Annotated in this window: 90 protein-coding genes, 1 tRNA gene and 1 pseudogene; 56 read left to right on the forward strand and 36 right to left on the reverse strand. The window is 60.1% G+C overall.

Annotated features, from left to right (window positions below; genetic code table 11):
- Positions 1-67 precede the first annotated feature (67 nt).
- The 7 genes from HMPREF2845_RS01430 (at position 68) to HMPREF2845_RS01460 (ending at position 8421) form a co-directional block, all read left to right on the forward strand.
- Positions 68-1270 (forward strand): excalibur calcium-binding domain-containing protein, encoded by a 1203-nt coding sequence (locus HMPREF2845_RS01430; protein ID WP_070633703.1) that lies wholly within the window; start codon positions 68-70, stop codon positions 1268-1270.
- Positions 1271-1586: 316 nt separating this feature from the next.
- Entirely contained in the window at positions 1587-2309 is a 723-nt protein-coding gene (locus HMPREF2845_RS01435; RefSeq protein WP_070633704.1) for a DUF4956 domain-containing protein, read from the forward strand.
- 118 nt (positions 2310-2427) lie between these two features.
- Positions 2428-3348, forward strand: a complete 921-nt coding sequence (locus HMPREF2845_RS01440) for a polyphosphate polymerase domain-containing protein (RefSeq protein ID WP_070633705.1) — start codon at positions 2428-2430, stop codon at positions 3346-3348.
- A 227-nt stretch (positions 3349-3575) separates the two neighbouring features.
- Positions 3576-5249 (forward strand): carbohydrate-binding domain-containing protein, encoded by a 1674-nt coding sequence (locus HMPREF2845_RS01445; RefSeq protein ID WP_070633706.1) that lies wholly within the window; start codon positions 3576-3578, stop codon positions 5247-5249.
- 367 nt (positions 5250-5616) lie between these two features.
- Positions 5617-5826: a DUF3073 domain-containing protein gene (locus HMPREF2845_RS01450; protein ID WP_005504588.1), complete on the forward strand. Its 210-nt coding sequence runs from the start codon at positions 5617-5619 to the stop codon at positions 5824-5826.
- 334 nt (positions 5827-6160) lie between these two features.
- Positions 6161-7231, forward strand: a complete 1071-nt coding sequence (locus HMPREF2845_RS01455; protein ID WP_049340949.1) for a phosphodiester glycosidase family protein — start codon at positions 6161-6163, stop codon at positions 7229-7231.
- On the forward strand, positions 7228-8421 hold the full coding sequence (locus tag HMPREF2845_RS01460; RefSeq protein WP_070633707.1) for a bifunctional glycosyltransferase family 2/GtrA family protein: 1194 nt from the start codon (positions 7228-7230) through the stop codon (positions 8419-8421). The genes HMPREF2845_RS01455 and HMPREF2845_RS01460 overlap by 4 nt, the downstream gene beginning before the upstream one ends.
- A 205-nt stretch (positions 8422-8626) precedes the next feature.
- On the opposite strand, the gene HMPREF2845_RS01465 is transcribed toward HMPREF2845_RS01460, so the two are convergent.
- Positions 8627-10345, reverse strand: coding sequence for a S8 family peptidase (locus tag HMPREF2845_RS01465; RefSeq protein ID WP_049345723.1), 1719 nt, complete (start codon positions 10343-10345; stop codon positions 8627-8629).
- Positions 10346-10951: 606 nt separating this feature from the next.
- On the opposite strand from HMPREF2845_RS01465, the gene HMPREF2845_RS01470 reads away from it, so the two are divergent.
- Positions 10952-12898, forward strand: coding sequence for a S8 family peptidase (locus HMPREF2845_RS01470; RefSeq protein WP_070633708.1), 1947 nt, complete (start codon positions 10952-10954; stop codon positions 12896-12898).
- Positions 12899-13002: 104 nt separating this feature from the next.
- Here the strand turns inward: HMPREF2845_RS01470 and HMPREF2845_RS01475 are convergent, their stop codons facing one another.
- From HMPREF2845_RS01475 to HMPREF2845_RS01495, 5 genes are all read right to left on the reverse strand, one after another.
- Positions 13003-14955, reverse strand: coding sequence for a S8 family peptidase (locus HMPREF2845_RS01475; RefSeq protein ID WP_070633709.1), 1953 nt, complete (start codon positions 14953-14955; stop codon positions 13003-13005).
- A 643-nt stretch (positions 14956-15598) separates the two neighbouring features.
- Positions 15599-16744: a phosphoribosylformylglycinamidine cyclo-ligase gene (gene purM / locus HMPREF2845_RS01480; RefSeq protein ID WP_005504604.1), complete on the reverse strand. Its 1146-nt coding sequence runs from the start codon at positions 16742-16744 to the stop codon at positions 15599-15601.
- Positions 16744-18495, reverse strand: a complete 1752-nt coding sequence (gene purF, locus HMPREF2845_RS01485; RefSeq protein ID WP_049347203.1) for an amidophosphoribosyltransferase — start codon at positions 18493-18495, stop codon at positions 16744-16746. Before purF ends, purM begins: the two co-directional genes overlap by 1 nt.
- A gap of 240 nt (positions 18496-18735) precedes the next feature.
- Positions 18736-19188: a sterol carrier family protein gene (locus tag HMPREF2845_RS01490; RefSeq protein WP_053089030.1), complete on the reverse strand. Its 453-nt coding sequence runs from the start codon at positions 19186-19188 to the stop codon at positions 18736-18738.
- A 2-nt stretch (positions 19189-19190) separates the two neighbouring features.
- Positions 19191-20318, reverse strand: coding sequence for an asparaginase (locus tag HMPREF2845_RS01495; protein ID WP_070633710.1), 1128 nt, complete (start codon positions 20316-20318; stop codon positions 19191-19193).
- Positions 20319-20889: 571 nt separating this feature from the next.
- Between HMPREF2845_RS01495 and HMPREF2845_RS09385 the strand changes: the two genes are divergently transcribed.
- From HMPREF2845_RS09385 to HMPREF2845_RS01535, 8 genes are all read left to right on the forward strand, one after another.
- Positions 20890-21231: a hypothetical protein gene (locus HMPREF2845_RS09385; protein ID WP_171840176.1), complete on the forward strand. Its 342-nt coding sequence runs from the start codon at positions 20890-20892 to the stop codon at positions 21229-21231.
- A 151-nt stretch (positions 21232-21382) separates the two neighbouring features.
- Positions 21383-22666 carry a phosphoribosylamine--glycine ligase gene (gene purD, locus HMPREF2845_RS01505; RefSeq protein ID WP_049349823.1) on the forward strand — a complete coding sequence of 428 codons (1284 nt, stop codon included), beginning with the start codon at positions 21383-21385 and terminating at the stop codon, positions 22664-22666.
- A gap of 268 nt (positions 22667-22934) precedes the next feature.
- On the forward strand, positions 22935-23861 hold the full coding sequence (locus tag HMPREF2845_RS01510) for a phosphoribosylaminoimidazolesuccinocarboxamide synthase (RefSeq protein WP_070633711.1): 927 nt from the start codon (positions 22935-22937) through the stop codon (positions 23859-23861).
- A 450-nt stretch (positions 23862-24311) separates the two neighbouring features.
- Positions 24312-24644, forward strand: a complete 333-nt coding sequence (locus tag HMPREF2845_RS01515; protein WP_060824319.1) for a hypothetical protein — start codon at positions 24312-24314, stop codon at positions 24642-24644.
- Positions 24645-24737: 93 nt separating this feature from the next.
- On the forward strand, positions 24738-25640 hold the full coding sequence (locus HMPREF2845_RS01520) for a hypothetical protein (protein WP_005504617.1): 903 nt from the start codon (positions 24738-24740) through the stop codon (positions 25638-25640).
- Positions 25641-25836: 196 nt separating this feature from the next.
- On the forward strand, positions 25837-27051 hold the full coding sequence (locus HMPREF2845_RS01525; protein ID WP_070633712.1) for a peptidoglycan-binding domain-containing protein: 1215 nt from the start codon (positions 25837-25839) through the stop codon (positions 27049-27051).
- A 1-nt stretch (position 27052) separates the two neighbouring features.
- On the forward strand, positions 27053-27829 hold the full coding sequence (locus HMPREF2845_RS01530; RefSeq protein WP_070633713.1) for an ABC transporter ATP-binding protein: 777 nt from the start codon (positions 27053-27055) through the stop codon (positions 27827-27829).
- Complete coding sequence (locus HMPREF2845_RS01535; RefSeq protein ID WP_070633714.1) at positions 27830-28987, forward strand: ABC transporter permease; 1158 nt, start codon at positions 27830-27832, stop codon at positions 28985-28987.
- Between the two features lie 92 nt (positions 28988-29079).
- Here HMPREF2845_RS01535 and HMPREF2845_RS01540 read toward each other — a convergent pair whose 3' ends face one another.
- Together HMPREF2845_RS01540 and HMPREF2845_RS01545 are read right to left on the reverse strand one after the other, a co-directional pair.
- A complete protein-coding gene (locus tag HMPREF2845_RS01540) occupies positions 29080-29943 on the reverse strand; it encodes a FadR/GntR family transcriptional regulator (RefSeq protein ID WP_070633715.1) in 864 nt (287 codons plus the stop codon).
- A gap of 221 nt (positions 29944-30164) precedes the next feature.
- A complete protein-coding gene (locus HMPREF2845_RS01545; protein ID WP_070633716.1) occupies positions 30165-31838 on the reverse strand; it encodes an L-lactate permease in 1674 nt (557 codons plus the stop codon).
- Between the two features lie 843 nt (positions 31839-32681).
- On the opposite strand from HMPREF2845_RS01545, the gene HMPREF2845_RS01550 reads away from it, so the two are divergent.
- Genes HMPREF2845_RS01550 through HMPREF2845_RS01560 form a run of 3 tightly spaced genes read left to right on the forward strand, consistent with a single transcriptional unit; the run spans position 32682 to position 35765 of the window.
- Positions 32682-33476, forward strand: coding sequence for a (Fe-S)-binding protein (locus HMPREF2845_RS01550; RefSeq protein ID WP_070633717.1), 795 nt, complete (start codon positions 32682-32684; stop codon positions 33474-33476).
- Positions 33477-33492: 16 nt separating this feature from the next.
- Positions 33493-35121, forward strand: coding sequence for a lactate utilization protein B (locus HMPREF2845_RS01555; RefSeq protein WP_070593815.1), 1629 nt, complete (start codon positions 33493-33495; stop codon positions 35119-35121).
- On the forward strand, positions 35121-35765 hold the full coding sequence (locus tag HMPREF2845_RS01560; RefSeq protein WP_049351951.1) for a LutC/YkgG family protein: 645 nt from the start codon (positions 35121-35123) through the stop codon (positions 35763-35765). The genes HMPREF2845_RS01555 and HMPREF2845_RS01560 overlap by 1 nt, the downstream gene beginning before the upstream one ends.
- A gap of 216 nt (positions 35766-35981) precedes the next feature.
- Here the strand turns inward: HMPREF2845_RS01560 and HMPREF2845_RS01565 are convergent, their stop codons facing one another.
- Positions 35982-37541 (reverse strand): molybdopterin-dependent oxidoreductase, encoded by a 1560-nt coding sequence (locus HMPREF2845_RS01565; RefSeq protein WP_005504634.1) that lies wholly within the window; start codon positions 37539-37541, stop codon positions 35982-35984.
- A gap of 640 nt (positions 37542-38181) precedes the next feature.
- Positions 38182-39741, reverse strand: coding sequence for a cation:proton antiporter (locus HMPREF2845_RS01570; RefSeq protein ID WP_246824582.1), 1560 nt, complete (start codon positions 39739-39741; stop codon positions 38182-38184).
- Between the two features lie 359 nt (positions 39742-40100).
- Here HMPREF2845_RS01570 and HMPREF2845_RS01575 point away from each other — a divergent pair, with 359 nt between their 5' ends.
- Positions 40101-41234 (forward strand): hypothetical protein, encoded by a 1134-nt coding sequence (locus HMPREF2845_RS01575; RefSeq protein WP_070633718.1) that lies wholly within the window; start codon positions 40101-40103, stop codon positions 41232-41234.
- A gap of 139 nt (positions 41235-41373) precedes the next feature.
- Here HMPREF2845_RS01575 and HMPREF2845_RS01580 read toward each other — a convergent pair.
- From HMPREF2845_RS01580 to HMPREF2845_RS01600, 5 genes are all read right to left on the reverse strand, one after another.
- Positions 41374-41447 (reverse strand) — tRNA-Pro (locus HMPREF2845_RS01580).
- 109 nt (positions 41448-41556) lie between these two features.
- Complete coding sequence (locus HMPREF2845_RS01585; protein WP_070633719.1) at positions 41557-43431, reverse strand: ABC transporter ATP-binding protein; 1875 nt, start codon at positions 43429-43431, stop codon at positions 41557-41559.
- Positions 43431-45470: an ABC transporter ATP-binding protein gene (locus HMPREF2845_RS01590; RefSeq protein ID WP_070633720.1), complete on the reverse strand. Its 2040-nt coding sequence runs from the start codon at positions 45468-45470 to the stop codon at positions 43431-43433. The genes HMPREF2845_RS01585 and HMPREF2845_RS01590 overlap by 1 nt, the downstream gene beginning before the upstream one ends.
- A complete protein-coding gene (locus tag HMPREF2845_RS01595) occupies positions 45470-46483 on the reverse strand; it encodes a metallophosphoesterase (protein ID WP_070633721.1) in 1014 nt (337 codons plus the stop codon). The genes HMPREF2845_RS01590 and HMPREF2845_RS01595 overlap by 1 nt, the downstream gene beginning before the upstream one ends.
- 40 nt (positions 46484-46523) lie before the next feature.
- On the reverse strand, positions 46524-48668 hold the full coding sequence (locus HMPREF2845_RS01600) for a transglycosylase domain-containing protein (RefSeq protein ID WP_049351940.1): 2145 nt from the start codon (positions 48666-48668) through the stop codon (positions 46524-46526).
- Positions 48669-48834: 166 nt separating this feature from the next.
- On the opposite strand from HMPREF2845_RS01600, the gene HMPREF2845_RS01605 reads away from it, so the two are divergent.
- The 3 genes from HMPREF2845_RS01605 to HMPREF2845_RS01615 all read left to right on the forward strand — a co-directional run bounded on the left by HMPREF2845_RS01605 (position 48835) and on the right by HMPREF2845_RS01615 (position 50868).
- Positions 48835-49038, forward strand: a complete 204-nt coding sequence (locus tag HMPREF2845_RS01605; RefSeq protein ID WP_005504647.1) for a DUF4177 domain-containing protein — start codon at positions 48835-48837, stop codon at positions 49036-49038.
- A 185-nt stretch (positions 49039-49223) separates the two neighbouring features.
- Positions 49224-49706, forward strand: a complete 483-nt coding sequence (locus HMPREF2845_RS01610; RefSeq protein ID WP_005508253.1) for a RidA family protein — start codon at positions 49224-49226, stop codon at positions 49704-49706.
- Positions 49699-50868, forward strand: coding sequence for an NUDIX hydrolase (locus tag HMPREF2845_RS01615; RefSeq protein ID WP_070633722.1), 1170 nt, complete (start codon positions 49699-49701; stop codon positions 50866-50868). The genes HMPREF2845_RS01610 and HMPREF2845_RS01615 overlap by 8 nt, the downstream gene beginning before the upstream one ends.
- Positions 50869-51014: 146 nt before the next feature.
- Here the strand turns inward: HMPREF2845_RS01615 and HMPREF2845_RS01620 are convergent, their stop codons facing one another.
- Entirely contained in the window at positions 51015-51692 is a 678-nt protein-coding gene (locus tag HMPREF2845_RS01620) for a Crp/Fnr family transcriptional regulator (protein ID WP_005504653.1), read from the reverse strand.
- A gap of 486 nt (positions 51693-52178) precedes the next feature.
- Between HMPREF2845_RS01620 and HMPREF2845_RS01625 the strand changes: the two genes are divergently transcribed.
- Complete coding sequence (locus HMPREF2845_RS01625) at positions 52179-53357, forward strand: MarP family serine protease (protein ID WP_049351934.1); 1179 nt, start codon at positions 52179-52181, stop codon at positions 53355-53357.
- 138 nt (positions 53358-53495) lie between these two features.
- Here the strand turns inward: HMPREF2845_RS01625 and aroQ are convergent, their stop codons facing one another.
- Positions 53496-53936 carry a type II 3-dehydroquinate dehydratase gene (gene aroQ, locus HMPREF2845_RS01630; RefSeq protein ID WP_005504658.1) on the reverse strand — a complete coding sequence of 147 codons (441 nt, stop codon included), beginning with the start codon at positions 53934-53936 and terminating at the stop codon, positions 53496-53498.
- Between the two features lie 132 nt (positions 53937-54068).
- Here aroQ and nth point away from each other — a divergent pair, with 132 nt between their 5' ends.
- Together nth and HMPREF2845_RS01640 are read left to right on the forward strand one after the other, a co-directional pair.
- On the forward strand, positions 54069-55004 hold the full coding sequence (gene nth, locus HMPREF2845_RS01635) for an endonuclease III (RefSeq protein WP_049351932.1): 936 nt from the start codon (positions 54069-54071) through the stop codon (positions 55002-55004).
- Positions 55005-55054: 50 nt separating this feature from the next.
- Positions 55055-55840 (forward strand): NUDIX hydrolase, encoded by a 786-nt coding sequence (locus HMPREF2845_RS01640; protein WP_049338328.1) that lies wholly within the window; start codon positions 55055-55057, stop codon positions 55838-55840.
- A 138-nt stretch (positions 55841-55978) separates the two neighbouring features.
- Here HMPREF2845_RS01640 and HMPREF2845_RS01645 read toward each other — a convergent pair whose 3' ends face one another.
- Complete coding sequence (locus HMPREF2845_RS01645) at positions 55979-58000, reverse strand: bifunctional 3'-5' exonuclease/DNA polymerase (RefSeq protein ID WP_070633723.1); 2022 nt, start codon at positions 57998-58000, stop codon at positions 55979-55981.
- Between the two features lie 237 nt (positions 58001-58237).
- On the opposite strand from HMPREF2845_RS01645, the gene HMPREF2845_RS01650 reads away from it, so the two are divergent.
- From HMPREF2845_RS01650 to HMPREF2845_RS01670, 5 genes are all read left to right on the forward strand, one after another.
- Positions 58238-59860, forward strand: coding sequence for a TadA family conjugal transfer-associated ATPase (locus tag HMPREF2845_RS01650; protein WP_246824583.1), 1623 nt, complete (start codon positions 58238-58240; stop codon positions 59858-59860).
- 40 nt (positions 59861-59900) lie between these two features.
- On the forward strand, positions 59901-61178 hold the full coding sequence (locus HMPREF2845_RS01655) for a type II secretion system F family protein (protein WP_070633725.1): 1278 nt from the start codon (positions 59901-59903) through the stop codon (positions 61176-61178).
- 142 nt (positions 61179-61320) lie between these two features.
- The gene (locus tag HMPREF2845_RS01660; protein WP_070633726.1) at positions 61321-61962 is read left to right on the forward strand and encodes a DUF4244 domain-containing protein; all 642 of its coding nucleotides are present in this window, start codon (positions 61321-61323) and stop codon (positions 61960-61962) included.
- Between the two features lie 188 nt (positions 61963-62150).
- Complete coding sequence (locus HMPREF2845_RS01665; RefSeq protein WP_239664236.1) at positions 62151-62573, forward strand: TadE family type IV pilus minor pilin; 423 nt, start codon at positions 62151-62153, stop codon at positions 62571-62573.
- Positions 62563-63102 carry an Rv3654c family TadE-like protein gene (locus HMPREF2845_RS01670; RefSeq protein WP_070633727.1) on the forward strand — a complete coding sequence of 180 codons (540 nt, stop codon included), beginning with the start codon at positions 62563-62565 and terminating at the stop codon, positions 63100-63102. Before HMPREF2845_RS01665 ends, HMPREF2845_RS01670 begins: the two co-directional genes overlap by 11 nt.
- A 74-nt stretch (positions 63103-63176) precedes the next feature.
- Here HMPREF2845_RS01670 and HMPREF2845_RS01675 read toward each other — a convergent pair whose 3' ends face one another.
- A complete protein-coding gene (locus HMPREF2845_RS01675) occupies positions 63177-65984 on the reverse strand; it encodes a DEAD/DEAH box helicase (protein WP_070633728.1) in 2808 nt (935 codons plus the stop codon).
- Between the two features lie 211 nt (positions 65985-66195).
- Between HMPREF2845_RS01675 and HMPREF2845_RS01680 the strand changes: the two genes are divergently transcribed.
- The 6 genes and pseudogenes from HMPREF2845_RS01680 to HMPREF2845_RS09490 all read left to right on the forward strand — a co-directional run.
- Positions 66196-67107, forward strand: a complete 912-nt coding sequence (locus HMPREF2845_RS01680; RefSeq protein WP_070633729.1) for an oxygen-dependent tRNA uridine(34) hydroxylase TrhO — start codon at positions 66196-66198, stop codon at positions 67105-67107.
- Positions 67107-67604 (forward strand): GyrI-like domain-containing protein, encoded by a 498-nt coding sequence (locus tag HMPREF2845_RS01685; protein WP_005504695.1) that lies wholly within the window; start codon positions 67107-67109, stop codon positions 67602-67604. Before HMPREF2845_RS01680 ends, HMPREF2845_RS01685 begins: the two co-directional genes overlap by 1 nt.
- A 326-nt stretch (positions 67605-67930) precedes the next feature.
- On the forward strand, positions 67931-69019 hold the full coding sequence (locus HMPREF2845_RS01690) for an LLM class flavin-dependent oxidoreductase (protein WP_005504696.1): 1089 nt from the start codon (positions 67931-67933) through the stop codon (positions 69017-69019).
- Positions 69020-69214: 195 nt separating this feature from the next.
- Entirely contained in the window at positions 69215-69574 is a 360-nt protein-coding gene (locus tag HMPREF2845_RS01695; protein WP_005504697.1) for a Cd(II)/Pb(II)-sensing metalloregulatory transcriptional regulator CmtR, read from the forward strand.
- Positions 69571-70221 carry a cation diffusion facilitator family transporter gene (locus HMPREF2845_RS01700; protein WP_049347144.1) on the forward strand — a complete coding sequence of 217 codons (651 nt, stop codon included), beginning with the start codon at positions 69571-69573 and terminating at the stop codon, positions 70219-70221. The genes HMPREF2845_RS01695 and HMPREF2845_RS01700 overlap by 4 nt, the downstream gene beginning before the upstream one ends.
- A 38-nt stretch (positions 70222-70259) precedes the next feature.
- A pseudogene (locus HMPREF2845_RS09490) lies at positions 70260-70346 on the forward strand (luciferase); the annotation flags it as partial.
- 261 nt (positions 70347-70607) lie between these two features.
- Here the strand turns inward: HMPREF2845_RS09490 and HMPREF2845_RS01710 are convergent.
- Together HMPREF2845_RS01710 and HMPREF2845_RS01715 are read right to left on the reverse strand one after the other, a co-directional pair.
- Positions 70608-71156 (reverse strand): pyrimidine dimer DNA glycosylase/endonuclease V, encoded by a 549-nt coding sequence (locus HMPREF2845_RS01710; protein WP_070633730.1) that lies wholly within the window; start codon positions 71154-71156, stop codon positions 70608-70610.
- A gap of 2 nt (positions 71157-71158) precedes the next feature.
- Positions 71159-72910, reverse strand: coding sequence for a DUF7059 domain-containing protein (locus HMPREF2845_RS01715; RefSeq protein WP_246824584.1), 1752 nt, complete (start codon positions 72908-72910; stop codon positions 71159-71161).
- Positions 72911-73054: 144 nt separating this feature from the next.
- On the opposite strand from HMPREF2845_RS01715, the gene HMPREF2845_RS01720 reads away from it, so the two are divergent.
- From HMPREF2845_RS01720 to HMPREF2845_RS09390, 6 genes are all read left to right on the forward strand, one after another.
- Positions 73055-73513 (forward strand): pyridoxamine 5'-phosphate oxidase family protein, encoded by a 459-nt coding sequence (locus HMPREF2845_RS01720; RefSeq protein WP_044145909.1) that lies wholly within the window; start codon positions 73055-73057, stop codon positions 73511-73513.
- A gap of 341 nt (positions 73514-73854) precedes the next feature.
- Entirely contained in the window at positions 73855-76671 is a 2817-nt protein-coding gene (gene topA / locus HMPREF2845_RS01725; RefSeq protein WP_070633732.1) for a type I DNA topoisomerase, read from the forward strand.
- Between the two features lie 266 nt (positions 76672-76937).
- The gene (locus tag HMPREF2845_RS01730) at positions 76938-77909 is read left to right on the forward strand and encodes a Ppx/GppA family phosphatase (RefSeq protein ID WP_070633733.1); all 972 of its coding nucleotides are present in this window, start codon (positions 76938-76940) and stop codon (positions 77907-77909) included.
- 111 nt (positions 77910-78020) lie between these two features.
- Complete coding sequence (locus HMPREF2845_RS01735) at positions 78021-79622, forward strand: hypothetical protein (protein ID WP_070633734.1); 1602 nt, start codon at positions 78021-78023, stop codon at positions 79620-79622.
- A gap of 153 nt (positions 79623-79775) precedes the next feature.
- Positions 79776-80795 carry a hypothetical protein gene (locus HMPREF2845_RS01740; RefSeq protein WP_070633735.1) on the forward strand — a complete coding sequence of 340 codons (1020 nt, stop codon included), beginning with the start codon at positions 79776-79778 and terminating at the stop codon, positions 80793-80795.
- A 393-nt stretch (positions 80796-81188) separates the two neighbouring features.
- Positions 81189-81737, forward strand: coding sequence for a DUF6609 family protein (locus HMPREF2845_RS09390; protein WP_070633736.1), 549 nt, complete (start codon positions 81189-81191; stop codon positions 81735-81737).
- Between the two features lie 76 nt (positions 81738-81813).
- Here HMPREF2845_RS09390 and HMPREF2845_RS01750 read toward each other — a convergent pair whose 3' ends face one another.
- Positions 81814-83223 carry a chloride channel protein gene (locus tag HMPREF2845_RS01750; RefSeq protein ID WP_070633737.1) on the reverse strand — a complete coding sequence of 470 codons (1410 nt, stop codon included), beginning with the start codon at positions 83221-83223 and terminating at the stop codon, positions 81814-81816.
- A gap of 352 nt (positions 83224-83575) precedes the next feature.
- Between HMPREF2845_RS01750 and proC the strand changes: the two genes are divergently transcribed.
- Positions 83576-84421 (forward strand): pyrroline-5-carboxylate reductase, encoded by an 846-nt coding sequence (proC, locus tag HMPREF2845_RS01755; protein WP_049327496.1) that lies wholly within the window; start codon positions 83576-83578, stop codon positions 84419-84421.
- Between the two features lie 215 nt (positions 84422-84636).
- On the opposite strand, the gene HMPREF2845_RS01760 is transcribed toward proC, so the two are convergent.
- Together HMPREF2845_RS01760 and HMPREF2845_RS01765 are read right to left on the reverse strand one after the other, a co-directional pair.
- Positions 84637-85299, reverse strand: a complete 663-nt coding sequence (locus HMPREF2845_RS01760) for a potassium channel family protein (protein WP_005504725.1) — start codon at positions 85297-85299, stop codon at positions 84637-84639.
- Positions 85292-86917 carry a TrkH family potassium uptake protein gene (locus HMPREF2845_RS01765; RefSeq protein WP_070633738.1) on the reverse strand — a complete coding sequence of 542 codons (1626 nt, stop codon included), beginning with the start codon at positions 86915-86917 and terminating at the stop codon, positions 85292-85294. Before HMPREF2845_RS01765 ends, HMPREF2845_RS01760 begins: the two co-directional genes overlap by 8 nt.
- 410 nt (positions 86918-87327) lie before the next feature.
- Between HMPREF2845_RS01765 and HMPREF2845_RS01770 the strand changes: the two genes are divergently transcribed.
- The 4 genes from HMPREF2845_RS01770 to HMPREF2845_RS01780 all read left to right on the forward strand — a co-directional run bounded on the left by HMPREF2845_RS01770 (position 87328) and on the right by HMPREF2845_RS01780 (position 91912).
- Positions 87328-88512, forward strand: a complete 1185-nt coding sequence (locus tag HMPREF2845_RS01770) for an ArsR/SmtB family transcription factor (protein ID WP_070633739.1) — start codon at positions 87328-87330, stop codon at positions 88510-88512.
- Between the two features lie 93 nt (positions 88513-88605).
- Complete coding sequence (locus tag HMPREF2845_RS01775; protein ID WP_070633740.1) at positions 88606-90702, forward strand: FadR/GntR family transcriptional regulator; 2097 nt, start codon at positions 88606-88608, stop codon at positions 90700-90702.
- A gap of 263 nt (positions 90703-90965) precedes the next feature.
- Positions 90966-91064 (forward strand): 30S ribosomal protein bS22, encoded by a 99-nt coding sequence (locus HMPREF2845_RS09075; RefSeq protein ID WP_005504750.1) that lies wholly within the window; start codon positions 90966-90968, stop codon positions 91062-91064.
- A 158-nt stretch (positions 91065-91222) separates the two neighbouring features.
- Positions 91223-91912 (forward strand): histidine phosphatase family protein, encoded by a 690-nt coding sequence (locus HMPREF2845_RS01780; protein WP_070633741.1) that lies wholly within the window; start codon positions 91223-91225, stop codon positions 91910-91912.
- 125 nt (positions 91913-92037) lie between these two features.
- Here HMPREF2845_RS01780 and HMPREF2845_RS01785 read toward each other — a convergent pair whose 3' ends face one another.
- The 6 genes from HMPREF2845_RS01785 to gluQRS all read right to left on the reverse strand — a co-directional run bounded on the left by HMPREF2845_RS01785 (position 92038) and on the right by gluQRS (position 99196).
- Positions 92038-92481: a PLD nuclease N-terminal domain-containing protein gene (locus HMPREF2845_RS01785; protein WP_070633742.1), complete on the reverse strand. Its 444-nt coding sequence runs from the start codon at positions 92479-92481 to the stop codon at positions 92038-92040.
- A 102-nt stretch (positions 92482-92583) separates the two neighbouring features.
- The gene (locus tag HMPREF2845_RS01790; protein ID WP_049356262.1) at positions 92584-93498 is read right to left on the reverse strand and encodes a 1,4-dihydroxy-2-naphthoate polyprenyltransferase; all 915 of its coding nucleotides are present in this window, start codon (positions 93496-93498) and stop codon (positions 92584-92586) included.
- Positions 93499-93620: 122 nt separating this feature from the next.
- Positions 93621-94991: an AMP-binding protein gene (locus HMPREF2845_RS01795; protein ID WP_070633743.1), complete on the reverse strand. Its 1371-nt coding sequence runs from the start codon at positions 94989-94991 to the stop codon at positions 93621-93623.
- Positions 94992-95179: 188 nt separating this feature from the next.
- On the reverse strand, positions 95180-96133 hold the full coding sequence (locus HMPREF2845_RS01800; RefSeq protein ID WP_070633744.1) for a 1,4-dihydroxy-2-naphthoyl-CoA synthase: 954 nt from the start codon (positions 96131-96133) through the stop codon (positions 95180-95182).
- 186 nt (positions 96134-96319) lie between these two features.
- Complete coding sequence (gene putP, locus HMPREF2845_RS01805) at positions 96320-97807, reverse strand: sodium/proline symporter PutP (RefSeq protein ID WP_070633745.1); 1488 nt, start codon at positions 97805-97807, stop codon at positions 96320-96322.
- A gap of 381 nt (positions 97808-98188) precedes the next feature.
- Positions 98189-99196: a tRNA glutamyl-Q(34) synthetase GluQRS gene (gene gluQRS / locus HMPREF2845_RS01810; RefSeq protein ID WP_070633746.1), complete on the reverse strand. Its 1008-nt coding sequence runs from the start codon at positions 99194-99196 to the stop codon at positions 98189-98191.
- A gap of 308 nt (positions 99197-99504) precedes the next feature.
- On the opposite strand from gluQRS, the gene HMPREF2845_RS01815 reads away from it, so the two are divergent.
- Positions 99505-100413, forward strand: coding sequence for an MBL fold metallo-hydrolase (locus tag HMPREF2845_RS01815; protein ID WP_049356271.1), 909 nt, complete (start codon positions 99505-99507; stop codon positions 100411-100413).
- A 108-nt stretch (positions 100414-100521) separates the two neighbouring features.
- On the opposite strand, the gene HMPREF2845_RS01820 is transcribed toward HMPREF2845_RS01815, so the two are convergent.
- From HMPREF2845_RS01820 to HMPREF2845_RS01830, 3 genes are all read right to left on the reverse strand, one after another.
- Positions 100522-101541, reverse strand: coding sequence for a glycosyltransferase (locus tag HMPREF2845_RS01820; RefSeq protein WP_049341039.1), 1020 nt, complete (start codon positions 101539-101541; stop codon positions 100522-100524).
- Positions 101542-101817: 276 nt separating this feature from the next.
- A complete protein-coding gene (menD, locus tag HMPREF2845_RS01825) occupies positions 101818-103668 on the reverse strand; it encodes a 2-succinyl-5-enolpyruvyl-6-hydroxy-3-cyclohexene-1-carboxylic-acid synthase (protein ID WP_070633747.1) in 1851 nt (616 codons plus the stop codon).
- A gap of 78 nt (positions 103669-103746) precedes the next feature.
- Positions 103747-104790: an o-succinylbenzoate synthase gene (locus HMPREF2845_RS01830; protein WP_070633748.1), complete on the reverse strand. Its 1044-nt coding sequence runs from the start codon at positions 104788-104790 to the stop codon at positions 103747-103749.
- A gap of 293 nt (positions 104791-105083) precedes the next feature.
- Between HMPREF2845_RS01830 and HMPREF2845_RS01835 the strand changes: the two genes are divergently transcribed.
- From HMPREF2845_RS01835 to HMPREF2845_RS01845, 3 genes are all read left to right on the forward strand, one after another.
- Positions 105084-106748 (forward strand): phosphatase PAP2 family protein, encoded by a 1665-nt coding sequence (locus HMPREF2845_RS01835; protein ID WP_070633749.1) that lies wholly within the window; start codon positions 105084-105086, stop codon positions 106746-106748.
- Between the two features lie 167 nt (positions 106749-106915).
- Complete coding sequence (locus tag HMPREF2845_RS01840; protein WP_049341046.1) at positions 106916-107293, forward strand: cupin domain-containing protein; 378 nt, start codon at positions 106916-106918, stop codon at positions 107291-107293.
- Positions 107294-107543: 250 nt separating this feature from the next.
- Positions 107544-108377 carry an oxidoreductase gene (locus HMPREF2845_RS01845; RefSeq protein WP_049327512.1) on the forward strand — a complete coding sequence of 278 codons (834 nt, stop codon included), beginning with the start codon at positions 107544-107546 and terminating at the stop codon, positions 108375-108377.
- A gap of 101 nt (positions 108378-108478) precedes the next feature.
- On the opposite strand, the gene HMPREF2845_RS01850 is transcribed toward HMPREF2845_RS01845, so the two are convergent.
- The 3 genes from HMPREF2845_RS01850 to HMPREF2845_RS01860 all read right to left on the reverse strand — a co-directional run bounded on the left by HMPREF2845_RS01850 (position 108479) and on the right by HMPREF2845_RS01860 (position 111067).
- Positions 108479-109258, reverse strand: coding sequence for an amino acid ABC transporter ATP-binding protein (locus tag HMPREF2845_RS01850; RefSeq protein WP_049349160.1), 780 nt, complete (start codon positions 109256-109258; stop codon positions 108479-108481).
- Between the two features lie 33 nt (positions 109259-109291).
- Entirely contained in the window at positions 109292-110095 is an 804-nt protein-coding gene (locus tag HMPREF2845_RS01855) for an amino acid ABC transporter permease (RefSeq protein WP_005504788.1), read from the reverse strand.
- Positions 110096-110227: 132 nt separating this feature from the next.
- Complete coding sequence (locus HMPREF2845_RS01860; RefSeq protein ID WP_070633750.1) at positions 110228-111067, reverse strand: ABC transporter substrate-binding protein; 840 nt, start codon at positions 111065-111067, stop codon at positions 110228-110230.
- Positions 111068-111322: 255 nt separating this feature from the next.
- Here HMPREF2845_RS01860 and HMPREF2845_RS01865 point away from each other — a divergent pair, with 255 nt between their 5' ends.
- The 4 genes from HMPREF2845_RS01865 to HMPREF2845_RS09080 all read left to right on the forward strand — a co-directional run bounded on the left by HMPREF2845_RS01865 (position 111323) and on the right by HMPREF2845_RS09080 (position 115288).
- The gene (locus HMPREF2845_RS01865) at positions 111323-112054 is read left to right on the forward strand and encodes a demethylmenaquinone methyltransferase (protein WP_005504795.1); all 732 of its coding nucleotides are present in this window, start codon (positions 111323-111325) and stop codon (positions 112052-112054) included.
- A 54-nt stretch (positions 112055-112108) separates the two neighbouring features.
- The gene (locus HMPREF2845_RS01870) at positions 112109-113170 is read left to right on the forward strand and encodes a polyprenyl synthetase family protein (RefSeq protein ID WP_070633751.1); all 1062 of its coding nucleotides are present in this window, start codon (positions 112109-112111) and stop codon (positions 113168-113170) included.
- Positions 113171-113552: 382 nt separating this feature from the next.
- Positions 113553-115136 (forward strand): sodium-dependent transporter, encoded by a 1584-nt coding sequence (locus HMPREF2845_RS01875; RefSeq protein WP_005504797.1) that lies wholly within the window; start codon positions 113553-113555, stop codon positions 115134-115136.
- A gap of 8 nt (positions 115137-115144) precedes the next feature.
- Positions 115145-115288, forward strand: coding sequence for a methionine/alanine import family NSS transporter small subunit (locus tag HMPREF2845_RS09080; protein WP_005504798.1), 144 nt, complete (start codon positions 115145-115147; stop codon positions 115286-115288).
- Positions 115289-115343: the final 55 nt, after the last annotated feature.

The raw sequence follows: 115343 nt of genomic DNA on the forward strand, positions 1-115343 counted from the left end.
GTCAGGTCATGGCAAATTGGCGTCTTGGGAGCCGGTATCCCAAGCTTCGCTCGTTAGAATGGGGGGCATGAACATTCGAAACAACATCGCACGCATCGGTGCCACCGCTCTGATTGGCTGTGGCCTCATTGCTACTTCCGTTCCCGCAACCTTCGCTGTTGAAGGCGCGCCTCAGACTGTCTACACCTACGCAGACTCTGCACAGTTCATTGCCCCCGACACCTGGTATGAGGGTCAGGGCCTGAACATTGGTGGCGAGGGCTTCAAGACCGCTGACGGCACCTCCGGCTCCGTTCTGGCTCTGAAGCTGAACAAGGGCGCCGTTAAGATTAACGGCCAGGACTACCTGGAAATCCACGCTGATAGCGATGGTAACTTCTCCGCCACCATCCCCTGGCAGGAAGAGCTGCACGGCAGCGTTTCCGTTGACATTTACCTGCTGTCCGGCTCCCTGAAGGACGGCGACGTTCCCCGTGGCGGCAAGGCAGCTACCGTGACCATTAAGGTCGCAGAGCAGCCCACCCCCGAGCCCACTCTGGACCCGACTCCGGAACCCACCCAGGATCCGACCCCCGAGCCGTCCAAGGACGCAACTGCTGAGCCGACCACCGAGGCTCCCAAGCCTGCTGACGAGACCTCCGCACCCGCCGTTGAGGAGGCTAAGGAAACCAAGCCCGCTGAGGATCAGAAGCCTGCCGAAGAGCAGAAGTCTGATGAGCAGAAGTCTGAGCAGGGCTCCGACTCCTCCGCAAAGGATGAGAAGACCTACAAGTACCAGAACTGTGCTGACGTGTGGGCAGACCGTGGCGGCCCCATTTACAAGGGTGATCCCGAATTCCGTGAGAAGTTCGACGCTGACGGTGACAATAAGGGCTGTGACGAGGACCCCAACTATGAGAATAAGGCTGACTCTAAGGGCTCTTCTAGCGGATCTGGAAAGTCTCGTTACCCGAACTGCGCTGATGTGTGGGCAGACCGTGGCGGCCCCATCTACAAGGGTGATCCCGACTTCCTGGAGAAGTTCGACGCCGACGGTGACGGTATTGGTTGCGAGTTGCGTCCCGACTACCAGAACTCCGACAGCGTTTCGCTGAGCTCCGGCTCCGGTGACAACCTGGACTCCGGTTCCTCGAACGCATCCTCCAAGAGCTCTTCTTCCCTGGCTAAGACCGGTGCATCCGGTGCGATGACCGCTGCTGGTCTGGGTCTGATTGCTCTGGGTGCTGGTGGCGCGACCATCGTGGCAACCCGCATGCGCAAGAAGGCATAATAACGCCTAGTCGCTAAGCTTTTAGCTACTTTTATGGGCTCCCTCCATATCGGAGGGGGCCCATTTTTTGTGCCTTTTGAGGCTGTGGGGGATGCTCCGTCAAGGACGCGAGAAAAGAGAAAAATTACGATTGAATAGCGCCACGATAAGGGTATTTATTAGAGACATATAACACTTATCTCTAAGTTAAGGGCAACACAGGGTAAACACAGGCTTGCACGGGAATCTAGATACTACAAAGAACGCACAGCCCGAAGCTGATGAACAGACAGCAAAGAGCACCGCGAACATCACGACACGATATCTGGAGCACCCAATGACTATTCTGACCATGGCGATTGCCGATGCCATAGCCATCGCAGCTCTCTGCACCCTCTACATGGTGCGGCACCGCAACCGCGAACTGATGATTTCCTACGCGGTCATCAACGCCGGCATCTTCACCGTCTCGGTGGCGCTGGTATCCGCCGGATCGAACGCATCCGCTATGGGTATGGGCCTCTTCGGTGTCCTGTCGATTATCCGATTGCGATCCACCGCCCTGAGCCAGCGCGAGGTGGGTTACTACTTCGTAGCTCTCTCGGTCGGCATGATCGCAGGTGTGAACATTAGCCCGGCGTACATCGCCTTCGGCCTCATGGCTACCCTGGTCGGCCTCATCGCGATTCTCGACTCGCGCAGCACCCCGGTCTCTACCGATCAGACTCAGACCGTCACCGCCGATCGTGCGATCAGCGATGAGGAAGAGCTCAAGGTATACCTGAGCGCTCGCCTGGGTTACACCGTCATCTCGGCGAAGATCACCGAGCTGGACATGGTGAACAACCTGACCCGCGCCACCGTCACCTACCAGCCCAAGGAAACCACCGAGGGCGGCATCCCTGCGGCAGTGGAGGCGGCTCAGCCTGTAGCCGCTCAGACGGTAGCATCGCAGGCTCCTGCGGCTTACCCGGCAGCACCTCAGGTTCCCACCGCCGAGGCGCACACCACCCTGGACACCCGGATGGTTCCGCTCCAGCGCACCCCGGTAGGCAAGTAAGACCAGCCGGTATAAAAGCCTCCGATTCACTCTAACTGCACAAACATCTCCGATACCCACGACACGCCGCCCCCAGCGCACAGCACGCAGGGACGGCGCCCCAGAAGGACGAAGACCCATGACTAACGCAGCCGCAAACATCATCCCCGCAGAGTGGAAGAGCATCAGCCTCGAAGCCATGAACGAGAAGGCAGCCATGCAGACCCGCGTGGACCGCAAGTACATTGTCGACGCAGAAACGGCCGCCAAGGTACTCTCCACGCTCGGCGCAGATGCCTCCGTCATGGAAATCGATGGCCAGCGCGACTTCGCCTACGACTCGGTCTACTTCGACACCCCGCAGATGCAGAGCTACCACTCGGCAGCCTACAGCCGCGATGACACCTTCAAGATTCGTACCCGTAGCTACCTGGACTCGGAGCTGACCTTCCTGGAGGTCAAGACCGACGGTGAGCAGGATATGACCGTCAAGAAGCGTATCCCGTACACCTTCGAGAACCGCGATACGCTTACCGCGGAAGGTTACGAGTACATCACCGCAGCACTCGGCGATATTCTCGCCGGCCCCGTGCACAAGCTGGAGGCGGTTCTGACCACCGGCTACCGCCGTACCACGGTCTTCCTGCCGCAGAGCGAGAAGAACCCGGTCGCCTCCCGTATGACCGTAGATAACGCCCTGACCTGGACCCCTCTGTCCGAGAACATCCTCATGGCGGGCGTGAACTACCGTAACTTCCACGGCAACCTGGTTGGCACCACCTACGGCCTGCCGAACGCGGTCATCATCGAAACCAAGTCCGGCGTGGAGCCTTCCGTGGCAGATCAGCACCTCTGGGATGCGGGCATCACCCCCGCGAAGATTTCCAAGTTTGCAACCGGTATGGCGGCGTTGAACCCGCAGCTGGCAAGCAACAAGTGGGAAGAAACCCTGAAGAACTGGATGCACCTGGAACCGGTTGAGGGCACCCGCCTGAACGTGGATGACATGACCGAAGAGGACTACCAGAAGCTGCTGACCGAGCGTTTCGCAGCTGCCTAAAACGGCAATCTGGCTAAAACGGCAATCTGGGATGCGCGGGTAGGGTAGTGCACCTACCTTACCCGCACCCCCAGCCCCTCATCTATACCCCCGAACCAAGCACAACATCGGCTTTATTCGCCCCACACAGGCAATAACCGCTCTCACACATATTTACATTTCACATACGTCTTACCCCTGTGGCGCTGGCTCTACGCGAGTGGTCACCCAAACACAAAGGAAAACCCGTGAAAAAGAGCAATATGATTAAGAGCGCAACCTCCATTACCCTCCTGGCAGCCTTGGCGTTGACCGGCTGCTCGGCAACCTCGGCATCGAATGCCAGCGCATCGAGTGCAATCAGTACCTCCGCTTCGAGCACTTCGGGCACCACGTCGAAGGTGGCAGACTCCTTCTCCACCGACGTGAAGAGTGGCGCGAAGCTCGCCGAGGACACCCACTACTCCGCGAAGGATCTGACCTGGGATTCCTCTAGCGAAGTTACTATCGATCTTTCTAACCCGACCGCGACCGACGGTGTGACCGTCAGCGACGGCGTCATCACCATCACCAAGGCGGGTAACTACAAGCTCACCGGCACCTACGAGGGCCAGATCAAGGTTGAGGCAGCCGACAGTGACATGGTCCGCCTGATTCTGAACAACGCGACGATCACCAACTCCACCGGTGCTGCTATCAACGTTGTTGAGGCGGACGAGGTCGTTATCTACACCGCCTCGGGTACCACCAACACCGTCTCTGACGGCTCCTCCTACTCGGATACCGCCAGCTGTAGCCCCGACGCAGCTATCTACTCCAAGAGTGACCTGACCCTGGCGGGCGAAGGTACCCTGAAGGTTGAAGGTAAGTACGAAGAGGGTATCCACACCTCTGACGGCCTGGTCATTGCCTCCGGCACCCTGGAAGTGAACGCGGCAAACACCGGCATCAAGGGTAAGGACTACGTCGATATCTTGGACGGCACCATCACCGTGACCGCCACCAAGGACGGCATCAAGGCAACCAATGACACCGACGGCAACCGCGGCTGGGTACGCCTGAGCGGCGGTACCGTGAACATCTCTGCAGGTGATGACGGCTTCAAGGCCGAGCGCGTGCTGGAGATTTCGGGCGGTACCCTGAACATTACCCAGGCGAACGAGGGTATCGAGGCGCAGTACATCAACATCCTGGACGGCACCGTGAACGTGACCAGCTCCGATGACGGTATCAACGCCTCGTACAGCACCACCAGCACTAGCTCGACCGGTACTGAGTCGGCTTCGACCTCTACCACGCAGACTACCCAGACCGCACAGGGCGGTCAGGCTGGTCAGGCTCCGGCAGGCGGTCAGGCTCCCTCGGGCACTATGGGTCAGCCCCCGGCTGGCGGTGGCGCAGGTGGCGGTATGGGCGGTGGCGGCGGCACCTTCGAGGTCGTCGACGCAACCATCAACATCTCCGGCGGTACGGTCACCGTGAACGCGAACGGCGATGGCATCGACTCCAACGGTACGGCAACCCTCTCCGGTGGCACCGTGATTGTCAACGGCCCCTTCACTGGTGGTAACACCTCCCTGGATACCAATGGCGACCTGCTGCTCAACGGCGCGACCGTGACCGCGGCTAACTCCGGTGACATGTTCGAGGCGCCCTCGACCAACTCCACCAGCGGCTACGTGAAGATCAGCAACGTATCGAACCTGAGTGCCGGCACCACCGTACAGGTGACCGACTCCTCCGGTAACGTGGTGGCGAACTACAAGGTGGCTAACTCCAGCACCACACTGATCCTGGTCTCCAGCTCCAAGATCACCAAGGGCGAGAGCTACACCGTGTACACCACCACCGATAGCGTGGATGCCTCCAGCACCACCCTGGCTTCTAACGCCACCTCGCTGGGCTCCTTCACTGCAAGCTAAGCGGCAGGAGTGCCCCTCAAGCTCCGTGCTGGATGTCATGACCGGCACGGTACCCTCTCCGACCCCGGTCTTGTGAGTGAGCCGGAGGCAGAGACACCCGCCCCGCATCGGATGTAGTGATATATCCGATGCGGGGCTACGTGTTATATAGGGTGTGTGGCGTCTGGGGTAAAAAGCCGCGGGTGCAAAATAAAACGGTTGTTCCGGTGCGAAGAAGTGTCATGATACGCAAAATAGGTGCCGTTGAGCGAGACATTCAGGGCTGAAACAGGGTACTCTATAGTGTAGTAAAGACTGTTGAACGATCCGAGAGCGATGCGCCGCGCGCGCTGTTCGCCTCGGACAGGATGAAAGAGGGGGTCACGCCATGGGGCGCGGCCGTCAGAAGGCTAAAGCAACTAGGCAGGCTCGGGAGATGAAGTACTTCAGCCCCGAGACCGACTACAGCGCACTCGAGCGCGAGCTCAGCAGCGCGAAGAAAACGAAGTCCTCCGATTCGTCCCGCCGTCGCTATGACGACGAGGACGACTACTCGGCATACGCAGAAAAGTACGCGTCCTACGAGGATGAGGCATAAAGAATACGCGGAATGATTCGGTGTATATCGACCGAGCGTATTTCATAGATGATGAACCGGCTTGAGGCCCCGCACGGGGTGCTCAGCCGGTTTTTTCGTGCCCGCAGTTTTTGAGGATGCACTCTCAGGCGTGTGCGCGAGGACAGGTTGCCCGCGGGGGTTCTTGACTATGCGGAACACAAAGCCAATACACATGTTTATACATAGATATGCATAGCGCCATCTGGTAATAAAGCATAGGCAGTAATAAAAAAGTTTGAAATGAATAAGTATACATAGCTTCTGCACAGCTTAGTCATGCCTGGCACAGAGAATAGCCCGGCATTCTAGAGACATGAACAACGAACAGAACATGACTCAGAACATTGACCAGACCACCCAGACCGCGGCTGAACAAGCAACTGCCGCACAAACCGCCGCAGAGCAGAAGCTAGCCAAGAAGAAGCTCACCCGTCGAATCTTCATCGGCGGCGGCCTCGGCGCACTCGCAGTAGTCGGCGGCGGCGCAGGCTGGGCATACAACCGCTACCTGGCAGAGCACACCGAAATCGAAGACACCACCGCCTACGAGGCGGCAGCAGCTCAGGCAAACGCAAGCGCCTCCGGCTCCGCCACCGCAGACCCCACCGAACTGACCGGCGTGAAGGTCAACGGCCAGAGCCTCACCGCTAACGAAGGCTCGATCACCATCACCTCCAACACCACCGGCAGCGGCTCGGATGCGGTCGTCTCCTTCGTAGCAGACATCAAGCTCGACAACGCAACCCTGCTGCGAAGCGCCTTCGCCAACAACAAGTTCGGCCAGAACATCATCGACACCCCCTCGAACATTGCCTCCGAACACAATGGCATCTGGGCGATCAACGGTGACTACTACGGCTTCCGTACCACCGGCATCGTGATCCGAAACGGTGTTGTCTACCGTGACTCCGGCGCTCGCGAGGGGTTGGCTTTCTACCGCGACGGCTCCGTCAAGCTCTACGACGAAACCGCAACCAACGCCCAGACCCTCGTCAACGAGGGGGTGTGGAACACCCTCTCCTTCGGCCCCGCACTGGTCAAGGACTCCGCAATCGTCGACGGCATCGACAGCGTCGAGGTGGACACCAACTTCGGTAACCACTCCATCCAGGGCTACCAGCCGCGAACCGGCGTGGGCGTGCTCGGCACCAACCACCTGGTCTTCATCGTGGTCGACGGCCGCTCCACCAACTACTCGCGTGGCGTGACCATGCCCGAGTTCGCCCAGATGTTCAAGGACCTCGGCTGCGTGAGCGCCTACAACCTGGATGGTGGTGGCTCCTCCGCCATGGTCTTCAACAACAAGCTGGTCAACCGCCCGCAGGGTGGCACCAAGGAACGTGGCACCAGCGACATCCTCTACATTGCAGGGAGCGCATCGTGATTATCCTGATACCCGCCTATAAGCCGGACCAATCACTGGTCCGCCTTGCCCGGGCCCTGCGCGAACAGGACCCGGACGCCGAAATCCTCGTGATTGACGACGGATCCGGCAGCACCTACGCACCCATCTTTACCGAACTGCGCATCGACGGCGTGACCGTGCAGATCCACCCCGCCAACAAAGGCAAGGGTGCGGCACTGCGCACCGGCATCGCCTGGGCGAAAGCAAACCGCCCCGACGAGGTCATCGTCACCGCCGACGCGGATGGCCAGCACCTACCTCGGGACATCTTCCGTGTGGGCGTGCGCACCGAAACCGCCGCGGTGGCAGGGCAGCGGAGCATCATCCTCGGCGTGCGTACCAAGCCCGACCCGAACGCCGGCGAAGAAGGCACCAGGGTGCCGCTGCGCTCCAAAATTGGCAACAGCGCAACCGTAGGCTTCTTCGCCCTGGCGACCGGAGCCCGCGTGGCAGACACCCAGACCGGTCTGCGAGGCTTCACCCCGCAGATCCTGGACTGGCTACTGCAGATTCCCGGCGATAAGTACGAGTACGAGTTCTCCATGCTGCTGCGCGCAACCCGCGCAGACGTGGAACTGGTGCAGGTACCCATCGTGAAGGTCTACGAGCCCGGCAACCCGACCAGCCACTTTAGGCCCCTGCAGGACTCGGCGCTCATTTACGCACCGCTGCTTGCCTTCCTGGCATCGTCTTTCCTGACCGGCTTCCTCGTGGATGCTATCGCCCTCTTCATCCTGGTGGGCTTGGGTGCTCCGCTCCTGGCAGCCGTAGTCGGTGCACGTATCATCTCGGCGCTGACGAACTTCACCGTCAACCGAATGCTCATGCACGACGGAGGCGCACGCCCCTCGGCATCTTCCTCGCTGGTGCGGTACGCCGTGCTGGCGGTGGGTATCCTCGCAGCCAACGCGGCTCTCATGGAAGCCCTAACCGGTCTGGGCGCGTCCCTGCTGGTTGCCAAGATCCTGACCGAGCTGATCCTTATTCCGGTCAGCTTCGCGGTCCAGCGCCGCTGGGTTTTTCTACCCGCCAAGAGTCAGGAAAAGCTGCGAGCGAAGGAAATTGCCACCAACGCACCTTCGGGTCTGCGCGCGGTGAGCTACGAGTCCGCTCGCATGGAGGCAGCCGGTATCCGTACCGGTGTGCGCGCCTCCCAGGTACGCCCCTAGCGGCTAGTTCACTAGGGGCTACCTACAAAACTTCTCCCACCTGTCAGTCGTGAGGGTGGGTGGGAGATGCAAGCTGCAGCACCAAAAGCCGCAGCGTTTCTGTTCACGAAAAGCCCCCGCTGAGAAAACTCAACGGGGGCTTTTTGTATGTGGCATCCTTCAGAAGCCTATTGGCTCACCGGCTTCCGAGCTGGCAACATGCCGATTACTGACCGGGAATCAGGCCGTGAGCAGTAATCAGGAACGGCGGGTTGTGGTTAACAGCCGGGTTAGTCACGTAACCAACACGAGCCGCACGGGTCGGGTGCTTGGGTGCACGCTTCGGCCAGGGCTTTGCCTGCGGGTTCGGGTCCTTCTTGCCCTGCACCATAGCCAGTGCGCTCGCGGCGTTCACAATGCCGGAACCGCAACCGTTCACATCGCAGGTGAGCGGCTTGGAGCTCTGCTTCAGAATCTGCTTTGCACGCTCAGCGTTCAGCGAGGGATCCACGGACTTCATTAGAGCAATCACGCCAGCAACCTGGGGTGCCGCCATGGAGGTGCCGTCGTACTCGGTGTAGCCCGCACCCTTGGAAACGGTGGTGCCCAGGTCCACGGTGGACATGATGCTACTGCCGGGGGCGCTCACATCAACAAGCTTGCCGTAGTTGGAGAAGTCGCTACGCTTACCGTTCTGGTCGGTAGCGCCCACCACGATCGAACCGCCGCAGTTAGCCGGAGCGACCTTGGAAGTGTCCTGACCATCGTTACCAGCAGCGACAACGAGAATCGCGCCGCGCTTGTTCACTTCAGCAATAGCCTTGGAGTAGGTTGCGGGGCAGGTGCCTTCGCCGCCGAGGGAGAGGTTAATGATCTTGGCGGGGTTGGAGTTCGCAGGAACGCCTTCAACGGTGCCGCCGGCTGCCCAAACCATTGCATCCGCAATGTCGGAGTCGTAGCCGCCGCACATGCCCAGGGCACGCACGGGCAGGATCTTGGTGGAGGGTGCCACGCCGACGATACCGCGCTTATTGTTCATAATCGCCGCGATGGAGCCGGCAACGTGGGTGCCGTGCCAGTTCGACTCGCTTGCCTCTGCATCAGCACCGCAGACGCCCGCTTCTTCCCAGTTGCCCTGGTCGGTCGGGTCGGAGTCGCGGCCGTTGCCGTCACGAGCAATGGAGGGCTCGGTGATGAAGTCGTAGCCGGGCAGGACGTTAGCGTCCAGGTCGGGGTGCTTGACGATGCCGGAGTCAATCACAGCAACGGTCACGCCGGCACCCTGGGTGGTCTTCCACGCTTCGGGGGTAGCCAGACCCTTGGTGCCGTGCAGGTTCCACTGCTGCGGGTAGAGGGTGTCGTTCGGCGCCACAACCTGGTTCGACGCCTGGGCAGCCTGGGCTACCTGAGCGACCTTGGAGTTTGCGGCGGTACGGGTGCGTGCGTTGGAGCGGCGCAGCAGGTCGGGCTCAACCGACGCGACGGAGGGGTTAGAGCTCAGCGCCGCCATGTACTTCTCTGCCTGCTCCGCGGTGAGCTTGGAGGAGAGAGTCACCACGGTTGCCTTCTGAGCGGTGGTGCGTACGTAGCTGGTCTTGATTTTGAAGAGGTCATCGACGCTCTTCACCTCGGAGGTGAGGCCCCGGTAGAGGGCGTCGTTCCAGGTGGCGACCTGGGTGCCTGCGGGGCTTGCCCAGTTGATGCCGCCTGCGTTTAGTGCGCTATCGGTGTAGGTGATAACGAAGCGGTTGAAGCCTGCCTTCTGCTGCTCGGAGCTGAGGGAGGAGATGGTGGTGTGGGCTTTGGCGTGTTCGGCGCTGTTGGCCTGTGCGGGTGCCGCGAAGGATGCGGGGGCGCCCAGAGTCGCGACGAGTGTTGCTGCAGTACCCAGGCTCAGTGCGGTGCGTGCGACACCGCGTGCTGAGGGGTGAGTGGTAAAAGACATCGGGGTCCTTTGCGTATGTGAGTGCCGGAAGCGGCATGTGGGTTGGTTATTCACTCACATAAATGCACCTTTGAGAAATTTTTTGCATTCTTTTGCATATTTGCTTGTGAGGAGCGAATAGAAAAAGAAAATGCACATCACTGCATTGATGTGTATTTTTCTCTAAACCCCCGTGCGGGAGTTCATCGGAAGTAGTTTATGTGGTGAGATATCGCTATCCTAGCACCTTTTTCTATGTTTGGCGGGGCTAAAACTCGATAGTGTGGCGTAAATAATGAGATTTTTCTTTCATGTAAATGCAGATAAAGAAATGCCTAGTCGGAATATTCTCGCGACTTAAAGTAGTGATTTAAGTTTTACTCATCTATGCATAAAATGACCTGCATCACAAAGGTTATTTTATTCATAAAGTAACTGAAAAAGGGTGCTAGAGTATCTCACGGTGCGTACCCGTGCACGCACATTGTGGAACCACTTCACAGCACACACAATGCACCAACACCTCACTCTTCCGTATTCACTCGTACCGAGCACACGCCCTCAACGCGAGACGGCAACGCTACGCCGCATCGTGCGCACCCGGTACCACTCACCTCAAGGACGTCCATGCTTCGCATTGCTCGCCCCTCGCAGGCACGCTCCTCACAGCGTTCCCTGCTGAGCTTCGTCACCGCAACCTGCCTGCTCTCGGCAAGCGTGATCCCCGCCGTGGCGGCACCCACCGCGCAGGCTACCCACGCAACCCAGGCTTCTGTGGCGACACAGGCTTCTAACACCACCCAGTCCGCGCCCGTGGCATACAACCGCTTCATCATCACTTACACCGATGAGGCGAAGAACGCCGCCTCCACCGATGCCACCGCAGATCAGATTGACTGGTCCGCGGCCGCCGGCACCCAGCAGGCAACCTGGAACGACGCACTCTACGCGGGTATCACCTCCGAGGTGCAGAGCATTGACGAGCTGCTGAACATTAAGACCAGCTACGTCCGCTCCACCGCGCTGGATGCCAGCGTGGTCACCACCTCCGCAGAGCTCACCCCCGCTCAGGCCCAGCAGTACATGGACGCCCTGAGCGCGAACTCCAAGGTCGCCTCCGTGTCGCCAGATATGCGCCGCTACGCCACCGTGGATAACACCTCGGAGACCGTCAAGATCAACGACCCGAAGATGAACCGAATGTGGTCCCTCACCGGTGAGAAGGGCATCTCCGCCCTGGAGGCGTGGGGCACCACTCGCGGCAAGGGCGTGACCGTGGCGGTGCTGGATTCCGGCATTACCGCCCACCCGGACCTGGACGCTAACGTGCTGCCCGGCTACGACTTTATTGCCGAGTCGGCGTTCTCCAACGACGGTAATGGCCGTGACTCCGACCCGACCGACGCCGGTAACTGGACTGTGGACGACCAGTGCTTCACCGGTTCGAAGGCGACCGCCTCCGACTGGCACGGCACCCACGTGGCGGGCACCATTGCCGCTATTGCGAACAATAACGAGGGCATTGCCGGTGTGGCACCCGAGGCGAAGATCGTGCCCGTGCGCGTTCTGGGCGCCTGCGGTGGCTTCGACTCAGACATCACCGACGGCATTATTTGGGCTGCCGGTGGTAGCGTGCGCGGCGTTCCTGCGAACCACCATCCTGCCCAGGTCATTAACATGTCCATCGGCAGCGAGGGCACCTGCACCACCCCGTACCGCCAGGCGATTGCTCAGGCGAATAAGCGCGGCTCCATCGTGGTCGTCGCAGCGGGTAACAACAACTTTGATGCCTCGAAGTCCAGCCCCGGCAACTGCGAGGACGTCATCAACGTGGGCGCAACCGATAAGAACGGCAAGCGCTCCTACTTCTCCAATTACGGCTCCCGCGTGGACGTGAGCGCGCCCGGTGGCGACCGCCGCTACTGGGGTGGCGGTATTCTCTCCACCCTGAACGCCGGTAAGACCGCTCCCGGTAAGGCTGACTACGCCGAGTACCAGGGCACTTCCATGGCGGCACCGCATGTTGCCGGTATTGTGGCGCTCATGAAGGCGGTCGACCCGAAGCTGACGTACGCTCAGACGAAGAAGGCCCTGCAGTCCACCTCTCAGGGTGTTGAGTGCGACCAGTCCGCGTGCGGTTCCGGCATTGTGAATGCGGCGCGCGCGGTTCAGCAGGTCCGTTCCGACCGCGAGGCTGCGGATGCTGCCGCGGCTGAGGCGGCACGCAAGAAGGCTGAGGAGGAGGCCGCACGTAAGAAGGCGGCTGAAGAGGCGGCACGCAAGAAGGCTGAAGAGGCGGCACGCAAGAAGGCTGAAGAGGACGCTAAGCGTCAGCAGGCCCCCGCACCTAAGGCAACCCCTGCACCGAAGGTGACCCCCGCTCCTAAGACTAGGACCCGCCCGTCCCGCCCGGTGACTCGCCCCTCCTACCCGTCGCGTCCGCGTCACGGCCACACCCCGCGTTACCGCTCCTGGTACGGTGCTTCTGCGAACACCTACCCGAGCAGCGGTTACCCGAGCAGTGCATACCCGAACACTGGCTACCTGGGCTTTGCGACCGGTAACCGCCGCTAGTCAAAACTCGTTTTAGATACGAAAAGCCCCCGATGAGTTCTCTCATCGGGGGCTTTTACTATGCGCTGTCGACTGGGCCTGATGGGGTGTCGGTAGCGGATAGCTTATTGCTCATTGACCTCGCGGGGCTTCTGCGCGGGGTTGGTGACCAGCGGTTCGTCCTGGGTGATGGGCTCGGCGTCACCGTTCAGGTCGTAGACCTGGGCATCTTCGGGGATTTCCATGGCGGGCGCGCCGGGAATTCGGTCGTAGTCGCCGGTGAGGCTCTCGCCGTTGGCTCCTGCCGTGAGAGCTTCTGCTGTCGCCTCGGCTGCCTCGTCGGTGGCGGCCCTGTCTGCAATCTTGGTGTTGGACGCTCCGGCGCTCAGGCCCTTAGAAATAATCTTGCGCGGTCGCAGGTAGGTCACCCTGCCGTTCGCGTCCAGGTTTCCAGCCTTTTTAGCCAGGTTGAAGCTGTTGATAATACCTCGGCTGCAGAAATACTTATCGCACTTGATGCGGTTTCCCCCCGCGAGGGTGAACGCCTCCTCGACCTGCTTAGTGGTCATGGAGGTGCCGTTGACCAGCTGCTGCGCCAGCAGGGCGGAGACGTGCGGTGCCGACATGGAGGTGCCGCTCTCATAGTCGTAGCTGAACTTAGTGTTATCAGGGCGGTCGAGGCTGTTCATGGACAGGGTGAGGATGTCCTCACCCGGTGCCGAGATGTTAACCCTCGTGCCGTAGTTCGAGAATGATGCTCGCGTGCCAGCCTTGGTGGTTGCACCAACCGTGATGACGCCCATGCAGTTGGCGGGCGCGTACTTGGACGCCTCCGTGTTGCCGTTACCTGCCGCGGCGACCACGATTGCGCCCTTGGAGCGTGCAATGTTGATGGCGCGCTGGTACGCGGCGGGGCATTGGGTTACGGTGCCGATGGACATATTGATGATCTTGGCGGGGTAGGCGTTGTCCGGTACTCCGTCAACGTGTCCGCCGGCAGCCCAGATGATGGCGTCGGCAATGTCTGAGGTGCGGCCACCGCATCGGCCCAGTACGCGCACGGGCTGCACGCGGGCGAGGTCGGCAACGCCGACGATGCCCATGCGGTTATTGCCGCGGGCACCGATAATGCCAGCAACGCTGGTGCCGTGCCAGGTGGAGGTGTGGGCGTTCGCCTGGTCCTTGCAGAGGTTGTAGGGTGCGTAGTCGCCTTCATCCCTGGGGTTGGGGTCGCGGCCGTCGCCGTCGCGGGCGCTGAGCGGGTCGCTGACGAAGTCGTAGCCGTTCGCCATGCCGGTAACCAGGTCGGGGTGCGGCACGTAGCCGGTGTCAAGTACGGCGACCTTCACGTTTGCGCCGCGGCGCAGGCGCGCGTTACCGGTGTTCTGAACGCCGGTGGTGGGGTTGGTGAGGTTCCACTGCTTGCTGTACTGCGGGTCGTTGAACTGGAAGGTGATGTCACCCTCTGCGGCGGGGTAGTTGATGTAGTCGGGCTCGACGGAGGCTACATCCGGGTCGGAGGCGACCTTCGCCATGAACTCCTTCGCCTCGTTTTTGTTGAGGGTTTTGGAGGTCTGGATGACGGCGTCATCGGTGGAGGTGTTGTGCAGGAACTTGGTGTCGACGTTCAGTGCTTCGCTGACGACGTCGACGGTGTCCATGATGTCGTCAACGATGCCGCGGACTGCATCCCACTCGCCGTCGCGCAGCATTTTGCGCTGCTTGGCTTCGTTGGTGTAGGTGACGATGAATCGGTCGAAGTTCTGCTGGGGGAGCGTGCCGGGTGCCGCCACGGTGGGGGTGGTGGGGCGTGTTACGCCGTTGCGTGTGAGGGTGAGGGGGCTGACGGGCCCTTCAATCTGGGGCGCTGCCTGAGCTGCTGCCAGGATGGCTTCGTCGCTGGGCCCCTGCGCGAGGACGGCGGGTAGGTCGCCTCCGAAGAGGATGACGCCGGCGGCGAGCAGGCTCAGTGCTGCGCGTGCGGGGCGCTTGCGGCGGCGGTTATCGATGCAGTGGTTATCGATGCGGGGGCGAGGAGGTGTTTCGGTGCGCTGCGCACCGATGTATGGAAGCCTCATCTGGTTCTCCTGATGTAGGTGGTATGCGAACTGTGTGATGTGTACTGGTGTTTCCGTCTGTAGGTGCACGAGGTGCGTATAGGGTTTTTACGGGGCAGCAAAAGGGACCTGTTTTTGGGCGCGCTGAAGTAATGAATGGGGTGAGGGAATAGTGTTTTGTAGACCCTTTTTCGTACCGGAAGAACCCTTTTTGGACGGTGTGCAACGTACATTTCTAAGGTATCACTTCAAGGTGAACTTGAGGGATTTTTGAGGTGCTTTTCACGGGTTAATGTGCAGAAAATCAACCTCTGGAGACTGAATAGTGCCCAATGATTGAGAGTTTATGTAAGTAAAGCTTGAGGGTTGGAATATGCGAGGCAGGATATGCGGTACCTCTTGCTGACAGGGGAGAGGAATAAATGTTTTAACACTGTGGTGCAAGCACTGAAATGCATTAAAAATGCAGTTGATAGCAAAAAATAAAAATAGCCTGAAATGCGCGTGAAAATAAATAAAAAGCTGGCATCAATACACTGGACAGCACGCACCGCCGGTAGACACACACACAGACCGGGGCGGCCACCGCGTCGGTGACCGCCCCGGTCTATAGAATCATCAGCACCAGCAAACTGGCGCTCGCAATCTACTGGAGAAAGCGTCCTTAGGAAGCGTAGGAGCCCAGCAGGCGAACCGCTCCGCCGTCCACGCCCTTAGCTCCCTGAACGTAATCGGGGTTGTTAGCCTCGGGCTCGCCGGCGGCAACAACGTCACCCATAATCCAGGAGGGGATGCCGCGGTCGTTCAGGCGCTTGGTAGCGGCCTCAGCCACGGAGGGATCAACGATAGCAATCATGCCCACGCCCAGGTTCAGGGTGCGCTCCAGATCGGCCAGGGGCACGTTGCCCAGCGAACCGATCAGGGAGAAGATTGCAGGAATCTGCCAGGTGGAGCGGTCCACGCGACCCTCCAGGCCCTGGGGCAGAACGCGAGCCAGGTTGGCAGCCAGGCCGCCGCCGGTCACGTGAGAGAAGCCGCGCACACCGCTACCGGTGGTGCCGTCCTCACCGTTGACGGGGAATGCTGCCGCCAAATCCAGGCAGTCTGCCGCGTACACGCGGGTGGGTTCGAGCAGCTCTTCACCGATGGTGCGGCCCAGCTCGTCCACCTGACGCTCCAGACCCCAACCGGCAACGTTCAGGACCTTGCGGACCAGGGAGTAGCCGTTGGAGTGAATACCGGAGGACGCCATAGCAATCAGTACGTCGCCCTCACGCACGCGCTCGGGGCCGAGCAGCTCATCTGCCTCGACCAGACCGGTTGCTGCGCCCGCGACGTCGTACTCGTCTTCTGCGAGCAGGCCGGGGTGCTCAGCGGTTTCGCCGCCAACCAGGGCGGTACCAGCCTGTGCACATGCGCCAGCGATACCGCGCACAATGTCAGCGATACGTTCGGGAACGACCTTGCCAGTGGCAATGTAGTCGGTCATGAACAGCGGCTTCGCACCGCAGACCACGATGTCGTCCACGACCATGCCGACCAGGTCGTAACCGATGGTGTCGTGAATATCGAGTGCCTGCGCGATAGCGACCTTGGTACCCACACCGTCGGTGGAGGTAGCCAGGTAGGGCTTGCGGTACTTGACGAGCTCGGAGACGTCGTACAGGCCCGCGAAGCCGCCCACGCCACCAACGACGGAGGAGTTGTGGGTCGCCTTGATAGCGCCCTTCATCAGCTCAACGGCGCGATCGCCAGCCTCTACGTCAACACCTGCGCTCGCGTAGGTTACGGTGGTGGTGTTCTCGCTCATTAGGATTCCTTCGGGGTAGCGGTAGCGGAGGAGTTTGCGGGGATGCGGTCCTGCTCGGTGAGCAATGCCTCGAGGTCGGCGTCGGGGCCGGGGTTGCACATGCCCATACCGGCGTCGTCTGCGGCAACCTGTACTGCGGAGGGATCGAACTTCGTTTCGAGAGTTTCGGTGCCTTCGCGGGTCTCAATGGAGACGGCCTCAGCATGCTCAGGCTTGGAGGGGACGGGGCGCTCCACGGTTACCTCAGCTGCCTTGCCGGCGAGGGGTCCGCCCTTGCCCTTCTCCGCGGAGTCGAAGAGGGACTTGCCGCGTCGTTCCTCACTCGGCAACTCAATCGGGTATTTGCCGGTGAAGCATGCGGTGCACATGTTTTCGGCGGGCTGCTCGGTGGCTGCCATCATGCCGTCCTGAGAGATGAAGCCGAGCGAATCGGCACCCAGGGAGGACGCGATTTCGTCCACGGACAGGCCGTTAGCGATCAGCTCCGCGCGGGAAGCGAAGTCAATACCGTAGAAGCAAGGCCACTTCACGGGCGGGGAGGAGATGCGCACGTGCACTTCCTTCGCGCCAGCTTCGCGGAGCATACGCACGAGGGCACGCTGGGTGTTACCGCGAACGATGGAGTCGTCAATGACGACGAGGCGCTTACCTGCAACCACAGACTTGAGCGGGTTCAGCTTGAGTCGAATACCGAGCTGGCGGATAGTCTGCGAGGGCTGAATGAAGGTTCGACCCACGTAGGCGTTCTTGACCAGACCGTTACCGTAGGGAATGCCGGACTCTTCGGCGTAACCAATAGCAGCCGGAACACCGGATTCGGGAGTGGGCATGACCAGGTCAGCTTCAACAGCGTGTTCGCGGGCAAGCTGACGGCCCATCTCTACGCGGGATTCGTAGACGCTACGGCCGGAGATGGTGGTGTCCGGGCGAGCGAGGTAGACGTACTCAAAGACGCAGCCGGCGGGCTTAGCTTCTGCGAAACGCTGGGAACGCAGACCGTTCTCGTCAATGGTGATGAACTCGCCGGGCTCCACTTCACGCACGAAGGACGCGCCGACAATATCAAGTGCCGCGGTTTCGGATGCGACAACCCAGCCACGCTCCAGACGACCGAGCACGAGGGGGCGTACACCCTGCGGGTCGCGTGCAGCGTAGAGGGTGTTCTCGTCCATGAAGGTGAGGCAGAAAGCACCGCGCAGGGTCGGCAACAGGTCGAGTGCTGCTTCTTCGAGGGAATCGAAGTCATGCTCTGCCAGTAGAGCCGTAACGAGTGCGGTGTCGGTGGTGTTACCCTGAGCAAGCTCACCGTGCTTGGGGGGCTTGCCACCGTTCTTTTCGAGAATACGCTCGTAAAGGTCAGCGGAATTGGTGAGGTTACCGTTATGCGCCAGGCAGAGCGTGCCGTGCGGGGTGGTGCCGAGGGTGGGCTGTGCGTTAGCCCAGTGGGATGCGCCGGTGGTGGAGTATCGAGCGTGGCCGATAGCATGGTCGCCGGGCATGGAACTGAGGGTGGCTTCGTCAAAGACCTGGGAGACCAGTCCCATATCTTTGTACACGTGGATGCGTTTGCCGTTACTGGTTGCGATACCTGCTGATTCCTGGCCGCGGTGCTGGAGCGCGTACAGGCCGTAGTAGGTTAGCTTTGCCACGTCCTCGCCGGGAGCCCAGACACCGAAGACGCCGCAGGCGTCCTTGGGGCCGTGGTCAATCGGATCGAGGTCGTGAGTGAGTTTTCCGTCGGGGCGAATCAATTCACTTCTTTTCGACGATGGGACTGCGGATGCGTCTGTGCAAGCGCAAGATTAGGGCGTGTTGCCGCACTCACACCTGCCTGTGTGTGCCGTAGCATACACCAGACCTTTAAAAGTGTACCGGGTTTCGGAGCCGATGCGGTGAAAGATACGCTAAATACCTCAGGATGGACCACTAGAACAGGCACCAAACACGCCAAATCACGAAAACTGCGTGGACCTGTGAGCTCGTAGCGAATTCTAGAAGAGCGGCAACAAACCCGAAAGGTCACTACGCTCACCCGACGCATCCAGCGCACCGGCACTCACCGCCTGCGCCCACGAACAGGCACCCAGAACCAGCGCCGCCCACACGAGTGGACGCGCCTCCACCACGGACGGCGGGGTACCGCGCGTATGGCGAGGACCCGCCACGCACTGGGTCACGCCCAGCGGGGGCACGCGCACCTCCACGCTATTGCCGGGGGCGAGGGTTGCCAGCTCTTCCAGAGTGAAGCGCACGAAGGTCGCACGCACCGAGCGGGGGAACGCGGCAAACGCCTGCTCCGCCTCGGGGCTGTTCAGCAGGTACTCGCCTCGGGCCTGCAAATCTGCAGGCTCGCCGACTGCCGCACACTGCGCCTCAAAGAAGGCACGCACTTCGCGTACCGCCGCCATGCCGTCTGCTTCGCTAGTTTTACGTCGAATCGCCACGACTAGTTCTCTTCCGCGGCGCCGGGAGTCGGGTTCTCGCGGGCGAAAAGCTCCTCATGTACGCGCAGCTCGCCCACCTCAACCGGCTTACCGTCCACGAAGCCGCCGGTCACCGGGTGAACTACCAGCGCGAGTAGGCGCTCGCATTCCTCGGCGCTCAGGTAGCCGCCAGCGGCGAGAGCGCGCAGAGCCACGGCGTACATGGCGCGGTGCGAACCGTCGCTCATCTTCACCACCACGGACGCGCCCGAACGCAGACCAATGCAGAGCACGCCCTCCGCACCGCCCTTGACGATCGCGTCCAGTTCTTCGCTGAGCACGGTGTCGGGGGAGCCGGGCGCTTGAATCAGCTCGGGGTAGTCCACCATGGCGGTCGCGACCGTGGAGGCGCGCGCATCCGCCCCGAGGTTGCGGATTGCCGCACCCAGGGTCGAGTAGGCGCGTGCAGCACCGGCCAGGGAGACGGCGTGCACGGGTGCGCCGCAGCCGTCAACGCCGATTGCGGCTACGGGCTCGCCGGTGAACGCCTCAATTTCTTCGGTGATGACCTGTTGCAGCGGGTGGGAGGGGTCGAGGTAGTTGTGTAGAGTCCAGTTCTGCGATCCCTCTTCGAGGTCGCCGCGCTCAAGCTTGGCGGTGCACGCCCACAGGAATGCGGCGTGCTTGCCGGAGCAGGGGTGCGCCAGGGCAGTAGCGGCAAGGTTCGCCTGAACCATTGCCTGGCGTGCCTGCTTGTCGGAGGGGAGCGTGGGCTTGAGCGCCAGGTTTGCCGGGGTGAGCGGGTTGGTTTCGGTGCTGCCCTGGGTGAGTACGTCCTGCACGGCGCGCATCTGCTCGAAGGTGCCGCGGTGCGAGCCGCAGGCGATGGCGACCTGGGAGCCGCGCAGGGGTGCGCCCGCCTTCATGGATCCGATGGCCTGCAGCGGCTTGGCGGCGGAGCGCAGGTAGAAGGGCTCGTGAATGTCGCCGAGGGCAAGCTGTACTTCGCCGTCGGGGCCCAGCAGGATGAGGCGGCCGCGGTGGCGTGCCTCAATGAAGTTGTTGCGGGTGAGCTGCGCGAGTTCTACGTCGAAGGTGCTGCTGTGGTCGGTGGTGTGAGTGGTTGCCTGTGGGGTGGTGCTGTTGGTCATTCTTCTAGTTTAAACGGGGCGTGCGGCTTGACCCTATTTGTCTCTGGTGGCGCGGAGCTAGGATGGGCTGGCACCGTCGAGGGAGAGCCCTGTGAAGAGATTCACGTTTACTGCGAGTTGAAGCTATGAGTAATTCATTTTTATAATTGAAGTGTGCTCAAGCGCAACGGGTAAGACTAAGGTAAGTGAGCGAGGCGCAGCCCGCACGAACCGAAAAACCCAGCACCGCATAGGACCGACCACGATTGACGCCCGACGAACCATTCTGGCGCCTCGACGTACCGCCTCATGAACATGGCGATGACCAAGGCAGCGGCAGATGAGCAAAACCCCACCCCGTCAATCGATGAGCTATGAGTGTATCCACGGTTCATCATCTCTGACATGCCCCAATATGCAGTCTGAGAACGGGCGTAATGTATCCAGTACGCAATTGATGCAGTCCCGGGGCCTCTATATCTAGGCGAAACTAGTTAGACGTGACCCGGTACGAGTATGCATCGCTTAATGCCCCTTACCCCTCAACTCACTCTTGATTGGTGAGCGGCAAACCATGTAAAGGAGTACATCCATGGCAGAGCAGAACAACACCTCCGCAAACACCTCCGCACAGAACGTCTCCCCCAAGGGTGGCGTGGGCGTGGATTCTGAATTCCACGCAAAGTTCTTCCCCATCCTGGCTCGCGTTGCTTCTGTGACCGCAGTGCTCATGTATGTCTTCTACTTCCCGCAGATTATCGGTAACCTGAACGGTCACAAGGGTGACTGGATCCAGCCGCTGGTCGCTGCGGTGAACTGCACCCTGTGGGTTCTGTACGGTCTGTGGCGCCCCAAGAAGGATGTTCCGATTATCATCGCGAACCTCCCGGGTATTGTCTTCGGTGGTGTGGCTGCCATTACCGCCCTCATCTAGTGCTTTTAGCTTGATTCGGTAGCTTCGGTTACCGCGCTGTGCGGCTCTTCTCTAGCGTGCATTCTTACGAATGTGCCGCTACATGAGAAGAGCCGCATTTTTAGTGAGCCCAGCTCACGTTTTTAGAGTGATACCGGGTACCCTGAATAGCATGAAGGTTTTGGTACTGGGCCCCGGCGGCCGCGAACACGCAATTATTCGAGCGCTTCTGCGCGACCCTGAGGTAACCGAGGTGCACAGCGCCCCCGGCAACGCCGGCATTGCCCAGGATGTTCCCGTCCATGCAATTGATGCGAATGACCCCGCCCAGGCAACCGCCCTGGCACGCGAACTGAACGCCGACCTGGTCGTTATTGGCCCGGAGGCGCCGCTGGTCGCCGGTGTTTCTGACGCACTGCGTGAGGCGGGTTTTGATGTTTTCGGCCCCTCCGCAGCTGCCGCTCAGCTGGAGGGTTCTAAGGCTTTCGCTAAGCAGGTCATGGAAGAGGCTTCCGTGCCGACTGCCCGCGCTTACGTGGCAACGAATGCTGCTGAGGCGCAGGCTGCCCTGGACGAGTTCGGTGCACCCTATGTGGTGAAGGACGACGGCCTGGCAGCAGGTAAGGGCGTTGTGGTGACCGAGGACCGCACCGCAGCACTGGAGCACGCTCAGGCTTGCTTCAACGCTGGCGGTACCGTGGTCATCGAAGAGTTCCTGGACGGCCCCGAGGTGTCCCTCTTCGTCATTTCTGACGGTAAGAACGTTCTGCCGCTGTCCCCGGCTCAGGACTTCAAGCGCATTTTTGACAACGATGAGGGCCCGAATACCGGCGGTATGGGCGCCTACACCCCGCTTCCCTGGCTGCCCGAGGGCTTCGTGCAGGAGGTCGTGGAGAAGGTTGCCCGCCCGACCGTGGCTCGTATGGCTGAGCGCGGCACCCCGTTCGTGGGTGTGCTCTTCTGCGGCCTGGCTGTGACCAGCCGCGGCGTGCGCGTTATCGAGTTCAACGCCCGCTTTGGCGACCCGGAAACCCAGGCGGTTCTGGCGCGTCTGCGCACCCCGCTGGGTCAGCTGCTGCGTGCGGCTGCTCGCGGTGAAATTTCTGAGGGTACCGAGCTGGATTGGGATCCCCGCACCGCAGTTGACGTGGTTATGGCTGCTGAGAACTACCCGGACACTCCCCGCAAGGGTGACGTTATCTCCGGCCTGGATGAGGCGAACGCCCTGGAGGGCGTGCACGTGATTCACGCGGGCACTGTCGCATCCGAGGAGGGTGTGCTGACTGCTGGCGGTCGTGTGCTGGCTGTTGTTGCTCTCGGCGATGACCTGGCTGCCGCCCGTAACGCCGCCTACGAGGGTGTTCGCGCTATCTCCTGGGCTGGCGCGCAGTACCGCACCGATATCGCGCTGAAGGCTGTGGAGAACCGCATCCACATTCCCGCTCCGCGCGGCTAAAACCTAAGGTGACCGGCTTCCCCGCTTGAGGGTGGGGGAGCCGGTCGCTTCTTTGCCACTCGCTTCTTTATTCCTCGCCGCCTCAGCTTTTCCCCGGTTCATTTCCTCGGCTCGGGGTGCTGTCGGCGGCGACCGGGGTAGGTTGGGCTCTCAAGATTGTGCCGTATTGATGCCTGATTGGCACTATCGGGAGCTGTGCCTGTCGCGGTATTGTAATTACACAGACTTTTTGCATCCACATCACACCACCTCATCAGGAGAAATTCTCATGACTTCTCGTTCTAACCCCCTGGAAATCCCGGGCTGGACTCACATTTATTCCGGTAAGGTCCGCGACCTGTATGTTCCGAATGAGGAACGTTTTGACGCTACCGGCTTGACTGTCAATGATGACGCTGAGCTGCGTGCCGGTTCGGTCATGGTTGTTGCCTCGGACCGTATTAGCGCGTTTGACCGTATTCTACCCACCGAGATCCCGGATAAGGGCAAGATTCTGACTCAGATGTCCCTGTGGTGGTTTGAGCAGCTTAAGCAGGTTCCGAACCACGTGTTGTCCACTGACGTTCCGGATGTTGTGGCTGGTCGAGCAATGATTTGCCGCTCCCTGAACATGTTCCCGGTGGAGTGCATTGTGCGCGGTTACCTGACCGGTTCGGGTTTGGCTGTGTACAACGAGACTGGTGAGATTGCTGGCGTGAAGCTGCCTGCGGGTCTGGTGGATGGTTCCCGCCTGGACACCCCGATTTTCACTCCGACCGGTAAGGCTGAGGTGGGTGAGCATGATGAGCTGGTGACCCGTGAGGAGCTGTACGCTGAGGTTGGTCAGCCGGTGGGTGAGCGCCTGGAGGAGCTGAGCCTGAGCCTGTACACCACTGCGGAGAAGATTGCTCGTGAGCAGGGCATTATTCTGGCGGATACCAAGATGGAGTTCGGTACTGATTCGTACCGCGGCGAGATCACCCTGGGTGATGAGGTTCTGACTCCGGATTCTTCGCGTTTCTGGGACGCTCAGCAGTATGAGCCGGGTCGTGCGCAGCCGAGCTTTGATAAGCAGTATGTGCGTGACTGGTTGCGTTCCCCGGAGGCGGGTTGGGACGGTTCGGATAACGTGCCGCACCTGCCTGAGGGGGTTGTGGAGAAGACTCGTGCCCGTTACGTTGAGGCGTATGAGCGTCTGACCGGCACGAAGTTCTAAACCGAATATTCGGGCTCAATAAGTCTTTGATAAAGGGCGGTGCCCCGGAAGGTCATTCTTCCGGGGCACCGCCCTTTAGCTATGTGGGTTTATGCGATTGAGGGGGAAGCCTAGCCGTTGCACTTATCTTCGCTGTGAATGTCTCTGGAAGTCTATAAAACGTCCTGAATCTATTCTTGATACGATACACACAAGTAGATATTTATATGATTTAAATCACTACATAATGATGCAGATTTTCATTGCATCTAAATATAGAGCCTTGCTATGATTCTTCTACCGTCTAACAAGTTGCGTTTTTTATATAAAACGCAATAAATCACATATGTAAGTTGCATGATCCCCTTTATGCGGTGAATCGATGTAAATAGTTATATGTCGACAAGATGGTATATCCACTCATGGGGGTCAGTAATTCAGACTCCTACCTAAGCAATAAGGAGATTCGCTATGTCGCGTTCTACTTTTGTCCGTGCGTTGTCCGCTATCGGCGTTGCCGCCGCCTTGTCGGTTGGGGCAGCTATGCCCGCTGCTCACGCTGATTTTCACGCATACGACCATGTTGGTCTCAAGGGTGAACTGGTTCGTTCTGGTTTCAGCAACTTCATCGATGTCCCCGACAATATGCTTTCGTCAGCAGCCAACTGGACCGGCGGCCATCTCAGGGGTATTAACACTAACTGGTGGGGAAACAATGTTACCTTCCACATTAACCCAGGACAGGTGTTTTACTATGTTGGTGATACCGCCAACGACACTACTGATTATGTAGTTTCCCGGTAACTACGACACTACATCTGTCAGAGGGTAGGAGCCTACTCTTAGGGTTTAGGCTCCTACCTTCCCTGCTCCTTACTGTTGAGAAAGATGAAGTCCATGGCAAAGAAGCCCTTCACACCCCTCGCCCTTATCGGTATTGCCTGTTGCCTGGGCGTATCGAGTTGCTCCACCACCGTTGAAGTTAAGCAAGACATTCGCAATGTCCTGGCAAGCTACGAGAATCCCTCCCCGGACATTAACGTGGCCCTCGTTAACGAAGTCAAAAAGTGCATGAGTGAGAAGTCCTTCACCTACTCCGGTAGCCAGAACATTATTGACGGCAGCTCCGTTCATGAACTTGCGATGAGTGACGCCCACTTCGCCAACGAAGAAGCGGCCACCCAAGGGTACTTATCCACCCGGCAGGGCAACGCTAGCTCCAGCAATGCACCCGCGATGGAAAACCCGGCATATCGGAAAGCATTTCAAGGCGACCCCCAAGCCGCAGACAGCAAAACCGTTACCATCACGATGAGTAACGGTTCCCAGACCGGCATGGCAACAGATTCATGCCTGGGACGTGCGGCAGAGGCTGTCTTTGGCTCAGCAGAAAACTACCTCAAATACATCAACTTCATTAACGAGCTCATCGTGGGTGGATCCAAAAATAACGCAGTAGAAGAAATGGGGAAATACTACCGTAATGACACCACCTACGGTGCATGCATGAAAGAAAGCGGATACACCGATATCCAGCACTTCGGAGATGCTCCCAGCTACGCAGAGAAAACCTGGGGTAAGTATAAGGCAGCCAATGCCGCCGCCAATGCGGAAGAGCAATCCCTAGCTCATGCTGACTACAACTGCCAAAAGTCTACTGGAATCCTGACTAAGGCACAGAATATCTACTACGAAAAGGCTGCGACCTGGCTCAATGAGCATGAGCCGCTCATCCTTGAAGTACGCGATATTGAACGTCAGGCACAGGAGCGTGCCGCAGCTCTAGTCAACGGCAACTAGCCAACGGCAACCAGTAAACGCTGATTCCTCGTTGGACATTTTCTAGCGAAAATTTTCTACCGGTCCTCTGCTCTCAACCGCGTTCACCCGCGGATGAGAGCAGAGGATACACCCCTTTATTCAACCCCCGCCACGTTGTTACCCTCAGCAATTACCCCTAGTCCCGCCCCATATTTCACCGCAGAAAGGTGAACCCATGAACACGCAGCAGAGTTCAGAAAACCCCCGCCGCGCCGCCACGACGGCAACCATACGCGCCTACCTGGTTCCGGTGCTCGTCATTCTGCTCGTCATCACCGGCGGGTTCTCCATCTACGCACTTAATACGGGGCTACGCACCAATGTTGAATCCAATGCGCAGCCGTCCCGCGCCGCGCAACTAACAACCCGAATCAGCACGCAGACTGTTACCCGCACCTATTCGGGAGAAGTCAGCGTGTCACCCGCCCGAAGCTACACCGTAGGAACCCCTCAAGGAGTGGTGACCAGGGACGGCGCCAAGGCGGGTACCCAGCTGAGTAACGGCTCAATTATCACCACTATCAATGAGCGTCCCATCATTGCGTTCAAAGGTAGTATTCCCGCCTACCGCGACCTTGCCGTAGGCGCTCGCGGCGATGATGTTAAACAGCTCCAAGAAGCTCTAGAATCGCTCGGCTACAGTATCTGGGATGAGGAAGGAAACTACGGCGAAGCAACCGCCAACGCTGTCTACCGTTTCTACCTGGACCGTGGCTACTACCCTCCCGGGGATACTGACCGAACCGAAGAAGGACGCTACAGCACCGCACTGCCGCTCTCTGAATACCTCTTCGCTGACGGCAATGAATACACCGTAGACAACAGCTGCGGCACCAAAGGCCAAACCTCAACTCCGGCGCTGTGCACCCTATCCGCGGGTGGGTACCGTCTGGTACTCTCCGCGGACGGTAGCGCTCTCAGCAATGAACTCGCTGAAGGACAGAAAGTCCAGATTCTTACCGATAACGGAAGTCCGCTCGAAGGCACTCTGGGCGCGGCCCTCACACCCGAAGGCTCAACTAACGCTGACGGCGGCGCTAACGCAGGTGCCTCCAACGGTGCGCAGAACAGCGCGCGACCTAACAGCGATACCTCCGCACCGGGAGCTACTGCGCGGAAACGCTACCCCATCACAATCGACTTGCCGGAAAACACGACGGCATCAACACGTTTTCAAGCCACCGTCACTCTCAACCGAGGTGCTGAAAACGCCCTCGCGGTGCTCGAAGCAGCCGTCAAAACCGAAGAAAACGGAACGCACTCCATCACCCTGGATAACGGTCAGAGCGTTCCCGTCACCCTTGGCGTGTGCTCCGCCGGAATCTGCGAGCTCGTCAACCCTGCTGCAGAACTCAAGGCAGGTACCGTCGTGAAGCTGAAGGAGCGCTAAAATGCCTCATCACGAGACAGAACGTGCCCTCCCCACGAGCGCTACCGCCACAAAACCTAATATCGAGTGCCACAATATTGCGCGTTTCTTCCCGCCCTCCACCTGGGCGCTAAAAAACGCGACCCTCAGCATTCATGAAGGCGAATCAGTGGCCATTACCGGCGCCTCCGGAAGCGGAAAATCTACGCTCCTCTCTATCATCGGGCTACTCGATCAGCCCTCCGAAGGTGAGCTGAAAATATTGGGCCAAAACATGGGCACCGCCAGCGACGCCGAGCGAACTGTAGCACGCCGTGAGCACATCGCTTTCGTCTTTCAGGCGTACCACCTTATCGCTCATCTGAACGCCACCGAGAACATTGCCCACACCCTCCGGATGCGCGGCGTACCGGGCCGTCAGGCACATCAGCGTGCGTTGCAGGCACTCGAACAGGTGGGTCTGGGGCACCGTTTGGAGGTTCTTCCACGCAATATGTCCGGTGGTGAACAGCAACGAGTCGCGGTTGCGCGCGCGTTAGCCTGCGCCCCGCGTATCCTACTGTGCGATGAGCCTACAGGAAACCTCGACACTGAAAACTCTCACAAGGTGTTGGATCTGCTCCTCGCCGGCCGTGCGGAGAAGCAAAGCCTGGTCATAATCACCCATGAACCCGATATTGCGGCTCGTTGCGACCGGCAGCTACACATGGTCGATGGGATGCTCGTTAGCCCCGAACTCACTAGTCCCGAAGAGCCTGCCCACCAATCGCTCAAAGAACCCGTTGTCAGGGGAGGATAGATGCTAAGGAATAACCTTCACTACGCTCTCCTTGCAGTTGTTCGCCGTTGGCGCCGCAACCTGCTCACGGTACTGGCGATGCTCGCGGGAACAACCACCATCATCATGCTGGTGGGCGTCAGCGAGTCATCGGCGCTCAATACGAGCTCGCAGCTGGCCAGCTACGATTCCACCCGGCTCGGTGTGCGCCTCCAGCCGCAGACCTGGGATATACCGGAGGATGAACTGCTCTGGCGCGTTAACCAAGTTCCAGAGGTCAAAGCTGCCGGTACAGTCACCATCGATACGCAGACAACGCGTCCACAGGTCAACAGGCCGGGGCAGGAGGGCCAACAGACACCCCTCGCAATCGTTTCAGAAGCAGGTTTGAAAGCACGAGGTGCGCACATTGTCGAAGGGCACTTTTCGGAGCCTGCCCGCGAACGCCCCGGTGAGCCTACCGTCTATCTGGGCGTTGCCCTCGCAAAAGAGCTAGGGGTCAGTACTGAGCCCGGGCGGAACATGATTGAGGTCAACGGAATGCGAGCCTACGTGCTCGGCATTATCCGTGACGGCGGCAAAAACGCTGCTCTCAGTAGCGCTCTTATCCTGCCGACCACCTCCACTTTCTTGCCGCAAGCCCACACCCTGCAACGCGGTATGGACGTTATCGTGAATCCAGGAAGTGCAGATACGGTCGCGGAACAGCTCAAGCAGGTACTCGATCCGCAGCGCGCCCCCGTTGATACAAACATTGAGATTCCGCCTTCACCGGTGACTCTTCGTGCTTCCTTGACGAAGGATAGCCGAGCTCTTACGACCATTATTCTGGTGGTTCTTATCGTCTCGACAAGCTTCGGCATTGTGATGACCATGCAGATTTCGGTCTGGGAACGCCGCAGGGAAATCGGCATTAACCGTGCATTAGGGTTGGGACGGCGAGATGTGGCGGTGAGCTTCCTGGCGGAGGCGGCTCTCCTCGGGGCCCTGGGCGCTCTTGGAGGCTTCATCCTCGGTATTCTCGGTTCCTGGGTTGTGTGCCTTCTCAACGGATGGGCGCTATCTCTGCCGCCCCTTATCCTAGGGATTCCTTTCCTCGGCTTGGGTGTGGGCATCGTGGCGGGTGCATTGCCCGCCTACGCGGCAACGAAGGTTCAGCCGCTTGAGCTGCTACAATAACTGCCCAGCGAATAAGGGCGGTGCCCCGGAAGGTCATTCTTCCGGGGCACCGCCCTTTAGCTATGTGGGTTTATGCGGTTGAGGGGCGAAGCCTAGCCGGCGTGAACGTCTTCATCGTGCACACCTTCGTGGCATAAATCCTCGTGCAGAATATCCCGCGCCGGATGCTGCCGCGCCCGCTCCTCCGCAGCCCGGTCAGACAGCGAATAGAACCACGTAATGTGCTCACACACCCGCTCATAGGCTGCCTGCTCATCGTGAGAGGCAATCGCCTCAATAATGCCGTAATGCTGCTGCTGCAACGTGCGCTTGACCGCTTCCCAATCCTTCAAGAAAGGAACTGCCTCCTGCACATAGCTCATCGTCGCCATGTGCAGAGAGTCAATCACCGTATCAAGCACAATATTGCCGCCGAGCTTCGACAGCTCATAGTGAAAACGCGTATCGCAGAAATGGAAACGCTCATCGCTGATCTGCTCATCCATCTCCGCCAGATGTACGCGCGCCCGCTCCAACGCTGCCGCACGCTCCGGGGTGTCCGGCGCGGCAGCCGCCGCACGCGCCGCAGGGCCCTCCAGTAGCAGACGGGTTGAGACAACGTCCTTCACCGGCAGGCTACGGGTCGCAATGTGCATGCGCAGCGCCCAGCTGAGTGCATCCGACGGCTCCGAAATGATAATCGCGCCCGACTTCGGTCCCGAACCGGTACTGGAACGAATCAGACCCAGTGCGTTCAAAACCCGAAGGCCCTCACGGACCGAGGGACGGGAAATACCGTGCCGTGCCGCCAGCTCACGCTCGGAGGGGAGCTTATCGCCCACACGCAACTCACCCAGGCGCAGGCGCCGCTCAAAGGTCTCCAGAATGATGCTGTAGCTGCGGTCCGCCAGAATCGGCTGGCGCTCAACCACAGGGGGCGCCTCTGCAGGCTGGGTGTCGTCAAAAGAACGAGGCATACTCTCTCCTGATAACGAGGCGGATAACGAAAAGAAGTCTCGACTCAGCATGTTCTCCCAAACTATTGGGGCAACCTATCGAGTCATAAGGGGCATAAAAAGCGGGGCGGCGATACCGGAAAGGTACGCCGCCCCGCTGTGGCCTCCGGTCAAACCGGGGCGAATGTCCTACTGTTCGTGAAGCGGATGCTTCAGGAACTCTCTAAAACCTGAGCTTCAGATTAGGGAATCATGAAGGACAGCACGTTGGTCTGCAGGAAGACCAGGACGCAGACGAACAGGAGCATAGCGAAGGACCAGGGGAGGACAGCCTTGAGGATGTCGGATTCCTTGCCTTCCATGTCCACGGAGGTAGCAGCAATAGCCAGCGACTGCGGGGAGATCATCTTACCGACCACACCACCGGTGGTGTTAGCAGCCAGCATGAGCTCGGGGGTTGCTCCGTGGATACCTGCGTGCTGCAGGTTCTCAGCGGCAGACACCTGCAGCTTGGAGAACAGTGCGTTGGCGCTGGTGTCCGAACCGGTCACAGCGGTACCGATCCAGCCCAGAGCCGGTGCGAGGAACGCGTAGACGGTGCCCAGGCCTGCCAGGAAGGTACCCATGGCAATGGTCTGACCGGAGAAGTTCATGACGTATGCCAGTGCCAGAACCGAAGCAATGGTCAGGATGGACCAACGCATGCGGTAGACAACGGAACCGAACTCGGTGAAGATTGCCGGGAACTTGAAGGCGTAGCGGCCCTTCTCGTTGAAGAAGAAGTAGACGACAGCAACAACCAGACCGGAGATGATCAGCAGGGTGCCGGGGTTGGACATCCACGCGAAGTTGTAGACAGCGTCCTTGACGGGCTTGCCGTCAGCGGTGACGAGGCGGGAGCTCAGAGCCTGGATATCAATCTTGATGACGAAGCTCTTCAGCCATGCCTTCAGGCCAGCGTGCAGGTTAGCAACACCGAAGATTGCAACGACGATGACGTAGGGCAGCAGTGCCATCCAGACGCGAACGGCGGGCAGAGCTTCCTTCTCTTCAGCCTGTGCGGGCAGACCGTAGCGTTCACGAACGCCTGCGACGCCGCGCGGCTTCCAGAACTGCAGGAAGACAACAGCAACACCCATGGAGACGATGCAAGCAACAACGTCGGTCAGGTTGAATGCGGGGGTAGCAGCGGTGACCCACTGTGCAATTGCGAAGGAGACACCGATGACCAGTGCGGGCAGCCATGCGTCCTTCAGACCCTTCATACCGTCAAGGATGACGAGCAGGATGAGCGGAACGAGCATTGCCAGGAACGGAGCCTGGTGACCAACGATGGTTGCGATAACGTGTGCGTCCTTGCCGCCAACGTCAGCTGCGGTGGTAATCGGGACAGCAACTGCGCCGAATGCCACGGGTGCGGTGTTAGCGATCAGAACGGTGACAGCAGCCTTAAGGGGCTTAACGCCCAGGGAGAGAATCATGGTTGCGGTAATTGCAACGGGAGCGCCGAAGCCAGCCAGTGCCTCGAGCAGACCGCCGAAGCAGAATGCGATGAGGATAGCCTGGATGCGCAGGTCGCCGCCGCCGAGGCGGTCGAAGACGCGGCGCAGGTCTTCAAAGCGGCCGGAGAGAACGGTGAGCTGGTAGAACCAGATTGCACCGAGGATAACCCAGCAGATGACCAGGCCGTAGATGCCACCGCGGACGGCGCTCAGACCGGCGAGGTCAGCGGGCATGTGGAAGCCCAGCGCTGCTACGAGGATAGATGCTGCCAGTGCCACGAGTGCGGACCAGTGGGCGCGTGCCTTAACGCCCAGTAGCATCACAAAGAAGGTGAGGAGGGGAATGGTTGCCACGAGCGCGCTGAGGCCGAGGCTACCTCCCACTGCATTGGTTACAGCGGTATAAGTTTCCACTGGAACTCCTTTGGTTCAGGGTGTGTTTTGTGTGTGGTCAGACCATAGATAATTCTGTGGGGAACGAGTCATTGTTCCCTGCATGGGGATGTGGTCAGACCATTGATCGCATGTTTAGAAGAGTACCGGATAATGTGGTGTTTCACCAAAAGTGACCTGACTCATTTTTGTGGAAGGCGACCGGAACCTGGGCTCGCTTCCAGTGAAACTGCCGAAATATTGCGGTTCTGATAGTTAATTCCAGGTTCTGAAACTCGAATATTTTCAGATACATCACGAGTTGGGTGTATGGGTCATTGGTTTACCCAGGGGAGAGTCTTCATTTGGACGCATATACCCGAAAAGAATGTTGTTTTAAAAAGGAAAAGCCCCATAAAACAACCATAAAATCTTCAGAACGGCGGATTTCTAGGGGGTTTATGGTCCACTTCTGTGTGTTTGATAAATGTTCAATCTGCGAAAAGAATATAGGGGTCTTACGGGGGGTGCATGGGAGATGAGGTCACATGTACCGGAAGGTAGGGAAATATACCTTAAGGTCAGGTCGACCTAACCGGTTATTTAACAAGGAAAGTATGTGCTATTCCAACTAGAGAAAAGCCGTCCAACGGTGTTAAATGGCTAGAAAGATAAAAGACATCACCACGGTTTCTGATCCCACCGCATCCCACCTCCACTTGGGGCGCGCACATTAGCCGGAACCATCCGGCCCAGCTTCCCCGACTCAATACATCTGAGTCGCTTCTTTGGAAGACCGAACTTGTTCGGACTGTGCCCCGCCTGCCCCAGACGCAGGCGGTGAGACCGAGAAACTCTGAACACAGAGGAAAGGACGGACAAGTCATGCGCATTGCACTCTTCTCCACGTGCATCGTTGACGGCATGTACCCCCGCGTAGCACGCGCCACCGTCGAAATTCTTGAGCGCCTGGGCCACGAGGTTGTCTTCCCCCCGAACCAGACCTGCTGCTCTCAGATGCACGTCAACTCGGGCTACTTCGATGACGGTTACGAAGTCATCAAGAACCACGTTGAAGCTTTCGACTCCTGGGACTGGGACGTAGCTGTTGCACCCTCCGGCTCCTGCGTTGCTTCCCTGCGTCACCAGCAGGCAATGGTCGCACGTAGCCGCGGCGACGAGGCACTGGCTCTGAAGGCAGAGCAGATTGCTTCCCGCACCTTCGAGCTCTCCCAGCTGCTGATCGACATCCTCGGCATCACCAATGCCGCTGAGCAGCTCGGCTCCTACTTCCCCGAGCACGTCACCTACCACAGCTCCTGCCACGGTATGCGCATGCTCGGCCTGGGCACCCGCCAGCAGGACCTGGTCCGCACCGTTGAGGGCATCAAGTACACCCAGATTGAGGGTATGGACCAGTGCTGCGGCTTCGGTGGTACCTTCTCCTTCAAGAACGCTGACGTCTCCGGCGCAATGGTCAACGACAAGGCCGACAACGTCGAGGCAACCGGCGCATCCGTCTGCACCGGCGGCGACTGCTCCTGCCTGATGAACATCGGTGGCGCACTCTCCCGTCGCGGCTCCGACGTGAAGACCATCCACTTCGCTGAGATCCTCGCATCCACCAAGGAAAACCCGCTCAAGATTAACTCCGAGCGCGTCGAGCTCTCGATCGGCTAAGGAAAGATAAGACCTCATGACCGCTATTCAGCTTGGTATGCCCAAGGTCGTTCACTACGGCGAGGGCAACATTTTCGAAGAAACCCCCTTCCCCAAGTACGCGAAGGAAGAGCTCAAGAACGAGCAGCTACGCGCCAACCTGCGCTTCGTGACCCACGCGATCCGTAACAAGCGCGCACGCGTCACCGCAGAGGTGCCCGACTGGCAGGACCTGCGTAACACCGGTGAGTCCGTCAAGAACTACGTTCTGGCGAACCTGCCCGAGCTGCTCGAACAGTTCGAGCGTAACTTCACTGCCGCAGGCGGCCACGTGCACTGGGCACGCAACGCCACCGAGGCGAACCAGATTGCTCTGGACCTGATTCGCGAGCAGGGCGTGGACGAAATCATCAAGATTAAGTCCATGGCAACCGCAGAGACCGGCCTGAACGAATTCCTCGAGGAAAACGGCATCAACGCTATTGAGACCGACCTCGCGGAAGAAATCGTCCAGCTCGGCCACGACCGCCCCTCCCACATTCTGGTGCCCGCAATTCACCGCAACCGCCGCGAAATCCGCGACATCTTCCTGCGCGAAATTGAGGGTATTAACCCGGACATCACCGATGAGCCGGCAGAACTGGCAGAGGCATCGCGTAACCGTCTGCGTAACAAGTTCCTGAACACCACCGTGGCAGTCTCCGGCACCAACTTCGGTATTGCCGAGACCGGTACCCTGACCATCGTGGAGTCCGAAGGTAACGGCCGTATGTGCCTGACCCTGCCCGACACCCTCATTACCTTCATGGGTATTGAGAAGATTCTGCCCACCTTCCAGGACTACGAGGCATTCCTGCAGCTGCTGCCCCGTTCCTCCACCGGTGAGCGCATGAACCCCTACACCTCCATGTGGACCGGTGTGACCCCCGGTGACGGCCCGCAGAACATGCACGTCATCCTCATCGACAACGGCCGTACCGCCGTTCTGTCCGACGAGCTGGGCCGCCAGGCACTGCGTTGCATCCGCTGCTCCGCTTGCATGAACGTGTGCCCCGTATACGAGCGCGCAGGCGGTCACGCCTACGGCTCCACCTACCCGGGCCCCATCGGCGCGATTCTGTCCCCGCAGCTCTCCGGTATCGAGGCTGCAGAGAACAACTCCCTGCCGTACGCATCCTCCCTCTGTGGCGCATGCTACGAGGTCTGCCCCGTGAAGATTAACTTCCCCGAGGTCCTCGTGCACCTGCGCGCTAAGGACGTCGAGTCCAAGCACGCTATCCGCGAGTTCGAGGGCAACAAGAAGGCTCCCTTCTCGCAGATGGACGGCATGATGCTCGGTGCGAAGAAGCTCTTCACCTCCGGCAAGATGATGTCGATTGCAGAACGTGGTCTGCCCATGTCCCGCCTCATTAGCGGCCGCAAGCACAAGATCACCGCTGTTCCCGGTATCGTCGGCGGCTGGACCGCATACCGCGACATCCCCGAGCCCCCCAAGGAATCCTTCCGCAACTGGTGGAAGAAGGAGAAGGGTCAGGCTCCGGCACGCGATAACGCACAGCGCGTTGACATTCAGGCCCTCATCGAGGCTAACAAGGGTAAGGCAGCTGAAGCGGCTGCAAACGCTAAGGCTGCTCAGGAAGCCCGTGAAGCTAAGGAGAACAACTAATGTCCTCTGCTAAGGAAGATATCCTCGCACGTATCCGCTCGTCCCTGGCTGACGCACCCGTCGCCCCCGAGCCCGTACGTAACTACCGCCGCGTCAGCGAGCTGAACGAAGAGCAGACCATTGAGATGCTCGTCGACCGCCTCATTGACTACAAGGCAAACGTGTTCCACGCGAACAAGGAGAACATCTCTGAGGTCATCGCAGAACGCCTGGGCGAAAAGTCCACTTACGTGGTTCCCGAGGGCCTGAACATGGAGTGGCTGCCGGCTGACACCGCTGACCGCAAGCGCGTCACCGACTCCGGTAGCACCCTCAAGCCCGGCTGCCTGACCCTGAAGGAACTGGACGCAGTTGACGCTGTGGTGACCGGTTCGACCGTCTCCTGCGCAGAGACCGGCACGATCTTCTTGAACACCAACCCCGATGAGGGTCGCCGCGCCATCACCCTGGTGCCCGACCACCACATCTGCGTGGTGCCCCGTTCCACCGTGGTGGAGCTGGTTCCCGAGTCGATCGAGCGTATCACCTACACCCGCCCCGTGACCATGATTTCCGGTCCGTCGGCAACCAGTGATATCGAGCTGATCCGCGTGGAGGGCGTGCACGGCCCCCGTACCCTGGACGTCATCATCTACGACGCCTAAGGTAAAGCGCCAGAAGGCAAACCTCTAAAGAAACCGCCCGAGAGCTAAGGCTCCCGGGCGGTTTCTTTATGCCCTCTTGGCTTCTGCATCTTTCAGAGCAGTAGAAAGCGGCGGAGAAGATAAGCGAACGGTGGCGGGCCCATGTTTCCCGCCACCGTTCTGTGCTTTATAGGGTGGTGTATCGACGGTTAGCGTCGTAGCGCCCCGTAAAGGTGCTTAGGCGCGTGCGTCGAAGTGCTGCAGACCGGAGTCCTCGCGGCTACCGCCCTGGCCATCGCCAACATCGTGGTAGTCCTTGATCCACTCGATCTTCTGAACCCACTTGACCATCTTGTAGCCGTGCATGGAGTCCGCACGCAGACGGAGCGGGCCACCGTACACATCGGGCAGGGGCTTGTCGTTCATGCCCCACGCCAGGATGGTCTCATCTTCCATTGCCATGGAGATGTCCAGGCACTCGTAGTAGGGTTCGGTCGGGCGGCCGTCGTAGGTGTGGCCCACGTGGCCGAAGGAGGTCACCATAACGTAGCGTGCCTCGTCGGTCTTCTCGACCAGTGCGAGAACGTCGCGCAGGCGCACGCCCTCCCACTTGGCGATGCCGGTCCAACCCTGCATGCAGGTGTGCATGGTGATGTTGACTTCCTTGCCCAGCTGCTTGAGCTCGTCAATGCTCAGGGACTTGGATTCCTTCACCAGGCCGCCCAGCTCCAGGCGGTAGTCAACGAACTCGTGCTCCTTCAGGCGGTTCCACTCGGTGCTCTCACGCTCTGTCGGCGGGCGAGTGTTAACCCAGTGGAAGGGCGAGATGTCGGCATCGGTGAAGGTCTTCTTCTGCACCTGACGGGAGGTGATACGGTCCAGCAGGACGTTACGAATCGGCTGGGTCAGACCCCAAATGAAGGTCTGGGTGAATCGCAGGTCGCGCAGGGACCAGTACGAAGCGAAAATCCACAGAGCCACAGCGAAGACAATGCCGCCAATGAGCATGGTGACTGCCTGAGCGAACTGTGCTGCGTCCACCTCGTTGTAGGGCTTGTTCAGCATCATGTGGGCGATGTTGTACTGGGGGTGAACCACGAACACCAGCGCCACGTGAATGACGGTGAAGACGCAGTAGAACGCCATGCCCAGGAAGTGGATGGAACGTGCGGTCTGGCGGTTACGGAAGAGGCGCACGTAGCCGGGGAAGCGGCCGCAGAATGCCGGGCTCATAATCGGGCCGGTTGCAATCATCAGCGGTGCCACGATGAACACCACGGTGAAGTACATGATCTGCTGCAGAGCGTCGTACGGCTGGAAGTGCTCAATCGAGGGAATCTGGAAGCCAGCGTAAATCTGGATGGATTCCCACGCCTGCGGGATGATGTCCCAGCTGGTCGGGACGATGCGGCGCCACTGACCGGTCAGGAACAGCAGGGAGACATATACCAGACCGTTAACAATCCAGATGACGGTCACCAGCGCGTGCCATGCGCGGCCCAGACCAATCTGGGCTTTACCGGGCAGAGAAATCAGGGGAGACAGGGTGCGCTGGTCATCGCGCGCAGTAAATGCGCCGGGGGTGGTAGGGACCTTGTCCTTGGTGAACTTAATCCACTCAGAACCCGGGGTGCAGTGGTTGTTCCAGTACAGGCGGGGGTGAGAGGCGAGAACTTCCCAACCTGAACGAATCAGGAAGCCCATCATAATGAAGTTGATAAAGTGCGTAATTCGGAGCCAGGCCGGGAAGTCCAGCTCTACGCCACCAGTGCTCGCGGTGAGGAGTAATTGGTGCATGATATTTCCTTCGGAAATGACTGTGTGTGCAGACAATCTTTAGGATTCAGTGCGAGGCCTTGAGATGCGAGGTTAGAAATAATTACCTTTCTGACCCATATGATCCTCCTCCGTGGTTGGGAGCCGCCGGGGGTATCGTCGCGGATACTCCCGAAAGGGGCGCCTCCCGTGTGTGAGAGGGGAGGTGCTCCAGCTCCCGCTGGGGCGGAAGCGACTCTGTGTATGTATGTTGGTTTATGTGTGTTTTAGGGAAATTCCCTGTCCGCTTTCAATTTTATAGGACAAAGTGTCAGTTGAGAAAGCTAAGACACGTCATGTTCTGTAATATTTGCATAAAAAATCCGAATTTAAGGAAGATTCTCATCTTCCCGCGATTTATAGGGTTATTTGGGCGCAAAAAGCCCACCGCAGCCTCAAGAGAGGATGCGGTGGGTTTTGATCCTATGTGTGGGATGCATGTTGGTTTGCAGGTCTTTAACTGCCTGGTATTGTGTGGTTTTATAAATTCAATCCAACATAAGGTTGGGGTGACTGTAAGCGGGGTACCCGCTCAAACCGGTTCGTACCCGATCTTGAAATGTCGAACCGCAACCGTAGCCGCTGCTAGATCTCTGCAGAACCCGTATTCTCCGCAGAACCCTTACGCTTCTTTGCTACGCTTCTTTGCCTCAGCCCGAGAGGCTGCTCGAGACGCAACGCTAGAACCAGCGGAAGCGCCCGTAGCCTCGGCAGAACCGGGCTGAGCATCAGCCGGGGACTCAGATTCGGGCTGGGTCTCAGAATCAAGCTGGGGCTCGGAGCCAGGCTGGGACTTCAAACGAACCACCGGAATCATGCCTGTGGCAAGCTTCGCCTGCGCATTACGCTGAGCCTTCAACGCATTCATCTGCTCCTTACGGCTCGGCTCCTGCTGAACCGGCTGACCAGAGCCAAACGCCTGACGAATACCCAACGCCCACAGCGGGAACAGCAGAACCGTCAGCGCGCCACCGGCAACCAGAAGTGACGCCGTTGACTCCTCCAAAAGATCCGAACTGGTCGCAACCTCCGTCACCGCCACAATAATCGGCAGACCCGCAGCCGAATACAGAGCCAACTGCGCCTTCTGCGCACGCGTGGTCAGGCCCGAACGGGTATCAAAGAAATGCTCCGCCAAAAGCACCGGAACACCGCGGCACAGCAGAATACCCACCACCACGGCAAGCAGACCCAAAGGATTAGCCACCACAGCAGAGACATCAATGCCCATACCGCTGACCACAAAGAACAGCGGAATCATGAACGTAAAACCAACCACCTCAAGGCGGCGAGTCATCATGTGCAGAGCCGCCGGAGGGGTCAGGGTACGCAGAATCAGGCCCGCCGCGAACGCGCCCAGCACCGCATCCAAATCAAAGAGGGCAGTGCACATAATCAGGGTCGCCAGCAGGAACATCGCAAGACGCAGAACCGTCTGACCGGTCGTATTCGCCTCCGCAGCCATAATCTGACGCAGACCCGGCACATGCGCAAACAGACGATGCGGAATCAACGCCACAATCACCGCCACCACCATAAACGCCAGCAACACCACAATCGCCATGCCCGGCGAACGCGAAGACAGCAACAACGAGATAGCGAAAATCGGCAGAAGCTCACCCACAGCACCGTGCACCAGCACCGCATTACCCACCGGCGTACCGGCAGCACCGTGAGACTTCAACATCGGTAGCAGAGTACCCAACGCCGTGGAACTCAACGCCACGCCCACCGCAATATACGTATTCAGCTCATGCGAGAACGACGTAATAACCGCCGCACCCGTCATACCCAGAGCAAAGCACACCACCCACGTGGCAATAGCGCTATAACCCTGACGGCTACGCAACGACGACACGTTAATCTCAAAGCCCGCAATCAAAAAGAGCATGCCCAGACCAAGCTCCTTCAGCAGCGGGATACCGCCCTCACTGCTGGCAAGGTTGAGCATATTTGGGCCGATGAGCAGACCAAAAATAAGCAGGAAGACCACATCAGGGATCTTCTTACCCGTCAGACGCGAAAGAATCGGGGACAGCAACGCAACCAACGTAATCCAGAAAATGGACACAAACTGGCCGCTATCGTGGCTCGACCCTTCCGACAGAGTCGTACCCGAAGCAAGAAGAGCACCAGAAGCCCCCAAATCCGTCAAGAAAAGCGGGGAAAAAGTCGAAAACATAAAACCTCAACGTGGTGTGTGCAGGTGGGGCGCGTTTGAGACAGTGAACGGGGCGAAAATATGCTCCCGCGGGATTGCCCCACCTTTAAGAACGTACCAATGGTACACACCTAACCTCGTGCAACAACACTTGAACAGCACGTATCGAGCGCCTGAACACCGAAAATAACCGCACGAGGAAACCACATGAGAGCAAAACCTCCGCGCCACCACCCGAGCAGCCGTTACACTTAACACCTATGCCAGCGCATCCGGCTCACACCACCGGACGCGGCAGATACCCCGGCAGGGCACACCCCCTGGCGTAGCCCTAGCAGGGCGCACAGACTCTCAAACACGGCACTACAAGGAGCGAGGACATGGCAGCAGGGCGCACTCAACCTATCCCCACCGTCAGCAGCGGGGCACGCGCCGCCTCCCTCGGAGGCACCCGACGCGACCTCGGGCTCGACCTCGCCCGCGCCTTCGCCGTGCTCAGCCTGCTCATCCCCTTCGGATACTGGCTGCAACTGATCCCGGTGTCCTGGAAGTTCTGGATCCCGCAGACCCTCGTGCCGGCTGAACCGCTCTTCGCCGCAATCCTGGGTGCCGCCGCCTGGCGCTACGCCCGCACCGCAAACTTTCCGCAGCTCTTCGCCGGAACCATCGTGCGATTCCTCGCGCTACTCCTGCTGGGCGTGGCACTCATGCAGGGCATCACCTACCTGCCGCAAGCTGACGTGACCGTACCCGCGCAGGGCTTCTCCTACTCCCTGCCCTTCGACATGCTCGTGCACCTGGCGCTACTCACCCTGCTGACCCTATTCGTCGTGCACCTTCCCCTGTGGGCAATCGCAGTGCTAGCGGTAGTCACCAGCCCCTTCATTACCTGGACCTACACCCTGCTCATGGACGTAGCCGCCCAGGCAGATGCGTGGACCGCCGTCCAGCTACCCTTCCTCGCAAGCCACGGCGTCAACCACGCCCAAAGCGCCCAGCTCATCTGGGTCATGTGCCTGGGCATCGTACTCGTGCGCCTCTACGACAACCTGCAAGCAAAGCTCGCAATCCCCGTGGTACTCGCCGTGCTGGCGCTCGCCGTCTACCGCACCTTCAACCCCTACACCGAGCTCGGCTTCCTCAACAGCCCGCAGGTGCTGCTAACCCTAAACCTCGCGGCAACCCTCTACTTCTGGGCCGAATGCGCGCGCCTGCTCTCCGCACAGGCGGGAATGCTCACCCCCATCGCCCGCCTGGGCCAGATGTCGCTGAGTGCCTCCATTGTGCTGAGCGGAATCATCATCTACGCCGGACCCACCATCAAGGCATTCACCGTCGGCGAGCACTACGTCGCCACCGGAGGCTGGGGCACCGCCGTGTACTGGAGTGTCTTCCTGCTGCTCGGCGCTGTTATCGCCCTGGGCTTCTGCACCCTCTGGTCACGCATGGCACGCTCCATTGCCGGACGCGGCCCCCTGGAGGCGATTCTCGCCCTCATCTCCGGGCGCGGCTAAACGGAACTGAACTCAAAACGAAAGCGACCCCCTCCCTGCGTTCCTGCGCGGGGAGAGGGCCGCTTTTATACACTCAAACTGCGCAGCAAAAATACTGCGGGTACGACAAAGCCCCGGTCCAGAGGACCGGGGCTATCTGTCGGGATGACAGGATTTGAACCTGCGACCTCGTCGTCCCGAACGACGCGCGCTACCAAGCTGCGCCACATCCCGATGTTGACCTATCAGCGAATACCGTAGGCAACTCACCTAGGATAACCCAAAAAAATTCAGAACGCAACACAGCGGCACTCCACCGCTCAGGGAGAGGCAAATAAAGTTCCTAGGCTTCAGCCTCCTGAACCTGATTCAGCTCATCCCAGGAGGCGTACATCGCCGCAAAACGACCGCCGGAGGCAATCAGCTGCTGCGGGGAGCCATCCTCCACCACAGAACCCTCATGAATCACCAGCACACGATCAGCGCCCAGAACCGTCGAGAGGCGATGCGCAATCACCAGCGCCGTACGCCCCGCCAACACGGTTCGTAGCGCCGCCTGCACCGCACGCTCACTCGGGATGTCCAGCGAAGCCGTCGCCTCATCCAGAATCAGCACCCGCGGATTCGCCAAGAACACGCGAGCAAACGAAACCAGCTGACGCTGACCCGCCGACAGGGTAATACCGCCGCGGCCCAGCTGCGACTCGTAGCCCTCACGCAGACGCTCAATGAACGCGTCAGCACCCACCGCCTTTGCGGCAACCTTCACCTGCTCATCGGACGCCTGCGGGTTACCCATGCGGATATTCTCCAGAATCGACGCGGAGAACAGGAACACCTCCTGGGTCAGCATGAGCACCTCACGGCGCAGCTGCGCATCCGCCAGCTGGCGGACATCCACGCCGTCAATACGCACCTGACCGGCTGAAACATCGTAGAAACGAGCCACCAGCTTAGCAATCGTCGACTTACCGGCACCCGTAGCACCCACCAGCGCCACGGTCGTACCCGGCTCAATGCGCAGGCTTGTCTCCTTCAACGCGTGACGATCCGAAGTGTACCCAAAGACCGCCGAATCCAGCTCCACCAGAGCGCCCTGAACCGTGCCGGACGCGCCCTCAGTAACGCCAGTAGCAGATTCAGCTACAGACTCTACAGCCCGCTCATGCGGATGCTCCGGCTCAGCAACCTCCGGCTCCTCAGCCAAGAACGACGACAGCTTCTCCAGCGCTGACATCGCCGACTGGAACATGTTGTAGAACTCAGAGAGCTGCATGACCGGCTCAAACACACGGTTCGCGTAAATCACCAGCGCCAGCAGGGTACCGATCTGCATGGTGCCGCCCAGCACCGCATAACCACCCAGCACCAGCGCACCGGCAATAAACACATTGCCCAAAAGCATCAGCACGGGCGAATAGATGCCGAAAATCTTAATGGAATCCATCACCGCAAGGCGGTAACGCTCCGACGCCTGAGCGTACTCAGAACGCATCTGCGCCTCCGCACCAAACGCCTTCACCGCGCGGATACCCGTAAAAGTCTCCACAAAACGGCTCGTCAAATGCGCAGACTCGGTACGCATCGTACGGAAAACCGGCACCGCCGTCTTCTGGAACCAGCGCGTCAAGAAGTAAATCGGCACGCCCATGACCAGCATGAACAGGCCAATACGCCAATCCAGAAGGAAAATAGCGACCGCAGAAATCACCATGGACAGCAAAGTAATCGCCAACTGGCTGATGCCGCTGTCCAAGAAGCTGCGGACCGTATCAATATCGCTAGTCAGACGCGAAATGACCTTGCCCGAGGTGTACCGCTCATGGAAGGACACGCTCAGCGACTGCGCGTGACGGAACACCCGCTTACGCAGGTACACCACCACGCCCAGCGACACGCGCACCGTGTACGCCACGTTGACCCATGAGAAGATCGCGGTCACCGCGGTAGCCACCACAAAGAACACCAGCAGGGTCAACAGGGGAGAGGCATCACCCTGCCTGAGCGGCTCAATGGAACTATCCAGGACGCGGGCAATCAGAATCGGCGCAACCGCTGAGGAACCCGACACCAAAAGCACCGAAATAATCGACAGAGCCAACGCCCCACGGTGCGGGCGCAACATCTGGCGCAGCAGAGCCATCGAGCGTTCACGGGTCTCCGCGCGCTCTTGCGGGCTCATCTGATCCCGCGGCTCCGCCGGACGATGATGGGCCATTAGCCCTCCTCCATCGTCATCAGCTGACGGTACTGCTCCGAAGAGTCCATCAGCTCAGCGTGAGTGCCCTCGGCGACCACAGCACCATCAACCATCAGCAGCACACGGTCCGCCAGAGCCACCGTGGAGGGGCGGTGCGCCGTCAACAGGGTAGTAGCGCCGCCCAGTCCCTCCAGACCCTCACGCAGACCGGTAATAATACGCTCCTCGGTGTTCACATCCAGCGCCGAGAACGGGTCATCCAGCAGTAGCACGGAGGGGCGCTTCGCTAAAGCGCGCGCCAACGACAGACGCTGACGCTGACCACCCGAAAGGCTCAGACCCTCCTCACCAATGACGGTATCCAGACCCTGCGGAAGCTCCGCCACGAAATCGCACGCAGCCAGCTGCAGCGCGGTCTGGAGGGTCGCCTCCAGCTCTTCTGCGGCGGGGTAGTCTTCATCCTCGGTGCCGTGCTCGTACTGCTCGGCAACGCCCATCAGTACGTTCTCGCGGACCGTGCCGGAGAAGAGCACCGCCTCCTCAAAGACGAACGCGGTCTGGGCGCGCACCTCCTCAATAGACATGTCAGCGGTATCTCGGGTGCCAAAACGTAGGGAACCGGAGGTCGGCTCGTAGAAACGCGGAACCAGCGACAGCACGGTCGACTTGCCGCTACCGGTTGCACCAACCAGCGCCAGAATCTCACCCGGGAAGACCTTGAAGTTTACGTCCTTCAGCACGGAAACCTCGGGTGCCTTCGTCTCAGAAGCAACTTCAGAATTCGCCTCAGTGGTAGCCTCAGCCGGCGCCTTGGTAGCGTCGTAGCTGAACTGAACGTGATCGAACGTGACAGATATTGCGCCACCGCTGGGGTACTGCATAGTTTCCTTCCCGGAGCCGCCCTCGGCAGACACTCCAGCTACTGTTGACGAATCAGAAGCACCCTGCGGATGCTCGGGCCCAGACACAGCCGCGGAGCCACGAACCAGCGGCACCGCCTCAAAGCCGGGCTCGTCCATGACCTCGTTGTGGCGTTCCAACGCCACCTTATAGCTCAAATAGGCAGACATCAGCGCGGTCGAGCGCGTCACGTGGCTGAGCACGGTCGTCTGCACCGCAAAGTAGGCGGTCATCGCGCCCAGGCTCAAGGTGCCCGCCGCAACCTGCGAAGCGCCCACAGCCAGCGCCACTGCCGTGGAGACACCCACAATCAGGCCCTGGTACAGGGCAACACGAGCCACCAGCATCGACCTGCCGTACTCGCGAACCTGCAGGGCGTCCACCGACTCGGAATATTCCTGAATCTGCTCGGGGGAGCGGCCCAGCGCCTTAATCACGCGGATGCCGCGCACCGACTCCTCAATGCGGGTGGAGAGGTCGCCCGTCATTTGCTGAATCTCATGTGAAGCGCGGTAGTACTTGCGAGTGAAGTTCACCAGCGACAGCACCAGAATCGGCACGGTCACCACGAACACCAGCGCCAGCGACGGCGAAGAACGCAGCATGAAGAAGCCACCGACCAGGAACATCACCGCAACAGTCAGCATCTGAACAATACCGAAAGACAACCAACGGCGAATCGTCCCCAAATCGCTCATGGAGCGGGTCAGCAACTGACCGGAGGGCCAACGATCCAGCAGAGAAAGCGGGGCGCTGAGCAGCCGGTCAAAAAAGTTCATGCGCATGGACAGCTCAATCGTGGAGGTCGGGTCCACAATCAGCCAGCGCCTCCAATACATGAAGGAGGCGTGCGCAATACCCAGCAGAAGCACCAGACCACCGGCAATCCAGATGGCGCTCTCGGTGGTGCTCTGCGAGAGATGATCCACAATAATCTGCAACATCTGCGGAATAGCAATCTCAAGGGCACCGGCACCGAACGCCACCAGCAGACCCACGCCCCAGCGCACACGAATCGGACGTGCATACGCGGCGAGGGTGTGCGGGGCACGCTGACCGTGCGCGTAGTCGATCGGGTCGGGGGTCGGTTCGCTCGCCGTCTCCAAGAAGGGGTTACGGCGGCGCTTAGTCGTGCGTGCTGTAGAAGCCTCAGACATTAGCGGCGGCCACCTTTCGAAGCGTCGGCTTCACCCTTATCGCGAGCCGTGAGGGTCACCAGGATTGCCTCCGGCGGGCAGAACAGACGCACCGGCGCAAAACGAGAGGTGCCCAAGCCGGCAGAAACCTGAACCGGAATACCGGACTGCTCACTGACACCCTTCGCACGCGAAGGCGGCAGATCGCAGTTGCTGACCAGGGCATGACCGCCGGGCAGGCAGACCTGACCGCCGTGCGTATGACCGGCAAAAATAGCCTGCGCACCGTCCTGCACGAAGCGGTGCAGGGTACGCATATAGGGGGCGTGCGCCACGCCGATACGGACGCTCGGCTCCTCACCCTCATCGAAGGCACCGGGGGCGAACCCGGGGTGCTCATCGTAGCGCAGGTGCGGGTCATCCACACCGGAGAACTCCAGGCGCAGACCCTTGAGGTTCAGCGTGTCGTAGCGGTTGATCAGGCCCGTCCAGCCGCGCGACTCGAAGGCGTCGTGCATCCGCTCAATGGGCAGGGCTACACGCGAGCCTTCCTCAATCATCTGCGGGGTGCGCGGCTGCCACAGGTAGCGTGCCGGGTTCTTGAAAACCGGCGCGAAATAGCAATTCGAGCCGGGCACAAACACGCCGGGGAAGTCCATGAGCGGGTCGAGCGCCTCCAGCAGCGGGCCCATACCGTCCACGTGGGAGAGGTTATCACCCGTGTTCATCACCAAATCAGGCTCCAAGGCAGCCAGCGAGTGCATGAAGTCAATCTTCTTCTGCTGGCCCGGAATCATGTGCATATCCGAAATATGCAGAATCCTGAAGTCAGGACTACCGGCGGGCAGTACTGGCAGGGACTCGGTGCGGAGCTGAAAATTGTTCAGCTCAATAAAGTGCCCATACGCCGCCGTGGCGGCCCCCAAAGCTGCAGTGGCGGCTACCGCCCCCGCTACCTTCTTCAGGAGCGGGGAGGAGCCGCGTGCGCCGGGGACCGCCACGGGGACGCGGGCGTTGACTGCGTTTTCACACATTATCAATCGCCTTTCAGGCTTCAGCTGATGAGCTGTGATTCTAGCTGTACGACAGAATCTTATCGCTGGGGGTGGTGAAGTCCTTCGTGTTGTACTTCGGTGCGATCGTCTTCATGAACGACTGCCACTGAGCACCGGCGTAGGTCGCACCATCCACATAGTTCAGAACACGACCGTTAATGCCCACACCGTTCAGGGAACGGAAGCCGAGGTTGTTAGAACCAACCCAAGACGCGGTGGACAGGCCACGAGTGTAGCCAACCTGCCAGGTCTGGGAGGAGTTATCGTTCGTACCGGTCTTCGCAGCCGAACCGTTCGGCAGACCAATACCGCGCTGAGAAGCGGAACCGCCAGGCTGGATAACACCCTTCAGAACCCAGCTGACACCGTTCGCGATGTCCGGATCCAGAACCTGCTCACACTGGTTCTGGTATTCCTTCATGGTTTCACCGTTGGTCTTGGTGATCTTCTCGATGGGGCGCGGGGTGCAGTACTTACCCTCAGAAGCGAAGATAGCGTACATGGATGCGCTGGTCAGCGGAGAGATACCGTACTTGGTACCACCAATGTTGGTACCCAGGTCGGGGATGCTGTGCAGCGGTTCGCCGGTACCATCCAGGGCGTGCATCTTGATGGACAGGTCGTGCACATCGCACAGGTCAAGCTGGGAGAGCATGCCGTACAGGTACGAGTTCAACGACTGGCGAATACCGTACGCCGCGGTGTTGTAGCCTAGGCCACCGTTGAACGCGTTCTTGTAGGACCAGCCGTTCGGCTGACCGGTGTAGTAGTACTTACCGCCCTCGTAGCACTTGGCGTTCCAACCGAAGCTGGTGGGCCAGAACAGCTGGGTACCGTTCACGGTAGCGTTAGCGCCGCGGCCGCTGATGAGCCACTGAGCCAGAATAATCGGTTTGAACGTCGAACCGGGCTGGAAGCCGCGGGTACCACCGTAGGCGCTATCAACGTTGTAGTTGTACTCGGTCTTGGAGTGGTCGTTTGCGTCAGCCGGGGTGCCGAGCTCAGTGTTCTGTGCCATCGCGATGACGCGACCGGTACCGGGCTCAACACTGGTCAGGGCGGAGTTCACGTCGTTCCAGTTGGTTGCTGCGGGCTGGGTGGAGTCCACTGCCTGCTTAGCCGCGGTCTGAGCCTCGGGGTTCAGGGTGGTGATCACCTTCAGGCCGCCACGCTTGATGGCGGTGTTACGCAGCTCAGCGGTTGCGCCGAGGGATTCATCCTGCAGCAGGTAGTTGACCACGTAGCGGCAGAAGAACGCCTTATCACCTGCCAGGGAGCAACCCTGGGACTTGGGGTGGACGTTGAGCTTAATGTCGCTGGCGATAGCGTCGCTGTATTCCTTATCGGTAATCTTGCCGTCGCGGAGCATAGTGCCCAGAACGATGTCGCGGCGTTCACGGGCGAGCTCGGGGTTCACGGTCGGATCGTACACGTTCGGTGCCTGCACCAGACCGGCAAGAAGCGCGGACTGAGCCACGTTCAGGTCCTTAGCGGAAATACCCCAGTAGTACTGTGCAGCAGCCTCAACACCGTAGTTCGAACCACCAAGGTTCACGATGTTCAGGTAGCCTTCAAGGATTTCGTCCTTGGACTTGTTCTGCTCCATAGAAATCGCAAGCTTCATCTCGCGAATCTTTGCGGCGTAGGTCTTGTTACCGTTCAGGGTCGCGGTAGCGTCCTCACCGCGAGCCACAGCGGAGTCAACAATGAGGTTGTTGACGTACTGCTGGGTCAGGGTGGAAGCACCCTGGCGGCGACCGCTGTTGGAGTTAATGATGTTGTTCAGGAACGCACGACCAATACCGATAGCGGAGACCGCACCGTGGTTGTAGAAGTCACGGTCCTCCACTGAGACGATAGCGTCCTTCATGTGCTGAGAAATCTGATCCAGCTTGACCGGTTCACGGTTCTCTTCAAAGAAGGTTGCGATTTCGGTCTTGCCGTCAGCAGCGTAAATAGTAGAAGGACGGGAGGAGATGCCATCGGCAATGTCGTCAGGAAGGTCCTGGAACCATGACATCGACGCGTTCGCGACCATACCGGCACTCACTGCCGGGGGTACGACAATAATTGCCGCGAGGAAACCGGCAATCACGCTGAACGCGAGGAACTGCAAAAAATCTCCCGGGCGGCGACGCGCACGGGTTTTCTTAGATGAAGCCATTCATTCAGTTTATCCCATGAAGCTGTGAGAGAAAGCCCGTCTCGCCACCCCACAGGGAGGTGGGCGCCTCAGCCCTGAGAATAAAGCCCCAAAAAGCCCCGGACATTGACCGAAACCATAGTAAATCCCTTTTACTTATTCGACCCTGAAAGCTAGGCTAGAGGGTATGAAGAAATGGGAATACGCAACTGTACCGCTGATGATCCACACGACCAAGGCAATCCTCGATAACTGGGGTGAAGATGGCTGGGAGCTCGTCACCGTGCTGCCCGGTGCCTCCGCACCTGCCGGTGCAACCCCCGCATCGAACATGGTCGCTCCGACTCAGGGCAACCCCATCGCCTACTTTAAGCGCGAGAAGGCTGACTAAGAGCAGCGTACCCGGCGGTCACCTCGCTATCCCGGCTCTCCTTTAACTAGGGGAGCGCGGGAATAGATGAGGAAGGCCGCCGGTTAGCCGTTTAACAGCTGCCTGAATATCAGTAGCGTTTAGATTTACGGCATTTCCCCTATCACCGTTTGGGTGCCATCACCCGCCATTCTTCTGGAGTAATCATGACTGAATCCCGTATTGAAGCACGTATCCGCGAACTCGGTTACGAACTGCCCGTAGCACCCGCCCCCGTTGCCGCATACGTTCCCGCGGTGACCTCCGGCTCCTACGTGTACACCTCCGGCCAGCTGCCCTTCGTTGAGGGCGCCCTGCCCGAAACCGGTAAGGTGTCCGACTCCGGTGCTGAAGGCTTCGTGACCCCCGAGAATGCGAAGAAGTACGCGGGTATCAGCCTGCTCAACGCCCTGGCAGCGGTCAAGTCCGTCATTGGCGACCTGGACCGCGTGCAGCGCGTCGTGAAGGTTGTCGGCTTCGTGGCATCCGAGGTGAACTTCACCGCTCAGCCCGCCGTCATTAACGGTGCCTCCGAACTGCTCGGCGAAATCTTCGGTGAGGCAGGCCAGCACGCCCGCTCCGCCGTCGGCGTTCCCGTTCTTCCCCTGGACTCGCCCGTAGAGGTCGAGATCATTGTTGAATATGTCTAATCTGTACACCGGCGCGCTGCCGCTGTCTGCTATTCGTGCTGCCCAGGCTCAGCGGGCAGCACAGGACGCTCCTGAGAAGACTGCACGCACCGAATCCGCACAGGATAATGGCACCGCCCAAAACATCAAGACTCTACCCCTGCCGGTGCAGGAACGCCGCTTCGGCACTCCCACCCCGGCTGAGGGCGTGGAGCGCCCCCGCATGTTTACCGGCCGCCAGTCAGGTCCGCGCACCGCAGCCATTCAGCGTCTCTACGCGATTCCTGAGTTCATGCGCACTGCCGCCGAAAGCTGGTGTGAAGGCGGTAACGAAGGTGCGACCGGTTGCACGATGCGTCAGGCTGCCTCCGTAATTTTTGTGCGCGACGGCGAGAACGGTCTCGAAACGATTCTGACCTACCGTCCCGGCACCTCTCCGCTGGGCGTGGTGGCTTTCCCCGGCGGTACGGCTCTTCCCGGTGATGATGAGGCGGCCTCCTGGGTCGGCCCCGGCGCCGAATACTGGGAAGAACAGTTCCACTTCTCTGACGTTACTCAGGCACGCCGCAGCGTCATGGCTGCCATCCGTGAGTCCTTCGAAGAGACCGGCATTCTGCTCGCTGGCGAGGACGACCAGGACGTGGTGGAACGCTCCAGCACCCCCGAGCTCATGGCGTGGCGCGAGGCGGTTGCCGAGCAGGACAAGAGCTTCTCTAACTTCTTGACCTCCAGTGGTTTGAGCGTGCGCGCCGACCTGTTGCGCCCGGTCGCGCGTTGGCAGTCCCCAGACTTCTTCCTCAAGCGCTACGACATCGCCTACTTCACCACGGCGCTACCCGTAGGCCAGGACCCGAAGCTGCTGCTCGGTAAGGGTGTGTGGGGCGACTGGCTGAACGTGCGTGAACTGCTCGAAGCCAAGGACACCAGTGAACTGGGCGACCGCATCGGTCAGCCCAACACGGTGGGACGCACCCTCGACCAGCTCATCACCCCCGGCGTGATGTGCCTGCTCGAATCTTTGGCGAAGGCCCAGACTTCCGTGGCCTGGCTGTCCAAGCGCCGCAATATTGAGGTGAAGAAGCCCGTGCTCGTCACCCACAACGGTGCGTGCATGCTCTCCTTCACCGAGGTGGTTCCGGCTACCACCGGTTCCATGTACACCGGCGCGATGGGTGTGCTCTAAGAGGGTAGTGCATCCGCTCGCTCGTATGATGAAGCGTTAAAGAAATCAGGAGCCGTTTCCCCATGCAGAGGGAAACGGCTCCTGATCTATTTAAGTCGTGCGTCTTTTAGCGAGGGCGTCCTAGAATGCCCTAACTCAAAGAGACCTTAGCGGGAACGCTGGCGCAGGCGGGGCAGGTCCAGAATGACAACTGCGCGTGCCTCCAGACGGATCCAGCCGCGAGAAACGAACTCGGCAAGAGCCTTGTTCACGGTCTCGCGGGATGCACCAACCAGCTGTGCCAGCTCTTCCTGGGTCAGCTCGTGAGCAACGAGCACACCGTCGGTTGCGGGGCGGCCGAAGCGGTCAGCCAGGTCCAGCAGTGCCTTAGCGAGGCGGCCGGGAACGTCGGAGAAGACCAGGTCAGCCAGTGCCTCGTTAGCGTGGCGCAGGCGGCGAGCCAGAGTCTTAATGACCTGATCGGAAATCGAGGGGTCCAGCTGCTGTGCGCGCTTGAAAGACTCGTGCTTGATGGCAGCCAAGCGGGTCTCAGAAACAGCGACAGCGTTGGTCGAACGGGGTGAGGGGTCGAAGAGAGCCATCTCGCCGAAAACATCACCGGGACCCATAATCGCGACCATGTTCTCGCGACCGTCAGCGGCGGTACGGCCCAGCTTGACCTTACCGGAGAGCACAGCGAAGAGCTGATCGTCCTGGTCACCCTCGTAGAAAAGGACAGCGTTGCGGGAGAGGTCAATCTCCTGAATGTCATCGGTCAGCAGAGCGAAAGCTGCGTCGTCGAGGTTAGCAAAGAGAGGGGTACGACGGAGGATCTCGAGATCCATAAAGTTCTCCTAGATATGAGGTGATGAGCCGAAGCTCGTAAATGTTCAGTGAGTGAGCCCGAACCGGTGCCATGCGTCTCAACATCTGAAATGTGAGAAGGCTCAAGCTAGTGTGACATATTCAACTGATATGAGCGTACCCTAAAAAAGCTGTTTGTGCATTCCGATAGGGCGAGCTTTACAGCAAAAGTTATTTCTTCCGAGAAAATTCAAAGCTTACCCACAGGTTCAGCACCTAATATCAGGCATTCAGGTGTGTACTTTTTTCGGTACCAAGCACGCAGACACCCTCATGACCAGGAGGCGCACCGCCTCTACACACGGTACGATGCGACGAGGCAGAAACCCGAGCCCAAAACCCCGGGAACACAAGCCCGCCGCATCCACCACTGGGTGTTAACGCGCCGCCACACTCACCGGGCACAGCCCGCACTAACCACATGGGCACACCGTGACCATTTCTACCCACCAAGGAGGCAATTAGTCGTGACGACTGGCATCAACCTGCTTGATATTGCTATCCCCATCATTCTGCTGCTCTACTTCCTCGCCGGAGTCCGCAGCGGATTCTTCACCACCCTCGGAACCTTCCTCGGCCTGGGTCTGGGCGTCTGCGCCGCAGCCTGGCTCGTGCCCCTCGCCGTGGCATCCGTGGGATCCCAATGGAGCCTCATTACCGCCGTCGGCGTGCTCATCATCTGCCTGACCATCGGACAGTGGCTCGGCCTCGTTGCCGGACGCACCATCCGCCGCGTCACCGACATCACCCCGCTCAAGGGCGTAGAACGCTTCTTCGGCGGCGTGCTGAACCTCGCCGCCTGCGCCCTGGTCATGGTCGTGCTGACCATCTCCATGCGCACCGTGCCCATCCCGCAGCTCAACACTGCGCTCAGCGACTCCAAGACCCTCTCCTGGATGGTCGCCTCCACCCCCGAGGTCGTCAAGGACCGCATCAACACGGTACGCAATGACGTGCTCGCCTTCGGAACCATTCCGGAAGTCAGCCAGCTCATCGCCCCCGAAACCAGCGCCCCCACCGAGACGGTAGAATCCGCGGCACTGGACCAGGCGGCAGCCTCCGTCGTTGAGATTCTGGGCGCCGCAGAGCAGTGCGGCTACACCTCCACCGGCTCCGGCTTCGTGGCGGATAACGGCCTGGTCGTCACCAACGCCCACGTAGTCGCCGGCGTGACCTCCCCGGTCGTGCAGGACTCCCGCGGCCGTACCTGGCCCGGCACCGTCGTCTACATGGACACCGAACAGGACCTCGCCTTCATCAGCGTTCCCAAGCTGCCGCTTGCACCGCTGAACATTGGCACCAACGCCACCGCAGGTAGCCTCGTAACCTTCATGGGCTACCCCAAGGGCGGCCCGTTCAAGGCACTGCCCGCCACCGTGCAGGGCATCGGCAACACCCAGACCATCGACGCTGACACCGGCCGTGCCAACGCCATGCGCCAGGTCTACCAGCTGGCAGCCGACGTGCAGCACGGCAACTCCGGCGGCCCCGTCCTCGACGAAAACGGCAACGTGGTCGGCGTGATCTTCGGTAGGGCAACCACCGGCCAGACCGGCTACGCCATCACCGCAAGCACCCTCAAGCAGGCACTGGCCGAAGGCGGCGACAACACCGCCGCAGTCTCCACCGGCACCTGCCGCAAGTAACTAGCCGCTAAATAGCGATAAAAGTTCAGGCTCCCCCCTCACATGAGGAACGGGAGCCTGAACTATTTAACGAACGGAGGCAGTGCTGGGCTATTCCGCCAGGCGCTGGGCTGCGCTATTCAGCGAGATGCTGCGCTGTTATTCCGCCAGGTGCTGTGCCAGGAAATCAACCGCCATGACATAGCCGTACGCACCCGCACCGGCAATCACCGCAGTAGCCTGCGGCGACACAAACGAATGATGACGGAACTGCTCACGACGATGCACATTCGACAGATGCACCTCAACCACCGGAAGCTCAGCTGCCTCCAGCGCATCATGCAGCGCCACCGAGGTGTGCGTGTACGCCGCCGGGTTAATAATAATCGCCGCGCCACGAGTACGAGCACGCTGAATCTCATCCACCAGCGCACCCTCATGATTCGACTGCATAAACTCAACATCAAAACCATGATCCGCCGCGCGCTCACGCACCATACGCTCAATATCGTGCAGAGTGGTGTAGCCGTACACCTCGGGGCGGCGCTGCCCAAGCAGGTTCAAATTCGGTCCGTTAAGCACAAAAATTGTATCTGACATAAAACCAGTGTGGCACAGCCGGCGCCCGCTGAGCGCTAGCTGGCGCGAACTGCCCAGAAAATGATGGGCGAGCGAGCCAAGTACGGTGAACCTCGCTACCGCCCACACGCCCAAGCCCGGTACCCTCGCGCTATGACCGAGAACGCCACCCGCACCGAAGTAGAGAACACCGCGGCAGAAAACAGCACGGCTGAGAACACTGCGGCAGAGAACACCGAATCGCTCCTACAAATCCGATTCGTCCCCGAATTCAAAGCCGCAGCCGCCGCACGCCGCCTCAACGCCCGCGCACCCGAAAGCCACCTCGCCACCGTGCGCCGCGCCCGCAAAATCAACCGCATCCTCGGCGAAACCTACCCCTACGCCGTCGCAGAACTCGACTTCGACAACCCCTTCGAGCTGCTCATCGCCACCGTGCTCTCGGCACAAACCACCGACGTGCGCGTCAACTCCGTCACCGGTGCACTCTTCGCACGCTACCCGGACGCCGCCGCGCTCGCCTCCGCACGCACCGAAGAGGTCGAACCTTATATTCAGTCCCTCGGCTTCTACCGCGCCAAGGCACGCTCCATCGTCACCCTCTCTCAGCAGCTCGTAGAGCGCCACAACGGGCAGGTTCCCTCAACCCTCGAAGAGCTCGTAGAACTCGCCGGAGTTGGCCGCAAAACCGCGAACGTGGTCCTCGGAAACGCCTTCGACGTGCCCGGACTGACCGTAGACACCCACTTCGGCCGCCTCGCACGTCGCATGGGATTCACCACCGCAGACGCCCCCGAGACAGTCGAAAAAGACGTCGCCGAACTCATCGAACGCAAAGACTGGACGCTCTTCTCACACCGCATGGTCTACCACGGCCGCCGCATCTGCCACGCCAAAAAGCCCGCCTGCGGCGTATGCCCCGTCGCCGACCTCTGCCCGTCCTATGGCGCCGGGGAAACGAACGAACAAGCAGCACGTAAACTCATGAAATACGAAATGGCACCCGGTCGAGAAGATCTGCACCTGCGATTCCTGCAGGGCGCAACCCGCCGCGAACTCATGGCAGAAGGCTACCCGCTCAGCGCCTAACGGCGACTAAGCCGAACCGGAACGCAGCCGCGCAGAAGAGAGGTACACAGATGAGCGCACCCGAGCAGTCGGTACAACCCGAACAGGCTGGGCAGGATGCACAGCACCCCGCCCAGCAGGCACTGGCGGCTCTCGCAGAGGGCGGCGTGGAATTTGACGTCCAAGCCCTACTGCGCAGCGCACCCGCCAGCCCCCTCAGCAAAGAAGCCGCCGTGCTGATCCTCTTTGGTGTGCTTGACAACTCGCCCTCCACCGGCAAATTTGACGGCTGCCCCGAAAACGTCAGCGCCGACCTGGATGTACTGCTCCTCGTACGTGCCGCAACCCTGCGCTCACACGCCGGTCAGCCCGCCTTCCCCGGCGGCAAAATCGACCCCGAAGACTACGCGCTCGCCGAAACCACCGGCGAACCCGTCGCCCACATCGCCGCCCTGCGCGAGGCGGTCGAAGAAACCGGGCTCGACCCCGCCGGCGTGCAGATCCTAGGCCAGCTACACACCCTGCCGCTACCCATCAGCAACTTCATGGTCACCCCCGTCATCGGCTGGTGGAACAGCCCCGTACCCGTCGAGGTCGTCGACCACAACGAGTCCGCGCTCATCGCCCGCGTGCCCGTGCGCGACCTGCTCAACCCCGCCAACCGGCACACCGCCTACGTCAAACGCGGCCGCACCTCACACCGCACCCCCGCCTTCGAGGTGCGCATGCTCGGCGGTGAAGAATTCACCGTCTGGGGATTCACCGCAATTCTGCTGGACCGGATCTTCGACTCGCTCGGCTGGACCGTGCCCTGGGATCAGAAAAAGATGCGCCCGGCACCCGGCTACGAGGAGTAAAGCTCATTGCAGAATAAGCGCTTGACTAGCGGATATAGGGTGCAGATAGGGGTGGCAGGTAGCTTGAACGAAGCTACCTGCCACCCCTATTTTTTGTTGTACGGTGCCGCTTATGCGCGGCTGATTATTTACCGCAGATTATTTACCCTCGGCGTAGTTGCGCACCCGCACCACCGACACCGGAAAATCAACCGGCACCCGACCGAAGAGCAGACGCGCCGCCTCCGCAGCGCCCTCACGCACGATACGCTCCACGCGATCCGCCTCCAGGTCGGGACCGCACAGCAGAAGCTCATCGTGCAAAAAATACACAATGCGGGTGCGCATCGGCATACCAAAAATCCGCTCCGACAACAGACGAGAACGCACCGCGCCCATCCAGCATAGAGCCCACTCAGCCGCCGTACCCTGCACAATAAAATTGCGGGTCATACGCCCGTGCGCACGCGCAGTCGACACCGCACGCGACTCAGCCGCCGGCGAAGACCGATCAGCCACAATCTCACGGAAACGCTCATCCACCGGCGGGGACGTACGACCCAAAAAAGTCGTCACCTGCCCGCCCGCCTCACCAATGCGCGCGGCACGCTCCGTAAAGTCCATCGCCTGCGGAAAAAGCGCCGCCACATGCGGCAACAGGGCACCAATCTCACCGCTGCGGCCGCCATACATAATCGCCAACATGCCAACCTTCGCGTGGGAACGCTCCGTCAAACCCACACCCTTCATGCGCGCCAGCTCGGCAATACCCGCATACAGGTCAGCGCCACGACCCGCCGAAGCGAGCGCCTCATCACGGCTCAACGCTGCCAAAATACGCGGCTCAATCTGCGAGCCATCCGTCACCGTCAGCACCTGACCCTCCGGCGCCTGCACCGCCTGACGAATCTCCGCAGGTAGCTGCAACGCACCACCGCCGGAAGCGCCCCAACGCCCGGTCGCGGCGCCGCCCACCTCAAGATGCGGGCGGAACGCACCCTCGGAAACCCAAGTATCAGCCCAGGTCCAGCCGTTAGCAGTCCAAATACGGTACAGCTTCTTATAGCGCAGAATCGGGTCAATCAGCGCCCAACGCTTCTGCCGCTGAGCCGGAATCGCATCCGCCCAACTCTTCAACTCCCACGAACGCGTAGACTTCACCGAAACCCCCGCAGACTGCAGAGCACGCAAAAGATCCTGCGGCGAATCCGGGTTCAACGACGGCATAAACAGCATGCGCTGAATCTGCTCCGCCAACTCTTGCATCTTCTGCGGACGCTCCCCGGGCACCGAGCGCGGACCCAACAACTCGCACAGATGCTCATGATGCGCCTGCACATTAAACGGGATGCCGTAATAGCCAATCTCAGCCGCCACCAATGCACCGGCAGACTCAGCCGCCGCCAAAAGACGCAGTCGCTCCGGGTGCCTTGACGCGCTAATAGCGCGCGCCTGTGCCAGCCATTCACGCATCAGCACACGCACCACCGGATGCTCCGGCAGCAGAGTCACCGGGCCCGCCGCCAACTGCGGGGCAAAAGGCTCGTGAGGCGCCGCCTCCAGGAAATCCGGGGAAGAAGCGGTGGGGGACTGGGCGGTGCTGGTAGGAGTCGTGGAGGAATCAGGAGCAGCAGGCGCGCTCAAAAAATCAGCGCCGAACAGCTCCTCCTGACCCTGAATCTGCCGCGCCACCGGCAGATACCCCTGAGGCTCGGCCGCCTCACGCACATCAGAAAGATCCAGCACCGGGCTGTACTCCACAAAACCGCTCGGATGCGTAGCGGCAGTCGTCAAAATTCGCTGCACCAGACGCAAATCATGGCACAGATGCACCCGCACCCCGCGGCGCAGAAGCAGCGGGTCAACGTGGCGGGTATCAGCCCAAATCCAGCGGGGAAAACGCGCCTGCGCCGAATCTGCCGCCTGCCGCTCCACCTCTCGCACATACGCCGGAAGATTCGCCGCACTCACCCGATCCGCCCGCGTAATCCGCGGAATAAAGGTCGGGTCCTGCAACTGTTCAGCGGTCGGCGCCGAAAAATGAAAAGCACCCCACGAGGTCACCGGTTGAGCACCGCGCGGGGACGCACCCGCGGCAATAGCCGAGGTGACCGGGTGCGCGGAGGTGCCGGTCTGGGCGGTAATACCCGCGCCGGTGGCAGGACTGAGCAGAACGTACATTCTTCCATTATCGGTGACCGGGTGCGAAGGCGCGTGGTTTGTGGTCGCGGGCGGGCGGTTTGCGGAAGAGGCAGGGGAGGGCTGAATGCGCCGCGGTTTGTCATAAAAGCGCCGGATGTGTGCGTTTTGTTCGTTTGAGACGCGTGCATCGTGGATATTTCGGGGTGCGCGAGGAGTTATCCACAGAACGCTCATTCTCTTAAAAATTCGAGGCGGGCGTAATGGTCTCCTAGAGCCATGAACTCCGCCATGAATCCCTCCAGCAATCCCGCCGGGCACCCTGCCAACAATCCCGGCAACCCCAACGGTTGCTCGCCGCGTGCCGCACAGGGCGCGAATCAGCCGGGCGCACAGAATACGGGTGTCCAGAACACCGGCGCGCACTCGCTACCCGCCCTGCTCATTCCCGAAGACTATCGCGCCCGCGCCGTCGCCCTGCACGCCCGCGAGCTGATTCTGCGCTCGCCGCAGATGAGCGCTATCGCCCTGGGCGGTTTTAGCGGCGGGTTCAGCGCCGGGTTCAGCGGCGGACCCAGTAACGGATTCAGTGCCGGAGTCGAGAAGGCAGGGGAGCGGCCGCCCGCAGAGGGTGTGGTTGCCGCGGGCAGTGCAAACGCTGCGAGTGCCGCGGGCGGTGGGTTACTCCAAGAATCCCAGCCCCTCCGCGAGATCCTCGAAAATGCCGTGGATGAGGCAATTTGCGCCATCGATGGCGGATGCCAGGGGAATGCCTGGGGGAACACGAACGCAGAAGGAACGGGCGCAGATAGAACTAATGTGACGAAGCCCCGAAAATTCCGCACCAAAACGGTGCAACCCGCGCCCGCCTCATGGAGCTACCCCAGCGTGGAATACGTGCCCGTCAACCGGCAGACCGCGCTGCGCTACCTCGCCGCGGAACTCTACGGCCTCGGTGCCCTCGGACTGCTCCTTGACGAGGGGCAACGCGCCGGAACCATCACCGATATCTACGTGAACTCGCCCTGCGATATCTGGGTGGGCATCAACGGAACCACCCGCCCCGTGGCGCTGAGCCTCGGTAACGAGCGGCGCGTGCGTGACCTTGCCGAGCGGCTCATCCGCAGGCACGGCGGGCAGCTGGATGCCGCGCATCCGGCGGCTGACATCAGCGATGAGCACGGCAGACGCATCCACGCGATTATCCCGCCGCTGAGCGAACGCACCCGGCTCTCCGTGCGTCTACCCGCCCGCGAGCGCCCCACCCTGGCGCAGCTGCAGGCCGCTGGGTTGTGTGATGAGGCGACCGCCGCCTATCTGTGCCGCATGATTGCCGAACGCCGCGGATTCCTCATTAGCGGGGGCACCGGCACTGGCAAAACAACCCTGCTCAACGCCCTGCTGGGGCTGTGCAGGCCGCAGGAGCGCCTCATTCTGCTCGAAGACACCCCGGAGTTGGCGCCGCAGCATGAGCAGGTTATTGCCCTCAAAACCCGTGCCGCCAACTCCGAAGGCGCCGGCGAAATTGGGCTGGGTGAGCTGATCGTGCAGGCGCTACGTATGGGCCCGGATCGGCTCGTGGTCGGTGAGTGCCGCGGCGCGGAGGTGGTGCACCTGCTGACCGCCATGAACACCGGTCACCGCGGTGCCGGAACGACCCTGCACGCTAATAGTGCGCAGGTGGTGCCCCTGCGTTTGTGTGCTCTGGGTGCGCTCGCCGGACTGGATAGTAGAACGGTCGCTCTACATACGGCGACGGCTTTTGAACGCATTATTCACCTAGAACACCGGGATGGTCGCCGCCGCATCGAGGGTATTTACAGCCTGCACCCCGCCACACAGGGGAGTGAAGAGTACCTGCAGGTCAGGCGTATCTCTACTGGCTCTGATGTTGGGTACTAGCCCCCGAAATGGGGGACGGAAAACGTGAAAGGAGGAAGCAATGAAGCAGAACGAGAAGGGCAACGGAAGCCTTCGCGAACGCTGGACTGAATGCTGGGCTGAGCGCCTAGCTGGGCGCATCGCCGGAGCAGCCAGCGCCGAGGAAATGCGCATGTGGCCGCTCATGCTACGCACCCTCGCGCTGAACCTACGCGCTGGCATCCCCCTGCAGGAGGCGGTGCACACCGACCCGGGCTCTAGGCAGCTCGAGGAGTTCGGGAAGTTCGGGCAGGGCGAGCTGGTGCCGGGTACGGGGAAAACTCGCGCGAAGAATAGCTCTCGGAAAAGCGCCCGGAAAAGCAACCGACCTCGATGGGTGCGAAGTCCCTCGCCCCTCTCCGAAGACTACGGGCAGAAGCGGTGCGCCGAAGATATCCGTCGCTTCATGCAGGCTCTTGCCACGGTCACCTCCTGGGGTGCCCCCGCGCACCTCGCCTGCGCCCAACTGCTCGAAAACAGTACCCGGATGCGCCCGCACAGCCGCGAGCGCCTGCACGACCTGCAGCTGAGCCTGCGCATGAGCGAGAGCGCCGGTGCGCCGCTCGCCACGAGCCTGGAACGCGCCGCCGAACACGCCGAAGAACGCATCGACGCGCTCCTGGGCAGGCAGAGCGCCCTCGCCGCACCGCGTGCCACCGGCAGGATCCTCTCCTGGCTGCCGCTGCTCGGCCTCGGGTTGGGGGTGCTCATGGGAAGCGACCCCGTGGGTGTGCTGACAGGGTCCGTTCTCGGAGCGCTCACCGGTTTGCTCGGGCTGGGGCTTGCCTTCGCCGGGCGTCGCTGGACCGCCGCGCTCGTGCATCGGGCAGAGGTGGAGAGCGCGGCAAGTAATGGAGCCGAACAAACCTCGAATATGCCGCCCGTTGATACCGCCCTCGTGCTGGAACTACTCGCCGCGCAGTTGAGAGCCGGGCTCGCACCGCTCGCCGCACTGGGCACCCTCGCCGAGGCGCTTAACAGCCGAGCGTTGCACACGGTCTGCCAGCGCCTGCAGATGGGTAGCAATTGGGGGAGTGCCTGGTCGGGGTCCGCGGCGGGAACCTTCGGTGAGCTGCGGGATGCACTCGCCCCCGCCTACACGGGCGGCGCACCCAGCACGGCGCTACTGCTCTCCCTTGCCGACGCGCACCGCCTCAGCGAACGCCGTGCGTCAGAACGCGCCGCCGGAAAGCTCTCCGTAGCGCTCGTGGTACCCCTCGGGTTGTGCTCGCTGCCCGCCTTTATCTGCCTGGGCATTGTGCCCATCCTCATTTCGCTACTACCCACGCTGACCGGCTAAAGAACCATGCCCATAAGCGCTGTTGACTAGCCGAAATGCTGAAAAGTTTAGACCTTCGCTTTAGACCTTCGCCCATCTGCAGCGAACGCGGATGAGCACCCACCCCGCCCCGCATGTTTAGGGCACAACGAAAGGAAAACCAATGACGAACACCCTCTGCGAAGCAATCCGCCACGACCTGCACCCCGTCGGCGCTCCGGTAAACGCCCCGGCCGGTGCTCCGAGCGAAATTCAGCCCGCCGCGCTCGGTGCCGTGCAGGGCGCTGAAACGCAGACCATTCTGGGCCCCGTGCCGCTGTCCGTTGCCATCGCAACCACCATGAAGCAGCTGCGCGAAGAATGCCCCGAACTCTTTACTGATGCTGAGCTTTCCGCCGGCGCTGAGCAGAAGCATGCCGGCCCCAGGATTGACCCTAACGAAATGGAGATTGATATGAACACGGACCGTCTGAACCCCGACCAGGCGCTGACCATTGCCCGCGCGCTCGCCGAGGGCTGCACCCTGGACGAATGCGGCGCTACCTGCCGCAGCCTGGGTGAGCACGCGCCTGGCTGCACCGAATATGTACCCGCTGAGGGGCACGAAAAGGCGCTCGAAGACTACGCCCCCGCGGGGGACCCAGAGGAAGGCGCCTCCACCGCGGAGTACGGCATTGTGATGCTCGCGGCGGTCGGTTTCGCGGGCCTGCTGGTGCTGATTCTCAAGTCAGATGAGGTGCGTTCCATGCTCCTGGATATTGTGCGTAACGCCCTGTCCATTGCGGGCAATACGGGGCTGCTCTAGAACCTTTGGTGAACCCGCGTAGGGTTTGCTTCTAGGTATTGGAAGTCCTGGAAAATCAAGTCAGAAAGGAGGAATAAAGAATGAATGCTCATGTGAATTTGGGTGCTTTGCGGTGCGCTCGTCTCGCAGGAAAAGTCGGGGCGGAACCGGCACCCTCAACCCCGCACAAGAGCCCAGCAGAAGAGGGTGTGATTACCGCCGAGTTTGCGGTTGCCCTACCCGCCGTGACGGTGGTGCTCGCCCTCTGCCTGGGTGCCGCCTCTACGGGGGTTGCGCAGCTGAAAGTGGAGGAGTCCGCGCGAACGGCCGCACGAGCCGCCGCCCGCGGGGATTCCGAGGCGCAGATTCGCTCCGCCGTCAGCCGCATCGACCCGGTGCAGAGCGTGCAGATTTCTGTTTCTCCTGATGCTGTCGCTTCTGATGGTGCGGTCGCCGCGGATGCGGGGCGTGCCCGGGAAGTGCACGTGCGGGTGAGTCGCCTCGCCCCCGGCGTAATCGGCTCGGCAACCGGCTGGGTGCTGCGGGCGGACGCTCACGCCCGCGTTGAAGGCAACGGTGGCACTCAGGAAAGCAGTGACAGTGAAGAAAGTACCGGCAGTGATGGCGAATAGAAGCGCGGTTCTTGCTTGGTCTGCGGACGAATATTCCGAAGAGGGTAGCGGCACCGTCCTCGCCCTCACCATTATTGCCGCGCTACTGGTGGTGACCGTGGTGATTGCCGGGCTGATCGGGGCGGTGTCCGCGAACCGCAGGGCTTCCGCAGCTGCTGATTTGAGCGCACTCGCGGCGGCGGATGCCTACCGCGGGCTCACCGAGGGCGACCCGTGTGCGGTCGCGGCGGATCTTGCCGAACGCCACGGGGCACACCTGGAATCCTGTACGTTTCCGGACCGCCCCGAAACGGTGGAGGTGACGGTCGCCGTCCCCGTCGCAGGGCCCATGGGGATGTTGGGCCCGGCGAGGGTGCGTGCCCGCGCCGGGGCTGAACACCCCGAAGAAGAGTACGCCGAAGAAGAGCACGCCGCGGCGGGCAACGCGGAGGAGCTGAGCCCCGATGAGGTTACCGAGCTGGAGGAGGAGCTGGATACTGGGCAGGACTCGGTGCCCGAACCTCCTGAGCCGGAAAGCCCAGCCGACTAGGCTATTTGCGCTCGCCGGGAGTTGTCATCCCAGCCCGTCCTGCATCCCCAGCACGCCCCGCACCCCAGCGCGTTCTACGCCTCCGCCATGCTCCGCAGCATTACCTGCAGTAGTGCCCGCGCGCCGTGCTTGCTGAGCGGCTCGTTGCGGTTGCCGCACTTGGGCGAGTGCACGCAGGAAGGGCAACCGTTGTCGCATCCGCAGCTTTCGATGGCTTCGAGGGTGGCGCTCAGCCACTGCGTAACCGCGTTGAAGCCGCGCTCGCTAATGCCCGCGCCGCCGGGGGCGGCGTCGTAGACGAAAATGGTGGGTCTGCCGGTGTCCACGTGAAGCAGTGTGGAGAGCCCTCCCAAGTCCCAGCGGTCGCTGGTGGCGATGAGCGGTAGTAGCCCGATGGCGGCGTGTTCGGCGGCGTGCAGGGTGCCGGGGCCGTCCTCTTCGGTCACGCCCGCGCCGAATAGGTAGCTGGGCTCGAAGGTGAACCAGACCGCCTCGGTCATGAGCACTTCCGGCGGCATGGGTTGCGCCTCTTCGCCCAGGTATTCGCCGCCGTAGACGGAGAAGCGCCGGTAGCCGGTGACCTGATCGGTGACCTGAACCTGCCCGCGGTGCATGGTGAGCGGGGCGAGCTGCGGTTCGCCGGGAGCAGTCTCGCCGGGAGTAGGCACACTGGGAGCAGTCTCGCCGGGAATCGCTTCCCCAACAGCGTTTTGCGCACCGTAACTAACCCGCGCACGCTCCGCCAGAATACGCACCTCGGTGCTCTCAATGGCGCGCGTATAGTAGTCCGGGTAGACGCGACTGAGCAGAATCACGCGCTCGCCCTCGCTGAGGGACTCAACCACATACTGCGCGCTCTGGTGAATGTAAATTGCGCCCGGGTGTCCCTGGCTCATGGCGTGCGCGGCGTCCATGGTGCCAACCAGGGTGCCGTCTTCGGCATCGATGAGCTGGTAGGGGCCGCCGCCGGTGCCGCGGATATCGACCAGGTCGGCGGCTGATTCGGCGTGCGTCCAATACCAGCCGTCCGGGCGGCGACGCAGGTATCCCTGCTGTACCAGTCGGTCCAGCAGAGCCGCGGTATGCGGACCGAAGAGACTCAGTTCTTCAGCGCGGATGGGTGCCTCCTGCGCTGCGGCGCACAGCTGCGGTGAGAGCACGTACGGGTTCGTCGGGTCGAATACGGTTGCCTCAACCTCCTGCCCGAAAATCGCCTCCGGGTGGTGCACCAGGTAGGTGTCGAGTGGGTTGTCGTCGGCAATGAGCACTGCGAGCGCGTCCTGACCGCTTCGACCCGCCCGGCCCACGCGCTGCATGAAGGAGGCGCGGGTACCCGGCCAGCCCGCCACGAGTACGGCGTCCAGTCCGGAGATGTCAATGCCCAGCTCCAGTGCGGAGGTGCTCGCCAGGCCGAGCAGTTCGCCGTTGCGGAGTTTGCGTTCGAGTTCGCGGCGCTCTTCGGGGGTGTACCCGGCGCGGTATGCGGCGACGCGGTGGGCGAGGCCCGCCTCCACCTCGTCGAGGTAGCGTTGGGTCTTCTGCGAGAGGATTTCTACGCTGCGGCGCGAACCGGCGAAAACCAGGGAGCGGGTGCGGGAAAGCACCAGGTCGGTGAGCATTTGCGCGCCCTGCTCCACGGGGGAGACGCGGCGCGGCGCCTCCTGCTCAGCCTTCGACTGGACCGCCTGCTGCTGGGTGCTGCGGGTGCCCTTGGCGAGCTGATCGTGCGCCTTGGGCGGCATGAATTCGGGCTCCCAGAGTGCGACGGTGGTTTCACCGCGTGCGGAGGTGGACTCGGTAATGGCGGTGACCGCCTGCTGCGGCACGCCGATGAGCTTGGAGAAAGACTCGACCGGGTTGGAGCTGGTTGCGGAAGCGCCGTAGAACACGGGCACGGTGCGGTAGAGTGCGCAGACGCGGCGCAGGCGGCGCAGCAGGTTGGCGATGTGCGCGCCGAAGACGCCGCGGTAGCTGTGTGCCTCGTCGAGCACCACGTAGCGCAGCCCGCGCAGGAAGGATGCCCACTGCCGGTGGTTGCTCAGGATTGAGTAGTTGAGCATGTCCGGGGTGGTGAGGATGAAGTTGGCGTGTTCTCGGATCCAGCGGCGTTCGCCGGTGGGGGTGTCGCCGTCGTAGCTTGCCGCGTGGAGCCCTGGCAGGTTGTAGGAGGTGAGGGCGGTAAGCTGGTCAGCGGAGAGCGCCTTCGCCGGTGAAATGTAGAGAACGTTCGCTCTATTATTAAGGTTTTTTGCCCCGGAATACGCGGAAGTTGAGCTCACCGGCTCGCCACAGGATGCACGATAAATAGCGTCCAGGGTGGGCATCAGGTAGCTCAGGGTCTTGCCCGAGGCGGTACCCGTCGCCACAATCACGTGCCTGCCGCTGCCGGTGCTCTTCGCGTCTTCGGCGTGCGCGGGAGTCGGCGCCCCAATACGTTCAGCTTCAATGCGCCCAGGCTCAAGACGCTCAGCCTCAATGTGCCCCGCCTGCCAGCCGTAGCGCGCCGCACTCGCCGCCAGCGCCGCATCAAGACCCGCGTGGGCGGCGTTTGCCGCCTGCACCTGGTGGGCGTAGGGCTCAGCAATACCGAGCGATTCAAAGGCCTCCACCACGCGCGGATGCAACCACTGCGGCCACGGCGCGTAGCTCGCCTCCCTGGCGGCAATGGTGTGAATATGGGTCACCTGCTCGGGCAGGGTTCCGGTGCGTGCCGCCTCCGGCAATAGAGACGCCAGCACCTGCTGTGCGCTCGCGGGAAGCTCGCGGTAGCGTAGCGTTTTTGGGTGCGCCGCAGACTGCCCCTGCTCGTGCCGGTGAGCGGGCTGCTGTTCGGGGTGCTGATTGGCGTTCTGCGAGGAGGTGCTGTGCGGCATGGGTTCCATTGTAGAGCGGCGGACTAAAACCCGACCTGCCGCCGGTCACTCGCTACCCTGAATGCTGGCTCCGAACCAGCTCGAATCCTGCCCCGACTCCAAGTTCAACCCCGAACCCAACCCCGCCTCGGCACCGCTTCTGTACTGCCGACCCCGTAGTCAGCGCGCACATATCAAAAAATTTGCATGCTTTAGACGTATATGACGATAAAATAGTTTCGTGGCTCAAAATAAGATTATTCTGTATTACCAGTTCGCCCCCATCGCCGACCCGCAGGCGGTCATGCTCTGGCAGCGTGCCCTCTGCGAGAAGCTCGGCCTGCGCGGGCGCATCCTCATTTCCAAGCACGGCATTAACGGCACCCTCGGCGGCGAAATCAACGCGGTCAAGGCGTACACCAAGGAAACCCGCAAGTACCCCGGCTTCAAGAACATGGAGTTCAAGTGGTCCGAGGGTGGCGCGGAGGACTTCCCCCGCCTGTCCGTGAAGGCACGCGACGAGATTGTGGCTTTCGGCGCTCCCGACGAGCTGCAGGTGGACGAGAACGGCGTCGTTGGCGGCGGCGTGCACCTGAAGCCTGAAGAGGTCAACAAGCTTGTGGAAGAGCGCGGCGACGAAGTGGTCTTCTTCGACGGCCGTAACGCGTTCGAGGCGAAGATCGGCAAGTTCAAGAACGCTATCGTTCCCGACGTGCGCACCACCCACGACTTCATCCGCGAGATCGAGTCCGGCAAGTACGACCACATTAAGGACAAACCGGTCGTCACCTACTGCACCGGCGGTATTCGCTGCGAGATTCTCTCCGCGCTCATGAAGAACCGCGGCTTCATGGAAATCTACCAGATCGACGGCGGCATCGTGCGTTACGGCGAGAAGTACGGCGATAAGGAACTGTGGGAAGGCTCGCTCTACGTCTTCGACAAGCGCATGCACATGGAATTCACCCCGGACACCGTCACCATCGGCAAGTGCGAACAGTGCGGCGCCCCCTCGAACAAGTTCGAGAACTGCTCCAACGATTCCTGCCGCGAGCTGGTTCTGCTCTGCCCCGAGTGCGCAGCTGATGACGCGAAGCGCCACTGCGTGCCCGAGTGCTCGGTGGACCGCGAAGCAGCTGAGGCGAACGCCTAATGGCAGCCGCTAAGGGCGGCGCGGTTCAGATTTCTGAACCTCGCATTGAGGAACACCCGGCGATGGTCGTTGCCGGCGTTTCGCAGGTGTTCCCCCTGGACGGCGACTTCTCCTCGCTGTGGGATGAGCTGAATCAGAAGGCGTCCCCGGCGATGCTGGATGTTCTGAACGTGACCCAGTACCTGGGCGTGTGCACTCAGCCGAACCCGAAGGGCCAGGTCCGCTACACGGCGGGTTTCCTGGTGTCGGAGCCGGCGAGCGCGGCGAAGCTTGGTCTGGGCGTGCTGGAGTTGCCTGCGAGCACCTATGCGGTGGTTGAGGTGACCGGCCCGATTTCGGAGTCCATTCCGGCTGGCTTTGCGAGCTTCGAGGAGGCGTTCTTCGCGAAGAATCCGCAGTACCGCCCGGTGGGTGGCCTTGAGGTGTACGGTCGCGGCGATATGCAGGCGGCTGATTACCGTATGGAGCTGTGGGTTCCGCTGGTGAAGCGTTCCTAGGGCAGTTTGTTTCTGCCGTTGTAGTTGCAGTTTTAGCTGTTGAATAGAAGGGCCCGGTGGTGCGATGCGTTCGTTCCGCCGGGCTTTTTTGTGCCCTTTTCGGCTGTATTTTGCGCCAGCATTTTGTGGCGGTATGTGTGCCTCGTGCGGGTGAGGCGTGCGGGCGGGTGAGGCGTGCAGGTGGTGTGTGCAGCGAAAGTTGGGGAGGGATGCTCTGTGCGTAATACCCTGAAACAAAATACTTGACATGTAAAGTAATTGGGTTTAGATTTAAAACACTAGCCCGGCACTACAAGAGCCCGAGCGCAACCCGCAAAGGAAAAACCATGAGCACCAACCTGAACAGCACCCCGCAGCTTGACGAGTCTATCCGCATCAGCCACCTCGAGCCCATGCGCGGCGACGAGAAGAAGCTCGGCTTCCTCTCCTTCGGCCACTGGGCTGAGGTCCCCGGCTCCCGCGTGCCCTCCGCTGCAGAATCTCTACATCAGGCAATCGACCTTGCCGTAGGTGCCGAAGACATCGGGCTGGACGGCGCGTTCTTCCGCGTACACCACTTTGACCAGCAGCAGGCGACCCCCTACCCGCTACTCTCCGCAATCGCCGCCAAGACTGAGCGCATTGAGCTTGGCACCGGTGTGATCGATATGCGCTACGAAAACCCTCTCTACATGGCAGAACTTGCCGCCATGGCTGACCTCATTGCGGCGGGTCGACTGCAGCTCGGCGTCTCCCGCGGCTCGCCCGAATCCGTGATTCGCGGCTTCGAAAGCTTCGGCTACTACCCGGCAGAGGGCGAAGACGAGGGTGACATGGCGCGCCGCCACCTCGACATTTTCCTCAAGGCAATTGAGGGTGAGGGCATGGCGCCCAGCGCTCGCGTTCCCGGCAAGTACGCACCCGTCCAGCCGCAGTCGCCGGGCCTGCGCGACCGCATCTGGTGGGGCGCGGGTACCGATAGCACCGCCGTGTGGACCGCGCAGAAGGGCCTGAACCTCATGTCTTCGACCCTGATGCTTGAAGATAAGGGTATTCCCTTCGACCAGCAGCAGGCGCAGCAGATTCGCCTCTTCCGTTCCGAGTGGGTGAAGGCGGGTCACTCCGGTGTTCCGCGCGTTTCGGTCTCCCGCTCGGTGCTGCCCATTATCGACGAAACCTCGGCACGCTACTTCGGTCGCCGTGCCGCGGAGGATTCGCAGGACTACACCGGCATTATCGACAACGCCTTCTCGCGTTTCGGCCGTAGCTACATTGGCGACCCGGCGGATATTGCTGAAGAGCTTGCCCGTGACGAGGCGGTTCAGGCGGCAGACACCGTGCTGCTGACGATCCCGAACCAGCTGGGTGTGGACTTCAATCTGAAGATGCTCGACGCAATCGTGAAGGAGATCAAGCCCGCGCTGACCACTAAGTAAAGCCCCTGAGGTGAAGATTCCGCAGAACCTTCTGCGCTAGCAGAGTTTCGCGCCAGCGTGCCGCCGTCGCTTCCGTGATGGGCGGTGGTCGCTGATGAGCGCGAACTCTGCCGCCTCCCGAGGGCAAGGGCGCGGAGCACGTGCGGCAGTCCGCGCAAGTGGACAATTGGTCAGTTATCACTGTATAGTCATCGTATGCTGACTATTGCTTCACACCTCGACGTTATGAACCGGCTCGGCCGCGCCATGGCCGACCCGACACGTTCCCGGATTCTGATGACCCTCCTCAGCGGCCCGAGCTATCCAGCCGTGCTCTCGCGCGAGCTGGAACTGACCCGCTCGAACGTGTCCAACCACCTGACCTGCCTGCGCGATTGCGGAATCGTCGTCGCCGAGCCCGAGGGCCGCCAGACGCGCTACGAGATCGCCGACCCGCACCTCGCCGCGGCACTGACGTCCCTGATTGACGTCACGCTCGCGGTGGACGAGGCCGCGCCGTGCATCGACTCGGAATGCTCGGTGTCGGGCTGCTGTGGAACGGCGGCGGGAGCATGAGCGAGACCCTGACCACCGCGCGCCGCGCGATGCTGCACCGGCGCGTCCGCTTCATCGTTGGCTTCACGATCACGTACAACGTAATCGAGGCAATCGTCGCAGTCTGGGCAGGCGTCCTCGCCTCGTCCGCGGCGCTCATTGGCTTCGGGCTCGACTCGGTTGTCGAGGTACTCTCGGCCGCGGCTATCACCTGGCAGTTCACCCGCAAGGACCCTGAGCGGTGGGAAACGGTCACCGTCAAGGCCATCGGCATCGCGTTCTTCGCGCTGGCGGCCTACGTCTCGATCGACGCGGTGCTGGCCCTGGTCGGCCAGGAGGGCCCCGACCGCAGCCCGCTGGGTCTCGGTATCACCGCGCTGAGCCTGGTCGTCATGCCTCTGCTGGCGTGGATTGAGGTCCGCACCGGGCGGGAGCTGGGCTCCAAGAGCGTGATGGCCGACGCCAAGCAGCTCATCCTGTGTATCTACCTCTCCGGTGCAGTGTTCATCGGCCTCGTCCTCGACAGCCTGTTCGGCTGGTGGTGGGCTGACTCGGTCGCGGCGCTGGTCGTGGCGGTGCTCGCGGTGCGCGAAGGCCTGGAGGCCTGGCGCGGCGACGTCGAGTCGCCGTTCGAAGTGCTAGAGGACCTTGAAGACGAGGACGACTAACCCGTCACCCGACGATGAAGAGCCAGTGCTGCAACCCAGACATGCGCTACGAAAACCCGCTCTACATGGCTGAACTTGCCGTCATGGCCGATCTCATTGCGGCGGGTCGACTGCAGCTGGGCGTGGACTTCAACCTGAAGATGCTGGAGGCAATCGTGAAGGAAATTAAGCCCGCGCTGGCCACCAAGTAAAAGTCCTGAGGTGAAGGTCCTTGGGCAAAGGTCCTTGGGTAAAGACCCCGTGCCAAGCTGTTTCCAGCGCTCTGTAATGCGCTGAGATGTTTGTCCCCATACAGCTTGAGCCACACATACAGCGATGCCCCGGCAGGCACCCGCAAGGGTTCCGCCGGGGCATTACTATGCTCACGTTCTTAGAAATCCTTCTGTCTAAAAGTCTTTCGTCTTTTCCCAAGGCTCAATAGCCCCCGGAACCACCTCAAACAGCGGATGCGCACACGCCGCCAGCTCGCCGCGCGCCGCCAGGCGCTCGCTCAACCGATGCTCCCACTCGGGGTCGCGCCCAGCCACCTTGTGCTGTAGGAAAGCAAGCTCGTACTCCAACTGACCCAAAGAAACGGGAATACGCGCGACCGAAGCGTACGGGTTTTCTGCCTTGTCAGCGCAGTTTTTATCGGTACCGTTTTTGCCTGCGCTATTTTCGTTTGTGCTATCTTTGCCCGCATCGTCTTCGCCCGCGCCAATCAGTGCGCGGTTGAACGAGTAGCCGCGGGCATCCGCCTCATCCGCCAGCCCGGACAGGTAAGCGGCAACCGCCTCCAGCGGCTGCGGGTGCGCGCGAAAACGAATCAGCTGCGGATGGTTCGTGTACCCGCGAGTCAGGCCCCGCAGAACCTTCTGCGCCAGCAGAGTTTCACACCAGCAGGCGACCAGGGCGCGCCGATCGAGCAGACAGGGGTGAAGAGACCAAATACGCACGCCTAGCCCTGCGCTTCTGCAGTGCTCTCGTCAGCCGATGCTGCGCCCGCGTGCTCGTCGCTAAAGTGCAGGAAGCTCTTGAGCACCAGCTCGCGCACCGCGTGCAGCAGGGTGTCGCGCGGATGCTGCTCCTGCGTACCGCGTGCGGCGGCGGCAGCCTCGTCGTATTCGGGCCAGGACAGTAGCATGGCAAGAGCCGCCACAATCTGACCCACGGCAAGCTCACCATCGCTCGCCGACGCAAAACCAGCGGTCTCGGTGGAGAGCAGCTGGGTGCGGCACAGACCCGAACCGGCACGCAGCAAAATGACGCTGGGATGCTCGGCGCCGGGGCGGCCGTGGCGTTCCTCGGTGACGTCCTCGGCGACCTCCAGGTGTGCGGTAAGGAGCGCCTCATCGTCCATGGCGGCGAGGCGGTCGTAGCGGCGCACGGACTCGGTGAGGGCGCGGGCGATGGGCTGCTGAATCGGGTAGGTAATCTCCTCGAAACGCTGTAGGGGCTCGGTCACCCCTGCCGCGGTTGCCTCGGTCGGGCGGCGCAGCCAAATCATGCCGAAACCAATAGAATGAACGTTCCGGGAAGCGAAGTCGTTCAGGTACGCCACGTAGGTCTGCTCGTAGTGGCTGCGGTCGCGGTTCTCGCTCGCATCCTTCAACCAGGTCTCCGCGTAGGAGGCGGGGGTCAGCGCCTCACGCTGAATAAACCACGCCTCCGCGCCGCCGTCGGCAACCCAGGCGCGCGGACGCTCATCCCACGGGCGCGGTGCGTCCGGGTCCGCCGAATCGCGAATAATTTCCCAGTTGCCCAGCATCTGCGCGCGGCCACCGGGCACCAGCACCGACGGCAGCTGACGCACCATCGTGCTCACAATTTCGTCACCGGGCAGGCCGCCGTCACGGTAGGTGAACTGCTCTTCGGCGCTCTCACCGGCAACGCGCGGGGTAATCACGAACGGCGGGTTCGATACCACCAGGTCGAAAAGCTCACCGGCGACCGGCTCCAGCAGGGAACCCTCACGCAGGCTTACTCGCGCCTGCGGGTTCTGCGGATCAATATTGAGTGCCTGCGCGTTCAGCAGTAGGTTAAAATGGGTGAACGCCAGGGCGCGCTCCGAAATATCGGTGGCGGTCACGTGCTCGGCGTGGGCAAGCAGGTGGAAGGTCTGAATACCGCAGCCGGTGCCCACATCCAGGGCACGCTTGACGGGGGTGCGCTCGGTAATCTGCGCCAAAGTCAGGGAGGCGTGACCAATGCCGAGCACGTGATCCTTACGGAGCACGCCGGGGCGCTGATGCGCACCCAGGTCGGCGGCAACAAAGATTTCGGTGCCGTCATCGGCGGCGTGCGGGCGCAAATCAACGCTGGCGGTCCAGCGGGTAGAATCCGCAGCGTCGCGCTCAATCAGCGCGGCATTCTCGAAGTCAACCAGGGCATCGCCGAAAACCTCGGTTGCCTCCGCTTCGGTGAGCGGGCGAGCCAGCAGGAAAAACGCCAGCAGACGCGCCAGGTTCTTCTCACCCGCACTGTAATCGCCGCGCAGAATATGCTCCACACGCCACAAGCCCGGAACCACCTGGTCGCGAGCCATCGCCTCAGCCGCCTCAACACCCAGCAGCTCCTGCACAGCGTCATAGCTGTAGTTCAACGCCAACAGGCGTTCACGGATGCGGGTCAGGCGGGCGTAATCATCGCTGCGGGGAGCATCCGCAACGGCGGCGTACTCGGGAGCAAAAGAGGCGGCAGAAATAGTCATGCACACCATTCTACGCACCCGCCGCATATGCCCGGGCGCGCCCACCGCGTATAGGCGGCAGCGCAATGACACGGCCCCGACCCACCCACTGACCAAAACCGTCATCTGCGCAAGAGCGCCCACCCCATCGCATACACTGAAACCATGAGTAACCTGTACCCCGATGAAAGTATCAGCGTCGACAAGTGCTGGGAGCGTCTGCACGCAAACACTCTCGGCCGCCTCATCCTCACTGACGGACAGCACGTTGATGTGCTGCCCGTGCTCTACGCCGTCGCCAGCCAAGACGACAAGCAGGAAATCTACATCCGCACCACCCGCGGCAACAAGTTCTCCTCCGTGGTGGTCAGCCGCCGCGTCGCTTTCGAAATCGACGAAACCCTCGAAGACGGCATCCGCTCCGTCATCGTGGTCGGTATCGCCCACTGGCTACCGCCGGAAATGACCCCGCAGATTGTGCGCACCTTCGACCTGCCCGACTCCGAAACCCACGAAATGCAGTGGGTGCGCATTGCGCCGCAGACCGTGTACGGCCGCGAATACCCGCTGTTGCCCGCATACCTGGACGGCACCCACCCCGACTCTGATACCCTCACCAGCTAGAAACGCAGGTGAGCGGGTGCGGTGCGCCCCAGCAACCGCCCCCATGTATCCCGTGCACACACCACCGCTCCGGTACCGTATGATGTACCGAGTACCCTGCGCACTCGTGCAAGCTCAACACGCCCGGTCCTCATCAACTAGAACCGTGCCAGCTCGCCCAGTGCCGGGTCACCGCGCGCTCGCCGCATGAAACGCACCGAGCGCACCACATCAACCCAACATAAACTACACCCCCACCGATCACCTCACCCCACGTACACCACACCCTGTCGGCGCCCACAAGCGCCAGCGTAGGTTATGGTTGAATACGTAGCTTTTCAACACACAGATAGAGGAGTGCCGTGCCCGCTCAGGCAAAGACCGGAAAAGCCCTGCTGATTGTGGAGTCTCCCTCCAAGGTCAAAACCATTAGCAGCTACCTCGGCGAGGACTACCTCGTCGACTCGTCCATGGGCCATATCCGCGACCTTCCGCAGCCCTCCGAACTGCCCGAAAACCTCAAAAAGAGCCCCGTCGGCAAGTTCGCTGTCAACGTTGAAGAGAACTTCGAACCCTACTACGTGGTCAATCCCGACAAAAAGAAAAAGGTCGCCGAACTCAAGCGCAAGCTCAAAGAAGTAGACGCGCTCTACCTGGCAACCGATGGTGACCGCGAAGGTGAAGCCATCGCATGGCACCTGAAGGAAGTCCTCAAGCCCAAGGTACCCGTCTACCGCATGACCTTCCCCGAAATCACCCGGGAAGCCATTCAGCGTGCCTTCGGCGAACTGCGCGATATCGACCTGCACCTGGTCGACGCGCAGGAAACCCGCCGCATCCTCGACCGCATCTACGGTTACGAAATTTCCCCCGTACTCTGGCGCAAGGTCGGCCGCGGCCTCTCCGCAGGTCGCGTGCAGTCCGTCGCAACCCGCCTCGTCGTTGAACGCGAACGCGAACGCATGGCATTCGTCGCCGCCAACTACTGGGACCTGACCGGACGCTTCCTGACCGCAGCCTCCGAAGGCTTCGACGCCAAGCTGGTCGCCGTAGACGGTAACCGCATCGCCACCGGCAAGGACTTCGCCGACAACGGCACCCTCAACACCTCCAAGGTCACCCACCTGAATGAGGAAGCCGCCCGCGCGCTCGCCGCAGCCCTGCAGTCCGCCGCGTTCTCCGTACGCTCCGTTGAGACCAAGCCGTACAAGCGCCGCCCGGCAGCGCCGTTCACCACTTCCACCCTGCAGCAGGAAGCCGCACGTAAGCTGCGTTTCTCCTCCCGCGTGACCATGCAGGTGGCGCAGCGCCTCTACGAAAACGGTTACATCACCTACATGCGTACCGACTCGGTGGCACTGAGCGAGCAGGCAATCTCCGCCGCACGTCGCCAGGCATCCGAGCTGTACGGCGCAGAATTCGTGCCCTCCGCACCGCGCGTGTACACCTCCAAGAGCAAGAACGCACAGGAAGCCCACGAAGCAATCCGCCCCGCCGGTGACACCTTCCGCACTCCGGATGCTGTACGCGGCTCCCTGTCCAATGACGAGTTCCGCCTCTACGAACTGATCTGGAAGCGTACCGTCGCCTCCCAGATGGCTGACGCGACCGGTTCCACCGCCTCCGTGCGCCTGGGCGCCGTGGCATCTAACGGCCAGGACGCCGAGTTCGCAGCATCCGGTACCGTCATCACCTTCCGCGGCTTCCTCGCCGCCTACGAGGAGGGCGTTGACGCATCCCGCGTGGCTGAGCGTGAGGCGAAGGACGCTGAGAAGCGCCTGCCGAACCTGACCACCGGCGAGGCACTGACCGCCGAGGCGATTGAACCCGCCGGCCACGAGACCCTGCCGCCCCCGCGCTACACCGAGGCATCCCTGGTGAAGACCCTGGACGAGCTGGGCATTGGCCGCCCGTCCACCTACGCGGCGGTTATTTCGACCATCATGGACCGCGGATACGTGAACGTTCGTTCTGGTTCGCTGATCCCGTCCTGGATCGCGTTCTCCGTGGTGCGCCTGCTCGAATCCAGCTTCGGCCCCTACGTGAACTACGAGTTCACCGCGCAGATGGAAGAAGACCTCGACCGCATCGCACGCGGCGAAGAATCCCGCGTCGAATGGCTGGGCGAGTTCTACTTCGGCGGCGGCTCCAAGCGCGGTCTGAAGCCCATCGTGGACAACCTCGGCGAGATTGACGCCCGCAGCATCAACTCCATCCCGATTGCGGACGGCATTGTGCTGCGCGTGGGCAAGTTCGGCCCCTACCTGGAAGCCGAAGGCACCCTCGACACCGAGACCGGCGAACTGACCGAACCGATTCGCGCGAACGTACCCGCCGACCTGGCACCGGACGAACTGACCGAAGAGAAGGCACGCGAACTGCTCGAACAGGGCAAGTCCGACGGCCGTGTGCTCGGCGTGGACCCGGTCTCCGGCAACCAGATCGTGGCACGCGACGGCCGCTACGGCCCCTACGTCACCGAAGTCATCGAAGAGATGACCGAGGAGCAGATTCAGGCGTACCTGGACGCGCAGCCGACCGAATACTACAAGAACGGCAAGCCCAAGCCGAAGAAGAAGCCGAAGCCCGCCAAGCCGCGCACCGCGTCCCTGTTCAAGTCCATGGACCTGGCGACCGTGACCCTTGAGCAGGCACTGCAGCTGATGAGCCTGCCGCGCGTGCTCGGTACCGACGCTGAGGGCGTGGAAATCACCGTGCAGAACGGCCGCTTTGGCCCGTACCTGAAGAAGGGCACGGACTCCCGCTCGATTGGCAGCGAGGACGAAATCTTCACGATTACGCTGGAGCAGACCCTGGAGATTTACTCCCAGCCGAAGCAGCGCGGTCGTGCGGCGGCTAAGCCTCCGCTGGCTGAGCTGGGTGTGGACCCGGTCAGCGAGAAGAAGATTGTGGTGAAGGACGGCCGCTTTGGCCCGTACATCACCGACGGTATTACGAACATTACGGTTCCGCGTGCGGAGTCGGTCGAGTCGCTGACCCACGAGCGTGCGGTGCAGCTGCTTGCTGACAAGCGTGCGAAGGGCCCGGTCAAGCGTAAGACCGCCGCGAAGAAGACCACCACGGCTAAGAAGACTACTGCTAAGAAGACGACCGCAAAGTCTACTACCGCGAAGAAGACGACCACTCGTAAGACCGCGGCGAAGAAGACCGCCGAGTAGCTCTTCTACCTGAAGGCGCAGGATGCGTCCCGAACCCCTTAGCGGGGTGGGGCGCCTCCTGCGCCTTTTGCGCGCTCGGGCTTTTGCGTGTCCGGGGAACGTTTGTGCCCGCGCTACGTTTTTATACCCTCGCTGTGCTGATGCTGGGCATCCGCCCGGATTGTTTGCGGAGTGAGCCGCGCCTCTGACAGACTGGAAGAGGCGCCGCACCTGCGGTACCGCACACAGACAATATCCCGCCGCGGGGCGGGGGAGGGGAGCGCATCGTGCGCCTGGGAGTTCTGGATGTCGGGTCGAATACGGTCCACCTGCTACTGATTGACGGCAGCCCTGGAGCGCGCCCCGAACCGTACGCGTCCCATAAAATTCCGCTGCAGCTCGTGCAGTACCTCGACGCTGAGGGCAACATTTCGCAGGAGGGCGCGGACGCACTGACCCGCTTCGTGACTAGCGCCCGCGACTTCGCGATCGAGAATGAGGCGGAGGACCTGCTGGCGTTCTCCACGAGTGCTATCCGTGAGGCGGGTAATGGTGCGGCGGTGCTGCATCAGGTGCGTGAGCAGACCGGCGTGGGCCTGAACGGTATTTCGGGTGATCAGGAGGCGGCGATTACGTACTTTGCGGTGCGCCGCTGGCAGGGTTGGGGCGCGGGCCGCATCCTTGATTTTGATATTGGTGGCGGCTCGTTTGAGTTTTCGACGGGTACGAATGCGTTGCCGGATGCGGCGATGAGCGTGCCGTTGGGTGCGGGCCGTTTGACGCGTGAGTTTTTTGATGAGCAGCCGCCGAAGCCGAAGCAGGTGAAGCGTCTGCGTAAGTATGTGCGTGAGCAGATCGCCCCGGTGGCGGAGAATCTGTTGCGTTATGGTGCGCCTGATATGACGGTGGGTACGTCGAAGACGTTCCGTTCGTTGGCGCGTATTTGTGGTGCGGCGCCGTATTCGGCGGGCCCGCATGTGAAGCGTGAGATGCATTTGCAGGATTTGCGCCTGTGGACTCGTCGCATGGAGGCGATGACGGTGTCTGAGCGTAGCGATTTGCCGGGTGTTTCGAAGGCGCGTGCGGAGCAGATGCTGGCGGGCGCTATCGCTGCGGAGGCGGCGATGGAGGCGTTTGGGGTTGAGACGATGCGCGTGTGCCCGTGGGCGCTGCGTGAGGGCCTGATCTTGAAGCGTATTGAGCACCTGGCGGAGGGTACGGGTACTCCGGTCAACCCGAAGACCCTCCTGGGTGAGTAGAACATGATGATGAACCCTGCAGGCAGGTGCGTAATGGGCACCGGCCTGCGGGGTCACCGCATATAACGTGTATATCCCGCCGACAAAGATGTAGGAAAGGAACAATCACCGATGAAAATCCAAGAAGTTATTGACGAGGTCAATGAGGCCTGGGGCGAAGAGCATGAAGAAAAACGGAGAAAAATATTTAGAAAATATATTATTAATGCCCCTTTTAATCTTTTTGGTATCGTAACTATAGCTTATTTCTTTGTAATATTTCCAGCAATTTTGGCATTTATTTCCAATCCTGAAAAAACAGGTAGTTCAATTAGTTTGATATTTCAGGTTGTATTTAATGTTCCGTATTATATCTTTGATATACGGATTGGAATTCTTGCTTCCTTGGCTAGTCTTCTTTTGAGTCTATATGTTAGTGTAGGTAAATTTGCAGATGGGGTAGAGGGCCCTTTGGGTGACGCTCGCCGTGCAGCCTATCGAAAATTTGCTAAATGTGTTAGTTACATTGTTTCTATGGTGTTTATTATAAATTTTTGGTATGCTGCTTTTGCGGGATACCTTCAGGGTACATCGTATGCTCCTGAGTTTTTTGGACCATGGCGTGTAGGTCCTGGGTGGGGTACTTATTTCGTTCCTGTTGAAATTGATCTTTCAAGGTATGGAGATATTCCTCAGTGGCTCATTGTATTTTTTGCTTGGTTTACACTATCTTCTGGATTGATGTTAACTTACAGTGAAAAGGATATTCTGATTGAAAATGTATCTAGACTGAAAAAATTTAATAATATATATAAAAAGATCAACAAATCTCATGTCGATGAGTATTTCGTGGTGGACTCTTTGCTTGCAGAGCCAAAGATTGAATCGAATGATTCTGATGCTACAGATAGACATATTGATTTAGGCTGTAAATATGGCGACCGTTTTGTATCTGAGATTAGCCATATTGGATTTAGTTTCAAAGTAAAAACAAATCTATACCTCAGGGGTCTTGGTGAACTGCTTAGAAGTCCTGGGCTGAGTTTCTTGTGTATCATTTGCTTATTATTCAGCCCGTTATCAGTTTTTCTTGTCACTGGGTCATTTGAATTTGCTAGCTCGGTTTTTGGTGTTATTCTGGGTATTTTTCTAGTTGAGTTGCTTATTAGGATTTTTGAAAGCGGGCATTTATATAAGGGACTGTATATTACGGAAACGTCAGATTTGAGTTGGTGGCATAGGATTTTTATTTGGGTCAGGTACTTTTGGGTTGACTTAGTTGGAAAGCTGCTATATAGAACTACGTATATTCTATTTATTTTTCTGATATTGGCCTATTTGTACAAGTTATATTTGGAATCTGCTGATAAATCAGTGAAGTCTAGCCTAGTAGCTCTCATGGTCATATTTATAATCTCAATATTTAGTGCTTACTTGGTAATGAAATTATGGCAGTATGATATAAAGTGCATTTTTGACAAAGAACTTAAATTGTACTCTGATAAGTTTATACCCTGCTATATTGAAGACTCTAAAGCTGGTAAACCTCTGGATTATTTAGCTATAGCTTATATTTATATGTCAGTGCGGAAAATTAGTGATTACTATGCAGTATATAAATCTGAATTGGGGGAAGATAGCTTATCTTCCGCTTGCAATAGGAAAAAACTTTATCGGTATTCGAGGGCATCTAATTCTAGGCCTTCAAAATCTCTCCGCCACATGTGGCCTTAAATATTTTTGGGTTTACAGATGGGCAGGAATTTATGTAGTAATGAAAATATTTTTTATGGGTAGGGCTTCGGTAAATTTAATAAGGAGGCTATGAGAAGTGTGAAATTTTCGCTAGGTAATTAATCGACAATACGAAGAAAGGAACAATCACTGATGATAAACCAACTACTGTTAGCGCAGGTGCTGGCTGAGGGATTCAGCTGGGATTATCTCTGGCATTGGACCCACGACCATGATCTTGGCAAAGTACTGATTTCCGCCGTCGCACCAATTGCAACGGCAGTTATCGCCGCTTTGAGTCTTATACTGACTGCTCGCAGGGAGACTAAGCAGATGGAACTCTCCAAACAAGGGATGCCACCTGAGTTAACTCGTTATAAGACCTGGCTCGAAGTGTCAGAGAAATATAAAGAGCTTGTCAAGTTTGGAAATGTAGATGCGCTTTCTGTAGCTTCTGAAGAATATAGGGAGATTGAAGCATCTCGAAAAGCTGCTCTTGAACGAGCTGTGTGGGAGCGAAAAGTTCTTAGTGTCTGTTCGGATACAAATGCCCAGAAAAAGATACTTAATCTTCCTGAGCGGTTTATTGTTGGCAAGTATCTGAGTCTCCCCGGATATTTCCCTAAATTTCAATCAGCGCGTAGTGTGGTAGTGGAGTTCATTCTACAGGGAATATTTTTCCTCCAGCTCTTGTCTAGTGTTTTTGCGCCTGTATATCGTGATGTGAATTCTATTTTTAATCTATCGACTATTATTGAAGTTATATTTGCTTTGTTTTTAATTGGTTTATTGCTCTATATCCCTAGCTCTCTTCGAAATTACGTTTGCTCTGAGAATCTTGCTGAGTATTCGTATCTTAAGGTTCTCCAGGGTTATCTGTCCAAGAAGGAGCTTAAAAACCTTCTAGTGATGGTAAATACCTATGGTAGAAATGCTGGAAGAGTGAGAGTTTCAATATGGGACAGAGATTATAGTGAGTATGTATGCCTCCCTGCTCATTGGAATATTAAATATGTCTCATTGTTGTTAAAGTCTTTGATAGCTGCTTCTCCGTATTGGGTGTTGTGTTTATTTTCTAGAATTATTCATGGAGAATGGGGCTATTACGGGAAATATAAGCCAGAGATATTTGGGGTTGACGAGAAAGAGGATTTGAAACAGGAGGCTATATAAGAAGTTTTAAAACTGTTTCTAGTATCGAAGAGAAAATAAGATTATCAAGATAGTTTCCTTATCGGGGGGTGCGGGAGTGTTTTTAAATCGTGTAGAATTTCGACCATAGGTTACCGTCTTCTGCCATGGTTTTTAGCTACGACCAAATACGCTAACCTATGGCACAACTTTCAGTGCAGCGCGATAAAACAAGAACGGCCCCGGACGCACACACATCCGGGGCAGACACCTCGTTTCTTAGGGGGATTTTATCGCCATCTTGATACAATTTCAGAGGAGGTAATTAGCAGACAGAAGGGCTGTAGCATATTAATATATGGCAGAACTTTTTTACACTAAAATTTAGTGGCACGACAAGAGAATTAATTTTACGAGAGACTATTGGAGGCATCGGTGGCTTTTCTGGGCTACAACAAAGACGAAAAGTTAGAATTTAACTATAAGAGGGCGTGCGGGCTGTGGCTAATTGTGGTAGCGGCAGTTATAGCAATAGCCACCATGACCGGAGGAAAACAAATAATAAATATGCAAGTATTCAGCATTGGCTACGTTATTAGCTTTTTCTCGATCAACATGAACAAGAAGGTGCTGAATAGACTAGCCGATGGCCCTTCGAGCGAATTTCAAAAGAAAGTATCTTCACGTGCCCTTATTCTATTATTTGTCTTAATGGTTTTGCTGGGCGGCCCATTCTTCGCAACTGAAAATTGGAGACTGATTTGGCTGGGAGCGCTGATGGCAACCGCGCTGCATTTCTTCCCATACTATTTTGTGCATGGAAAGTCAATGATATATCTGGGTCTTATATGTGCCATCAACGTGTTTGCGGGATATATTTTTACCAACATTCCGTTAGAAGTAATCGCATATATCGACGCGGCGATTAAGATCATCTTCGGAATCTATCTGCTATTCCTTTCAAAGCCGTCAAAGCAAATTTAAGGCAGTTCTTCGGCGCAACAAATCAGGGCGGCCCCGGACGCACACACGCATCCGGGGCCGCCCCTATTTCTGAAAGCTACTTCTTAGCACCAAACGCCCGCGTCCACGCCCAGCGGGTCAGCACCGCCGTGCCCACCGCAACCGCCATCGGCAGCCACGCACTCGCACCCTGACCCGTAAAACCAATCAACAATGTCAGCGCAGACAGCGGCGCATTCATCGAAATACCCAAAAACGCCGCCGTACCCGTCAACGCCGCCGCATACAACACCATCGACGCACCACCTGGCACCCCACCCAAAGCAGGGAACGCCCACAGTGCCAGCGCCGCCACACAAAACGCAGCCGCCGCACCCAACGCCAAACCCGGCGTCAACGTACCGCCATAAGAACCGAAACGCAGACTCAACACCACCACGGCAGCCTTCGCCACACACAACGCCAACACATACACTGCCGCCGCCGCAGTCAAACCGCCCGCCGCCGCATCCAACGACACATTAAACGTGTGCTGAGTCAGCAGACGACCATTACCCAGAATCTCCGGAAGCCACAGCGAAACCACCGCGACCAGCGCAAACGCCACAGGAATACGCCACAGAAGAGAACGATCCTTCGCCTTCAACTTCTCCGCACGCTGCGACAACGCCCTAAAACCCAACGCCAACGGAGTCAACACCACACCCGTCAGCGCCGCCACCGTCAGCGTCGTCGCATCCAACGGAAGCTGCGGCACCGGGTACGTCGGCTCATTGACGATCACCAGATTCGCCGTGACCGTAGCCGTCCACACCGTCACCGCACCCACATACAGCGACCGCAGGCTCAAACCAACAGCCATCGCCTCCACAAGGTGCACCACGCCACCAATCGGCACCTGATACACCGCCGCCAAACCAGACGCCGCACCCGCCGCCACCAGCAGACTACGCTCACGAACACCCAACAGCGCGGCACCGTCAGCGCCCACAAAACCAAGACGCTCCAGCAGATTCGAGGTACGGCCAGCCGCCAAAGCACCCAGCTCACGAGGCGCGACCTCCTTACCCACAGGAGAGCCCGCACCCACCGCAACAATCTGAATCACCGAATGCGAAATCTGCCGCCACAGCGACGGGGTGCGGTCCTCCTCGGTAGCACCGGCAATCTGCGACTTCACGCCGACCACACGCCGCCCACCGGACTGCAGGTAGTACCACACCAGCGCCACAAACGGGCCCAGCGCCGCCAAAACCAGGGCACGACGCGCCGGATCGGCGCCGTCAGTCACCATTGGGTGATGCCCCTCAGACTGACCGAAAGTTAGCTCCTGCATAAAGTCCAGAACATAATGCAGAGCAATCGCGCCCAAGCCGCTGAACACGCCCGTGACCAGCGCGGCAAGGGTCAGCCCCAGCAGGAGGCGAAACGAAAAAGAACGGAAACCCGCAGGATTCTGCGGGCTATTCGGGAAAGAATTCGAGGAAGAACCAGTATGAGAAGACATAGAAAAAGGGGTTTGTGTGTTGCGTGCTGTGTGGTGTTGGAGGCTTCATGCCCGGCACAAATTGCCACGGGCGAAGCTGTTTTCATTCTACGCCCGCAGAATTACGCCCTCCCCGGCATGCCAGAACGTGAGAAGCGGAGCCCTGCGCATTGGGTCACGAAGCATGAGGTGAAGCCGCCGCCCAGAAAACGCGGAAGAAACACGAGCCAGGTCACATGCCCGTAGCCGCACCCGCTATGCTGGAAGGGTACGCCTCCACGCGCCCGCCGCGCACCGAACAGTAGCCCCCGGAACACACCGGCGGCACGCCTGCCGGCACCCGGCGCAGGCACTCCATTAGGAAGGATCAACGATGACCGCAACTATTGCTTTTCTCGGCACCGGCTCCATGAACGGCTCCATCGCCGCGGGTCTGCTCGCCGCAGGCCACGACCCCGCCCACATCCGCGCCACCGTGCGTAGCGAAGAATCTCGTGCCGCCCTCGCCCAGCGCCTCGGCGACAAGGTCGAAATTATCACCACCGGCGGCGAAGCTGACGGCAACCACAAGGCAACCGCCCACGCAGACGTCGTGCTGCTCGGCGTGAAGCCCTACGGCATCGTTGAGCTTGCCCGCGATATCGCACCCGCCCTCGCACCGAACGCTGTTGTGGTGTCCGTTGCTGCTGGCGTGACCCTCGAAACCCTCGCTGAGTGCCTTCCCGCAGGTCAGCCCATTGTTCGCTGCATGCCGAACACCCCCTCCTCCGTGGGCAAGGGCGTGCTCGCCATCTCCACCACCGACACCGTGAAGGACGAGCAGAAGAAGCTCGTCGAAGAGGTCCTGGGCACCGTTGGTCTGGTTGTTGAGGTCCGCGAAGACCAGATGGATGCGGTCACCGCCGTCTCCGGTTCCGGCCCGGCATACGCGTTCCTGCTTGCGGAGGCAATGGCAGCCGCCGGTGAGAAGCTCGGCCTGGACGCAGACACCGCCCTCAAGCTTGCCAGCGCAACCGTCGCCGGTGCGGGCTTCCTGCTCGACACCAACCCGGATGCGCCCGCCCTGCGCCGCGCCGTGACCAGCCCGAACGGCACCACCGAGCGTGCACTGAACACTTTCGTGGACGGTGGCCTCTTCCAGCTGACCGAGGACGCGATGCGCGCCTGCGCGGCACGTTCGGCAGAAATGAGCCAGCTGTACACCGCTGATGAGGACTAATCAGCGGAAGCTAATCAGCGGGGACTAATACCGTCCGGTAGCATCCCCCTGACTAGCTGAAACTATAGAAAAACAGCCTCTTCCCGGCTTAGCGGGAAGAGGCTGTTTTTCTATGCCTATTTGCTTTTCTATGTCTAATCGTGGGCTACTCAACCGCGGCTCCTCAAAACCAGCAGAGCTGGGGAAGATAATCGCCGCAGCGAGGAAAAACGCGCTTAGGGTCGCGCCGCGAAACGCTCAATCAGGTCCACCTGACCGGACACGATCAGAATGTCACGCGAGTGAATGCGGGTGGTCGCATCCGCGTAGGTGAAGTCCTCACCGGGCGACTTAATACCGACCACGGACACACCGTACTTGGAGCGGATATCCGACTCGGCGAGGGTAAAGCCGTGGGTTTCCTTCGGCGGGCGCATCTTCGCAATCGCGAAGTCGTCATCAAACTCAATGTAGTCCAGCAGTCGACCCGAGACGAGGTGCGCGGCGCGGCGGCCGGCGTCCGCCTCCGGGTAGACCACGTGGTGCGCGCCAATACGCTCCAGAATCTTGCCGTGCGCGGGGGTAATAGCCTTCGCCCAAATACGCTCCACACCAATGTCCACGAGGTTCGCGGTAATTAGCACGGATGCCTCCACGGAGGTGCCCACACCCACCACGGCGGAACCGAAATCGTCCGCGCCCAACTGGTGCAGGGTGTCGATATCGGTCGCGTCGGCGGAGACCACGTGCGTCAGCACGCCGGACCACTTCTGCACCAGCTCGGGGTCCTTCTCAATAGCAAGGACCTCCTTGTTCTGCAGGCGCAGCTGGGCCGCCACCGCGGAGCCGAAGCGTCCCAGACCAATCACGAGGACGGGGGCGTTATGTGCACTAGCCAATGGTGGGCCTTTCTTCGGGGAACTTGTAGAGGCGGCGGCGTGAACGCAGCGCCAGGCCGGTCGCGGCGGTTGTGGTGCCCACACGGCCAATGAGCATCAGGCCGCTGAGCACGTAGATACCGGCCGGCGGCAGGCTGGAGGAGAGACCATTCGAGAGGCCGCAGGTCGCGAAGGCGGAGATGACCTCGAAAATGACCTCCTTGAGGTCCGCGCCGCTAATAATCAGAATCGACGCGGCGCCGACACCTACCACGGTAGCACCCATAACAATCACGGAGATAGCAATACGCAGGGAGGACTCGGGGATGGTGCGGTTGAACGCGACAACCTTCTGATCGCCTCGCGCCTCAGCAAGGATAGACAGGGCAATCACGGCGATGGTCGTGACCTTCACGCCACCCGCGGTCGAGCCGGAGCCACCGCCAATGAACATGAGCATGTCCGTCAGGAGCGTGGAGACGGGGGTAATGCTGCTCATATCGACCAGATTGAAGCCGCCCGAACGCATCATTACAGAAGCAAAAATGGCGTTCAGAACCTTGTCGCCTGCGGAGTAGTCACCGATGGTGGCGGGGTTGTTCCACTCGAAGAGACCCCAGAAGAACGCGCCAAAGGCGAAGAAAAACAGGGTCGTGACGGTGGTCAGCTTCGCGGTGAGCGACCAGTGGCGGGGGCGGAAAGGATGATGCTGAATCGCAATGAAAACAGGGAAACCGAGCGAGCCCAAGAACACCGCAACGCAGATGGGCACGAGCAGGAAAAGGTCATGGCCGTAAGGCACGATGCCGTCGGAATGCGGAGTGAAGCCTGCATTGTTGAAAGCTGAAATAGCGTAGAAGATGCTGTGCCAGATGGCTTGGAACGGGTCTTCGCCGAGGGTCAGGAAACGAGGAATCAGCACAAGCGCAATGATTGCCTCGATGGAGAATGAAGCATAGGAGACGCTCTTGATGATGCCACCGACCTCGCCAAGACGGCTGATGTTCAGGTCTTCCTGTGCGATGAGTTTGGTGCGCAGACCCATCTTACGGCCGATAGCCAGCGCCAGCAGGGAGGTAATGGTCAGAGTACCCAAACCACCGACCTGACAAGCCACAAGAATCATTGCCTGACCGAAGGTGGACCACTGCTCGGCGGTGGAGACGGTAGTCAGGCCGGTCACCGTCACCGCGCTGGTAGAGGTAAAAAATGCGTGGTGGAAAGGCGCGGGCTGCCCATCATTGGAGGAGATGGGCAGTAGCAAGGTGAGCGTAAAGAAGATGATGACCAGCAGAAACGCAGTGATTGCGGTGCGCGAAGGCGAGGCAAGAACGGTCACGTCAATAAAGTCACGGAACCGTTCGAGGGTCTGCAGATTGAACCCCATGGGGGCGCGCTTACGCTGAACCTCGGAGGTTTCGCTCACGTGGTCGCGTAGGGCAAGCAGACGATCGAGGTCAATACCGGGCACACTCGTGAGGATGCTAAGGTTTTCGGCCTCGAGACGGTCGCGTCGACTACGGTGAACCTGCTGCTTTTGAGGCACGGATGTGGTGCCGCTGAGGGTGTCCCAGCGGCGGTTGAGCTGGCCCTGGGGGTGGTGGTGTCGGCGCCGGGTGCGGCGGAGTATGCGTCCCATGCGCCTCCTTCAGCGGGTCTGGGTGTTGGTGTGTTGGGCGGCGGATATGTGCCTGTTTTGACGCCTTCTAGTGTATCGCGCCGGGTGCCTACTGAGGGGGTTGAGGCTCTGGTGGTTTGGGGGTAAATATGTGAGCTTGGAGAAGGCGTGCGGTTGGTTTTGTGGGTGGAACCACGAAAACTATATATTCTGAATTAGCTATATAAGTATTGAGGGTCTGGGTGGCTCGCATATGCCTAGGATGAGATACAGGAAATCTCCACGAGATGTGATAGGCACTTCATGCTTTTCTCCCCTTCAGTGCTTCATATTGAGGTAGCATTCAGCGGTCTTTCAGAATTTTTGAAGGTAATTTCTGTATCAGCCTCATTCTAAGCTTGAGGCGTCACTTTATATGTCATAATCGCTATATGCATTCTGATGTTTTTTCTGTCATCGCGGATCCGACTCGCCGCCGAATTGTGCGTATTCTCGCTGAGCAAACCCACACGGTGGGTGCAGTGGTTGAAAAGCTGGGCATGAGCCAGCCGACCATTTCGAAGCACCTGAAAGTCCTTCGCGATGCAGATGTGGTCTCCGTGACCGTGGAGGGGCAGCGTCGCCTCTACTCCCTGAACCCGGATGTATTCGCCACCGTGACCGAGTGGATCAACGAGACCGTTCAGATTGCACGTCAGTCCAATGAGGCGCACGCACCCGTGGCACTGCCCGGTGGCGTGACTGCATCTGCCTCCGATAAGACGGCAGCTGAGAAGCCGGTCGAGAAGACCTCCGAAAAGAGTGCTCCGAAGCCCGAGGCGACCGACTCCGAAACTCTCACCGTTGAGGCACCCACCTCCGAGGAAATCGAGCAGGCTCGCATTCAGCGCGCCCGCGCACAGTACCTGACCCCCAGCGCGCGCATCTACTCGCGCCCTGCGGAGCAGGCTGCTGAGAGTGCCGCTTCCGAAGCTGTCGCTGAGAAGGCAGGAGCTACTGAGCCTACCCCGCAGGAAGAGGCAGTGGACAGCACCCCGATGCGCCCCTTCACTCCCGCATCGTACGGTTACGATGCTGGGGTGACCCCCGCGGCGTTGGCAACCCCCGCTCAGCCCGCTACCCCGGCGGCATCCGCTGAGGTGAAGCCCGCTGAGACCACCAAGACCACTGAGGCGAAGCCTGTCGTAGAGGATAAGCCGGTGGTAATCGCTCAGCCTGCGGCTGCGGTGTCTTACGGTATTGACCCGGCTGCGGTTGTGGGTGGTTCGATTCAGCCTATCGCTGTGATCCCCGAAGCTCCTGCTGCCGAGGAGCCTGCGGTGGCTGAGAAGACTGTCAACGAACAGCTTGCAGAAAAGGCTGAGGAGAAGCCCTCGGTTGAAGAAACCGTAGTTGCTGAGAAGCCTGCAGTTGAAGAATCTGCCCCCGAGAAGGCCGCTGTAGAAGAGTCTGACAAGGCTGAAAGCAAGTCTGAGCCCTCCTCTGAAGAGGCTGAGTATCAGACCATGCCCGCCTACGATTCGGTGTACCGCCCCAGCACTGAGACGACCAGTACCGAGGCGAAGGACACCCATCGCGGTGGTCTCTTCGGCTTCCTGCGTGGCCGCCGCCGCTAAGGCGCGCCCTGACGCCGTTCAACCTCCGGCATAACTTATCGATAAAGCACACACACTCTCACTCACCTTTATCTAACCGAAAGACGCATTCACGTGGCTATTCATCGTAAAATTCTGCGCTGGCTCGAGAACGAACTGTTCGAGGGCAATATTCAGCTGGGTCAGGACCTGCCCAGCGATAGCGAGATTGCGCGCGCTATTGGTGTGGGTCGTTCCCGCACTCGCGAGGCTCTGCGCACCCTGGAAGATATGGATCTGGTGCAGCTGTACAACGGCCGCGGCAAGGAAATGCTGGTACACCTGAGTGATGAGCCTGCCGCTGCCGCGAGTGCCGCTCTGCGCCTGCACATGTCCAGTTCGCGTTACCCGACTCGTGACCTGGTGCAGACCCGTATTCTGCTGGAAAGCTGGGCGATTGCGCGTATTGACCCGAAAACCGTCTCCTTCGCGGAGATGGACGAGGTCCTGGAGCAGATGGAAGACTTCGACCTGTCGATTCGTGACTTCCTGGAGCTTCTGTTGACGTTCCACCACCAGGTGATGCGTTGCGGTGGTAACGAGCTGCTGGTGGGTCTGCTCGCGTCGGTGCGTCAGCCTAGCTTTGAGTCGATGCTGTCGCTGGTGGGCCGTATGCCGCTGTGGAGTAGCGCTGTGGAGCGTTTGCGTGCTGAGAGTCGCGCTATTGCGGAGGCTCTGAAGGCTGGCGACGCTGCGACTGCGCGTGCCATGGTGATTGGTCAGCTGCGCGGCATGTATTCCGATGCCGGTATTGACCTGGAGCAGGAGGCGACCTCTGCGAATGGTCTGCCGGGTGAGCCGATTGCTTCTGAGTTTGCGCCGGTTGATGTGGATGAGTTTGCCGCTGATGACTTTGATGATTTGATGCAGGATGACCCGTCCTTCGCTGATGTGGAGGGTCTGCCCGCCGCAGATGCACCCGTTGCGGCACCCGCTTCTGTGGAGCCTGCGGCTGAGCCTGTTCAGGCTTCTGCTCCGTCTTCTGTCGTGGAGTACACGGTGCCTGAGGGCGATATTGTCTACATTGAGGAGACTGCTGCTGAGACTCCTGTGGATCGGGTTGATGAGCCTGCCGAGGTTCTTTCTAGCTCTAACGCTTCTGGCTCTGACAAGGTAGAACGTTCCATTCCCGCTGTTGCTCAGCCCGCACCTGCTGCAGCTCCTGCAGCTCCTGCTGCTCCCGCGCAGCCTACCGCTCATTCGGTGAGCGCGGATGTGCCGCTGAGCTTCGGCACCCCGCGCCGTAGCACCTCGGTATCGCAGGTTACCCCGGCTGCTTCTGCGGCACCGGTTGCTTCTGTAGCGGCTAGCTCCCAGACTCTCGCTTCCCAGCCCCTCAGCTCGCAGACTCTCAGCTCCCAGACCCCCAGCGGTCAGCTGCCGAGTGTCCCTGCCGCGTACGCGCAGGAAGAGGCTGAGGGTCCCGCGAAGGTTCTGCGCGCCTCCACGGCGGCTCCGCGTCGTCGTAGCGGCCAGATTGTTTCCCCGGTGCGTGCGACCATCATTAAGCCTGTGGATCGTAGCAAGGTGCTGACTGCGCCTGCCCGTACCGCGCGTCCCGCGGCTGTTGTGACTGCCGCGGCTCCTGCGGAGTCTGAATCGGCTGAGAATGTTCTGCGTGCCCCTGCGCGCCAGGAGGCGCCCGCCGTTCAGCCTGCTGAGCCTACCCGCCTTGAGGCGGCAGCGACCATTCACGATACTTACGAGAAGCTTCCGCATGAGGAGCCGGTGCAGGAGCGCGGCGGCATCTTCTCGAAGATGAAGCGTTTCTTTGGCGTGGATGTGTACGAACCTGAGCATGACGAAGCGCAGGAGAGTGCCGAGAAGGAGCAGGTCCTGAAGGCTGAAACGAAGCCCGAGTCCCAGCCCGTCATTGATGAGGAGGCGCTGGCTCGTGCCGAGGCTGAGCGTGCTGAGCGTTTGAAGGCGTTGCATGCGGCGGCTGAAGAAGAGGCGGCTGAGGAAAGCGCCGCTGAAGAGGTTTCGGTAGAAGAGCCGCTTGAAGAACCCGCTGAGGCTTCTAATCCCGCCCAGGAATCGGCTGCGGAATCGGTAGAGGTCGCCTCCTCGGCTGAGGAGAGCGCTCCTGAGGATGCTGTAGCTTCTTCCGGTTCGGTGCTGTCTCATGGCCGCGCTAAGGGCTCGAAGAAGTCGAAGAAGAAGCGCCGTTAGGGCTACCGAATCCCCGTTTTCGCCCCGAGATATCCTCGATATACCCGCGGGAAAAGCGGAAATTCAGGGAAAAACTCCTGAAAAGCCGCTCTCGAATGGTGAAAATGGGGGTAAACCTAGTACTCTAGGTAGGTAGCGCTCTAAAACGCAAGGGTATTTCTGTGCCTAAAATGCGTTTTGGATCGGTTATACCGGTATAAATATCCCCGGGTAGCTACCGAGTCGAATGGCTCGGCCGGGTACGAGTAAAGTGAGGAAATCCTATGGGTTCCGTTATCAAGAAGCGCCGCAAGCGTATGTCCAAGAAGAAGCACCGCAAGCTGCTTCGTAAGACCCGCCACCAGCGCCGCAACAAGAAGTAAATAGACTTCTTTCGCCCCGCCCTCCGTATGGAGAGGCGGGGTTTTCGCGTTCCTGCAGTTTTGGCGGGCCGGGTTTTGTACGCCAGGTTTTGTATTTGTAGAGGGTATGTGCGGGTCACTTGTTTGGGGTGCGGCGCGCTATCTGAGAGACTGGGATTATGACTGAAACTTCCACCATTAAAGTTCACCTCATGCGTCACGGCGAGGTGCACAACCCCGAGCGTATCGTGTACGGCCGTCTGCCCGGCTACCGTCTGTCCGATAAGGGCCAGCAGATGGTGCGTCTGAGCGCTGAGGAGTTCGCGGCTCGTGCTGAGCGAGGCGCCCGTTTCGTGCATCTGGTCTGCTCGCCGTTGCAGCGTACCCGTGAGTCTGCCGCCCCGGTTGAGGAGCTGCTGGGTCTGACCGCGCAGCCGGATGAGCGCGTCATTGAGGCGGATAACTACTTTGAGGGTCTGCACGTGAACGCGCAGGAGCTGCTGAGGAAACCGCGTCACTGGACGAAGCTGTACAACCCGGCGCGCCCCTCCTGGGGTGAGTCGTACCTGGATCAGATTCGCCGTATGGCTGCGGCTGTTCAGGATGCGGCGCGTACCGCCTACGAGCGCGGCGGTGAGGGTGCGGAGGCGATTATTGTGTCGCACCAGCTGCCGATTTGGATTACTCGCCTGGGCGTTGAGGGCCGTATGCTGCAGCATGACCCGCGTGCCCGTGAGTGCAACCTGGCGTCGATTACGACTCTGGCGTTTAGCACCACTGATTTTGAGCATGAGATGCCGCATTTTGTGGGGTATTCGGAGCCTGCGGCGCCGCTGTACGGTGGCGTGATTCAGCTGCCCGGTAGCTGAAACATCCGGTAGCTAGTTCCTGAAGCTGTTTTTGAGCATAGTAAGAGGCTGTGAGCCCATCCGTTGCGGATGCGCTCACAGCCTCTTACTGTAAACCTTTAGGGGTGCGAGCCTAGCTGTCCTGACTAGTTCTGCCCGTTACCCTGATTCGGCGTGCCGTCCTCGGGATCCTTAAGCTCAGGGTCCTTAGGCTCGGAATCCTTATGAGCAGAATCCTGCTTGTTGTTCGATTCTGCTTCGCGGCTGTGGCGTTCGCGTTCTGCTTTTGCTTTGAGCCAGCGCAGGTACTCTTCATCGTCGTCGGGGGAAGATACCGAGGGTGCCGGGGTGTTGCGTCGCTGACCGAAGCCGGGGCGAGGAGCGCCTGCTGCGGGCTGTGCCTTGGGGCGGCCCAGGATAAGCCACATGAGCGGGCCCACCACGGGGAAGAGCAGGGTGACGAGAACCCACAGCCACTTGGGCAGGGTTCGCGCCTCGTGTGCGGGGGTGCGGACGGCGTCCAAGAGGGTGTAGAGGGTCAGCCCCACGATGAGGGCGGCGCCGCCAATAATCAGCATGGCTCGAATCATAAGCACTACTATGACATACCGCCGCGTTATTGCGGAACTGTGAACCGGGTGCCCGCTAGCGGCGTAATGGCGCGGTAATCCGGCGCAGATTTGTACGTCGGCTTAGTAACCGGTGAACACCTGAACCTCGTGGCTAATAATGTCCAGCGAGCCCAGCCACACGGCGAGGGCAAGGATCACGGAGTATACGAGCGCCACAATACCCGCCTGCTTGAGCACGGGAATCAGGTCGCGGCCGCCGCGCGTCCACACGGTCACGCAGGAGTGGATGGTCGGGCCGACCAGCAGGAAGATCAGCAGGAACCAGGGGTTTTCATCGAGCAGGAGCACACCCAGGCCCAGTGCCAACGCCATCTCCACGATGTAGGTGATGCGCGACCAGCGTTCGCCAAGGCGGACCGCCATGGTCAGCTTGCCCGCCTCAATGTCGGTGGGAATGTCACGTACGTTATTCGCCATGAGCAGCGCACAGGAAATCAGACCAATGCCGATAGCACCAACCCAGCCGAGCAGGGTCAGGGCGTGCGCCTGCGTGTAGAGGGTGCCCAGGGTCGCGACCAGACCAAAGTAGACGAAGACGAACACGTCGCCCAGGCCCATGTAGCCGTAGGGGTGCTTGCCGCCGGTGTAGCCCCACGCCGCGAAGACGCTGGAGGCGCCAATCGCCAGGAACCACCACTGGTTCGCCAGAGCCACCAGGGCAAGACCGGCAAGCATCGCTAGGCCGAAGCAGGCGAAGGCGGCGTACTTGACGGAGCGGGGGCTTGCCACGCCGGAACCGACGAGGCGTAGCGGACCTACGCGGTCTTCGTCGGTGCCCTTGATGCCGTCGGAGTAGTCGTTGGCGTAGTTCACGCCGACCTGCAGGAAGAACGCGACGAGGAACGCCAAGAATGCGTAGAGCGGCTTGAATTCGTTGACCTCGTAGGCGGCAGCTGAGCCGGCAATAATGGGGGCGACGGCGAGCGGCAGGGTGCGCAGGCGAGCGCCTTCAATCCATTGGGCGGCAGTTGCCACGGGGGTTCCTTCCGGGTCTATGTGCGTATGATGCGTGGGTTTTGTGATGAGACGGGTTGTGACGGTGACGGTCAGGGCGTGCGACTGCGTGTGCGGGGTGAAAACCCGCGGATGAGCCTGCTTTAGCCCTGACGGTAGTCTCTGTCCAGGATACTGTATATTTTTGCGCGGTCCGGCTTGCCGGTGCTGGTGAGCGGGAAATCCGGCAGGATGCTCAGCTGCTTGGGTGCGGCGGGGGCGCCGAGCTTTTCGGCGCAGCGGGCACGCAGCAGGGCGCAGAGTTCTTCGTTCAGGGCGGGGCGATTCTCGGTAGGCGCAACCGCGGCACCGGCAGAAGGTACGAGCGTGACCGCGGCGGCAATGGCTGTGCCCCAGCGGGCATCGGGTAGGCCGACTACGCAGGCTTCGCGTACGGTGGGGTGCTCTTCGAGGACGGTCGCCACGGCGCGGGCGGAGATTTTTACGCCTCCGCTGATGAGTACGTCGTCGCTACGGCCGAGCACCTGCAGGCGCTGCTCACTACAGTTCTTGTTGCTGTTGGGCGCCGCTGCAGGGCTCAACAGCCCGTAGTCGTCGGTGCGGTACCAGTGGGTGCCGTCGGCGGCGGTGAAGAAGTGCTCGGCGGTGCGGGTGGCGTCGCCAATGTAGCCGCTGGCGAGGTGCGCACCGCTGATCCAAATACGGCCCACCTGCACAGACTCTTCATTCGCCGACTTCCCCTCAATATCCGGTACGGCGGGCATACCTTCTTCGGGGACGAGTTTAACCCGCACGCCGGGCAGTACGGAGCCGGAGTAGACGCATCCGCCGGCGGTTTCGGCACTGCCGTAGGTGGTCACCGTGTTCAGCCCCAGGGCGGTGGCGGCGGCGAGCAGGTCGGCGCTGGCGGGGGCGCCTCCGAGTAGGATGCCAGTGAAGGAGCCGAGCGCCTCGTGAATTTCAGCGCCCAGGTGCGGGTTGGTGTCCGCGCTTTCGAGCAGTTTATGGAGCTGGGTGGGCACCAGGGAGATAAACCGGCGTGCCGAGCTCATGCGCTCAACCGCCTGCAGGAAAACCTCGGGGCTAAAGTGCACGGGCTCGGTCACGGAGCGGGCAATGACCGGGGCGGTGCCTGCGAGCACGGAGCGGGCGAGCACCTGCGCGCCGGCAATATAGTGCGCCGGAAGAGCCAGAAGCCACTGCGAGGCGGCATCGGAGTTTGAGCCGAAGAAGCGCTCGGTGGCTGCCGCGCTAGCGGCAAGAGCTCGCGCGGTCAGTGCGGTGCGTTTGGGGGTTCCGGTGGATCCGGAGGTGCCCACCACCAGGGCAATAGGCTCCGCAGCCGCGCCCGCACCAGCATCCGCCGCGTACCTGCCCAGTAGCTGCTCAAAGGCGCCCAGCATGGTGTGCGGGTCGGCGGGCTGGTCGGCGCGCACCTGTACCGCCTGCGGGTGCAGGGCAGCCTCCTGCGGGGCGGGGGAGGGCATGAGCCCGGGTACGGGGGTGTTCATCATGGCTAAATCCTTAGCGGCTGTTGGTAGCGGCTGCGTGCTGTTATGCGCCGGTGTCATATGCCGGGGCGGGGAAAAAGAGAGGGGCGGCATCAAATGCGCCGGAGCCGGATTCTTAGCTGAGGTTCTCAGGGTTGAATCCGGCTCCGAGCCTATGCATCTGAAACTACTTCTGTAGAGGGGACTGTCTCTTAGAAGTAGTAGGGGTAGTTGGACCAGTCCGGGTCACGCTTCTGCAAGAACGCGTCGCGACCCTCCACGGCCTCGTCGGTCATGTACGCCATGCGGGTTGCCTCACCGGCGAAGACCTGCTGGCCGAGCATGCCGTCATCAGGCAGGTTGAAGGCGTACTTGAGCATGCGGATTGCCTGCGGGGACTGGCGGGCGATGTGCGCCGCGTATTCCAGGCCCTTGTTTTCGAGTTCTGCGTGGGGGACTACGTCGTTGACTGCGCCCATTTCGTACATGCGCTGTGCGTCGTATTCCTTGGCGAGGAAGAAGATTTCGCGGGCGAACTTCTGACCCACCTGGCGTGCGAGCAGTGCCGAACCGTAGCCCGCGTCGAAGGAGCCGACGGTTGCGTCGGTCTGCTTGAACTTGCCGTACTCTTCGGAGGCGATGGTCAGGTCAGCTACCACGTGCAGGGAGTGGCCGCCGCCTGCAGCCCAGCCGGAGACGAGGGCGATAACGACCTTGGGCATGGTGCGGATGAGGCGCTGCACTTCCAGGATGTGCAATCGGCCTGCGCGTGCCGGGTCGATGCTTTCTGCGGTGTCGCCGCTGGCGTAGTGGTAGCCGTCGCGGCCGCGGATGCGCTGGTCGCCGCCGGAGCAGAACGCCCAGCCGCCGTCCTTGGCGGAGGGGCCGTTGCCGGTGAGCAGTACGGTACCTACGTCGGAGGTCATGCGGGCGTGGTCGAGGGCGCGGTAGAGTTCGTCCACGGTGTGCGGGCGGAATGCGTTGCGGACCTCGGGGCGGTCGAATGCGATGCGCACGGTGGGCAGATCGCGTAGGATTTCGCCGTTTTCGTTGCGCTCAACCTGGCGGTGGTAGGTGATGTCGGTGAAGTCTTCGAAGCCTTCGACGACGCGCCAGTCGGCGGGGTTGAAGATGTCCGAGACCTTTTCGGGAAGTTGTGCAGTCATAGACCCTATTCTACGTTGCCCGGGCGCTGTCTGAGGCTGTGAACTTGGTTGCCCGGTATAGCGAATCAGGTTGCCTAGCATAGCGAATCAGGTTGCCGAGCATATAGGAAGGCCCGGACCGCGTGTGTGCGGCCCGGGCCCTAGAGATTGGGTAAGGAACCTTACCCAGTCTTGGTTACCTAGGGGCTACTTGACCTTTGCGAGCTCTACCGCGCGGTCGAACTCTTCGTCAATGACCTGGTTCTTCTTGTAGGTGACCAGGGAGACGATGATTGCGACCAGCATTGCCGAAGCGAAGCCGGGAACCATTTCGTAGAGCACGGACTTCATCGGGCTCTGGCCCCATGCAAATGCCACAACGGCACCGGTGATCATGGAGGCGAGTGCACCCTGGGTGGTCAGCTTACGCCAGTAGAGGGAGAGCAGAACGGTCGGGCCGAATGCCGAACCGAAGCCAGCCCAAGCGAATGCGACCAGCTGCAGAATGGAGCTGTTGGGGTTCCATGCCAGGGCACCGGCGACCAGTGCCACGATTGCCACGCCTGCACGGCCGAGCCACAGAGACTTGGACGCGCTGAGCTTCTTCGAGGAGAAGATGCCGTAGAGGTCCTCCACCAGAGCGGAGGAGCACACGATCAGCTGCGAGGAGAGGGTGGACATAATTGCCGCCAGAACCGCAGCCAGAATCAGGCCCGCAACGAGGGGGTGGAACAGAATCTGGGAGAGGTCCAGGAAGACCGACTCAGCGGTTTCGGGGTTGGTGAGGGATGCCTCGGGGTGGCGTGCAAAGTATGCGATACCCATGAACGCGCCGCTCAGTGCACCGAACACGGTCAGGACCATCCAGCTGATGCCGATGCGGCGGCCGGACTTAGCGTCCGCGGGGGTGCGCATTGCCATGAATCGCACGATAATGTGCGGCTGGCCGAAGTAGCCCAGACCCCACGCGAGGGATGAAACGATACCGGCGAAGGTGGTGCCTGCGAAGATGCTCAGCGCGTCGGGGCGTACCTGGCTGATGGACTCAACCACGGGGCCCACGCCGCCGAGGTCAATAATGGTGACGACCGGAACGGCAATGAGTGCTGCGAGCATGAGCAGGCCCTGAACCATGTCGGTGTAGGATGCGCCCATGAAGCCGCCGAAGAAGGTGTAGAACACGGTGATGCCTGCCAGCAGGAGCATACCGGTGTGGTATTCCTGTCCGAAGGAGGACTTGAAGAACAGACCGCCGGACACCATGCCGGAGGAGACGTAGAAGGTGAAGAACACCAGAATCACGACGCCGGAGACGATGCGCAGTACGCGCTTGGTGTCATGGAGGCGGTTGCTCAGGAAGACGGGGACGGTCACGGCGTCGCCTGCTACTTCGGTGTAGCTACGCAGTCGCGGTGCCACGAACTTCCAGTTGCACCATGCGCCGATGGTCAGACCGACGGCGAGCCATGCCTGGGAGAGGCCACTGAGGTAGACGGCGCCGGGCAGACCCATGAGGAGCCAACCGGACATGTCGGAGGCGCCCGCTGAGAGAGCGGCGACGGTGGGGGAGAGCTGTCGCCCGCCCAGCACATAGTCGTCAAGACTGTTGTTTTTGCTATTTGCCCATAGGCCGATTGCGATCATGGCAACAAAATAAATCGCCAGCGCGATGACCTGGTATGTACTCGCGGCCATAATGTTCCTTCTCTCCTGGTGATAGTGTGCGCCCGTGTGTATTTATGCGCTACCCCATAACTTTATGAGTGGCATAGGATACAGTCTAGGCTTTGAGGGGCTGAAAATAAAGTCTATTTGACGTCTAGGAATGAGAAGCTATGGAATAAATATTTATTTTCTGTGTAAATTCCTTGGTCGTACACGTGGGGCAATGTGGGAGCGTGTGCGAAAAAGTGCCCGAAAAACCCCTGGAATTCAGGGTTACGGGCACTTGAGTGAAAGATATGTAGTTGAAAAGCAACGCAAACGCTCAATGGCATATGCATCTAAAACGAATTAAACGAAAAATTTAAAAGCCGTTCGGAGTGTTGAACTGTTACACAACAATGTCACAGAGGCTTAGAGATCCCTCACAACCCACGGCTCAGAAGCCATACGAGCCGGGTCAAAACGCTCCAAAATCGCCGCTGCATTAGGCACCGGAACATCCGCGGAATGGGCGGAGCCATCAGCGTTATACACCGGAATAGACGCGGCAATCCAACCCAAAATCGTCGGAATCTCGACACCCGCCTCACGTAGCTGCGGCAGGGTTACCGCCCCGTCACGCTTCGCCAGGCGCTTACCCTCCTCGTTGAGTGCCAGCGGCACGTGAGCGTAACGCGGCTGCGTCAAACCCAAAAGTTGCGCCAAATACGACTGGCGAGGCGCCGAAGGGAGCAGATCATCACCGCGCACAATCTGCTCAACCCCCACAAACGCATCGTCCACCACGGAGGTCAGGTTATAGGCGTAGGTGCCATCATTGCGCACCAACACAAAATCATCCACCAGCCCCGTGTAGGTGCCGTAAAGATCATCCTGCACCGTGTAGCTCGTGCACTCGGCACGCAGGCGCAGAGCCGGCGGACGCTGAGCACGGCGCTCCTCCCGTTGCGCCTTGCTCAGCTCACGGCAGGTGCCCGGGTATGCGCCCGGCGCACCGTGCGGGGCGCTAGAAGCCTCCTGAATTTCGCGGCGGGTACAGAAGCACTCATAGACGAGGTTCGCCTCGCGCAGCTGCGCAACCGCCTGCTCGTAGGCGGCAAGGCGCGTGCTCTGATACAGTACGCCCGCCTCTTTGATCTCGGCTCCCTCAACGCGCTCTGTCGGGGCGCCGGGGCTCGCGTCCCAATCCAGGCCCAGCGCCGCCAAATCAGCAATCTGACGCTCTGCAGCACCCGGGCGCACGCGATCCAAATCCTCCACGCGCAGATAGAAGGGCTTGCCACCGCGGCGAGCCATCGCCCACGCCAAAATAGCGGTACGCAAATTACCCAGATGCAAATCCCCCGAGGGGGAGGGGGCGTAGCGTCCGGTACCGCTGGGGAAAGGCTGAGCTGAGGGAGGGGTAGGGGAAGAAGTCATACTCCTATCCTATAGGGGCGTTAGATGCGGGGTAACCGTGCGCACGACTCTAGGTTGAGTGGCATCGTGGCATAAATATTGCTTCTACGGATGCGCGCCGGGCTTTTCGAGGGGCTCCTTTGGTGATGATGTGCTGTTCAAACAATCCAGAGAGGTTGATAAGGCTCACCACTTTCTTATCACTAGAGATAATTTTGTGCAAAATAATTCACTTTCATTGCCTTGAATTGTTACCGAACAGTAAATTTCTGTTCTCTGGAAGCCCGAATAGCCCCGCAAGTACCAAAAATTACAGTAGGGTTGTATCTATGGCTCGTACTATTGAACTCGCAGACGGCGTGTACCGCATTGCGACCGACAACTACCGACTGAACACCGGACTGGTCCTCGGACTGGAGCGTGCACTAGTCGTAGATACCGGCGCAGGTCCCCGTCAGGCAACCGAAATTTATGATGAGGTTCGCCGTCTCACGCGCCTTCCTATTACCGTTGTAAACACTCACGGACACTATGAGCGTTTCTTCGGCAACGATGTTTTCGCGGCAATGGGTACCGAAGAATTCTGGGCGCATCCTCGCGCCGCGCGTGCAATCCGTAAATACGGTGAGGCGCAGCGTCCCTACGTCGAGACGCTGGAACCGGAAATGGCACACAATCAGGGTGCCGCCACCAATATTGTCGTTCCCAACCGCCTGGTCGCCAATAGGGGCGACGGCATCACTTTCACCCCCATCGACCTGGGTGAGCGTAGCGCAACCCTCATGTACATGGGACCCGGCCACACCGACGGTGACATTATGGTCGGTGTAGAGGACGTGCTGTTCATGGGCGGTCTGATTGAAGAGGGTACCGACCCCTACTTTGAGGATTCTTTCCCCGACCGTTGGATTGATACTCTCGGTGCCGTGCTCGAATTTGATCGTTACCGCGTGTTTGTGCCCGGTAACGGTGAGCCGGTAGACCGCACCTTCGTGGAGCGTGAACGCAACACCATGGTGACCGCTATTGAGTCGATTCGTTCCTCCACTTTAAATCGTGATGACGAGGCGACGACCGCGGCAATGTATAAGTTGCCGTATGCACCGGGTGCTACTCGCTTCCTGCTGGATCGTTTGGCTCAGCTTGAAGGCGCACCGGTAGCGGCGTACCTCGAAGCGGATCACCCGGATACCAGTGGTTTCACGGGTCCGATTACTCTGGGTCAGGCTTCGTACTAAAACCCCGTATGCAATATGCCTCATGGGGCATAAATACAGGTGAGGGCTGGTTTCTATGATAGAAACCAGCCCTCACCTTTTATATACCCATAACCTTAGGGCACGTATTTAGCGCTGAACGTACTGGGCGCGCATTGCCTCGCAATCAGCCTGCAAAGAAGCCGGGACTTCACCCATTGCCTCGCAAAGCTGCACGAAACGGTGACGCCAATCCAGGTGCTGCAGCGCCTGACGAATCTGCTGCTCACCCTGCGCGGGGGTCCAACGGGAGACCGCATCGGCAACCTGCGCGAGGCCCGCGCGTGCATCCGCATGATCAATGTCGATGGTCGCGCCATCCCAAAGGATTTCACGTACGGTGGTGGTGTTCGGAACCTTGCCGACCACGGTCACGCCCGAAGCCAGGGCATCGGTCCAACGACCGGTGATGTACTCCTTGGTCGGGTGAGTGTACGGCGCCGGGCTGACCGAAGTGGAGAACGCCAGCAGGAACTTCGCGCGGTTCAGCGAATCCTGCAGATGCTGAGCCGACTCGCGGTCATTTGCACCGAAGGGCGGGCGGCCCTCAAAGCTCAGACCCAGCTCAGCGGCGAGGGCGGCGGTCGCCTCGTCATCTTCGTAGGCGGCGGGCTGACGGCCCACGCGCAGCAGGTCGGTGCTCTTTGAGCCCAGAGTAGCCAGACGGTCGCTGAACTTGCTCCAAACATCCGCACCCCAGGGCAGAACGCCGGGGTTCTTCACGCCCGCGGCAGTCCAGGGCTGAACGTCGTCAACATCCGCAACGAAAATACGGTCGTAGGTGGAGGACTTAGCCACCGCAGGAATACGGTCATCCCAGAAGCTATCAATCACCCAGCCGTAGACCGCGCCGTAGCGGCGGAACGCGAAGGAACGCTGCGAAATGGCGTACAGCTGACCGGGATCAGAAGCAATCACCAGGCAACGCTTCGAGCCGCCCTTGAGGCGGGGCAGACGCGCCAGAAGCTTCGTTTCCTTGCTGAGGGATGCGCCCACATCCACGGTGTGCACGGTGCCGCCGGTGTAGCGGGCGAGAAGCTCCGCCATGGCGTGTACGGGAACCCAACCGGCTCCGGAGGGGACAGCAACAATAATATCGAGTGAGCTCATGAGAATCCTTGGGGGCAACGTCCGCCGCATGCACCGGGCTCACCGGGGTAAAACCTCGGGTCGCGGGCGGTGTGCATCAGCGGCAAGAGCGTGAATGTCAATAAATGATAGATAGGGTGCCTTACGTCAGCAGGCGCGCAAAAACGCGAATGCAGCGGCGAGTGAAACCGCTACGACCGGCTAGCGTTCAGCCACGGAAGGCTACGGCACAGGTAGTTTTCAGTATATCGGTCAACCCTGCGCACGGGGCTTAGCCTGCAGCCTTTAGAAACGGCTTTAGGGTGTGTGAATGCGCACCTCAACGCCCGATTCGGTTCCAAAACCGGCAGCCATACGCGCCAAATCAGTATTCGGGGCGGCAGCCACCGTGAAGAAACGATCCACCGCAGCGGTGAACTGCTCCTGACGAGCCATATCACCGTGTTCAAGGGTCGTGAAAATACCGCCGCCGGCATCGTCAAAGACCTCAACGCGCAGTTCGGGCAGAAGCTCAGTATTCGGCAGGTTCAGCGAGGACACATCGTGCTGGAAGGTCAGATCGCCGCACAGCAGGGTCACCGGCAGGGCGGCACCACCAATAATCGGGCGGGAGTTCTCATCTACACCGGCAGGGTAGTAGCCAGACAGGGATACACCAATAGCGGTCGCAATCGTGCCGTCAATACCGGCAAGACCGCGATTAGCAAACACGCGCGCGGGGGCGGGCTCACCCAGAGCGGGGGCTGCCGCATCCAAATCACGCACCAGGTTTGAAGAACCCAGTACGAGCAGGCGGCGCTGAGCCACCGCATCCTGCCAGACGCGGCGGGCGTAGGAGCGGCCGGCGGTGCGGTTGCGGTAATCGGTGTAGTCAACCGAGCTCTCAGCGCTGCCTACTGAACTCTCAGCACCGGGGTGTTCGTAGGCGGCAATGGCGCGCAGGCACTCATCCTGCAGCTCGCGGGCGGGCTCAACCCACTGCTCTAGCCAGCTCAGCTCGTCCACCAGCTCATCAGCGGTAGCAGAGGATGCGCACGCAAACTCGGCGAGCTCGCGCGGGGTCGGCAGCTCCACGAAGGAGCGAGCGCCCGGCTCGTACCAGCTGGCGCGGCGCGGGGCGTAGAACGCGCACTGAATATCTTCGCGTTCCAGCAATGCGGTAATCGGGCGCGAAAGCGTCGGGTGGCCGAAGAGCACCACACGCTCAATCTGCGCGGCGGGGGCGAACGAACCATCAGCGAGCAGCTGCGGGTAGTGAGGAATGGAGGTTGCGCCGTGGCGCGCCTCGGAGGAAGGCTCCGCAAACAGCGGCAGGTTCAGCACGCGCGCGAACTCAGCCGCAAACTCGCCGGCACCGTCAGCGGCAACCACCACGGTGCGGTGCGCCGGAGTGAACTCCGCCAGGTCCGCCTGCGCCTCCAAAGAATCCAGAAGCCAACGCTGCTCGGCGCTGGAGAGCCCGGAACCTTCAGCGCGGGCGGCGCGGGCACGGCCCTCAGCCTGCGGGTCGTAATCCTCCAGCAGGCTCTGCGCCCACTGCGGCAGCATCTGCGCAAAACGGCCAGAGGGGGTCAGCGGCGTATCGAAACAAATGTTCAGGTGCACCGGGCCAATCGGCTCCGCCGACTGCTTGCGCCAGTGCTCGGCGCTACGACCGGTCAGCGCATTCAAGCAGGCGGCAAAAGCCTGAGTCTGCTCGCCCTCCACCTGCTCGGGGTAGGAGGTCAGATCGGCTTCAGCACGCACAAAAGGATGGAAGAAACTCGCCTGACGGGTCGTCTGATTCACGCCGCTACCGCGCAGACGCTCCGGGCGGTCCGCGCTCAGCACCGCCAGGGGCACGCCGGCGTGGTACGCCTCCATGACAGCGGGCACGTACTCGCCCAGAGCCGTACCGGAGGTGCACACCAGACCCACGGGCTGACCGGACGCCTTGGCAATACCCAGGGCAGTAAAGGCTGCACTTCGCTCGTCCACGCGCACGTGCGCAATGAGGGCGCCGGCTTCAGCGGCGGCGGCAATAGCGTACGCAAGAGGTGCGCTACGGGATCCCGGAGACACGACAACATGCCGCATACCGGCACGAATCAGCGAATCGAGCACGGATACTGCGGTGAGCATGGCGGGGGTTGAGCGGTTTTCAGTCACCGTACCATTCTAATGCCGTAAGGTTTTTCATTCAGTTATGGTTACCCTTCACGGGTGCAACCTTGATAACTACAGTCTTCACAGTCCGGAGGCGCGTTCCAGTACCCGGTAGCAGGCAGTGACTCGCTCCACCCACCACTGGCGGGTCTGCTTGTCGGTGGCGAGACGCTCCAGGCGCTGCGGGCTGGGGGTGATGGTGCGCAGATCCATGAACCCGTCGCGGGCGATGAGCGGCTCGTCGGTAACGTCCTCAGCCATGAGGGAGACCGTGCCCAGACCGCACCCGTACCTCAACGTAGGTAGGGAGGCCGCCAGAGAGGCACCGGTGGCAATGCCCACCGAAGACTCCAATGCCGAAGAAACCACCGCCGGAAGCTGCGCCTGCTCAACCAGCGCGAGCGCACGACGCACACCACCCAGCGGTGCCGCCTTAATAACCATGAGGTCCGCGGCGTTCGCGCGAGCCACCTTCAGCGGGTCTTCCGCCTTACGGATCGACTCGTCGGCGGCAATGCGGGCGGGCAGCCCCTCCTTGGCGATGGCAAAGCGGAGCGCAGCCATGTCCTCAATGGTCGCCACGGGCTGCTCGGCGTAGATAATGCCGTACTCGCAGAGCTTGCGTAGCGCTTCAAGGGCACCGGCGAGGGTGTAGCCCATGTTCGCGTCCACCTTCAGGCGTGCATTCGGGAGTGCATCTCGTGCCGCCGCCACGCGGGCAATATCGTCGGCGAGGCTCTGACCCTTCTCCGCCACCTTGATTTTCAGTTCCTGAATCTCACCCTCGTACTTGGCGAGCACCTCCGGCACACGCTCCGCAGGTACTGCGGGCAGAGTGGCGTTCAGCGGGATGCGCGTACGCACCGGCTCCGGGGTGGGCAGCCACGCCGCCTCCAGCGCGCAGGCAAGCCACGCCGCAGACTCCTGCGGACCGTACTCGAGGAAGGGCGCGAACTCGCCCCAGCCGTACGGGCCGCAAATCAGCGCGCTCTGGCGGCTATTGACCCCACGGAAGGTGACCGTCATCGGAATTTCGACCGTGAACAGGTTCTCCAGAACCTCCTGTAGCGGCGGCAGGGGAGTGTTCGTGAGGTGAAAACCGTAGCCGAGAGGCGGCACGCTCATACTGGTGTTCAAGGTATCTGCCCTTCTGTGATGCGCTATGAGCTCACCATAACATTCCGGGGGCGGGTGGGTGCGCTCGCACCCTGTCACGCATTCTCTGGAAACTCTCAGGTTGTGGTCGAAAAAACTTTAGTTTTTCATAGCTTAACCTGGGATAGTAGGTAGTTATTCGCCCGAGAACTCGGACGGTGCTTCGCATAAAACGGCAGCTTGGGGGCTACTGTTTTGAGGGGCTGGCATCGGCGGGCTCGGGTATGGCTAACAGACATGAGGGCGAGAAGGGACGAAGGGTTATGAAGAAGACACCGCAAGCGAATACATCAGGTTCGGGAAACTCCGGTTGGGAGAGCTCCGAAAACCTCGACGCTACCAGTGTGCTTCACCCCGATGACGTGCGTGCAGCCGCTGCCGATAACGCGCCCACTACGGTGTTTTCCTCTGATGAGACTGCGGTTCTCTCCGATTATCAGGACCCGACTGCGGTGCTTTCTGATTATCAGGACGCTACCCAGGTGCTCGCCTCCCACGAGACGGCTACCCCTGCTACTGCGCACAGTGATGACCGCACGAAAGTTTTGACGGATTACGGTTCCTCGCCGGCTAACAAAACTGCGCCTGCAGGTTCCATGAATACCGGTTCCGCGAACGCTGAATCGGCGAATACCGAAGTTATTTCTTCGCACCCCGACACCTCAGAGGTTATTGGTGCGACCCGTCCTTTGCCGCGCGTTTACCGTGCCCCCATTAAGATTCCTGAGACGATTCCCTCGCCGCAGGAACGCGCCTCTCAGGGGAACTACAGCGCGGATGAGCCGATGCAGGCTACGCGCCGCCTCGATCCGCCGAAGCCTCCGGTGAGCGGTTTCCCGCTGAACAATCAGATGGGTGCCTCCCCAATGGGTGCGCCTCAGATGGGTGCTCAACAGCCTCTTCCCACGCGTGCGATGCCTCCGCAGGCACCTCAGCAGCCGGTGGCTTATCCTCCCGAGGCGTATCCTGCCGCTGCCTACCCGAACGGTGCGTATGTTCAGACCGGTCAGGTTCCCGTGGATGCTTCGGGTCGCCCGGTGAATCGTCCCGGCGAAGAGCAGGGGCATCATCTTCCGAGTACCGGTATTTTGATGCGTCACGTGATGGCGTTGCTGTTCTTGGGCCTGTCTCTCTACGGCGCGTTCGTGTTCTTCATTTATACGGCGACCGGCCAGCAGGTTGATGAGCAGGCGTACACCGAGTACGCGAACCAGTTCAAGAGTTACCGCGGTCCGACCCTGACGGCGTTGGATTCTTTGCCCACGATTGTTGGTGTGATTGCGGTGCTGGGTCTGATTGCGGTGCTGATTTGGAAGCACCGGTTCCTGCCCTCGCTGATTGGCGTGCTAGTTGGGGCTGCGGCGGTGACGAGTACGTATCTGCTCAAGCACTACCTGATCGTGAAGCCCGACCTGGGTGTTCAGGAGGCGCTGAGCAACTCGGCGCCCAGTGGCCACACGACCTTCGCGGCGGCGGCTGGCGCGGCGCTCTTCCTAGCGGCGCCTCGTTTTTTGCGGCCCACGGTGGCTCTCTGCGCGGCGTTGGCGACCTGCCTGACGGGTGCCTCCACGATTATTAACGGTTGGCATCGCCCGGCGGATGTGGTGACCGCTATTCTGGTCACCGCCATCTGGACGGTCGTGGGTATGGGCGTGTTGCGTTATGTGCGTCCGGCAGATTTTGCGGTGCCGGCGCGCGGTGGTTTGGTGCTGGTGCCGTTGATGACGATTGCGACGCTGTTCCTGTCGTTCTGCGCGGTCATCCTGTATCTGATTGCGATTTTTGCGCCGATTCCCGGTGGTGCGTTTACCGCGGCGACCTGCATGATTATTGCGGTGAGCTTTGGTACGACGGCGTTGATGGTGAACCTGTTGCGTCCGCGTAATAGTAATCGCTCCGCCTATTCGAAGGTGTGGAGTTATCAGTAAATGTTGTTCCCCTCCTTGCGCGGGATGTTTCAGCTTGATGTGAGCTGAGATATTGTCCGGGTGCGGGGAGGGGAATACAATATAAGAAATTTAGTATTTTTAATACCAATATTAGAGAGGGGGTGCGCGCCCCCTTTCACTCACCCCTGAAGAGAAAGGTGCGTACCATGGCAGGTGCCCATGAAGGCCGCGTCCTCGTATTCCCCCAGCTCACCGAAGCGCTGACCCCCTTTGAAGATAAGCCCCAGGCCCGCAAGATCGTTGATGCCGACGGCGGCAACCTGACCCTCATGGAACTGGCTGCAGGCCAGTCCTGGCACGAGCACCACAGCGTCCACCCCGTCTTCGTGCAGGTGCTCAAGGGTGAAGTTATCTTCCACGTGAAGGACCGCGATATTACCCTGGTACCCGGCAAGCCGATTCACGTGACCGCCAAGCTGCTGCACTCCCTGCGCGCCGTGAAGGACTCCACCCTGCTAGTGACCATGCTGACCGGCGAATCGCACCCCGAACCCAAGGTTAACATCGACGTCGAAGAGGTCTAAACCCCGGCCTCTAAACCCCTGACCCCAAAACCTTAGCTCGCCGCCGCATCTGCACAGGATGCCGCGGCGAGCTTTTTCTCTGTCTTCCTGCCCTCACATATGCCGGTGAGAATACCCTCACGCTACGCCCTGAGCTTTCTGCACGCCGGTTCACCCCGCGTGAGCGTACCCTGAAAGTACCCGCCCGCTAATATGCCCGCTACCACTGCAGGGAACAACCCGAAAGGGGAGCAACCCGAAAGGATACGCAATGCCCAAGTCACTGCAACGCCCCGTTGTTCTTCTCACCGGCGCCAGCTCCGGTATCGGCTACGACGTGGCGCCGCTACTGGTGCGCTACGGCTACACCGTCTACGGTGCTGCCCGCCGCGTTGAGAAGATTGAAGAGCTCGCCTCCGAGGGCGTGAAAGCGCTCAGCCTGGACGTTACCGATGAGGCGTCCATGGAAGCCGCCGTGCAGCAGATCATTGATGCAGAAGGCCGCATTGACGTGCTCATCAACAACGCTGGCTACGGATCCTACGGTGCTATTGAAGACGTCCCCATCGACGAGGCACGCCGCCAGTTCGAGGTGAACCTCTTCGGCCTCGCGCGCCTCACCCAGCTGGTGCTGCCGCATATGCGCGCACGGGGTAGCGGGCGCATCCTGAATATCTCCTCAATGGCGGGGCGTATTACCTCGCCCCTGGGTGCCTGGTACCACGCCACCAAGTACGCCCTCGAGGCGTTCAGCGATGCACTGCGCATGGAAGTTGAAGAGTTCGGTATTGACGTGGTCATTATCGAGCCCGGCGGCATCAAAACCCCCTGGGGACTCATCGCGGCAGACCACCTCGAGGAATCCTCCCGAAACGGTGTCTACGCGGCTCAGGCGCAGCGGGTTGCGGCAAATATGCGTAAGCTCTACTCGCCGTCCTCCAACCTCTCAGAGCCCAAGGTTATCTCTAACGCTATTCTGCGAGCCCTGGAGGCGCGCCGCCCCAAGACCCGCTACCTCGTGGGATTCGGCGCTAAGCCCTCCGTGTTCCTGCATACCGTGCTGCCCGACCGTCTCTTTGACAAGGTTGCGCGCCGTATCTTCTAGAACCGAAATAGCCGCGAACTAGAGCATTAAAAAGCGGGCGGTGCTGCGCGAAACAGAATGTTTCGTACAGCACCGCCCGCTACGTTTTTCAAGAGCTAGTACTAGTCTACTACGGCGTGGGTCGGATCGAGCACGCGCGCCAAGAAAGCCTGAGTACGTTCGTGCTGGGGGTTGCCAATCACCTGATCGGCGGGACCCTCCTCCACGACCACGCCATCGGCCATGAAGACGACCTTATCGGCGACCTCGCGGGCGAATGCCATCTCGTGGGTCACCACAATCATGGTCATGCCCTCGTCAGCAAGGTTGCGCATAATGCTCAGAACCTCGCCGACCATCTCTGGGTCGAGTGCACTGGTCGGCTCATCGAAGAGCATCAGGTCCGGGTTCATGGACAGCGCACGCGCAATAGCCACACGCTGCTGCTGACCACCGGACAGCTGAGCCGGGAAGCGGTCTTCCTTGCCCTCCAGACCAACCTTGGCGAGCTGCTCGAGGGCAACCGCCTCCGCCTCCGCCTTGGAACGACCCAGAACCTTAATCTGAGCGATAGTGCAGTTATCCAGAATGTTCAGGTGGCCGAACAGGTTGAACTGCTGGAACACCATACCCATGTGGGTACGCACGCGGTTAATGTCTACATCCGGGTCGGTGACCTCGGTATCGCCCACCATGATGGTGCCGTCATTCGGCTCCTCCAGCAGGTTCACGCAACGCAGCAGGGTGGACTTACCGGAACCCGAAGGACCGATAAGGCACACGACCTCGCCCGGCTCGACCTGCATGTCAATGCCCTTGAGAACCTGAACCTTGCCGTAAGACTTGTGCAGGTTAGAAATGCGCACCGAGGAGGCGGCCATGGATGAAGTTGAAGCAGTCATAGTATCTTCCGTAATCCGTATTTGTCGTTGCGCTTACTTGCGGCCCGCAAGCTGGGTGCGGCGCTCAAAGTATGCGGAGAGCTGGCCCAGCGGAACAGTGATAATCAGGTAGCACAGACCCGCAACCACCAGGGGAGTCAGGCCCGCGTTAGCGGCGGTCAGGCCCTCACGGCCGAACTTCGCCAGCTCGTACTGAGAAACCGTCACGCCCAGCAGGTACACGAGGGAGGAGTCCTTGGTCAGCAGGATAACCTCGTTGGTCAGCGGGGGTAGAACCACTCGGAACGCCTGGGGAATAATGATCGAAATCATCGCGCGAGTGTGGGACATACCCAGGGAGCGTGCCGCCTCCATCTGGCCCTTCGGGATCGCCTGCAGGCCCGCACGCAGAACCTCACTAATGTAGGCTGCCGAAACCATACCCAGGGACAGGGTCACCGGAATCAGGTTATCCACGAAGCGGATCTTGAACGCCAGGGGAATACCGTAACCGAACGCGAAGAAAACCAGCAGCGCCGGGATGCCGCGGAAAAGCTCCACGTACAGGGTCGCAATCCAACGGTAGGGGGCGATAGAGGAAATACGCATGAGCGCGAGCAGCAGACCACCGGAGAGACCCACGATGAAGCCCAAGGTGGTGTACAGCAGGGTGTTCTTCAATGCCACGGTGATGACGTCGGGGAACTGCTGAGCCGCAACGTCCAGGTTGAATACCTGCTGGCTGAGGGTCTTCCAGTCAGCCAAAAGAATGGCTGCCAGGGCGATAACCGCCAGAAGGGCGTACTGTGCGTAGCGGAAGAGCTTCTGCTTCTGACGGGGTGAGAGTTTAGAGGACATGCGCTTTCTTATCCGTGTGCTGTTCGGTCAAGAGCGTTTTATACGCTCACAAGGGTGAAGGCCGGAGAATCCCCCAACCCAAAAGTAATAAGGGTACTCCTGAATTGGGGGAGAGGCTAACCTGCTAGATGCTTAGGAAGCGGAGGAAGAGGCGCTCGCGGAGGTCGAGGAGGTGGTGCCCACCCACTTGGCCTTCATCTTGTCGAGCTCGCCGTTCTTCTTGAGCTTGTCGATGGTTGCGTTAGCCTTGGCCAGCAGTGCCTTGTTATTGGAGGAAACTGCTGCGGCAATCTGCTCGGTGTTCTCGGAATCCTGGTAGGCGATCTTGAAGGAGTCCGGGTCATTGGTCAGTGCCTCGGACACCACGGAGAGGTTCGCTGCGACTGCCTTGACCTGACCGGTCTTCAGGGCGGAGAACATGAGGGAGGTGTCTTCGTACTGGATGACCTCTGCACCGTTTTCCTTGGCGTAGGTTTCACCGCTGGTTGCCTGCTGCGCACCAACGCTGACACCCTTCAGGTCTGCGGCGGAGGTGATGGAGGAACCCTTGGGGACCAGGATTGCCAGGTTGTCGTCGAAGTAGACGGTGGTGAATTCCATCTTGCTCTTACGTTCATCGGTCACGCCGATACCCGCCAGGGCGATATCGCACTGACCGGTGGCAAGACCGGTACCGGAGTCCAGACCCTCGAAGCTGATGGAGGTCAGCTGAGCCTTCACGCCCAGGTCGGAGGCGATAGCGTTGGCGATGTCTGCGTCCAGGCCGACGATGGTGCCGTTTTCTTCGTATTCGAAGGGCTTGTAGGGGGTGTTGGTGCAGACGCTGAGGGTGCCGGACTTGACGAGGCTGACCTCGCCGTTGGCGTCGGAGTTCTCGTTGGCAGTGGAGACGCAGCCGGTCAGTGCCAGGGGTAGTACTGCCAGCAGTGCGAGGGGCTTGAGGGATGCCTTCTTGAGGGATGCGGTGTTCATTGGGATGCTCCTGTGTGGGGTGTGCTCTATGAAATCTATGGTCTATTGTGCGCGCCTATGTTAAAAAATGCAAGCATACACATAAATATTCATAAATTTTTGCTGAATATGCATAATTCACACCCCCAAAAACTGAATAAAACCCCGAATTAGCAACTCGAAAACCACTCCGGAACGCACCTTAACGCACCGTGCGACACTACTACGGTTTACCCAACTATCGAATCTAGTAACCTCCATGCCACAATTGAGAGCGTGAACGCAGAGAAGAACACCCGCGCAACCCGCGCAACCCTAGACAAGAAAACCAGCGACATCGCCGCCATGTTCGATACCGTCGCCGAACGCTACGACCTCATGAACGGCATCCTCTCCCTCGGCCAGCACATCTACTGGCGCAAGCAGGCAGTCGCAGCCGTAGACGCGCACCCCGGCCAGAAAGTGCTGGACGTAGCCGCAGGTACAGGCGTCTCCTCCGAACCCTTCGCCGACGCCGGCGTAGACGTTATCGCAGCAGACCTCTCCGAAGGCATGCTCGACGTGGGCCGCCGCCGTCGCCCCGACATGACCTTCGTGCAGGCAGACGTCACCGCCCTACCCTTCGATGACGAAACCTTCGACGCAGTGACCATGTCCTACGGTCTGCGCAACGTCGCCAACTACCCCAAGGCACTGAGCGAAATCTACCGCGTACTCAAGCCCGGCGGACGCATCGTCATCCTCGAGTTCTCCACCCCGACCTTCGCCCCCTTCGGCGCGGTCTACAAGAACTACATCATGAAGGCGATCCCGCCGATTGCCCGCGCAATCTCCTCCAACCCCGAATCCTACGAATACCTCGCCGAGTCCATCATCACCTGGCCCAACCAGCAGGAACTGGCGCAGAAGTTCAAGGAGGCGGGCTTCACCTCCGTACAGTACCGCAACCTGACCGGCGGCATCGTCGCCATTCACCGCGGTTTCAAGCCCGAAGCACACAACGCATAGACACCGCGTTCACACACCACCGAAGACACCAACACCAAGAAGATAGAAGACACCGTGAGCAACGCAGAGCAGCCCATTGCCGCAACCGACCTGCTGGGAGACCTCGACCTGAAGCTTCCCGCAGGCTTCGAACTCATCGCCGCAGACCCCAAGCTGGGTCCGCAGATTCTTTCCTCCCTCGCACGTATTGAGGAGCGCCTGGCAGAAGCCATCGCACAGACCGACCACCTGGCGGACGTAGCATCCCGTCACCTGCTCTCCGCGGGCGGCAAGCGCGTGCGCCCCCTGCTGGCGCTGCTCTGCGCAGCCGTAGACGGCGAAATCAACGATGACGTCATCGAAGCCGCCGTGGTCGTTGAGCTGACCCACCTGGCAACCCTCTACCACGACGATGTTATGGACGACGCCCCCAAGCGCCGCGGCGTGGACAGCGCCCAGATGATTTGGGGCAACTCCGTCGCAATTCTGACCGGCGACCTGATCTTCTCCCGCGCATCCCTGCTGGTCTCCGAGCTGGGTACCCGCCCCATGAAGATTCAGTCCCAGACCTTTGAGCGTCTGGTGCTCGGTCAGCTCTTTGAGACCACTGGCCCCCGTGAGGGTCAGGATCTGCTGGACCACTACATCGCGGTTATTGAGGGTAAGACCGGCTCCCTGATTGCCGCAGCCGGCGAGTACGGCTCCCTGCTGTCGGGTGCTTCCGAAGACGTTATCTCCATGGTCAAGGCGTACGGCGAGCTGGTCGGCGTGGCATTCCAGCTCGCTGACGACGTGATTGACATTGTGAGCGACGGCAAGACCAGCGGTAAGACCCGCGGCACCGACCTGCGCGAGGGCGTGCCCACCCTGCCGACCATCCTGCTGGACCGCGCGGTAGCCGCCGGTGACGAATCTGCTATCAAGGTTCGTGCACTGCTGGATGCCGACCTCAGCTCCGACGAGGCTCTGGAGACCGCTGTGGAGGCGCTCGCCGCTCACCCGGTCACCCAGGAAGCATGGCAGATTGCCTACGACTGGGCGGACCGCGCAATTGCCGCGATTGCTCCGTTGCCCGAGTCCACCGCGAAGGCTGCGCTGGAGTCCTTCGCTCACGCTGTGGTTCACCGCGAGGGCTAAAATACCTCACCACGTAGCGTGTGCGCTGGCGTAAGCGCTGATGCGTCTCATACTTCAAAACCCCCGCTGAATCTGACTGGATTCAGCGGGGGTTTTCTGCATTATGGCTAGTCAGTACCGGTTTTCAGGGTGGGTGTGAGCGAGTGCCCTGTCCCGCATAGTTCCGTATGCTGGGGTCTCCTTGACCGCTATATGCCTTTAAGGTAATCCTTATAGGCATGCCTGAGGCGCACATCCACCCTTCAGACGTTTGACGGCTCCCACGCCCAACCCGTGTTGGAGAGCCGTTTACTATTTCTGGACGCGAGCAGAGCCCCACCCACCCCGACGGGTTATTCTCGCACCAACCATCCGCGTCCCCACACATTCGAGGTTTACAACTATGGGAGCATCTACCCCTAAGGCGCCCACGAAGCGCGAAGGCTTCTCTAGCCGTCGCGTCTTTATCTTTGCCGCCATCGGTTCTGCTGTTGGTCTGGGCAATATTTGGCGTTTCCCCTACATCGCATTTGATAACGGCGGCGGCGCCTTCATGATTCCCTACATTGTCGCCCTGCTGACCGCCGGTCTGACCTTCCTGTTCTTTGACTACGCGATCGGTCACCGTGCGCGTGCGTCGTCCCCGCTGGCTTTCCGCCGTCTGAACCGTAAGACTGAGTTCATCGGCTGGTGGCACATGGGTATTAACTTCGTCATCGCTATCTACTACGCCGCTATTGTGGCGTGGGCTCTGCGTTACATGGTTTTCTCTTTCACGAATGAGTGGGGCGATAACCCGAAGGCGTTCTTCCAGGGCGAGTTCTTGAAGGTCGCAAAGGACCCCGGCGTCTCCTTGGACTTCAACATGAACATCCTGATTCCCATGGTTCTGGTGTGGGGCGTTCTGCTTGCTGTGATGGCTCTGGGCGTTCAGAAGGGCGTGGGCGCAGCCAACATTATCTTCATCCCGCTGCTGCTGGTCATGTTCGTTGGTTTGGTGATTTACTCGCTGACCCTGCCCGGCGCTGTGGACGGCTTGAACGCTCTGTTCACCCCCAGCTGGGACTCCCTGGCTAACCCGGACGTGTGGGTTGCTGCGTACGGCCAGATTTTCTTCTCGCTGTCCATTGGCTTCGGCATTATGGTCACCTACTCTTCCTACCTGAAGCCTAAGACTGACCTGACCGGTTCCGGTGCTGTGGTTGGTTTCGCGAACTCCGGTTTCGAACTTCTTGCTGGTATTGGTGTGTTCGCGGCTCTGGGCTTCATGGCTCAGGCTGCTGGCACCCAGGTGAGCGAGGTTGCGACCAGCGGTATTGGTCTGGCGTTCATCGCGTTCCCGACCATTATTTCTCAGGCGCCCGGCGGCGTGCTGATCGGTATCCTCTTCTTCGGCTCCCTGCTCTTTGCTGGTTTCACCTCCCTCATTTCAATTCTTGAGGTGATTATCGCCGGTATTCAGGATAAGTTCGCGACCTCCCGTCTGGCGTCTACCATTCTGGTGATTGTTCCGATGGCTCTGATTTCGCTGCTGCTGATGCCGACCACCACCGGCCTGTACGTGCTGGATATTCTCGATAACTTCGTGAACCTCTTCGGCATTCTGGCAGCTGGCCTGTGCGCCATTATCGTGGTTGCATACGTGGTGCGCGCACTGCCCGCTCTGGCTGATCACCTGAACCGCTACTCCTCCATCAAGGTCGGCAAGATCTGGATGGGTCTGCTGGCTGTCGTGACCCCGCTGATTCTGGGTTACTCTCTGATTCAGAGCGTTATCAAGCTGATTGCGACCCCGTATGAGGGTTACCCCGCGGATCTGCTGGCGATTTTCGGTTGGGGTATGAGCGCACTGCTTCTGGTTGGTGCGATCGTTGTTTCTCTTCTGCCCTGGTCGAAGAAGTCTCGTGCGGCTGAAGAGCCGCCGGCACCTCCGGTGATTTCCGGTCAGGTGGAGCACGGCCACGTTGATTCGACCATTACCCGTTAGGAGCCCTCATGTCTATCTCCGCAATTGTGATGCTCGTTGTGGCAATCCTGATCATTTGGGGTGGCCTGGGTTTGGCTCTGCTGAACCTGCACCGTCATCCGGATCTGGATGCTCTCGACGATGCTGCTGAAGCTCAGGGTTCTGAGCTTTAGAGTGTGAACGCGATATAAAGTGATGCCCCGCAGGCTAAGGTCTGCGGGGCATCAC

Source organism: Rothia sp. HMSC065B04, from assembly GCF_001812285.1.
Classification (GTDB): Bacteria; Actinomycetota; Actinomycetes; order Actinomycetales; family Micrococcaceae; genus Rothia; species Rothia mucilaginosa.

What these genes read in the sequence shown, in the direction of transcription:
- HMPREF2845_RS01430 (WP_070633703.1), top strand. Translation starts at nt 68, where the DNA reads ATGAACATTCGAAACAACATCGCACGCATCGGTGCCACCGCTCTGATT.
- HMPREF2845_RS01435 (WP_070633704.1), top strand. Translation starts at nt 1,587, where the DNA reads ATGACTATTCTGACCATGGCGATTGCCGATGCCATAGCCATCGCAGCT.
- HMPREF2845_RS01440 (WP_070633705.1), top strand. Translation starts at nt 2,428, where the DNA reads ATGACTAACGCAGCCGCAAACATCATCCCCGCAGAGTGGAAGAGCATC.
- HMPREF2845_RS01450 (WP_005504588.1), top strand. Translation starts at nt 5,617, where the DNA reads ATGGGGCGCGGCCGTCAGAAGGCTAAAGCAACTAGGCAGGCTCGGGAG.
- HMPREF2845_RS01455 (WP_049340949.1), top strand. Translation starts at nt 6,161, where the DNA reads ATGAACAACGAACAGAACATGACTCAGAACATTGACCAGACCACCCAG.
- HMPREF2845_RS01465 (WP_049345723.1), bottom strand. Translation starts at nt 10,345, where the DNA reads ATGTCTTTTACCACTCACCCCTCAGCACGCGGTGTCGCACGCACCGCA.
- HMPREF2845_RS01470 (WP_070633708.1), top strand. Translation starts at nt 10,952, where the DNA reads ATGCTTCGCATTGCTCGCCCCTCGCAGGCACGCTCCTCACAGCGTTCC.
- HMPREF2845_RS01475 (WP_070633709.1), bottom strand. Translation starts at nt 14,955, where the DNA reads ATGAGGCTTCCATACATCGGTGCGCAGCGCACCGAAACACCTCCTCGC.
- purM (WP_005504604.1), bottom strand. Translation starts at nt 16,744, where the DNA reads ATGAGCGAGAACACCACCACCGTAACCTACGCGAGCGCAGGTGTTGAC.
- HMPREF2845_RS01495 (WP_070633710.1), bottom strand. Translation starts at nt 20,318, where the DNA reads ATGACCAACAGCACCACCCCACAGGCAACCACTCACACCACCGACCAC.
- HMPREF2845_RS09385 (WP_171840176.1), top strand. Translation starts at nt 20,890, where the DNA reads ATGGCAGAGCAGAACAACACCTCCGCAAACACCTCCGCACAGAACGTC.
- purD (WP_049349823.1), top strand. Translation starts at nt 21,383, where the DNA reads ATGAAGGTTTTGGTACTGGGCCCCGGCGGCCGCGAACACGCAATTATT.
- HMPREF2845_RS01510 (WP_070633711.1), top strand. Translation starts at nt 22,935, where the DNA reads ATGACTTCTCGTTCTAACCCCCTGGAAATCCCGGGCTGGACTCACATT.
- HMPREF2845_RS01515 (WP_060824319.1), top strand. Translation starts at nt 24,312, where the DNA reads ATGTCGCGTTCTACTTTTGTCCGTGCGTTGTCCGCTATCGGCGTTGCC.
- HMPREF2845_RS01520 (WP_005504617.1), top strand. Translation starts at nt 24,738, where the DNA reads ATGGCAAAGAAGCCCTTCACACCCCTCGCCCTTATCGGTATTGCCTGT.
- HMPREF2845_RS01525 (WP_070633712.1), top strand. Translation starts at nt 25,837, where the DNA reads ATGAACACGCAGCAGAGTTCAGAAAACCCCCGCCGCGCCGCCACGACG.
- HMPREF2845_RS01530 (WP_070633713.1), top strand. Translation starts at nt 27,053, where the DNA reads ATGCCTCATCACGAGACAGAACGTGCCCTCCCCACGAGCGCTACCGCC.
- HMPREF2845_RS01535 (WP_070633714.1), top strand. Translation starts at nt 27,830, where the DNA reads ATGCTAAGGAATAACCTTCACTACGCTCTCCTTGCAGTTGTTCGCCGT.
- HMPREF2845_RS01540 (WP_070633715.1), bottom strand. Translation starts at nt 29,943, where the DNA reads ATGCCTCGTTCTTTTGACGACACCCAGCCTGCAGAGGCGCCCCCTGTG.
- HMPREF2845_RS01550 (WP_070633717.1), top strand. Translation starts at nt 32,682, where the DNA reads ATGCGCATTGCACTCTTCTCCACGTGCATCGTTGACGGCATGTACCCC.
- HMPREF2845_RS01555 (WP_070593815.1), top strand. Translation starts at nt 33,493, where the DNA reads ATGACCGCTATTCAGCTTGGTATGCCCAAGGTCGTTCACTACGGCGAG.
- HMPREF2845_RS01560 (WP_049351951.1), top strand. Translation starts at nt 35,121, where the DNA reads ATGTCCTCTGCTAAGGAAGATATCCTCGCACGTATCCGCTCGTCCCTG.
- HMPREF2845_RS01565 (WP_005504634.1), bottom strand. Translation starts at nt 37,541, where the DNA reads ATGCACCAATTACTCCTCACCGCGAGCACTGGTGGCGTAGAGCTGGAC.
- HMPREF2845_RS01570 (WP_246824582.1), bottom strand. Translation starts at nt 39,741, where the DNA reads ATGTTTTCGACTTTTTCCCCGCTTTTCTTGACGGATTTGGGGGCTTCT.
- HMPREF2845_RS01575 (WP_070633718.1), top strand. Translation starts at nt 40,101, where the DNA reads ATGGCAGCAGGGCGCACTCAACCTATCCCCACCGTCAGCAGCGGGGCA.
- HMPREF2845_RS01585 (WP_070633719.1), bottom strand. Translation starts at nt 43,431, where the DNA reads ATGGCCCATCATCGTCCGGCGGAGCCGCGGGATCAGATGAGCCCGCAA.
- HMPREF2845_RS01590 (WP_070633720.1), bottom strand. Translation starts at nt 45,470, where the DNA reads ATGTCTGAGGCTTCTACAGCACGCACGACTAAGCGCCGCCGTAACCCC.
- HMPREF2845_RS01595 (WP_070633721.1), bottom strand. Translation starts at nt 46,483, where the DNA reads ATGTGTGAAAACGCAGTCAACGCCCGCGTCCCCGTGGCGGTCCCCGGC.
- HMPREF2845_RS01600 (WP_049351940.1), bottom strand. Translation starts at nt 48,668, where the DNA reads ATGGCTTCATCTAAGAAAACCCGTGCGCGTCGCCGCCCGGGAGATTTT.
- HMPREF2845_RS01605 (WP_005504647.1), top strand. Translation starts at nt 48,835, where the DNA reads ATGAAGAAATGGGAATACGCAACTGTACCGCTGATGATCCACACGACC.
- HMPREF2845_RS01610 (WP_005508253.1), top strand. Translation starts at nt 49,224, where the DNA reads ATGACTGAATCCCGTATTGAAGCACGTATCCGCGAACTCGGTTACGAA.
- HMPREF2845_RS01615 (WP_070633722.1), top strand. Translation starts at nt 49,699, where the DNA reads ATGTCTAATCTGTACACCGGCGCGCTGCCGCTGTCTGCTATTCGTGCT.
- HMPREF2845_RS01620 (WP_005504653.1), bottom strand. Translation starts at nt 51,692, where the DNA reads ATGGATCTCGAGATCCTCCGTCGTACCCCTCTCTTTGCTAACCTCGAC.
- aroQ (WP_005504658.1), bottom strand. Translation starts at nt 53,936, where the DNA reads ATGTCAGATACAATTTTTGTGCTTAACGGACCGAATTTGAACCTGCTT.
- nth (WP_049351932.1), top strand. Translation starts at nt 54,069, where the DNA reads ATGACCGAGAACGCCACCCGCACCGAAGTAGAGAACACCGCGGCAGAA.
- HMPREF2845_RS01640 (WP_049338328.1), top strand. Translation starts at nt 55,055, where the DNA reads ATGAGCGCACCCGAGCAGTCGGTACAACCCGAACAGGCTGGGCAGGAT.
- HMPREF2845_RS01645 (WP_070633723.1), bottom strand. Translation starts at nt 58,000, where the DNA reads ATGTACGTTCTGCTCAGTCCTGCCACCGGCGCGGGTATTACCGCCCAG.
- HMPREF2845_RS01650 (WP_246824583.1), top strand. Translation starts at nt 58,238, where the DNA reads ATGAACTCCGCCATGAATCCCTCCAGCAATCCCGCCGGGCACCCTGCC.
- HMPREF2845_RS01655 (WP_070633725.1), top strand. Translation starts at nt 59,901, where the DNA reads ATGAAGCAGAACGAGAAGGGCAACGGAAGCCTTCGCGAACGCTGGACT.
- HMPREF2845_RS01660 (WP_070633726.1), top strand. Translation starts at nt 61,321, where the DNA reads ATGACGAACACCCTCTGCGAAGCAATCCGCCACGACCTGCACCCCGTC.
- HMPREF2845_RS01670 (WP_070633727.1), top strand. Translation starts at nt 62,563, where the DNA reads ATGGCGAATAGAAGCGCGGTTCTTGCTTGGTCTGCGGACGAATATTCC.
- HMPREF2845_RS01675 (WP_070633728.1), bottom strand. Translation starts at nt 65,984, where the DNA reads ATGGAACCCATGCCGCACAGCACCTCCTCGCAGAACGCCAATCAGCAC.
- HMPREF2845_RS01685 (WP_005504695.1), top strand. Translation starts at nt 67,107, where the DNA reads ATGGCAGCCGCTAAGGGCGGCGCGGTTCAGATTTCTGAACCTCGCATT.
- HMPREF2845_RS01690 (WP_005504696.1), top strand. Translation starts at nt 67,931, where the DNA reads ATGAGCACCAACCTGAACAGCACCCCGCAGCTTGACGAGTCTATCCGC.
- HMPREF2845_RS01695 (WP_005504697.1), top strand. Translation starts at nt 69,215, where the DNA reads ATGCTGACTATTGCTTCACACCTCGACGTTATGAACCGGCTCGGCCGC.
- HMPREF2845_RS01700 (WP_049347144.1), top strand. Translation starts at nt 69,571, where the DNA reads ATGAGCGAGACCCTGACCACCGCGCGCCGCGCGATGCTGCACCGGCGC.
- HMPREF2845_RS01715 (WP_246824584.1), bottom strand. Translation starts at nt 72,910, where the DNA reads ATGACTATTTCTGCCGCCTCTTTTGCTCCCGAGTACGCCGCCGTTGCG.
- HMPREF2845_RS01720 (WP_044145909.1), top strand. Translation starts at nt 73,055, where the DNA reads ATGAGTAACCTGTACCCCGATGAAAGTATCAGCGTCGACAAGTGCTGG.
- HMPREF2845_RS01735 (WP_070633734.1), top strand. Translation starts at nt 78,021, where the DNA reads ATGAAAATCCAAGAAGTTATTGACGAGGTCAATGAGGCCTGGGGCGAA.
- HMPREF2845_RS01740 (WP_070633735.1), top strand. Translation starts at nt 79,776, where the DNA reads ATGATAAACCAACTACTGTTAGCGCAGGTGCTGGCTGAGGGATTCAGC.
- HMPREF2845_RS01750 (WP_070633737.1), bottom strand. Translation starts at nt 83,223, where the DNA reads ATGTCTTCTCATACTGGTTCTTCCTCGAATTCTTTCCCGAATAGCCCG.
- proC (WP_049327496.1), top strand. Translation starts at nt 83,576, where the DNA reads ATGACCGCAACTATTGCTTTTCTCGGCACCGGCTCCATGAACGGCTCC.
- HMPREF2845_RS01765 (WP_070633738.1), bottom strand. Translation starts at nt 86,917, where the DNA reads ATGGGACGCATACTCCGCCGCACCCGGCGCCGACACCACCACCCCCAG.
- HMPREF2845_RS01770 (WP_070633739.1), top strand. Translation starts at nt 87,328, where the DNA reads ATGCATTCTGATGTTTTTTCTGTCATCGCGGATCCGACTCGCCGCCGA.
- HMPREF2845_RS09075 (WP_005504750.1), top strand. Translation starts at nt 90,966, where the DNA reads ATGGGTTCCGTTATCAAGAAGCGCCGCAAGCGTATGTCCAAGAAGAAG.
- HMPREF2845_RS01780 (WP_070633741.1), top strand. Translation starts at nt 91,223, where the DNA reads ATGACTGAAACTTCCACCATTAAAGTTCACCTCATGCGTCACGGCGAG.
- HMPREF2845_RS01785 (WP_070633742.1), bottom strand. Translation starts at nt 92,481, where the DNA reads ATGATTCGAGCCATGCTGATTATTGGCGGCGCCGCCCTCATCGTGGGG.
- HMPREF2845_RS01795 (WP_070633743.1), bottom strand. Translation starts at nt 94,991, where the DNA reads ATGATGAACACCCCCGTACCCGGGCTCATGCCCTCCCCCGCCCCGCAG.
- HMPREF2845_RS01800 (WP_070633744.1), bottom strand. Translation starts at nt 96,133, where the DNA reads ATGACTGCACAACTTCCCGAAAAGGTCTCGGACATCTTCAACCCCGCC.
- putP (WP_070633745.1), bottom strand. Translation starts at nt 97,807, where the DNA reads ATGGCCGCGAGTACATACCAGGTCATCGCGCTGGCGATTTATTTTGTT.
- gluQRS (WP_070633746.1), bottom strand. Translation starts at nt 99,196, where the DNA reads ATGACTTCTTCCCCTACCCCTCCCTCAGCTCAGCCTTTCCCCAGCGGT.
- HMPREF2845_RS01815 (WP_049356271.1), top strand. Translation starts at nt 99,505, where the DNA reads ATGGCTCGTACTATTGAACTCGCAGACGGCGTGTACCGCATTGCGACC.
- HMPREF2845_RS01820 (WP_049341039.1), bottom strand. Translation starts at nt 101,541, where the DNA reads ATGAGCTCACTCGATATTATTGTTGCTGTCCCCTCCGGAGCCGGTTGG.
- HMPREF2845_RS01830 (WP_070633748.1), bottom strand. Translation starts at nt 104,790, where the DNA reads ATGAGCGTGCCGCCTCTCGGCTACGGTTTTCACCTCACGAACACTCCC.
- HMPREF2845_RS01835 (WP_070633749.1), top strand. Translation starts at nt 105,084, where the DNA reads ATGAAGAAGACACCGCAAGCGAATACATCAGGTTCGGGAAACTCCGGT.
- HMPREF2845_RS01840 (WP_049341046.1), top strand. Translation starts at nt 106,916, where the DNA reads ATGGCAGGTGCCCATGAAGGCCGCGTCCTCGTATTCCCCCAGCTCACC.
- HMPREF2845_RS01845 (WP_049327512.1), top strand. Translation starts at nt 107,544, where the DNA reads ATGCCCAAGTCACTGCAACGCCCCGTTGTTCTTCTCACCGGCGCCAGC.
- HMPREF2845_RS01850 (WP_049349160.1), bottom strand. Translation starts at nt 109,258, where the DNA reads ATGACTGCTTCAACTTCATCCATGGCCGCCTCCTCGGTGCGCATTTCT.
- HMPREF2845_RS01855 (WP_005504788.1), bottom strand. Translation starts at nt 110,095, where the DNA reads ATGTCCTCTAAACTCTCACCCCGTCAGAAGCAGAAGCTCTTCCGCTAC.
- HMPREF2845_RS01860 (WP_070633750.1), bottom strand. Translation starts at nt 111,067, where the DNA reads ATGAACACCGCATCCCTCAAGAAGGCATCCCTCAAGCCCCTCGCACTG.
- HMPREF2845_RS01875 (WP_005504797.1), top strand. Translation starts at nt 113,553, where the DNA reads ATGGGAGCATCTACCCCTAAGGCGCCCACGAAGCGCGAAGGCTTCTCT.
- HMPREF2845_RS09080 (WP_005504798.1), top strand. Translation starts at nt 115,145, where the DNA reads ATGTCTATCTCCGCAATTGTGATGCTCGTTGTGGCAATCCTGATCATT.